98 protein-coding genes and 1 tRNA gene (2 of these 99 only partly in view) are annotated in these 115,343 nt (G+C 67.6%); 44 read left to right on the top strand and 55 right to left on the bottom strand.

Annotated features, from left to right (window positions below; all coding sequences use genetic code 11):
• Positions 1-147: the 5' portion of a hypothetical protein gene (locus ABZ942_RS07605; RefSeq protein ID WP_357379907.1), read on the bottom strand. Its footprint begins 180 nt before the window's first position; the window shows 147 of its 327 coding nt (coding positions 1-147); its start codon is at positions 145-147; the stop codon falls past the left edge of the window.
• Between the two features lie 234 nt (positions 148-381).
• Between ABZ942_RS07605 and ABZ942_RS07600 the strand changes: the two genes are divergently transcribed.
• Together ABZ942_RS07600 and ABZ942_RS07595 are read left to right on the top strand one after the other, a co-directional pair.
• On the top strand, positions 382-957 hold the full coding sequence (locus ABZ942_RS07600; protein ID WP_357379906.1) for an HhH-GPD-type base excision DNA repair protein: 576 nt from the start codon (positions 382-384) through the stop codon (positions 955-957).
• Between the two features lie 190 nt (positions 958-1,147).
• Positions 1,148-1,498 carry a hypothetical protein gene (locus ABZ942_RS07595; protein WP_357379905.1) on the top strand — a complete coding sequence of 117 codons (351 nt, stop codon included), beginning with the start codon at positions 1,148-1,150 and terminating at the stop codon, positions 1,496-1,498.
• Positions 1,499-1,566: 68 nt separating this feature from the next.
• Here the strand turns inward: ABZ942_RS07595 and ABZ942_RS07590 are convergent, their stop codons facing one another.
• Complete coding sequence (locus tag ABZ942_RS07590) at positions 1,567-2,781, bottom strand: neutral zinc metallopeptidase (RefSeq protein ID WP_357379904.1); 1,215 nt, start codon at positions 2,779-2,781, stop codon at positions 1,567-1,569.
• A 76-nt stretch (positions 2,782-2,857) separates the two neighbouring features.
• Between ABZ942_RS07590 and ABZ942_RS07585 the strand changes: the two genes are divergently transcribed.
• Complete coding sequence (locus ABZ942_RS07585) at positions 2,858-4,489, top strand: DUF2207 domain-containing protein (RefSeq protein WP_357379903.1); 1,632 nt, start codon at positions 2,858-2,860, stop codon at positions 4,487-4,489.
• 69 nt (positions 4,490-4,558) lie between these two features.
• Here ABZ942_RS07585 and ABZ942_RS07580 read toward each other — a convergent pair whose 3' ends face one another.
• Positions 4,559-4,939 (bottom strand): MerR family transcriptional regulator, encoded by a 381-nt coding sequence (locus ABZ942_RS07580; protein WP_357379902.1) that lies wholly within the window; start codon positions 4,937-4,939, stop codon positions 4,559-4,561.
• A 67-nt stretch (positions 4,940-5,006) separates the two neighbouring features.
• Between ABZ942_RS07580 and ABZ942_RS07575 the strand changes: the two genes are divergently transcribed.
• Entirely contained in the window at positions 5,007-5,777 is a 771-nt protein-coding gene (locus tag ABZ942_RS07575; protein WP_357379901.1) for an amidohydrolase family protein, read from the top strand.
• A 194-nt stretch (positions 5,778-5,971) separates the two neighbouring features.
• Here ABZ942_RS07575 and ABZ942_RS07570 read toward each other — a convergent pair whose 3' ends face one another.
• From ABZ942_RS07570 to ABZ942_RS07545, 6 genes are all read right to left on the bottom strand, one after another.
• Positions 5,972-7,261: an ROK family protein gene (locus tag ABZ942_RS07570; protein ID WP_357379900.1), complete on the bottom strand. Its 1,290-nt coding sequence runs from the start codon at positions 7,259-7,261 to the stop codon at positions 5,972-5,974.
• A gap of 406 nt (positions 7,262-7,667) precedes the next feature.
• Positions 7,668-8,372, bottom strand: coding sequence for a hypothetical protein (locus ABZ942_RS07565; RefSeq protein WP_357379899.1), 705 nt, complete (start codon positions 8,370-8,372; stop codon positions 7,668-7,670).
• Between the two features lie 116 nt (positions 8,373-8,488).
• Positions 8,489-9,118 carry a TetR/AcrR family transcriptional regulator gene (locus ABZ942_RS07560; protein WP_357379898.1) on the bottom strand — a complete coding sequence of 210 codons (630 nt, stop codon included), beginning with the start codon at positions 9,116-9,118 and terminating at the stop codon, positions 8,489-8,491.
• A 44-nt stretch (positions 9,119-9,162) separates the two neighbouring features.
• Entirely contained in the window at positions 9,163-11,445 is a 2,283-nt protein-coding gene (locus ABZ942_RS07555; RefSeq protein ID WP_357379897.1) for an MMPL family transporter, read from the bottom strand.
• A gap of 86 nt (positions 11,446-11,531) precedes the next feature.
• Positions 11,532-12,833 (bottom strand): ammonium transporter, encoded by a 1,302-nt coding sequence (locus ABZ942_RS07550; RefSeq protein WP_357379896.1) that lies wholly within the window; start codon positions 12,831-12,833, stop codon positions 11,532-11,534.
• A gap of 171 nt (positions 12,834-13,004) precedes the next feature.
• A complete protein-coding gene (locus tag ABZ942_RS07545; RefSeq protein WP_357379895.1) occupies positions 13,005-13,829 on the bottom strand; it encodes a hypothetical protein in 825 nt (274 codons plus the stop codon).
• Between the two features lie 467 nt (positions 13,830-14,296).
• Between ABZ942_RS07545 and ABZ942_RS07540 the strand changes: the two genes are divergently transcribed.
• The 5 genes from ABZ942_RS07540 (at position 14,297) to ABZ942_RS07520 (ending at position 26,165) form a co-directional block, all read left to right on the top strand.
• Positions 14,297-17,188 carry a DNA polymerase III subunit gamma and tau gene (locus ABZ942_RS07540; protein WP_357379894.1) on the top strand — a complete coding sequence of 964 codons (2,892 nt, stop codon included), beginning with the start codon at positions 14,297-14,299 and terminating at the stop codon, positions 17,186-17,188.
• A 291-nt stretch (positions 17,189-17,479) separates the two neighbouring features.
• Positions 17,480-18,694, top strand: coding sequence for an acetyl-CoA C-acetyltransferase (locus ABZ942_RS07535; RefSeq protein WP_357379893.1), 1,215 nt, complete (start codon positions 17,480-17,482; stop codon positions 18,692-18,694).
• Between the two features lie 40 nt (positions 18,695-18,734).
• Positions 18,735-20,885: a 3-hydroxyacyl-CoA dehydrogenase NAD-binding domain-containing protein gene (locus ABZ942_RS07530; protein WP_357379892.1), complete on the top strand. Its 2,151-nt coding sequence runs from the start codon at positions 18,735-18,737 to the stop codon at positions 20,883-20,885.
• 121 nt (positions 20,886-21,006) lie between these two features.
• Positions 21,007-22,113, top strand: coding sequence for an esterase-like activity of phytase family protein (locus ABZ942_RS07525; protein ID WP_357379891.1), 1,107 nt, complete (start codon positions 21,007-21,009; stop codon positions 22,111-22,113).
• Between the two features lie 485 nt (positions 22,114-22,598).
• The gene (locus ABZ942_RS07520) at positions 22,599-26,165 is read left to right on the top strand and encodes a protein kinase (RefSeq protein WP_357379890.1); all 3,567 of its coding nucleotides are present in this window, start codon (positions 22,599-22,601) and stop codon (positions 26,163-26,165) included.
• 82 nt (positions 26,166-26,247) lie between these two features.
• Here ABZ942_RS07520 and ABZ942_RS07515 read toward each other — a convergent pair whose 3' ends face one another.
• Both ABZ942_RS07515 and ABZ942_RS07510 read right to left on the bottom strand, forming a co-directional pair.
• Entirely contained in the window at positions 26,248-27,564 is a 1,317-nt protein-coding gene (locus ABZ942_RS07515) for a class I SAM-dependent methyltransferase (RefSeq protein WP_357379889.1), read from the bottom strand.
• Positions 27,561-29,000, bottom strand: a complete 1,440-nt coding sequence (locus tag ABZ942_RS07510; RefSeq protein WP_357380355.1) for an FAD-binding oxidoreductase — start codon at positions 28,998-29,000, stop codon at positions 27,561-27,563. The genes ABZ942_RS07515 and ABZ942_RS07510 overlap by 4 nt, the downstream gene beginning before the upstream one ends.
• Positions 29,001-29,207: 207 nt before the next feature.
• Between ABZ942_RS07510 and ABZ942_RS07505 the strand changes: the two genes are divergently transcribed.
• Complete coding sequence (locus tag ABZ942_RS07505; protein ID WP_357379888.1) at positions 29,208-29,642, top strand: SRPBCC family protein; 435 nt, start codon at positions 29,208-29,210, stop codon at positions 29,640-29,642.
• Positions 29,643-29,709: 67 nt separating this feature from the next.
• On the opposite strand, the gene ABZ942_RS07500 is transcribed toward ABZ942_RS07505, so the two are convergent.
• From ABZ942_RS07500 to ABZ942_RS07490, 3 genes are all read right to left on the bottom strand, one after another.
• The gene (locus ABZ942_RS07500; RefSeq protein WP_357379887.1) at positions 29,710-30,060 is read right to left on the bottom strand and encodes a VOC family protein; all 351 of its coding nucleotides are present in this window, start codon (positions 30,058-30,060) and stop codon (positions 29,710-29,712) included.
• A gap of 15 nt (positions 30,061-30,075) precedes the next feature.
• Positions 30,076-30,891, bottom strand: coding sequence for a MerR family transcriptional regulator (locus ABZ942_RS07495; protein ID WP_357379886.1), 816 nt, complete (start codon positions 30,889-30,891; stop codon positions 30,076-30,078).
• A 77-nt stretch (positions 30,892-30,968) separates the two neighbouring features.
• Positions 30,969-31,550 (bottom strand): hypothetical protein, encoded by a 582-nt coding sequence (locus ABZ942_RS07490; protein ID WP_357379885.1) that lies wholly within the window; start codon positions 31,548-31,550, stop codon positions 30,969-30,971.
• A gap of 238 nt (positions 31,551-31,788) precedes the next feature.
• Here ABZ942_RS07490 and ABZ942_RS07485 point away from each other — a divergent pair, with 238 nt between their 5' ends.
• From ABZ942_RS07485 to ABZ942_RS07475, 3 genes are all read left to right on the top strand, one after another.
• Complete coding sequence (locus tag ABZ942_RS07485; RefSeq protein ID WP_357379884.1) at positions 31,789-32,130, top strand: YbaB/EbfC family nucleoid-associated protein; 342 nt, start codon at positions 31,789-31,791, stop codon at positions 32,128-32,130.
• Between the two features lie 20 nt (positions 32,131-32,150).
• Positions 32,151-32,759 (top strand): recombination mediator RecR, encoded by a 609-nt coding sequence (gene recR, locus ABZ942_RS07480; RefSeq protein WP_357379883.1) that lies wholly within the window; start codon positions 32,151-32,153, stop codon positions 32,757-32,759.
• A 69-nt stretch (positions 32,760-32,828) separates the two neighbouring features.
• A complete protein-coding gene (locus ABZ942_RS07475; RefSeq protein ID WP_357379882.1) occupies positions 32,829-33,446 on the top strand; it encodes a LysE family translocator in 618 nt (205 codons plus the stop codon).
• 1 nt (position 33,447) lies between these two features.
• Here the strand turns inward: ABZ942_RS07475 and ABZ942_RS07470 are convergent, their stop codons facing one another.
• Positions 33,448-34,092, bottom strand: a complete 645-nt coding sequence (locus tag ABZ942_RS07470; protein WP_357379881.1) for a hypothetical protein — start codon at positions 34,090-34,092, stop codon at positions 33,448-33,450.
• 25 nt (positions 34,093-34,117) lie between these two features.
• Complete coding sequence (locus ABZ942_RS07465; protein ID WP_357379880.1) at positions 34,118-34,324, bottom strand: hypothetical protein; 207 nt, start codon at positions 34,322-34,324, stop codon at positions 34,118-34,120.
• Between the two features lie 174 nt (positions 34,325-34,498).
• On the opposite strand from ABZ942_RS07465, the gene ABZ942_RS07460 reads away from it, so the two are divergent.
• From ABZ942_RS07460 to ABZ942_RS07435, 6 genes are all read left to right on the top strand, one after another.
• The gene (locus ABZ942_RS07460) at positions 34,499-38,086 is read left to right on the top strand and encodes a transglutaminase family protein (protein ID WP_357379879.1); all 3,588 of its coding nucleotides are present in this window, start codon (positions 34,499-34,501) and stop codon (positions 38,084-38,086) included.
• Positions 38,087-38,124: 38 nt separating this feature from the next.
• Positions 38,125-41,121, top strand: coding sequence for a circularly permuted type 2 ATP-grasp protein (locus tag ABZ942_RS07455; protein WP_357380354.1), 2,997 nt, complete (start codon positions 38,125-38,127; stop codon positions 41,119-41,121).
• The gene (locus ABZ942_RS07450) at positions 41,118-42,029 is read left to right on the top strand and encodes a transglutaminase family protein (RefSeq protein WP_357379878.1); all 912 of its coding nucleotides are present in this window, start codon (positions 41,118-41,120) and stop codon (positions 42,027-42,029) included. Before ABZ942_RS07455 ends, ABZ942_RS07450 begins: the two co-directional genes overlap by 4 nt.
• A gap of 5 nt (positions 42,030-42,034) precedes the next feature.
• The gene (locus ABZ942_RS07445) at positions 42,035-43,111 is read left to right on the top strand and encodes a putative zinc-binding metallopeptidase (RefSeq protein ID WP_357379877.1); all 1,077 of its coding nucleotides are present in this window, start codon (positions 42,035-42,037) and stop codon (positions 43,109-43,111) included.
• A gap of 65 nt (positions 43,112-43,176) precedes the next feature.
• Positions 43,177-43,434 (top strand): type II toxin-antitoxin system prevent-host-death family antitoxin, encoded by a 258-nt coding sequence (locus ABZ942_RS07440; RefSeq protein ID WP_357379876.1) that lies wholly within the window; start codon positions 43,177-43,179, stop codon positions 43,432-43,434.
• Positions 43,431-43,805 (top strand): type II toxin-antitoxin system VapC family toxin, encoded by a 375-nt coding sequence (locus tag ABZ942_RS07435; RefSeq protein ID WP_357379875.1) that lies wholly within the window; start codon positions 43,431-43,433, stop codon positions 43,803-43,805. Before ABZ942_RS07440 ends, ABZ942_RS07435 begins: the two co-directional genes overlap by 4 nt.
• 7 nt (positions 43,806-43,812) lie before the next feature.
• On the opposite strand, the gene ABZ942_RS07430 is transcribed toward ABZ942_RS07435, so the two are convergent.
• From ABZ942_RS07430 to ABZ942_RS07385, 10 genes are all read right to left on the bottom strand, one after another.
• Positions 43,813-44,595 carry an ABC transporter ATP-binding protein gene (locus ABZ942_RS07430; protein ID WP_357379874.1) on the bottom strand — a complete coding sequence of 261 codons (783 nt, stop codon included), beginning with the start codon at positions 44,593-44,595 and terminating at the stop codon, positions 43,813-43,815.
• Positions 44,592-45,659 carry a glycine betaine ABC transporter substrate-binding protein gene (locus tag ABZ942_RS07425; RefSeq protein ID WP_357379873.1) on the bottom strand — a complete coding sequence of 356 codons (1,068 nt, stop codon included), beginning with the start codon at positions 45,657-45,659 and terminating at the stop codon, positions 44,592-44,594. Before ABZ942_RS07425 ends, ABZ942_RS07430 begins: the two co-directional genes overlap by 4 nt.
• Positions 45,656-46,543, bottom strand: coding sequence for an ABC transporter permease (locus ABZ942_RS07420; protein WP_357379872.1), 888 nt, complete (start codon positions 46,541-46,543; stop codon positions 45,656-45,658). The genes ABZ942_RS07425 and ABZ942_RS07420 overlap by 4 nt, the downstream gene beginning before the upstream one ends.
• A 156-nt stretch (positions 46,544-46,699) precedes the next feature.
• Positions 46,700-47,134, bottom strand: coding sequence for a hypothetical protein (locus ABZ942_RS07415; protein WP_357379871.1), 435 nt, complete (start codon positions 47,132-47,134; stop codon positions 46,700-46,702).
• A 66-nt stretch (positions 47,135-47,200) separates the two neighbouring features.
• A complete protein-coding gene (locus ABZ942_RS07410) occupies positions 47,201-47,899 on the bottom strand; it encodes a DUF2637 domain-containing protein (RefSeq protein WP_357379870.1) in 699 nt (232 codons plus the stop codon).
• 112 nt (positions 47,900-48,011) lie between these two features.
• A complete protein-coding gene (locus ABZ942_RS07405) occupies positions 48,012-48,722 on the bottom strand; it encodes a glutamine amidotransferase (protein WP_357379869.1) in 711 nt (236 codons plus the stop codon).
• Between the two features lie 73 nt (positions 48,723-48,795).
• Positions 48,796-50,031: a MurT ligase domain-containing protein gene (locus ABZ942_RS07400; protein WP_357379868.1), complete on the bottom strand. Its 1,236-nt coding sequence runs from the start codon at positions 50,029-50,031 to the stop codon at positions 48,796-48,798.
• 69 nt (positions 50,032-50,100) lie between these two features.
• Positions 50,101-50,736, bottom strand: a complete 636-nt coding sequence (locus ABZ942_RS07395; RefSeq protein ID WP_357379867.1) for a pyridoxamine 5'-phosphate oxidase family protein — start codon at positions 50,734-50,736, stop codon at positions 50,101-50,103.
• A 51-nt stretch (positions 50,737-50,787) separates the two neighbouring features.
• A complete protein-coding gene (locus ABZ942_RS07390) occupies positions 50,788-52,560 on the bottom strand; it encodes an FAD-dependent oxidoreductase (protein ID WP_357379866.1) in 1,773 nt (590 codons plus the stop codon).
• Between the two features lie 295 nt (positions 52,561-52,855).
• Positions 52,856-53,803, bottom strand: a complete 948-nt coding sequence (locus ABZ942_RS07385) for an EamA family transporter (protein ID WP_357379865.1) — start codon at positions 53,801-53,803, stop codon at positions 52,856-52,858.
• Between the two features lie 133 nt (positions 53,804-53,936).
• On the opposite strand from ABZ942_RS07385, the gene ABZ942_RS07380 reads away from it, so the two are divergent.
• Positions 53,937-54,866, top strand: a complete 930-nt coding sequence (locus ABZ942_RS07380; protein ID WP_357379864.1) for a LysR family transcriptional regulator — start codon at positions 53,937-53,939, stop codon at positions 54,864-54,866.
• 244 nt (positions 54,867-55,110) lie between these two features.
• Entirely contained in the window at positions 55,111-56,370 is a 1,260-nt protein-coding gene (locus ABZ942_RS07375) for a KasA/KasB family beta-ketoacyl-ACP synthase (RefSeq protein ID WP_357379863.1), read from the top strand.
• 52 nt (positions 56,371-56,422) lie between these two features.
• On the opposite strand, the gene ABZ942_RS07370 is transcribed toward ABZ942_RS07375, so the two are convergent.
• Positions 56,423-58,066, bottom strand: a complete 1,644-nt coding sequence (locus ABZ942_RS07370) for an AAA family ATPase (RefSeq protein ID WP_357380353.1) — start codon at positions 58,064-58,066, stop codon at positions 56,423-56,425.
• 327 nt (positions 58,067-58,393) lie between these two features.
• The gene (gene leuA, locus ABZ942_RS07365) at positions 58,394-60,187 is read right to left on the bottom strand and encodes a 2-isopropylmalate synthase (protein ID WP_357379862.1); all 1,794 of its coding nucleotides are present in this window, start codon (positions 60,185-60,187) and stop codon (positions 58,394-58,396) included.
• A 268-nt stretch (positions 60,188-60,455) separates the two neighbouring features.
• On the opposite strand from leuA, the gene ABZ942_RS07360 reads away from it, so the two are divergent.
• The 4 genes from ABZ942_RS07360 to ABZ942_RS07345 all read left to right on the top strand — a co-directional run bounded on the left by ABZ942_RS07360 (position 60,456) and on the right by ABZ942_RS07345 (position 65,740).
• Positions 60,456-61,223 (top strand): sulfite exporter TauE/SafE family protein, encoded by a 768-nt coding sequence (locus ABZ942_RS07360; RefSeq protein WP_357379861.1) that lies wholly within the window; start codon positions 60,456-60,458, stop codon positions 61,221-61,223.
• A 159-nt stretch (positions 61,224-61,382) separates the two neighbouring features.
• On the top strand, positions 61,383-63,002 hold the full coding sequence (locus ABZ942_RS07355) for an alpha/beta hydrolase (protein ID WP_357379860.1): 1,620 nt from the start codon (positions 61,383-61,385) through the stop codon (positions 63,000-63,002).
• Positions 63,003-63,205: 203 nt separating this feature from the next.
• Entirely contained in the window at positions 63,206-64,828 is a 1,623-nt protein-coding gene (locus ABZ942_RS07350) for a GMC oxidoreductase (protein WP_357379859.1), read from the top strand.
• 69 nt (positions 64,829-64,897) lie between these two features.
• On the top strand, positions 64,898-65,740 hold the full coding sequence (locus ABZ942_RS07345; RefSeq protein WP_357379858.1) for an ion transporter: 843 nt from the start codon (positions 64,898-64,900) through the stop codon (positions 65,738-65,740).
• Here ABZ942_RS07345 and ABZ942_RS07340 read toward each other — a convergent pair.
• The 4 genes from ABZ942_RS07340 to ABZ942_RS07325 all read right to left on the bottom strand — a co-directional run bounded on the left by ABZ942_RS07340 (position 65,718) and on the right by ABZ942_RS07325 (position 68,614).
• A complete protein-coding gene (locus tag ABZ942_RS07340; protein ID WP_357379857.1) occupies positions 65,718-66,929 on the bottom strand; it encodes a low temperature requirement protein A in 1,212 nt (403 codons plus the stop codon). The genes ABZ942_RS07345 and ABZ942_RS07340 overlap by 23 nt on opposite strands.
• A 90-nt stretch (positions 66,930-67,019) precedes the next feature.
• Complete coding sequence (locus ABZ942_RS07335; RefSeq protein ID WP_357379856.1) at positions 67,020-67,490, bottom strand: SRPBCC family protein; 471 nt, start codon at positions 67,488-67,490, stop codon at positions 67,020-67,022.
• Positions 67,491-67,776: 286 nt separating this feature from the next.
• Complete coding sequence (locus ABZ942_RS07330) at positions 67,777-67,962, bottom strand: DUF1918 domain-containing protein (protein WP_357379855.1); 186 nt, start codon at positions 67,960-67,962, stop codon at positions 67,777-67,779.
• 64 nt (positions 67,963-68,026) lie between these two features.
• A complete protein-coding gene (locus tag ABZ942_RS07325) occupies positions 68,027-68,614 on the bottom strand; it encodes a TetR family transcriptional regulator (protein WP_357379854.1) in 588 nt (195 codons plus the stop codon).
• Between the two features lie 58 nt (positions 68,615-68,672).
• Between ABZ942_RS07325 and ABZ942_RS07320 the strand changes: the two genes are divergently transcribed.
• Entirely contained in the window at positions 68,673-69,248 is a 576-nt protein-coding gene (locus ABZ942_RS07320; protein ID WP_357379853.1) for a dihydrofolate reductase family protein, read from the top strand.
• A 54-nt stretch (positions 69,249-69,302) separates the two neighbouring features.
• Here the strand turns inward: ABZ942_RS07320 and ABZ942_RS07315 are convergent, their stop codons facing one another.
• On the bottom strand, positions 69,303-69,908 hold the full coding sequence (locus ABZ942_RS07315; RefSeq protein WP_357379852.1) for a dihydrofolate reductase family protein: 606 nt from the start codon (positions 69,906-69,908) through the stop codon (positions 69,303-69,305).
• A gap of 170 nt (positions 69,909-70,078) precedes the next feature.
• Between ABZ942_RS07315 and ABZ942_RS07310 the strand changes: the two genes are divergently transcribed.
• The gene (locus ABZ942_RS07310) at positions 70,079-72,793 is read left to right on the top strand and encodes a LuxR C-terminal-related transcriptional regulator (RefSeq protein WP_357379851.1); all 2,715 of its coding nucleotides are present in this window, start codon (positions 70,079-70,081) and stop codon (positions 72,791-72,793) included.
• On the opposite strand, the gene ABZ942_RS07305 is transcribed toward ABZ942_RS07310, so the two are convergent.
• Positions 72,786-73,196 (bottom strand): secondary thiamine-phosphate synthase enzyme YjbQ, encoded by a 411-nt coding sequence (locus ABZ942_RS07305; RefSeq protein WP_357379850.1) that lies wholly within the window; start codon positions 73,194-73,196, stop codon positions 72,786-72,788. The genes ABZ942_RS07310 and ABZ942_RS07305 overlap by 8 nt on opposite strands.
• Before the next feature lie 261 nt (positions 73,197-73,457).
• On the opposite strand from ABZ942_RS07305, the gene ABZ942_RS07300 reads away from it, so the two are divergent.
• Positions 73,458-74,723, top strand: a complete 1,266-nt coding sequence (locus ABZ942_RS07300; RefSeq protein WP_357379849.1) for an aspartate kinase — start codon at positions 73,458-73,460, stop codon at positions 74,721-74,723.
• Positions 74,724-74,726: 3 nt separating this feature from the next.
• The gene (locus ABZ942_RS07295) at positions 74,727-75,761 is read left to right on the top strand and encodes an aspartate-semialdehyde dehydrogenase (RefSeq protein ID WP_357379848.1); all 1,035 of its coding nucleotides are present in this window, start codon (positions 74,727-74,729) and stop codon (positions 75,759-75,761) included.
• Between the two features lie 57 nt (positions 75,762-75,818).
• Here ABZ942_RS07295 and ABZ942_RS07290 read toward each other — a convergent pair whose 3' ends face one another.
• Together ABZ942_RS07290 and ABZ942_RS07285 are read right to left on the bottom strand one after the other, a co-directional pair.
• Positions 75,819-78,257, bottom strand: coding sequence for a glycoside hydrolase family 3 C-terminal domain-containing protein (locus tag ABZ942_RS07290; protein WP_357379847.1), 2,439 nt, complete (start codon positions 78,255-78,257; stop codon positions 75,819-75,821).
• A 160-nt stretch (positions 78,258-78,417) separates the two neighbouring features.
• Positions 78,418-79,023 (bottom strand): TetR/AcrR family transcriptional regulator, encoded by a 606-nt coding sequence (locus ABZ942_RS07285; RefSeq protein WP_357379846.1) that lies wholly within the window; start codon positions 79,021-79,023, stop codon positions 78,418-78,420.
• Positions 79,024-79,115: 92 nt separating this feature from the next.
• Between ABZ942_RS07285 and ABZ942_RS07280 the strand changes: the two genes are divergently transcribed.
• Positions 79,116-80,030, top strand: coding sequence for an aminotransferase class IV (locus ABZ942_RS07280; protein WP_357379845.1), 915 nt, complete (start codon positions 79,116-79,118; stop codon positions 80,028-80,030).
• An 18-nt stretch (positions 80,031-80,048) separates the two neighbouring features.
• Here ABZ942_RS07280 and ABZ942_RS07275 read toward each other — a convergent pair whose 3' ends face one another.
• A complete protein-coding gene (locus tag ABZ942_RS07275) occupies positions 80,049-80,720 on the bottom strand; it encodes a TMEM175 family protein (RefSeq protein ID WP_357379844.1) in 672 nt (223 codons plus the stop codon).
• A gap of 176 nt (positions 80,721-80,896) precedes the next feature.
• On the opposite strand from ABZ942_RS07275, the gene ABZ942_RS07270 reads away from it, so the two are divergent.
• On the top strand, positions 80,897-81,421 hold the full coding sequence (locus ABZ942_RS07270) for a PaaI family thioesterase (protein ID WP_357379843.1): 525 nt from the start codon (positions 80,897-80,899) through the stop codon (positions 81,419-81,421).
• 1 nt (position 81,422) lies between these two features.
• Here ABZ942_RS07270 and ABZ942_RS07265 read toward each other — a convergent pair whose 3' ends face one another.
• Positions 81,423-82,763: a serine hydrolase gene (locus ABZ942_RS07265; protein ID WP_357379842.1), complete on the bottom strand. Its 1,341-nt coding sequence runs from the start codon at positions 82,761-82,763 to the stop codon at positions 81,423-81,425.
• Positions 82,764-82,829: 66 nt separating this feature from the next.
• Positions 82,830-84,182, bottom strand: coding sequence for a serine hydrolase (locus tag ABZ942_RS07260; RefSeq protein WP_357379841.1), 1,353 nt, complete (start codon positions 84,180-84,182; stop codon positions 82,830-82,832).
• A 537-nt stretch (positions 84,183-84,719) separates the two neighbouring features.
• Here ABZ942_RS07260 and ABZ942_RS07255 point away from each other — a divergent pair.
• From ABZ942_RS07255 to bla, 3 genes are all read left to right on the top strand, one after another.
• Positions 84,720-85,160, top strand: coding sequence for a Fur family transcriptional regulator (locus tag ABZ942_RS07255; protein WP_357379840.1), 441 nt, complete (start codon positions 84,720-84,722; stop codon positions 85,158-85,160).
• 59 nt (positions 85,161-85,219) lie between these two features.
• Positions 85,220-86,707, top strand: a complete 1,488-nt coding sequence (locus ABZ942_RS07250) for a catalase (protein WP_357379839.1) — start codon at positions 85,220-85,222, stop codon at positions 86,705-86,707.
• Between the two features lie 130 nt (positions 86,708-86,837).
• A complete protein-coding gene (bla, locus tag ABZ942_RS07245; protein ID WP_357379838.1) occupies positions 86,838-87,761 on the top strand; it encodes a class A beta-lactamase in 924 nt (307 codons plus the stop codon).
• Positions 87,762-87,814: 53 nt separating this feature from the next.
• On the opposite strand, the gene ABZ942_RS07240 is transcribed toward bla, so the two are convergent.
• Positions 87,815-88,255 carry a hypothetical protein gene (locus tag ABZ942_RS07240; RefSeq protein WP_357379837.1) on the bottom strand — a complete coding sequence of 147 codons (441 nt, stop codon included), beginning with the start codon at positions 88,253-88,255 and terminating at the stop codon, positions 87,815-87,817.
• A gap of 695 nt (positions 88,256-88,950) precedes the next feature.
• On the opposite strand from ABZ942_RS07240, the gene ABZ942_RS07235 reads away from it, so the two are divergent.
• Together ABZ942_RS07235 and ABZ942_RS07230 are read left to right on the top strand one after the other, a co-directional pair.
• Positions 88,951-90,177 carry a cytochrome P450 gene (locus ABZ942_RS07235; RefSeq protein WP_357379836.1) on the top strand — a complete coding sequence of 409 codons (1,227 nt, stop codon included), beginning with the start codon at positions 88,951-88,953 and terminating at the stop codon, positions 90,175-90,177.
• A complete protein-coding gene (locus tag ABZ942_RS07230; protein WP_357379835.1) occupies positions 90,174-90,764 on the top strand; it encodes a helix-turn-helix domain-containing protein in 591 nt (196 codons plus the stop codon). Before ABZ942_RS07235 ends, ABZ942_RS07230 begins: the two co-directional genes overlap by 4 nt.
• Before the next feature lie 57 nt (positions 90,765-90,821).
• On the opposite strand, the gene ABZ942_RS07225 is transcribed toward ABZ942_RS07230, so the two are convergent.
• Positions 90,822-92,084 (bottom strand): FAD-dependent monooxygenase, encoded by a 1,263-nt coding sequence (locus ABZ942_RS07225; RefSeq protein WP_357379834.1) that lies wholly within the window; start codon positions 92,082-92,084, stop codon positions 90,822-90,824.
• A 101-nt stretch (positions 92,085-92,185) separates the two neighbouring features.
• On the opposite strand from ABZ942_RS07225, the gene ABZ942_RS07220 reads away from it, so the two are divergent.
• A complete protein-coding gene (locus ABZ942_RS07220) occupies positions 92,186-92,758 on the top strand; it encodes a TetR family transcriptional regulator (RefSeq protein WP_357379833.1) in 573 nt (190 codons plus the stop codon).
• Positions 92,759-92,795: 37 nt separating this feature from the next.
• On the opposite strand, the gene atzF is transcribed toward ABZ942_RS07220, so the two are convergent.
• The 9 genes from atzF to ABZ942_RS07175 form a co-directional block, all read right to left on the bottom strand.
• The gene (gene atzF / locus ABZ942_RS07215) at positions 92,796-94,553 is read right to left on the bottom strand and encodes an allophanate hydrolase (protein ID WP_357379832.1); all 1,758 of its coding nucleotides are present in this window, start codon (positions 94,551-94,553) and stop codon (positions 92,796-92,798) included.
• Positions 94,554-98,198, bottom strand: coding sequence for an urea carboxylase (uca, locus tag ABZ942_RS07210; protein ID WP_357379831.1), 3,645 nt, complete (start codon positions 98,196-98,198; stop codon positions 94,554-94,556).
• Between the two features lie 25 nt (positions 98,199-98,223).
• A complete protein-coding gene (locus ABZ942_RS07205; protein ID WP_357379830.1) occupies positions 98,224-98,925 on the bottom strand; it encodes a GntR family transcriptional regulator in 702 nt (233 codons plus the stop codon).
• Between the two features lie 105 nt (positions 98,926-99,030).
• Complete coding sequence (locus tag ABZ942_RS07200; RefSeq protein ID WP_357379829.1) at positions 99,031-100,170, bottom strand: Fic family protein; 1,140 nt, start codon at positions 100,168-100,170, stop codon at positions 99,031-99,033.
• A 517-nt stretch (positions 100,171-100,687) separates the two neighbouring features.
• Positions 100,688-101,191: an N-acetyltransferase gene (locus tag ABZ942_RS07195; protein WP_357379828.1), complete on the bottom strand. Its 504-nt coding sequence runs from the start codon at positions 101,189-101,191 to the stop codon at positions 100,688-100,690.
• 184 nt (positions 101,192-101,375) lie between these two features.
• Positions 101,376-102,113 carry an SDR family oxidoreductase gene (locus tag ABZ942_RS07190; RefSeq protein ID WP_357379827.1) on the bottom strand — a complete coding sequence of 246 codons (738 nt, stop codon included), beginning with the start codon at positions 102,111-102,113 and terminating at the stop codon, positions 101,376-101,378.
• 193 nt (positions 102,114-102,306) lie between these two features.
• Positions 102,307-102,380 (bottom strand) — tRNA-Pro (locus tag ABZ942_RS07185).
• An 80-nt stretch (positions 102,381-102,460) separates the two neighbouring features.
• On the bottom strand, positions 102,461-104,212 hold the full coding sequence (locus ABZ942_RS07180; protein ID WP_357379826.1) for a hypothetical protein: 1,752 nt from the start codon (positions 104,210-104,212) through the stop codon (positions 102,461-102,463).
• A gap of 38 nt (positions 104,213-104,250) precedes the next feature.
• Positions 104,251-105,213 carry a metallophosphoesterase gene (locus tag ABZ942_RS07175; protein WP_357379825.1) on the bottom strand — a complete coding sequence of 321 codons (963 nt, stop codon included), beginning with the start codon at positions 105,211-105,213 and terminating at the stop codon, positions 104,251-104,253.
• Positions 105,214-105,371: 158 nt separating this feature from the next.
• Between ABZ942_RS07175 and ABZ942_RS07170 the strand changes: the two genes are divergently transcribed.
• Positions 105,372-105,836: a GatB/YqeY domain-containing protein gene (locus ABZ942_RS07170; RefSeq protein ID WP_357379824.1), complete on the top strand. Its 465-nt coding sequence runs from the start codon at positions 105,372-105,374 to the stop codon at positions 105,834-105,836.
• A 55-nt stretch (positions 105,837-105,891) separates the two neighbouring features.
• Here ABZ942_RS07170 and ABZ942_RS07165 read toward each other — a convergent pair whose 3' ends face one another.
• On the bottom strand, positions 105,892-108,261 hold the full coding sequence (locus ABZ942_RS07165) for a transglycosylase domain-containing protein (protein WP_357379823.1): 2,370 nt from the start codon (positions 108,259-108,261) through the stop codon (positions 105,892-105,894).
• Positions 108,262-108,620: 359 nt separating this feature from the next.
• Here ABZ942_RS07165 and ABZ942_RS07160 point away from each other — a divergent pair, with 359 nt between their 5' ends.
• Positions 108,621-108,944, top strand: coding sequence for a WhiB family transcriptional regulator (locus tag ABZ942_RS07160; protein ID WP_014981178.1), 324 nt, complete (start codon positions 108,621-108,623; stop codon positions 108,942-108,944).
• A 96-nt stretch (positions 108,945-109,040) separates the two neighbouring features.
• Here the strand turns inward: ABZ942_RS07160 and ABZ942_RS07155 are convergent, their stop codons facing one another.
• Together ABZ942_RS07155 and ABZ942_RS07150 are read right to left on the bottom strand one after the other, a co-directional pair.
• Positions 109,041-110,171, bottom strand: coding sequence for an ArsA family ATPase (locus ABZ942_RS07155; protein ID WP_357379822.1), 1,131 nt, complete (start codon positions 110,169-110,171; stop codon positions 109,041-109,043).
• 73 nt (positions 110,172-110,244) lie between these two features.
• A complete protein-coding gene (locus ABZ942_RS07150; protein ID WP_357380352.1) occupies positions 110,245-111,264 on the bottom strand; it encodes an ArsA-related P-loop ATPase in 1,020 nt (339 codons plus the stop codon).
• Positions 111,265-111,533: 269 nt separating this feature from the next.
• On the opposite strand from ABZ942_RS07150, the gene ABZ942_RS07145 reads away from it, so the two are divergent.
• The 3 genes from ABZ942_RS07145 (at position 111,534) to ABZ942_RS07135 (ending at position 113,082) form a co-directional block, all read left to right on the top strand.
• Positions 111,534-111,695 carry a DUF4177 domain-containing protein gene (locus ABZ942_RS07145; RefSeq protein ID WP_150400783.1) on the top strand — a complete coding sequence of 54 codons (162 nt, stop codon included), beginning with the start codon at positions 111,534-111,536 and terminating at the stop codon, positions 111,693-111,695.
• 10 nt (positions 111,696-111,705) lie between these two features.
• Positions 111,706-112,173, top strand: a complete 468-nt coding sequence (locus ABZ942_RS07140; RefSeq protein ID WP_357379821.1) for a RidA family protein — start codon at positions 111,706-111,708, stop codon at positions 112,171-112,173.
• A 117-nt stretch (positions 112,174-112,290) separates the two neighbouring features.
• Complete coding sequence (locus ABZ942_RS07135; protein WP_357379820.1) at positions 112,291-113,082, top strand: MBL fold metallo-hydrolase; 792 nt, start codon at positions 112,291-112,293, stop codon at positions 113,080-113,082.
• A gap of 83 nt (positions 113,083-113,165) precedes the next feature.
• Here ABZ942_RS07135 and ABZ942_RS07130 read toward each other — a convergent pair whose 3' ends face one another.
• Both ABZ942_RS07130 and ABZ942_RS07125 read right to left on the bottom strand, forming a co-directional pair.
• Positions 113,166-113,840: a Crp/Fnr family transcriptional regulator gene (locus tag ABZ942_RS07130; RefSeq protein WP_011206875.1), complete on the bottom strand. Its 675-nt coding sequence runs from the start codon at positions 113,838-113,840 to the stop codon at positions 113,166-113,168.
• A gap of 215 nt (positions 113,841-114,055) precedes the next feature.
• On the bottom strand, positions 114,056-114,283 hold the full coding sequence (locus tag ABZ942_RS07125; protein WP_014981184.1) for a hypothetical protein: 228 nt from the start codon (positions 114,281-114,283) through the stop codon (positions 114,056-114,058).
• Positions 114,284-114,389: 106 nt separating this feature from the next.
• On the opposite strand from ABZ942_RS07125, the gene nth reads away from it, so the two are divergent.
• Together nth and ABZ942_RS07115 are read left to right on the top strand one after the other, a co-directional pair.
• Positions 114,390-115,223 carry an endonuclease III gene (gene nth, locus ABZ942_RS07120; RefSeq protein WP_357379819.1) on the top strand — a complete coding sequence of 278 codons (834 nt, stop codon included), beginning with the start codon at positions 114,390-114,392 and terminating at the stop codon, positions 115,221-115,223.
• Positions 115,220-115,343: the beginning of a TlpA disulfide reductase family protein gene (locus ABZ942_RS07115; protein WP_357379818.1), read on the top strand. 515 nt of this gene lie beyond the right edge of the window; 124 of the gene's 639 nt are visible here — the first part of the coding sequence; its start codon is at positions 115,220-115,222; the stop codon falls past the right edge of the window. The genes nth and ABZ942_RS07115 overlap by 4 nt, the downstream gene beginning before the upstream one ends.

Raw genomic sequence — 115,343 nt, 5'->3', positions numbered from 1 at the left:
CCGCACACCCGTCAGGATGACGATCATCGGGATCACGCCCGAGATCGTCGCGACGAACAATCCCCACGCGGGCGCATCCACCAGGAACCCGGCGATTACCGAGGTGACGGTATTGACCATCCACGGCGCCCCGAGTTCGGTCAGCACCCGCGCGGTCCGGACCGCTGCCGTCTCCGGTTTACCTCTAGCGACCGCTCAGCTGTCGCCGGATACCCCCTTGCATACGGTCATCCAACCACGCGAAGATCCGCGAAGCCCACCTACTCCGATGGGGGTGACGATGCGGTTCGACCGCGATGAGCAGGACGCCTTCACACCGTCTTGACAAGTGAGATGATCGAGTCCGTCCGAGCATGTTTGTCACGGTGGGAAGGAATGGCGATGAGTCGCAAGCTTTGCCTGGCGCAAGACGTCGAGGCGGACGAGCTATTGACCGAGGACCACTTCGCCACCCTGCTCGGCATGCTGCTCGACCAGCAGTATCCGATGGAGCACGCCTTCCGCGGCCCGAAGAAGATCGCCGACCGGATGGGCGGCTTCGACATCCACCGCATCGCCGAGGCCGATCCCCAAGAATTCGAAGACCTCTGCGCCACCCCACCCGCCATTCACCGCTACGGCCGCTCCATGGCGCGGCGCGCCCAGGAACTCGCCCGCTACATCATCGAGAACTACGACGCTAAAACCGAGAACCTGTGGAAGAACGACAAGCCCGACGGCGCCGAGGTCCTGCGTCGGCTCAAGGCGCTGCCCGGATTCGGCGACCAGAAGGCCAAGATCTTCCTGTCGCTACTCGGTAAGCAGCGCGGGGTTCAACCGGCGGGGTGGCGAGAAGCGGCAGGCTCCTATGGCGACGAAGGTTCCCGCCGTTCCGTCGCCGACGTGACGGACGCCGAATCACTGGCCCAGGTAAGGGAATTCAAGAAGCAGGCGAAGGCGGCGGCGAAACAGGGGTAGGACCGAGACGCTCTGCGAACGGCGTCACCGCGCCGATTGATCGCATTCTCCTGTGCCGTACCGCGTACCCGGGGGTGTTGTGTGGGGCGGTTGCGGCGAAATCCGGTGCAGTGGCGGGTTACTGGCAGTGGGCGGGCATTGCTGGGGACGGCTGATTACCGGATGGTTTTGGGCGGAAGGGAGTGGTCCGATGAGGCGACGTCCAGCGGCGGTCGGGTATTTACGTCGAGATGTTTCCGGAGCGCGGCAGCAGTGGGATGAGGTGCTGATCCGGAGTTTGGCGCAGCGGTTCGGTTATGAGCTTGCCAAGACGGTGGTGTTCGGTGCGGAGACCGCCGACGTCACCGAGCGGTTGGTGACGGTGGCGCGGCGGCTGGATACGGATGCCGTGATCGTGCCGAGCACAGCGCATTTCGAGGGCGGCGTGCCCGACGAACTGGTGCAGGTGTGCGATGTCATCACCGTGGCGCCGGAGTACACGTACGCCCGTCGACCGAGCTCTCCTTTTGTGGACGGGATGGAAGGCCCCAGGCCCGCTTGACCTTCGCGGAACTGGTTGGTTCCGCACACATTCGGTGTTGGTAGAGCAGCGGAACTGTGCGGAGGCGACTAACTCACAGCCGAAGCCGACGCCGTGAAGGTATTGCATTGGGTCGTGCGGTTCTTGTCCAGACCCGATTCGAACCACCGGCCGCCGTTTTCGGAGGTGCCGTGGTCGCGCATGTCGCCCGCTTGGTCGCCGCGACCGTAGGCATCCTTGCGCGCGAGGGTGAGCTGGGAGTTGGTGAGTGACCCGCCGCCGGAGGACGAGTTGAGGTACATGCCGTCGAAGCAGTTGGCCTGCAACTCGACTCGGCGCGACAGTTCGAGACCGCGGGTGGTGCGGGGGCCCGCGTCGGCGCGGTCGCTGTTGGCCTTGCGCAGGATGCCGGACATGGCTTGCACGTGGTGGCCGTACTCGTGCGCGAAAACCGACAGGTAGACGACCCAGTTGTCTTTGAAGAAATCGGTCTGCAGCTGGCTGATCGGCATGTAGATGGTTTTGTTCGCCGGGCAGTAGAAGGCGGCGAAGTTGCTGGTAGAGCCGGTGCACGGGGTGGTGATGCCGGTGGTGGTCGCGCTGACGTTGAGTGCAGGCGAGGTGAACGGCAGATTCGCCTTCTGCAGCACCGGTTTCCAGGCCGCCTCGAGGCAGCCCGCAGCACTTTCGAAGAACTTGCGTGCGGCGTCGACCTGCGTGCCCCACGGCGAGTACGCGCAGCGTGACGGGATGAGCGTCGCGCTCGGATCGGCCAGCAGCGGATTGGCGCCGGTCTCGGCCGGGCCGGTGGCGCCGTCGGGAGCGAAGGTGAGACTCGGTGCGGGACCCGTCGCGGCGCTGTCGTCCTTGCCGGTGGATATCGCGTTGCGCACCAGGCCGCCCGCGACCAGGAAAACCACGACGACCAACACGGCGATCCACGCGCCGCCACCGCCGGACCTGCGGCGCGGGGTGTGCGGCGGACGTCCGGGCGGACCGTAGGGCATCGGCGGCGGTGCGCGATGTCCGGGCGGCGGACCGTATCCGGGCGGCGAATAACCAGGTGGCGGACCGTATCCCGGCTGTTGGCCGTAACCGGGCTGCTGCCCGTACCCCGGCTGCTGCCCGTATCCCGGCTGCTGGCCATAACCTGGCTGTCCCGGCGGCGGCCCGTATCCGGGCGGCGGACCGTAACCCGGCGGCGGCCCATATCCGGGCCCAGCGGGCTGTCCGTACCCGGGCGGGGGCGGAACAGGTCGCCCACCAGGCGGAACCGGTCCATATCCGTACGGTGGTTGTGTCACGCCCCCGTACCCCCTCGTCTCAATGATCACCGACAGCCGATGACGCAGAATAGCAAGCTGTCTAAAGTAGGCAGCCATGCTGACTTTTCGGGGGGGCGCCGTAGGCGCGCTGCTGCTCGCCACCGTGGGATTGCTCGCGACCGCCCCGATCGCCCACGCCCAGCCCGCCCCGAGCGGTGTCACCATCATCGCTGATCTGAAGCTCAGCCGCGAGGGCGTGCTCGAGGTGGTCGAACAGGTCGACGTGCCCGCCGACGGCTCGTTCCGGATGTCGCTGCCGTTGCGACTGAAGGTGAGTGACGACGTCGAGCGCTATTTCAAGGTCACCGACGTCGACACCAAGGGTGCGGGCACGGCGACGGTGGCGAACGATCAATTCACCATCGAGGCGAAGCCAGGGGAGTCGACGTTCACCTATTCGGTGCACAACCTGGTCAATGACGCACCGGGCAGTCAGGTGTTCAACTGGCTCGGGGTGATGGGCAGCGATATCGCGTCGATCAGCGCCACGTTGATCAGCCCGAGCTTCGAAATGGGCATCGTGGACTGCAAACTCGGCCCGCCCGGCAACACCAGGCCGTGCGCCGATGTGAAGACCGAGGTCGACGGCGTGCTCCATCTGGAGCAGACCGATCTGAAAAAGGGTGACGCGATCGACCTCACCCTGCAGTTGCCGCCGGGCAGTGTGCCGAGCAACGCCGATGTGCGCGACAGCGGCGCTTCCGGCCCGTTCGCGATCACCACGCCGGTGCTCATCGCGTTCGGCGTGCTACTGGTCGCGCTGGCCGGACTTGCCGCCTTCGTACTCCGCGCACGCCGCCACAATGCCGCTGCCGCAACCGGATCGGAGACGCTCGACCCGCTGGTGCGCGACGGCGATCGAGTCCAGTTCACCTCGCCGGACGGGGTACTGCCCGGCGAGGCGGGTCTGCTGCTGGACGAGCACGTCGACCCGGTCGATATCGCCGCCACGGTGGTGGATCTCGCGGTGCGCCGGTACATCTGGGTCACGCCACTGGGGGAGACCGACTGGCGGATCACCCGGGTGAACGCGCCCGACGATCAGCTGCGCGACTACGAGAAGGTCGTCTATCGGGCATTGCTACCCGACGGCACCGACGCCGCCACCATCACCGAATTACGCGCGCCGGGACGGGTGCAGTCCGGACCGGTACGCACCGCCCTCGTCGCTGACGCGGTCACCCGTGGCACCTTCCTCAACCGCCGCCGCCCCGGCCTGGCGCTCTGGCTGGGCGGCGCGCTGATCGTCGCCGGTATCGCCGCGACGATCGCACTCGCCCTCACCTCGGGCCACGCACTGGTCGGTGTCGCGATCGCGCTGGCAGGCCTCGCCACCGTGCTGCTGCCCAAGTACCTGCCCGTCCGGACCACCCACGGCCTCGCCCTGACCGGACAGATCCGCGCCCTCCAGCGCGGCCTGGAATCGACCAGACGCGAACAGGTCCCACCGATCGATCAGGAAACGGTGTTCTCCCGCGCCCTGCCCTTCATGGTGATCGGCGGCCGCGCCGACAACTGGATCCGCGCCTTCCGCGACCTGAACCCCTCCGCCGACTCCCAGCCAGGCCTCTACTGGTTCGGCGGCTTCGACCGCGACCGCAACCTCCAACGCTTCGCAGGCCACTTCCCCTTCTTCATCACCGCCCTCGAAGCCCTCTTCGCCACCGCAGGCGACCCGCACCGCTAACTCGCACTTGACGCAGGTTGCGTGCTCTTCACGCAGGCTGCAACCTACGTCAGCAGCACGCTTCGTACGTCAAGCCAGCGGTGTGGGTGCCTCGGCGCGGACTGAGTGCTCGGTGTTCGTGATGGCGCGGCGGAGTAGGTCGCGGGCGGTGGCCAATTCGGTGGCGCGGCGGTCTAATTCGGCCAGGCGGTTCTGCAGTGCGGGGAGTACGTGGGGGCAGGCTCGGAGTGCGCCGTCGCTGTCAGCGCAGGGGAGTAGTTGTTCGATCACGCGAGTGGGGAGGCCGACGGCGAGCAGGGCGCGGATTTGGGTGACGCGTTGCTCGGCGGCCTCGTCGTACTCGCGGTAGCCATTGCTGCGGCGTTCGGCGGCGAGTAGGCCGACGCGTTCGTAGTAGCGCAGCAGGCGTTCGCTGATGCCGGTGCGGTCGGACAGCTCACCGATCAGCATGATTTGACCTTGTCATGGTGTCAGGGTTCAACACTCGGCGGGGTAACTCGATTCCTGAGGAGGACCGTTGATCATCGACGCGCACAGCCACGTCCACGTCCCGGTGGAAGACCACATCGCGCTGCTCGACGAGGCGGGTGTGGACAAGACCGTGCTCTTCATGTCCAGGCCGCATCCCGAACGAGCCACAGACCTCGCCGAGCTGCGGCAGGAGATGGAACTGTTGTACCAAGCGCTGGCCGGCGGCGGCAACGAGGCCCGCGACATCGCTTGGCGCGAACTGGATGCGGCGCTCACCGCGTACCCGGACCGGTTCATCGGCTTCGGCTCGGTGCCGCTGGACGCACCGGACGTCGGCTTGCTCGTCGACCGCGACGTGGTCGGCCGCGGGCTGCGCGGAATCGGTGAGCTGACCCCACCATCGGGCCGGGCGGCGCTGCTCGAGCCGGTGTTACGCGCCGCCACCGACCACGGTGGGCTCCCCGTGGTCGTGCACGGCGCCGCGCCCACTACCGCCGCCGACCTGCACACGCTGGCCGACCTGGCGCGAAGTTATCCACAGGTGCCGCTCGTGGTGTCCCAGCTCGGCGGTGCGCACTGGATGGACGCCATCGAGCTGGTCCGCGACACCCCCAGCATGTACCTCGAACTGTCCACCGCCAGTATCGTTTTCGCTGTCCGCATCGCCATCGCCGAGGTCCCTGAACGCACGCTCTTCGGCTCGGACGTGCCGTACGGTGACCCGGTCACCGCACGCCTCACCGTTGAGCGAGCGACACGTTCGCCACAGATACGCGAACTGGTCCTCGGTGGCACCGTTCAGCGGCTACTGGGTTGACGCCGGGATCCTCCCGGGCCAGCGCGTCGACACCGCACCAGTATTCCGGCGTACGCGTGAGTCGAGTGGCCACGGAGTGCCTCCGTCACCACTCGATTCCGCAGTACGCCGGAATGGTCAGGGCCAGTGCGGTTTCCGACGCAACGTAGACAAACCGTCCCTCCGTCCCGGTGTCGGGGCAGGCAGCCCGGCGTTCAGTCGGTCAGCGCCGTCCGGCGGATAGCGGCGAGCGGGTCTGCGTAGAGGACGCTCAGTGAGGTGACCACGGCCGCGAATTCCTGGACCTTGCCGCCGAATCCGCTGATCCGGATGTCGGTGGGCGGGAGGGTGGAACCCTGGTTGAACGCACGCGCCACGTGGGTGACGGCGGGGCGGTAGCCGGTGAAGGCTTGGCCGCCGAGGATCACCCGGTCCGGGTTGAGCATGTCCCGGACCATGGCCACGGTGTTGCCGAGGATGGTCGCGCGTTCGGCGAGCAGCTCGCGGGCCGGTTCCGAGCCCGACTCGGCCGCACGGTACAGGTCGACGATGGTCGAGCCCGCGGTTCCGTTGTGCGCCGGGATGATTCCGCGCCCGACCGCCCGCGAGTGCAGCGAACGGTCGCCGACGGTCGCCTCGAGGCAACCGCGCCTGCCGCAGGTGCATTCGACGTCGGAGCCGGTGGGCAGGTGCGCGATCGAGCCGGGCCCGTTGCTCGGCGTGTGCACGCGACCGTCCAAAGTCACTGCGACACCGGCGGTTTCGCGAACGTAGAAGTACAGGCTGCTGCCGCGTTCCGGACCGGCGACGCGACCGTTGATCGCATCACGCGATTCGATGGTGGGCAGCAACAACTCCGAGGCCGCCATCGCCTCGACGTGCGGCGCCACCGACACCGGCAGCTCGAGCACCTCGCCGAGCACGGCGCCGATCTGTGCGCCCTGCCATTCCAGCTTGGGATGGTCGACCACACCGGTGAGCGGATCGACTCGCCCGCCGATGGCGACGCCGGCCCAGAGCGGCTTGCGCCGATGCCATCGCTGCAGGAACGCCTTGGCGCTGCGCGCGACGGTGGTGGTGGCGAACTCCTGGCCGGTCTGCGGGGTGGCGATGGCCAAACCGCCGAGGATGCGGCCGCGCAGGTCGGCCGCCACGATCTTGGTGACCGCGGCGCCGATGTGGATGCCAAGGGTCAGGTACGCCTCGTGGTCGATCTCGAAGGGCACCCGCGGTCGTCCGACCGCACCCGACGCCGTCAGGTCGGGCCGTTCGCGCAGCAACCCGGCCGCGAGCAGCGCCGACACCTGGCGGTTGACCGTGGCGATGCTCAAACCCGTTGACCGCGCGGCATTGTCACGCGAGACGGGACCACCGGTGGCGGAGCGCAGGACCGCGGCCGCCGGGTTGTCGGCGATGCGCAGTTCCGGGGCGACCACGGGTCGCTGGACGCGGATGCGGCCGCCGGCAACCCTGGTGACGGATCGTTCAAGGGTAGGAAGGGACATGGTGAAGATTCCTTGCCGAGGTCCCGCGCCGGGCGGGACGTGCCTACATGGGCGACTAGGCAGCAAACGAGCCGAAAGAGGGGCTCAGCTGCAGCAAGGGCGACAACACAGTTCGCGCGTCAGCGGCAACCGCAAACCGAGCGCAGCGGTCACATAGGTGACCCGCAGTGCGTTCGGGCGGCCAGCAGACATGTAAATGAAATTAACACCGGTGACCGCAACTCACCAAGCCTCAACCCGCCGCTGTGTTCTCGCACACACCGTTTCCGCAGGTCACGGCTCGAGCGAGACGGACATACGTCGCTACTTCGGGCAATCAGGATCGGATGGGACGCGTTCGCACACGAAAAACCCGCCCAGCGCGAGGATGCTGAGCGGGTTTTGTCGCGGCAGTGGCGACCGCGGCTTACTTCGCCGGGGCGAAAGGCTGATTGATCGTGGTGAAGTACTGAATTGCCGCACCGATGGCGACCGGGGCGGTGATCAGGATCTGGCCCGCGACGGTGCCCAGGGCGCCGACGGCGATGATGCCGCCGAGGCAGCCGACGGCGGCGGCCGGGATGAACGGGCCGAAGAGCCCGATGATGGTGGCCGAGGCGGCGGTGGCGCCGAGGATGCCGCCGAGCACGCAACCGACGGCCGCGCCGCCGAGGCCACCGACGAGGGTGCCGATGGTCGCGCCCGCGCTGATCGTGCTGGTCAGTCGGCTCCAGGCCGCCTGCTCACGGTCGTACTCGGACTTCCACGGCGCCTTGTCTTCGAACGGCAGGGCGACCGGCTTGTAGGTGGCGTGCTGGGTGTCGATCTGCGGGGTGAGCGTCGCGGTGCGCTCGGAAATCTGCGCGGCGATTGGGAATTCGAAGTCGTCGATCTTCAGCTTCAGCGGTGTCGCCGCGACGGTGGTGCCGTCCGCGGCCTTGATCTTGAAGGCCGCGTCCTCGACCACCAGCGAGCCGGAATCCGTCGAGATGATCGATGACGTGTCGGTGGCGCGCGCGGTGTAGTTCACCGGGGGCGCGTCGGTCTGCGGTGCCGCGACCGATGTGCCTGCGGCTACCCCGGTCGCCATGGTCACCAGCGCCGCGACCACGGCAAGCTTCCTCATCCTCATGTACTGCAATCCCTCATCTCGATGGCTCTGTCGAGCCAAAGCATCGAGGAGAAAGCCCAGGAGAACGAGGGAATAACGCAGGCAGATTCCAATGCGCGACGCTCGGCGCCGGCGGGTCAGCGACCGCGGCGCATCTCGTCCACCCAGTCCGCGAACTCATCCGGTTCGGTATCTGCGCCGAGCATGTCCACCACCACATGGCCGACACACGCGGCGCGCAGCACCCGGTTCGCTACCACCTCGGTATCGCCCCACGGGATGAACGGTTTGGCGATCAGCAGCGACGCGATGCCGTGCGCGGCGGCCCACAGGTCGAGCACGACCGGCAGCGGGTCACCCGGGGTGATCACCCCGGCGTCCATGCATTCCTGAACCGTCCGCGAAAAACGCAGGAACGCACCGCTACCGAGCACCTGATCCACCGCGCCGCCGGACACCGACGGGATGGTCGCCAGCCGATACTGCTCGGGGTGCTCCCTGGCGAACCGGACGTAGGCCAGCCCCTGCTGGCACAGCCGCGTGATCGGCGAGACCGACGGATCGGATTCGGCCGCGATCGCGGCGTCCAGGTCCTCGAAGACCTGCACCACCACGGCCTCGATGAGCTCGTCCTTGTCGGCGAAATGCCGGTAGATCGACGGCGCGCTGACGCCGACCCGCTTGCTGATCTCGCGGATCGACACCGCGTCGGCATGCCCGGTACGTGCCAGCAATTCCCTTGCCGCGTCGAGGATTTCGGTGCGCAACTGAGCGCCGGTGCCGCGGGCCGACCGCGACCTGCCCGAACCGATCATTCGCGCCCGGCCAGTACTCGCTCGGTGGGATCGGGATCGACGTCCTCGCGCAATCCGATTCGGGCATGCAGCCGGGCCAGCGGCGCGGGCGCCCACCAGTTCCAGGTGCCCATCAGCTTCATCAGGGCCGGTGCGAGCATGGTGCGGATCAGGGTGGCGTCGGCGAGCACGGTCAAGGTTAAACCGAGCCCCATCAGCTGGATGAACGACACCTTCGAGGTGATCATCGCGCCCATCACGATGGCCATGAGAAGTGCTGCGGCAGTGAAGATTCGGCCGGTCCGCGCGACACCGACGGCGACGGCGTGCACGTTGTCCTTCGCGGTGCGCACCGTGACCCCATCGACGACCCGGCCGGAGGCGAGCCACTCCTCGCGGATGCGGGAGAGCAGGAATACCTCGTAGTCCATCGACATGCCGAACGCGAGGCAGAACATCAGGATCGGCATCGTCGGCGTCATGTAGCCGACCGGGGTGAAGCCGAGCAGGCCGGACAGGTGACCGTCCTGGAAGATCCAGACCATCGCGCCGAACGCGGCGGCCAGCGAAAGCGTATTGAGCACAATGGCTTTCAGCGGCAGTATCAGGCTACCGGTGAAAAGGAACAGCACCACGAAGGTGGCGAGCGCGATGAGCGCGATGGCCAGCGGCAGCCGCTTGCCGAGCGAGTCGAGGGCATCGGCATTGATCGCCGCGCCCCCGCCGAACAGTGTCTCGCCCGGAGCGGGCACGGCGCGCAGCTCGCGCAACTGTGCCTCGCCCGCCGGGGAGAACGGGTCGACCCGGGTCGCGACATTGATGTATTCGCCTGTGCTGTTCGCCATTCCGGCCGGGCCGTTGGCGACTCGCCCGCCCTTGATGTAGACGCCCGCACTGGACAGCACCGCCGAAACACCGTCCGCTTTGGACAGTCCCTTGGCGTAATCACCGATCGGCCCTTGGCCGCCCTGGTATCCGTCCAGCACGACGGTGGTGTTGTTGCCCGCGTTGGCCGCGGGGAACTCGGCCCGCAGTACATCGCCGACTTGGCGGGTGGCGGCGCTGGTCGGCAGCACCCGGTCGTCGGGATAGCCGAATTTCACGGAGAGAAACGGCGATCCGAGCGCGAGGAACAGCGCGACGAGCAGCACCGCGACCGGGATGGCATGCCCGGTCACCCAGGTCACCATCCGGTACCACCAGCTCTGCTCGGGCACCAGCGGCGCCATCGGATCGGGAGCCGATCGACCGAACAAGCGGCGCAACGGAACTCGGATGTCGAGCGAGTTCACCCGATGCCCCAGCAGCACCAGCGCGGCGGGCAGGATCAGAATCGCCGCCGCGGCCGCCGCGGCCACCACCGCGACGCCGGCGTAGGCGAACGAGCGCAGGAAGTAGATGTCGAAGATGCTCAGCACGGCCAGCGAAAGGGCAACGGTCAGTGCGGAATACAGCACCGTGCGGCCCGCGGTCTGCACGGCGCGAATGGTGGCGGCCACCGGTTCGAGGCCGTTGGTGAGCTCCTCGCGATACCGGCTGACGATGAACAGGCTGTAGTCGATGGCCAGCGCGAGACCCATCGCGGTGGTCATGTTCAGCGCGTAGATGGACACGTCGGTGATCAGCGTGAACATCCGCAGGATCGCCAGGGTGGTGAGGATGGCGAAGATGCCGACGGTCAGCGGCAGCGCGGCGGCGATCAGGCTGCCGAACACCAGCACGAGCACGACCAGCGACACCGGGATCGCGACGCCCTCCGCGACGGCGAGGTCGTGGGTGATCTGCTTGTTCACGTCGTGGAAGACGGCGGCGGTGCCGCTCTGCCGGACCGTGATGCCGTCGGTGGTTCCGGTGAGCTGCTCGGTGAGCTCGCCCGCGGCCACCTGGGATTGCGTGTCGTCGCCGGTCAGGTAGGCGAAGACCAGGGCTTCCTTGCCGCTGGTGCTGCGCAGTGCGGACGCCACCGCGGGCGGCGCGGTCCAGTACGACTGCACGCCCTTGACGTCGCCGCGGGCGCGCAACGTGTCGGTCAGGTGGAGGCCGACCGCGCGGGTGGCCGGTGCGTCCGCGCCCGCGTCCGAACTGACCAGTAGCACGTAGTTCGGTGCGGCCCCGTCGAAATTGTCCGCGAGCAGCCGTGCGACCTGGGACGATTCGGCATCGGGCGAGGTGAATCCGGCGGATTTCAGGTGCGACGCCGCCGTCGCGCCGAACACTCCGCAGAGGATCGCGAGTGCGGCCGCGGCGAGCAGGATCGCCCGGGGATATCGGGTGACGATCTGTGCAATCCGAATCAGCACGCGCGGCTCCCTTGCTCGACGCAGTATGTTAACGACGTTAGCGTAACGCCGTTAACCGGACGCGAACAGAGGGAACCGCCGGGCGATCAGTGATCCCGGTCACCCAACTGGCCCTGGCCGAAATGCCCTTCGCCGAATCGGCGCGGGGCGTGTCCGTGCACGCCCTCCGCGTAGGCGGTCTCGGCGTGCAGCGCGAAGTCGATGCCCGCGGTCTCGTCTTCGCGGCTCACCCGGAAGCCGAGGGTGCGATCGATGATCTTGCCGAGCGCGAAGGTCACCACGAACGCGAACGCCGCGACGACGAGCACGCCGACCAGTTGCTTGCCGAGTTGCGCGAGCCCGCCGCCGAAGAACAACCCCTCGACCCCGCCGGTCATCACCTGGGTGGCGAGCAGGCCGATCAGCACCGTGCCGACGATGCCGCCGACGAAGTGCACGCCGACCACGTCGAGCGAATCGTCGTAGCCCGCCTTGAATTTCCAGCCGACCGCGAACGAACACACCACACCGGCGGCGAGCCCGACGATCAGCGCGCCGAGCGTGTTCACCGATCCGCAGGACGGCGTGATCGCGACCAGACCGGCCACCACGCCGGACGCGGCACCGAAGGTGGTCGGCCTGCCGTCGCGGATCTGCTCGACCGCGAGCCAGCCGAGCATGCCGAGGCAGCCCGCCACCAGGGTGTTCAGAAAGACCGCCGCCGCAACACCATTCGCGGACAGCGCGGAACCGGCGTTGAAGCCGAACCAGCCGAACCACAGCAGGCCGGCGCCGAGCAGCACGAATGGCAGATTGTGCGGACGCATCGCATCGGTCTTGAAACCGATGCGCGGGCCGAGCACCAGGGCGAGCGCGAGTGCCGAAGCGCCGGAAGCGATCTCGACGACCAGGCCGCCCGCGTAGTCCAGCACGCCGAACGAGGCCAGCCAGCCGTCCGGACCCCACACCCAGTGCGCGATCGGTGCGTAGACCACCAGCGCCCAGACCGGCACGAAGATCATCCACGCGGCGAATTTCGCGCGGTCCGCGATCGCGCCACTGACCAGCGCCGCGGTCAGGATCGCGAAGGTCAGCTGGAAGGTGGCGAACAGCAGTTCCGGCACCGCGCCGTGCAGGGTGCTCGGATCGATGTTCGCCATGGCGAGGTGATCGAGATTGCCGATCAGGCCGCCGCCCGCATCATCGCTGAAGGCGAGGCTGTAGCCGAACAGCAGCCAGGCGACGGTCACCAGCGGAATCGCGATGAAGTTCATCATCAGCATGTTGAGCACGCCGGTCGAGCGCACCATCCCGCCGTAGAACAGCGCGAGCGCCGGTGTCATCAGCAGCACCAGGGCCGTGCTGACGAGCAGCCAGGCGGTGGCCGCGGGATCCAGGGGTGTGGACACGAGGAGCTCCTTCCACGCAAGACGCGGCCTCGCACATGCGTGACTCGCAAGCGCTCTTTGCGTTGCAAGGAAATTACCGAATGCTCACCGCCGGATTTGCGCTGGTCTACGAGTCGCGCGCAAGTCCGGACATGGGATGTTTGCCGACGGGTGCCGTTCGGCGGTGACCGATCAGGTGCGCGACTTGCGGGCGATCGCGCGCTGACCACGCTTGCCGGGGACAGGCAACTCGTCCTGGATGGCCACCCATTCGGCGGTAGTCAGCCACAGTTCCTGGACGCGGGCGTCGGCGGTGTTGTGGAAGACCCGGCGGCCGCGATCGTCGCGCAGTTCCTGGGCGACCGTGGACCAGCGCGGCGCGCGATCGTGCTCGGTGAGGTAGTCACCGAGGTAGGCGGCCACCGCGGTGCCGATCGTGTTGACCGGGCGCAGCGAGACCCGGTTGCCGTACTGATCGGAGTGGAAACGTCGCCCGGCGCACAGCGATCCGGCGTTGGCGTTGGAGGCGATCCAGCCGGCTCGCTGGGCGCGCTCGATCAGCCAGAGGTGTTTCACCGCCGAGGGGGCGATGTCGCCGATGCGAGTGCGGATCAGCGACATGACCTGCTCGGAGGACAGCACGTCGCGGCGGGTGGGGCCGATGCCGTGTGCGGTCCAGTGGGCGTCGGCCAGGGTGGCCAGTGCGCGGCCGAAGTCGTCGATGCTGCGCTGGGCGCGGCGGCCGAGCCGCTCGATGCGTTCGGCCTCGCGGCGCATCTCGTTCTGCGCAGTGAGGGTGCGGATCGCGGCCATCGTGGGCACCTGGCCGCGTTCGAGGAGCTCGAGGATGGCGGCGGAGGTGGCGGGATCGGCCGCAGCGGCCACCGGGAGCGAATCGCGTTTGATCGCGAAGTCCTGCGGGCTGATCGCGCGGCTCAGCAGGTCGACCGCGGAGCGATCGCCGGCGAAGTCGGTGCTGGACAGCAACGCGGTGGCGATGTCATCAGGCGTTTGCACGGTGAGAAGTTCCTCCGATGGATGTGGAACTCGGTTGCGCTGGAACTTGGCGGTGCGGGAACTTTGGTTGTGCCCCGGTCGGGATGAGGGACCGGCCGGGGCAACCAACCTGATGAAGGTTTGGCTACCGAAGTTGCCGATTGCCACGGTAGCCAGCCGATTGCGTCGGTGTCACCCTCGTTGACGCTTTCGTTATCTCCACAAACCTGCGGTAAATCGGGGAATGGGTACAACTTTTCCGGTCTACAAGGGGGAATTGGGCGGTATTTTCCCGCGTTCGACCGGTGCTTCGTCAGCGTTAGCTCATACGTTGCCGCTGTCGCTATCGGTCAGTGGGGGTTAAGAAGGGCTTCGGAATCTTGTGATTTGGATCACATGTCGAAGTCTGCGCTGGCGCTGTTTCGCCGCGCCGAGCCCGGCGCGCAGCGGGAATGTTCTTTGTCGGTGCGCGCCGGTAACCTCTGGCCGTGGCTCTGTACCGGAAGTACCGACCGGCAACGTTCGCTGAGGTAGTGGGTCAGGAGCACGTCACCGACCCACTGAGCATCGCCCTTGATACCGGCCGGATCAGTCATGCCTACCTGTTCTCCGGACCGCGGGGGTGTGGCAAGACGTCGTCGGCGCGCATCCTGGCGCGGTCGCTGAACTGCGTGCAAGGTCCGACCTCGACGCCGTGCGGCGTCTGCCCGTCCTGTGTCGCGCTCGGCCCCGGCGGCCCGGGCAACCTGGACGTGATCGAACTCGACGCCGCGAGTCACGGCGGCGTCGACGACACCCGCGAACTGCGCGACCGCGCCTTCTACGCGCCCGCCGAATCCCGCTACCGGGTGTTCATCGTCGACGAGGCGCACATGGTCACCACGGCGGGCTTCAACGCGCTGCTGAAGATCGTCGAGGAGCCGCCGGCCCACCTGATCTTCATCTTCGCCACCACCGAGCCGGACAAGGTGCTGCCGACCATCCGCTCGCGCACCCACCACTACCCGTTCCGGCTGCTGCCGCCCGCCACCATGCGCGGACTGCTCGGCAAGATCTGCGACCAGGAGCAGGTCACCGTCGAAGAGGCGGTGTACCCCTTGGTGATTCGCGCGGGCGGTGGCTCGCCGCGCGACAGCCTCAGCGTGCTCGACCAGCTGCTGGCCGGCGCCGGTCCCGAGGGCGTCACCTATTCGCGGGCGGTGTCGCTGCTCGGCGTCACCGATGTCGCGCTGATCGACGACGCGGTCGGCGCGCTGTCCGACAACGACGGCGCGGAACTGTTCGGCACCGTCGACCGGGTGATGGAGGCGGGGCACGATCCGCGCCGCTTCGCCGTCGACCTGCTCGAGCGGTTGCGCGACCTGATCTTGATGCGCGCGGTGCCCGACGCGATCCAGCGCGGGTTGGTCTCCGGGCCGGAGGACGTGCTCGATCGGATGAGCGAGCAGGCCGGGCGCCTCGGCCCGGCCACGTTGGCTCGGTATGCGGAGTTGCTGCACGAGGCACTCGGCGAAATGCGCGGCGCGACTTCACCGCGGTTGCTGCTCGAGGTCGTCTGCGCGCGCATGCTGCTGCCGTCGGTGTCGGATGCGGAATCCGCGACCTTGCAACGGTTGGAGCGGCTCGAGCGTGGGTTCGCAGGTGGGGTAGTTGCCGCTGCGCCCGTGGCAGCGTCGGGCTCGGCGCCTGCTGCCGCGGCACCCGCTGCGGCGGCGCCGCGAGTCGCGCCCGCCACCACATCGGGCGAGTCGACCCGGCGACGCGGTGCGGAGGCGTTGGCCGCGATCCGCCGTGAAACCGCTGGATCGGGTGGTGCCGCCGCCGACAGTGCGGGTGCTGGTGGCGCGCCTGGATCGCGTGGCGAAACTGCTGAAGCAGCAGCCGCGAGCGTCCCGCTGACTGATAGTCGGACCGAATCGAGTGCTTCGACCGCTGGCGCGCCATCCGCGGGCGACGCGGGTGCTGCGCGAAGTGCCCACGAGGCAGCGGGAACCCGACCGGCTGATATGTCGACAGGTTCGGGTGCCGCTCCTATCGGCCACCAGGCGGCAGCGGCACCGCCCGCCGATACTTCGACAGGCTCGAGTGCGTCGGTCCCCGAGGCTGCGGCGGAGGCTGCGCGCAGTGGCGATGTGGCGGGAGCGCGACCAGCCGACAATTCGACCGGCTCGAGTGCGGCGGACGCGACGGCCGAGGGTGGCGTACCGCCCGCCCGCGACCACGATCAGGCGGGCGAAGCCGGTCGAACTCGACCGGATATTTCCGATACCGGCGTTCAGGTCGGTGCTGACCCCAATGCCGCAGCGTCTGTGGTCGGGCCAAGCGCCTCGGTCGATCAATCGAGTGGGTCGGCCTCGGCCGAGTCCGCGCCGAGATCGACAGGCACCGTGCCGGAGCAAGTTCCGGCAGGTTCGAGTTCGCAGGTTCCCACCGCGGATGCGTCCGAAGTTCAAGCGGCACAGGAATTTTCCCCAGCTGAGCCGGTTGGCGGCGAGGTTGCCGAGCAAGCGTCCGCCGGGGCTGGCCGGACCACCGCTGCGCAGCCGGAGCCAGTGGCCGCCGCTGCGTCGCCCGACGAGGCAGTGCACTCCGATCCGGTGGCCGAGCCGGAACTGTCGGCTCCCGCCGGGTCGAACGCGGATCTGCTGCGCGAGGTCGAGGGCGCCTGGGCGGATATTCGGGCCAAGGTGCGCGAGTTCGGCGCCGCCGTGCAGGCGATGCTGGCCGGTGCCTCGGTGTCGCGCATCGAAGGCGACACCATCGTGTTCACGCATCAGCACGCGCCGCTGGCGCAGCGGCTCTCGGATCCGCGCAACCTGGACGCCGTGCGTTCCGCCGTCCACGCGGTGCTCGGACGCGAGCACGACGTGCGCTGGGAAGCAGGCGGTGCCGCCGCGCGACCTGCGGCGACGCAGCGGGCCGGTGCGGCGGCGAAACCCCAGCGCAGTGCCGCGCAACCGGCCGGGCGTGAATCCGGCAACGCGGCCGGGCGCGCCTCGGATGCGCCTGCGCCGCCGCGTTTCTCGCGGCCGAGCCAGGCCAAGAACGCGGCGGCGGACCAGTCGGCGGGTGCGAACAAGCCGCGTTCGTTCGGCGGCGATGACGATATTCCGCCGCCCGATTTTCCCGATCTACCGGACGATCCCGGCCCTTTTGATTCAGCGCCGCCCGAGTCGGCGCAATCCCAGGTCGGCAACGGGACAGGCGGCGGCGTCGGCCGGGCTGCCGACGGCGCGGTACCGGAGACCACGCCGGAGGACGAAGAGGAGATGATCCGGGCCGCGGCGGTCCCGGTGGCGCCGGAGGATCGGCGCGACCCCGACGAGGCTGCCCTCGAATTGCTGAAGAGTGAGCTCGGTGCCACACGGCTGAGTGGTTGACAAGCACCGCCGCCAGGACGTTAAGTTAACCGGAGTTCGCACACCACGGTAGTATGAACGGGTGGCCGTGAGCTCCGGTACGACGAGGTTCTATGGTATGCCCAGGCGTATGGGCGATCGGAACCTGCGTCCGCCGTCGCATGCCGCGTTTTGTACAGCGTCAGGACGGTCGGTCGCAGGGCCGGTCGGCGAGGTTACCCGCAGTGAAACCGCAGTATGCGGTGCCGTTGCACAGAGCGCTCGGACGGACGACGTCCGGCCGCCGCACCTTTAAGGAAGGAACACTCCGATATGACCACAGAGGCCTACATTTACGAGGCCATCCGCACTCCGCGCGGCCGCGGCAAGAAGAACGGCTCGCTGCATTCGGTCAAGCCGATCGACTTGACTGTTGGTCTGATCCAGGAGCTGCGCGGCCGCTTTCCGAACCTCGACGAAGACCGGATCTCGGATCTGATCCTCGGTGTCGTCAGCCCCGTCGGTGACCAGGGCATGGACATCGCCCGCACCGCGGTGACCGTGGCAGGCCTGCCTGACACCGTCGGCGGCTTCCAGCTCAACCGGTTCTGTGCCTCCGGCCTCGAGGCCGTCAACCTGGCCGCGCAGAAGGTGCGCTCCGGCTTCGACGACCTGGTGCTGGCCGGCGGCGTCGAGTCCATGTCCCGCGTGGCGATGGGCTCCGACGGCGGCGCGTGGGCGCTCGACCCGGCCACCAACTACGACACCTACTTTGTGCCGCAGGGTGTTTCGGCCGACCTGATCGCCACCATCGAGGGCTTCAGCCGCGATGACGTGGACGCCTACGCGGTGCGCTCGCAGGAGCTGGCCGCCAAGGCCACCACCGGCGGCTACTTCGCCAAGTCGGTCGTCCCGGTCAAGGACCAGAACGGCATCATCGTGCTGGACAAGGACGAGCACATGCGTCCCGGCACCACCGCCGAGGACCTGGCCAAGCTCAACCCGTCCTTCGCCGTGATCGGTGAGATGGGTGGCTTCGACGCGGTCGCGCTGCAGAAGTTCTACTTCGTCGAGAAGATCAACCACGTGCACCACGGTGGCAACAGCTCGGGCATCGTCGACGGTGCCGCGCTGGTGCTCGTCGGCACCGAAGAGGCGGGCAAGGCGTCCGGCCTGACCCCGCGTGCGCGCGTCGTCGCGACCGCGACCAGCGGCGCCGACTCCACCATCATGCTGACCGGCCCCACCCCGGCCGCCAAGAAGGCGCTGGCCAAGGCGGGTCTGACGATCGAGGACATGGACCTCGTCGAGATCAACGAGGCGTTCGCCTCCGTCGTGCTGAAGTTCCAGAAGGATCTGAACGTCCCGGACGAGAAGCTGAACGTCAACGGTGGCGCGATCGCGATGGGCCACCCGCTGGGTGCCACCGGCGCGATGATCACCGGCACCATGGTCGATGAGCTCGAGCGCCGCAACGGCCGCTACGCCCTGATCACCCTGTGCATCGGCGGCGGCATGGGCGTGGCGACCATCATCGAGCGCGTCTAAACCCCAACCGACAGCTGAGAATTCAAGGAGACACAGAGCTGTGAGCGAAACCAACATGATCGGTTGGGAGCAGGATTCGGACGGCATCGTCACGCTGACGATGGACGACCCGAACCAGGGCGCCAACACGATGAACGAGCTGTACAAGACGTCGATGACCGCGACAGTCGAGAAGCTCGAGGCCGAGAAGGACAACATCACCGGCGTGGTGATCACCTCGGCGAAGAAGACCTTCTTCGCGGGCGGCGACCTCAAGAACATGATGAAGGTCGGCCCGGAAGACGGCCAGGGCGTGATGGAAGAGCTCTTCACCATCAAGGATGCGCTGCGCCGCCTGGAGACCCTCGGCAAGCCGGTCGTCGCCGCCATCAATGGCGCGGCGCTCGGCGGTGGCCTCGAGATCACCCTCGCGACCCACTACCGGATCGCCGCCGACGTACCGGGCGTGCAGCTCGGCCTGCCCGAGGTCAGCCTCGGCCTGCTGCCGGCCGGCGGCGGTGTCACCCGCACCGTGCGCATGCTCGGCCTGCAGAACGCCCTCATGCAGGTGCTGTTGCAGGGCAACAAGTACCGCCCGGGCAAGGCCAAGGAAATCGGCCTGATCAACGAGGTCGTCGGCTCGGTCGAGGAACTGGTGCCCGCCGCCAAGGCGTGGATCAAGGCCAACCCCGAGGGTGGCGTGCAGCCGTGGGACAAGAAGGGTTACAAGATCCCCGGTGGCACCCCGTCCACCCCGGCGTTCGCGGCGAACCTGCCCGCGTTCCCGGCCAACCTGCGTAAGCAGCTCAAGGGCACCAACATGCCTGCGCCGCGGGCGATCATGTCCGCCGCGGTCGAGGGCGCGCAGGTCGACATCGACAACGCCTCGCTCATCGAGTCGCGCTACTTCGTGCACCTGCTCACCGGCCCGGTCGCGAAGAACATGATCCAGGCGTTCTTCTTCGACCTGCAGTCCATCAACAACGGTGGCTCGCGGCCGAACGATGTGCCCAAGAAGGACATCAAGAAGATCGGCGTGCTCGGCGCGGGCATGATGGGCGCGGGCATTGCGTATGTCTCCGCCAAGGCCGGCTACGACGTCGTGCTCAAGGACGTCACCATCGAGGCGGCCGAGCGCGGCAAGAACTACTCCGAGAAGATCGAGGCCAAGGCCCTCTCCCGTGGCAAGACCACCGAGGAGAAGTCGAAGGCGCTGCTGGCCCGGATCACCCCGTCGGCCGACGCCAAGGATTTCGACGGCGTGGACTTCGTGATCGAGGCCGTCTTCGAGAACACCGAGCTCAAGCACAAGGTGTTCCAGGAGATCGAGGACATCGTCACCCCGGACGCGCTGCTGGGCTCGAACACCTCGACCCTGCCGATCACCGGTCTCGCGGCCGGTGTGAAGCGCCAGGAAGACTTCATCGGCATCCACTTCTTCTCGCCGGTCGACAAGATGCCGCTGGTGGAGATCATCAAGGGTGCGAAGACCTCGCCCGAGGCGCTGGCCCGGGTGTTCGACTACACCCTCGCGATCAAGAAGACCCCGATCGTCGTCAACGACAGCCGCGGCTTCTTCACCTCGCGCGTGATCGGCACCTTCGTCAACGAGGCGATCTCCATGCTCACCGAGGGCATCGAGCCCGCGACCATCGAGCAGGCCGGTCTGCAGGCGGGCTACCCGGCCGCGCCGCTGCAGCTGTCGGATGAGCTGAACCTCAAGCTCATGCAGAAGATCGCCAAGGAGACCCAGGAGGCCGCCGAGCACGGCGACACCACGATGGGCAAGAAGCGGCACCCGGCCCAGGACGTCATCGACTACCTGGTGTCCGAGGGGCGTCCGGGTCGTCTGGAGAAGGCCGGCTTCTACGAGTACGACGAAGACGGCAAGCGCACCGGCATCTGGCAGGGCCTGCGCGATCACTTCAAGACCACGGCGGGCTTCGGTGTCCCGCTGCAGGATCTGATCGACCGCATGCTGTTCATCGAGGCGATCGAGACCCAGAAGTGTTTCGACGAGGGTGTGCTGGAGACCACCGCCGACGCCAACATCGGCTCGATCTTCGGCATCGGCTACCCGGCCTGGACCGGTGGTGTGCACCAGTTCATCGTCGGTTACCCGGGCGGTCAGGCGGGCTTCGTGGCTCGCGCCGACGAGCTCGCCAAGACCTACGGTGAGCGTTTCGAGGTCCCGGCCTCGCTGCGTAAGTAGTCCCAACGGCAAAGCCCGCCACCGCGTTTCGCGGCGGCGGGCTTTCGCCGTTTTCGGGGCTGTTCGGCGGATTCGGGTGCTGTTCACCTGTTGGTACCGCATTGTGGATAGCGTGATACGCGTGAGACGTGGACAGGCACGACGTGGGCAAGCTCTGGTGGTCGCGAGCATCGCGGTGGCGCTCGGCGTAGCGCCCGCCGCCGCGGCGCCGGACGCCCGCCCCGCGGTCCGGCTGCTCGGCGAGCAGGTGGTGCCCAACGACCTGGTCTTCCACGACACCGCGGTCGGCGGCCTGTCCGGGATCGACTTCGATTCCCGCACCGGCGATTACGTGCTGATCAGCGACGACCGGTCCGAGCGTGATCCGGCCCGGTTCTACACCGCTCGTTTCCCGGTGGGCGAAAACGGTATCGGCCCGGTGACTTTCACCGGCACGCGACCGCTGCTGACCGCCGAGGGCGCTGCCTACGGCCCGAAGTCGGTGGACCCCGAGGAGATTCGGGTCGACCCGTGGACCGGCGACTACTACTGGACGCAGGAGGGGGAGCGCACCGCTACCGTGCTCGCCGACCCCTCGGTCCGGGTCGCGCGGCCCGACGGCACCTTCGCGGCCGAGCTGCCGATTCCGAACAACGAACGGATGCAGCCGAATTCGGGTCCGCGGCAGAACCTGGCGCTGGAGGGCGCGACGTTCACCGCCGGTGGTTCGCTGTTGGTGACCTCGGTGGAAGGCCCGCTGCTGCAGGACGGTCCGCTCGCCACGACGACGGCGGGCGCGACCTCGCGGCTCACCGTGCAGGCGCGGTCGGGTCAGCTGCTCGCCCAGTACGCGTACCCGATGGAGCCGGTGTTCGCCGAGTCCCGTCCCCAGCCCGATCTGGGCATGAACGGCATCTCCTCGATCCTGGCCGTCGACCCGGTCGACCCGTCGAAGATCCTGGTCCTGGAACGCTCTTTCGTTTTCGGCGTCGGTAACAAGATCAGGATCTACGAGGCCGACCTGAGTGCCGCCACCAACGTGCTGGACGCCCCGCTCGGCACTGCCCGCCCGGTCACCAAGCGTCTGCTGGTCGACCTGGCCGACGTCGGCCTGCGCAACATCGACAATGTCGAGGGCATGACCTGGGGCCCGCGCCTGCCCTCCGGCGAACGCACGCTGATCCTGGTGAGCGACAACAACTTCGCCGACAACCAGATCACCCAGTTCATCGCCTTGGCCGTCCGCTAGGCCGTCGAGCCGCAAATAATTCCAGCGTTGCCCAGCTATTCGGCGCGTAAGTCCTCGGTCGCGTCGCGATACGCATCGGCGGCCCGAGTGAAGTAGTCGAGCCGAGGTGACCGGTATAAGGGCAGCCCGAAGACGCCGGACCGGCTGGGCAAGGTGCGGACCTACACGCTGGTCCGGTAGGCGGGTCGCTGGGAAATTGCGTCTTGCCACAACACCGAGCGTCAGAATGTTATGGAACGAATCTCGTTCCTGATCGCACCCGGGATCAGGCCTGCTGCGGAGCGCTGAGCAGGGAGAATTATGGGGGAAGGTCGAGGTGGCAAAGATCCTGTTCCGAAACTTCTCCCACCGGATGCCGTGCCCGCGCTACGTTGGAGTATGCGCAGACATATCGGACATCGCGCGGGGTTTCGGGTGATGTCCGGCGGTCAGCGCGCTTATTGGTCGCCGGTGACGCCGATTCGATATGAGCTCGAGGTGGTCACGTGAATCCACGGACGCAGACGGGGGAGGTCGGCCCGGACTCGACTCCGGCCGACTCGGATACCCAGCGCCACCCGCTCATCGGGATCGCCGACGAGCTGGAGGCGATGGGCCTGACGGAAGCGAAGGAGATCGGCCGGGGCGGCTTCGGCGTGGTCTATCGCTGTATCCAGCGGGCGCTGGAACGGGTGGTCGCGGTGAAGGTGCTCTCCTCCGAAATCGAGCTGGAGAGCCGCGAGCGCTTCCTGCGTGAGGAACAGGCCATGGGCCGCCTGTCCGGCCACCCGAATATCGTCGACATCCTGCAGGTGGACGTCACGTTGAGCGGCCTGCCGTTCATCGTCATGCCGTACTGCACCCGCGGCTCGCTGGAACAGGTGATTCGCGATCAGGGCCCGCTCACCTGGGCCGATTCATTGCGGGCCGGGGTGAAGCTGGCGGGCGCGATCGAGAGCGCGCATCGCGCCCAGATCCTGCACCGCGACGTGAAGCCAGCGAACGTCCTGCTCAGCGGCTACGGCGAGCCGCAGCTGACCGACTTCGGCATCGCCAGAATCCCCGGCGGTTTCCAGACCTCCAGCAGCCTGATCACCGGGTCGCCCGCGTTCACCGCACCGGAGGTACTCAAAGGCGACGACCCGACCATCCGCTCCGATGTCTACGGCCTCGGCGCGACGCTGTTCGCGCTGCTCACCGGGCACGCCGCGTTCGAGCGGCAGGCGGGGGAGAAGGTGGTCGCACAGTTCCTGCGGATCACCACCCAGCCGGTGCCCGATCTGCGCGCGCACGACATCCCGCCGGATGTGGCCGACGTGATCCAGCAGGCCATGTCCACCGATCCCGACGAACGCCCGCCCTCGGCCTACGACTTCGGGCAGCTGCTGCGCGCGGTGCAGCGCGACCACGATCAGATGCCCGACGAGATGGCGCTGCTGGAAACCATCGCCGCGCCCGAGCCGATGGCACATCCCACCGAATCCTCGACGTCGACCAAGTCCAGGCCCGCGGTGACGGCCCGGCGCAGCTGGCCGCTGACGCTGCGCCCGGCGCTGTCCCCGCAGACCGGCGCCACCGGCGCTGCCACCACTTTGCCGCCGACCGCGGCCACCAAGTTCCGCCCGCCGACCCCGGCCCGCGACCCGGTCCCGCGCCCGCGCCTGCTCGACATCCTGCGGGCGGGTGGTCGGCGCAGGCTCGCCGTGATCCACGCACCCGCCGGCTTCGGCAAGAGCACCGTGGCCGCGCAGTGGCGCACCGACCTGACCGACCGCGGCATCCCGGTCGCCTGGATCGGCATCGATCGCGACGACGACAACGAGATCTGGTTCCTCGCCCACCTCATCCAGGCGATCCGCCGGGTCCGCCCGGACGTGGGCGCGGGCCTGGATCAGGCGCTGGAGGAACGGCCCGCCGACGCGGGCGCCTTCGTGATCTCCACGCTCATCGACGAAATCCATGCCGGCGGCAGCACGGTCGTCGTGGTCATCGACGACTGGCATCGGGTCACCGACGCGGGTGCGCACCGGGCCATGGAAGCGTTGCTGGACAACGGATGTCACCATCTGCGCTTCGTGGTGACGAGCCGGGAGCAGTCCGGCCTGCCGACCAGCCGGATGCGGGTGCACGACGAACTGGTCGAGATCGGTTCGGCCGCACTGCGCCTGACCACGGAGGAGACCAACGAGATCCTGGTGCAGCACCATGGGTTTCCGCTCAGCCACACCCAGGTGGAGCAGATCCACGCGGCCACCGACGGCTGGCCCGCCGCCATCCAGCTGGTCAGCCTGTCGCTGCGCGGCAATGCCGATCCGGCGCAGCTGATCGCCAATCTGTCCGAGGGCAATCACGGCATCCGCGAGTATCTGGCCGAAAACGTCTTGGACACACTGGAACCCAGGATGCTCGACTTCCTGATGTCGATCTCGGTGACCGAGCGGGTGTGTGGCTCGCTGGCCGCGGCGTTGTCCGAGGACGCGGACGCGGAGCGCCTGCTGGAGCAGGCCGAGCAGCGCGAGCTGTTCCTGCGCCGGATCGTGCACGACCCGGAGTGGTTCCGGATGCAGCCGCTGTTCGCCGAGCATCTGCGGGCCCGGCTAGAGCGCGCCCAGCCGGGTCGGCTGAAGTCGTTGCACCGCAAGGCGGCCCGCTGGTACGCCGAGCATCAGCTGCTGCGTAAATCGGTCGATCACGCGCTCGCCGCCACCGACTTCAAGATGGCCCTCGATCTGCTCGAGACCGGCGGGATGGACCTGATCGATCGTTCCCGGCTGGCGACGCTGCTCGGCTCGGTCTCCAAACTGCCGATGCAGCAGGTGGCTTCGCGGTCCAAGCTGCTGATGGCGGTGGCCAGGGCCAACGTGAACCTGCAGCAGTCCGGCGCGGCCCGAACGGCGCTCGGCCGGCTGTCGAACATCCTGGCCCGCGGCTCGGCCACCGACGAGGACGTGAGTCAGCAGCGCTGCCAGGCCGCCGTGATCGGCGCCGCCGATCAGATCGCCCGCGACCACACCGACGGCGTGCTCGACCGGGTCGCGGACTGCCTGCAGAAGCCGGACGAGCTGCCCGCCTGGACCGTGTCGACCGCGGCGAATCTGACCTCGTTCGTGCGGCTGTGCGAGTTCGACTTCGACGGCGCCCGCGAGATCCAGGACTGGGCGGCGCCGTACCACGCGCGGTCCAAGGATCCGCTCGGCGCGGTGTTCGGTCTGTGCGGGCGTGGCGCGGCCGCCTACGAGCAACTCGACATCCCCACGGCGACAGAGTGCTTCCAGCAGGCGTGGCAGGTGGCCAAGCAGCGGTCGGGTCCGCGCTCGCACTCACTGCGGGTGGCTTCGGCGATGCTCGGCGAATTGAACTACCGCCGTGGCGATCTCGACGCCGCCGACCGGCTGCTCGACGAAAGCCACCAGCTGGTCGCCAGGGTCGGCCCGGTGGACTTCCTGATCTCGACCTTCGTCATCGGCGCCAGGGTCAAGGCGGTGCGTGGCGACCTGTTCACGGCCGCGACCCGGCTCGACGAGGGCGCGCGGATCGCCAACGACAACAGGCTGTTCCGGCTCGCCGCGCACATCCGTGCCGAACGGCTACGGCTCGGTCTGCCGCTGGACGAGGCGGACGATCAGTTCGCGGGCCCCGAATCACCTTCCGCGCCACTGCATGCGGGCCACCGGATGACCGGCGCCGCCGTGCTCACCGCGGAGGCCGAGGAGGTCGCCGCGATCCGCGCCCTGTTGGCCAAGGGCCGGATCGGCTCGGACGATCGCGCGGTCCGCCGATCGCGTGCCCTGCACGGCCGGATGCTCGACAAGGGCCGTCCCCGCGCCCAATTGGACGCGTCGCTGCTGCTCGCCGAATGCCTCGCCGCCTCGGGCTGGGTGGGCGAGGCCACCGGCCTGCTGCTGCCCGCGGCCGCGACGTGCGCCGAACTCGGTTGGACCAGGCCGCTACTCGACGCGGGCCCGGGCGTCGTCTCGATCCTGCGGGTGCTGCGCGCCGAAATGCCTTCCGCCGCAGCACATGCCGGAGACATAGAACTGCCCGCCCTGTTCCTGGACGAGCTCCTGGACTAGGGCGGGCAAGTCGGTCGGACATTTAGTCTGTATACGTCAATCGGGTGAGCGAAGCGATCCCGATCGACCTGCGGCGTCGTGCCTACGCTGTCCACCACGGGCGCAGCGGGACCGTCCAGTCGCCGTCGGCCGGTAGCTTCACGCCGAGCACCTGGTGCAGCTGAACCACGTTGCGCTGGAAGCCGAGTCGGCAACCCGCCATGTACAGGCCCCACACCTTCGCGGTGCCCTCGCCGACCTCCGCGACGCACGCGTCCCAGTTCTCGACCAGGTTCTTGCACCATTCGTGCAGGGTCAGCGCGTAGTGCTCGCGCAGGTTCTCCTCGTGCAGCACCTCCAAGCCGGTGTTCTGGATCTCGGAGATGATCCGGCCGGAGCCGATCAGCTCGCCGTCCGGGAACACGTACCGGTCGATGAAGTCGCCGGCCTTGGTGGTCCTGGTGTTGTCCGGGCGGGTGATGCTGTGATTCAGGAACAGGCCGCCATCGCGCAGCTTGGTCTTGATGTAGTCGAAGTAGTACGGGTAGTTGTGCACGCCGATGTGTTCGGTCAGCCCGATCGAGGACACCGCGTCGAACTCGCCCTCCGCGATGTCGCGGTAATCGGAGTGCCGCACCTCGGCGAGCTCGGACAGGCCCTGCTCGGCGATCTTCTGCTGCGCCCACTCGGCCTGCTCGGCGGACAGCGTCGCACCGATCACCTTGACGCCGCGCTTGGCCGCGTAGCGGACCATGCCGCCCCAGCCACAGCCGATGTCGAGCAGCCGGTCGCCTTCCTTCAGCCGCAGCTTCTCGAAGACGAGGCGATACTTGTTCTCCTGCGCCTGTTCCAGCGTCCAGTCCTCGTCGCCATAACACGCACAGGTGTAGGTCATCGACGGGCCGAGCACGTACTCGTAGAACTTGTTCGAGACGTCGTAGTGGTGATGGATCGCCTCGGCGTCGCGAGTCTTGGAGTGCCGCAGGCCTTCCAGTGCGATCCGGCGCCAGCGCGGCAGCGTCTCCTGCGGCGGCGGCGCGATCGGCTTGAGCCGCTCCCAGCCCAGCGAGCGGGCGATGGTGACCAGCGCCAGCGCGGACGGACGGTGGAACTTCAGCCCGTCCATCGCCGCGAGAATGTCGTAGGGATCGCCGGGATGCACCCCGTCGGCGGTCATGTCGCCGGAAATGTAGGCGCGCGCCATGCCGAGATCGCCGGGCGCGGTCGCCAAATAGTTGATGCCGCGTGGCGTCTTGATGTCCAGCGCGTACTTCGAGTCCTCGGGTCCGGTCGCGCTGCCGTCGTAGGCGGTCAGCCGGATCGGTGCCTCGCCGTCGATCAGCGTCTCGAAGATCTCGGCAATGCTGAGTTTGGCTCCTAAGTCACCTAAGACGTCGGAACGATCCTTGAATGTCGTCATTTGCGTTGCACCGCCTTCGAATACAAATCCAGCAGCCGCTGGTCTGGGTCGTAGCGTTTCTTCAATTCGGTGTAGGTATTGCCGCCGTACAGCGCTGCGAACTCATCTTTGTCGTAGTAGGAATCGGAGTACAGCGACTTATGTCCATCGAAGTCGGTCACGGTGCGCTCGATCGCACGGTTGGCCGCTCCTTCCTGCTGTCCGGGCACGGTGGGGACGGCGGACCAGAACCCGACGTTGACGTACGTCCGGTTCGGTTCGAGGGGATACAGCGGCCAGGTGCGCTCGGTCGTCGCGGGCGCGTCGGTCTCGCGCAGCCGCAGCGGGCACAGCCAGATCGGCTCGATCGGAATCTCGCGCAGGAACCATTCGACGAAGTCGGCGGTGCGGTCCACCGGCACCTCGATGTCCTGCACCACCCGCTCGCGCGGCGGGTTGCCCTGGCGGGCCTCCAGCTTGTCGGCGATGTTGTATTTGTGATCGAGCGCGATGAGCTTCCAGTAGAAGCTGCTGCGCCGGTACCGCTTCGGCCAGAACCGGCGGATCTTCGGGTTCTGCGTGCCGAACGCGCGCGAGCACCAGAACCAGTCGGTGTCCCAGCGCCACAGGTAATCGTGGATGGTCAGTCGGTCGCGCTTGGGCCGTGCGTCATCGTGCTGGATGGACCGGTAGAAGATGTCCATGTCGGTGTAGTCGCTGACCGGTCCCGGCTCGTCGGTCTGACGGCCCAGGGTCAGGTAGCTCTCGTCGGCGGTGAACACCACGCCGTCGAGATAGTCGACCCGCTCGCCGTCATAAGTCTTCTCGTCGACGATGGTGGCCAGGGTCCGCTCCAGCTCGCGCAGGTCGTGGAAGCGCAGGTGGCGCAGGGCCACGTACGGCTGCACGGTCTCCAGTTCGATCTTCAGCCGGACCGAATAGCCGAGGGTGCCGTAGGAGTTGGGGAAGCCGCGGAACAGGTCGGCGTGCTCGTTGTCCGGGGTGGCGGTGATGATCTCGCCCGACCCGGTCAGGATGTCCATCTCCAGCACCGACTCGTGCGGCAGGCCGTTGCGGAACGAGGTCGACTCGATGCCGAGACCGGTCACCGCGCCGCCGAGCGTGATCGTCTTGAGCTGCGGCACCACGAACGGCGCGAGGCCGTAGGGCAGGGTCGCGGCGACCAGGTTCTCGTAGGTGGTCATCCCGGCCACGTCGGCGGTCTTCGCCACCGGGTCCACCGTGATCACCTGGGCCAGCCCGGATACGTCGAGACCGGGCGCAGGGTTTTTCGCCCTGGCCCGGAACAAGTTCGAGGTCTTCTTCGCCAGCCGCACATTCGCGTCCCGGGGAATCGCGCGATAACTCGCCAGGAGTCGATCCACTCCAGCCCGATGCGCGGCAAACCCGGATTCGTGCGCGGCCGGAGCGTGTCCGGCCTTCCCCAACAGACTCACTGCCACCCCTCGACGCTAGTACGCACCTCAGTGTGAGACCACCGCGAGGGCAGGGTCTCGGGAGAAATGTCACGCATATGTTGCGAACCGGAATACCGACCGGCTCGGAGAAGTTCGCCACACGATTCGACCGGCATGCGGTGTGGTGGCCGCTACAGGGCAGGATGGAGACCGGTCGACATACCGTACCCGGACAAGGAGCTCATTGTGGGACAGGTCAGCGCCAGCAGTTCGATCACCGTTGCGGCGGACCCGCAGCGCACCCTCGCGGCCATCGCGGACTACGAGACGGTGCGGCCGCGCATTCTGTCGTCGCACTATCGCGACTACAAGGTGGTCGAGGGCGGCAAGGGCGCGGGCACCGTGGCCGAGTGGACGCTGCAGGCCACCGAGAAGCGCTCGCGCAACGTGCACGCGGTCGTGACCGTGTCGGATTCGATTGTCACCGAGCGCGATTCGAACTCCACCATGGTCAACACCTGGACCGTGACGCCGGACGGCGCGGGCGCGCAGGTCACCCTGCGCACCACCTGGCAGGGCGCGGGCGGCGTGGCGGGCATCTTCGAGGGCATCTTCGCGCCGCTCGGCCTGAAGAAGATCCAGGCCGAGGTGCTGGGCAACCTGCAGCGCGAACTCGCCTGACATAGAAGCAATGCCGAAACGCGCAGTCCGGCCCCTCGTGTCGGGCTGCGCGTTTCGAGTCGGGTGGCTACGCCGCGCCGATGTCGAAGAGGTTGCCCTCCGGGTCGGCCAGCGTTGTCCACTGCGCGCCGTACTCGTCGAAGTCGCCGATCCGCTTGGCGCCCAAGCTGACCGCGCGCTCGATGTGCTGATGCCAGTCCTCGGCGTGCAAGTCGAGGTGGATCACGTTCTTGCCCGGGGTCTTGTCGGGCACCTGGATGAACATCAGCACCGGTGACAGACCGGCCGCGCTGCCGACGGTGGCGAATTGCGCGGACGCACCCTCGTCGACCGGCTGATCGAGCAGTTCGGACCAGAATCCGGCCAGGGCGGCGGCGTCGTTGCTGTCGATGGTGATGTGTGCGAGGGACAGTGTCATGGGGTGCTCCACTTCTCAGAGCCGGCCGATCGGCCAGCAGACTTCGGTTCGGTAGGTGTTCGGGTCGTCGGTGTCGTCGGGGCTGAGCAGGTAGCGCTCCCGCACGGGTTCGGCCAATGCGGTGTCGTGTTCGGCGACGTAACTGCCCAGTGCGCCGTAGGTGCGGTCGAAGTCCTCGAAATCCCCCTCGTGCAGTGCGATGGCGAATCGGCGCGCGGGCAGCTCGATCACCGAGACCCGGTCGGCCGCTTCGATTCGGGCGGCGGCCGGGATCGGGACGTAGGCCACCACCTCGCCGATGTCGTTCTCGAAGAACTCCATCGAGTAGGTCGCGCCGTCGATGCCGTCGGGCTCGATGCCCGCCGCGGCCAGTGTTTGGTGCAGCAGCGGATACGCGGCCGCACACCACGGGCCGATGTCGTCCCTGCTGACCACCTCGGTGCGCGCCAGCGCGGAAAAGGCGGGGATCGAGCGGTATTCGACGGCGATCGGCGCGGACGGGGTGAGCAGCGACCGCAGCGACGCCACCACCGAGCGGGTTCTGGCCAGCTCGGCCTCCATCCGCTCCAGATGTGCGCGCAGCGCGGCATTGCGGATGTCGTCGTCCGGGGCGGCCAGCACGGCCTTGATCTCGGGCAGCGGCATGTCGAGCTGGCGCAGGCGCCGGATCAGATGGGCCTGTGCCACTTGGTCGGTCGAGTAGCGCCGATAGCCGGAACCCGTATCGATCTCGACTGGTTCGAGCAGCTCGATGTCGTGGTAGTACCGGAGCGTTTTCACGGTCAGGTACGTCAGCCTGGCGAACTCCCCGATGGAGACGGTCGCTGTCATGCCCTCAGCGAACACCCTCCAGCGAGGGGAGAGTCAACTTCCCCCATGGAAGCGTCCTCGCGACTCGTAAATGCTCCCTAGGTCAACACGAAGGTCAGCAGGAGGGTGTTCTGGAAAAAACCGCGCCACCACGAGTAGCCGAACCAGACGCCGGGGGTGACCTCGCGGATCTCGTCGTAGACCTGCGGCGTGGGAGACGGGTCGTAGTTCAGCGCCCAGGTCGGCCTGCCGTCGAGCATTGCGGGCGCGGTGTACACGTATGCGGGCCAGGCCTCGTAGCCCGCGCCGGTCACCCGGTTGGTCAGCATGCCGCCGTCCGGCCCGGTATAGAAGGTCTTGCCGATCCAGAATGCGGGCGCGATGCCCTGAATCGCCGGTGGCCTGGTCACCCAGCCGTTCTTCACGCCCATCGGCACGTCGCCGCGGTCCGCGTCCCGGAAGATGGCGTCCTGCTGTTCGGGTGCGCAGCGGAAACGCAGCGAGTCGATCGTGGCCGCGGGATTGTCCGGGTAGAGGACGCAACCGCCGCCGTAGTCGGCGGCCGCCGCGGTGACACCGGGATCGGCGGTCGCCGTCGGCGCGGCAATGCCGAGGAAGATGCCGGGAACCCCCAGGGAAAGCACCGCGGTGCTCAGCAAACGCGCCCTCATCGTGTTCATATCGGTACTCCAGAACTCCCGACCTGTCTCCCGATGGTAGGTCGATCTTGTTGCGTTGCACCCGGCCGTACTCAACCCGTTACCGGTCATGCCTCGAAGACATAACGACCGGTCGGGAGCTATATCGCCGAACGGATTTCGGGCGCGCTGGCGCAGCGCTCGGTCGAGGCGGCGCGCCGTCACCCCCGGATCAGGGACTACGCTGATCAATGACACTTTCCCCAGAGAGGAATATGCCGTGCAGCCCGGTGGTCAGTTCGACATGCAGCAGTTACTCGCCCAAGCGCAGCAGATGCAACAGGCGGTGATGGAAGCCCAGGCCGAGATCTCCGCGGCCGAGGTGGACGGCCAGGCCGGCGGCGGGCTGGTCAAGGTCACCATCAAAGCGTCCGGCGAGGTCGTCGCGCTGACCATCGATCCCAAGGCGGTCGACCCGGAGGACGTGGAGACGCTGCAGGACTTGGTGATCGGCGCGGTCAACGACGCGATGGCCAACGCGCAGCAGCTGGCGGCCGAGCGGCTCGGCCCGCTCTCGGGTGGGCTCGGCGGCGGCTCGCTGCCCGGGCTGCCGGACTTCTGATAGCCACGAGGACATAGCCGTTGTACGAGGGTCCGGTTCAGGATCTGATCGATGAGCTGGGCAAGCTGCCCGGCGTCGGTCCGAAGAGCGCGCAGCGCATCGCATTTCACCTCCTCCAGGTGGAGCCGCCGGAAATCGACCGGCTGCAGGCCGCCCTGCAGAAGGTGCGCGACGGTGTGCAGTTCTGTGTTGTCTGCGGCACGGTCTCCGACGGCGAGAAGTGCCGCATCTGTGCCGACGCGCGCCGCGATCGCACCATGATCTGCGTGGTCGAGGAGCCCAAGGACGTGCAGGCGATCGAGCGCACCCGCGAGTTCCGTGGTCGATACCACGTGCTCGGCGGCGCGCTCGACCCGCTCAGCGGGATCGGGCCGGACCAGCTGCGCATCCGGGAGTTGCTGGCGCGCATCGGCAATCAGGAGGACGGCATCGACGTCACCGAGGTGATCATCGCGACCGACCCGAACACTGAGGGCGAGGCGACGGCCACCTACCTGGTGCGGATGCTGCGCGACTTCCCCGGCCTGAGCGTGACCAGGCTGGCGTCGGGCCTGCCGATGGGCGGCGATCTGGAATTCGCGGACGAACTGACGCTGGGCCGCGCGCTGTCCGGACGGCGCGCGCTCTAACTTCGGTGCAGGTCCAGCCCCGAATTAAGGGGGTTTGCGGTGTCGCGCTGACGGGTTACTGTCACGGGGATGAGCATCGAATTCCTGCTGACCACGCTCGTCATCTGCGTCACGCCGGGCACCGGCGCGCTGTTCACGCTGGCGGCTGGGCTCTCCAGGGGCACGAAGGCCAGCGTGATCGCGGCCTTCGGCTGCACCCTCGGGACGGTGCCGCACCTGGTCGCGGCGATGACCGGTCTGGCCGCACTGCTCAACGCGAGCGCGGTCGCCTTCCAGACGTTGAAGTATCTCGGTGTCGTGTACCTGATCTACATGGCGTGGAGCACTTTCCGGGACAAGGGCGCGCTCACCGTGCCGGAGGCGCCGGAGCAGGACGCGCAGTCCGTACGGAAGGTGATCACGTCCGCGGTGCTGCTCAATCTGCTCAATCCGAAGCTGACCATCTTCGCGTTCGCGTTCCTGCCGCAGTTCGTGCCGAACGGATCACCGAATGCGTTGGCGCGCTTGCTCGAACTGAGCGGGGTCTTCATGCTCACCACGTTCGTCGTGTTCGCGATCTACGGGGTGTGCGCGTCGGCGCTGCGCAACCACGTCATCTCCCGGCCCGTCGTGGTGACCTGGATGCGCCGGGTATTCGGCGTCTCGTTCATCGCGCTGGCCGGTCGCCTGGCCGTGCAGAACCAGTGAGTCAGAGTTCCACGCGCGACCACGGCAGGTTCTGCATCCGGGTGCGGTCGTCGGTGGCCCAGTCCCAGATGAGCGCGGACACGGTCGGCGCGTCCAGCACCGTGGTGCCGAAGTGCTTGTCCGGCGCGCCATCTCGGTACTCCAGGGTGAACGCGCCGGTCTTCTCCCGGTAGGTCTGCATGTAGACCTGCTCGTCGCGTTCCACCACCAGGTACGGGTTCGGCGGGGCCAGCTCGGAAACCCATTGATCGGCAAGGGTTTTGGTCAGGTAGGGGAATTCGCCCGCACCGCCGTGGGTGACCGTGGCGGGCACGTGCCCGGCCGGGTCGATCAGCCAGGCCAGCTGCGGATCGTAGATCGCATAGTCCAGCGGCGTCGCGATCGCGAACAGCAGCTGCCGGACGAAGCCGATCGCGTCGTACGGGCTGGGCACCTGGAGTGCGGCGCCGGTCGGGACGCCGCCCACCGGGTGCACGCTGAGGAAGCTGTCGTCCTCCGGAACTTCCGAGTTGGCCTTGTTCAGCTCGGCCGCGATCTGCGCGACCAGGCCCGCCTGCGGGAGTCCCTGCTGGGTATTGAGGTAAGCGTCGACCTCGGAGATCGATGACGCGACACCGGACGGCAGCAAGATGTGGTCATAGCTCACCCGGACAGGGTACGTACGCGGCCGTTCAGGCCCGGCGACGGGCCGTCTCGGGCTCGGCGCAGGCGCAGCCACCGGCCACGTCGGCGCAGTCCACGACGAAGGTGTGCCTGACGTAGTCGAGATCCACGCAGTCGACTTCGGTGCATTCGGTGAGCCTGTTCGGATGGACGATCAGGGTGCCGTGGCAGTGGTCGACGGCGGATTCGCAGGACGAACAATCCGGCGCGCGCATGTGACCTCCAGACGAGATCGGTTCGTTATCTTCGGTCTACCACTCCGGCGCCGGACGCTGGGGGACGTTCGCACCGTGTGTCGGACAGCGGCCGGCGTTTGCGCAGTTCGGCGGCGGCGTGAACGCTGCGCGATTGTGTCTGACACCGCGTCCGCCATGTGGTGAACTTGCTGCATGGGCATCAAGGTGTCGCTCGAACACCGGACCATGTACACCTTCGACCGGCCGGTGCAGGTACATCCGCACGTCGTGCGCCTGCGCCCGGCGCCGCATTCGCGCACCAGGATCGATGCCTACTCGATGCGGGTGACGCCCGCCGAGCACTTCTGTAACTGGCAGCAGGACGCGTTCGGCAATTTCCTTGCGCGACTGGTGTTTCCGGAGCCCACACCGGAGTTGTCGATCACCATCGGTTTGATCGCCGACCTCGAGGTGGTCAATCCGTTCGATTTCTTCATCGAGGATTACGCCGAGCGCTATCCGTTCGAGTACAGCGCGGACCTGCTCGCGGATCTGGAGCCGTATCTGCGGCCGGTGGACGAATCGGGTCCGGGTTCCGGGCCGGGTGAGCTGGTCAAGGACTGGGTGCGCGCGCACGACGTGGCGGATCGGCCGCGCACCATCGACTTCCTGGTCGACCTCAACCAGGCGCTGCGGCAAGACGTCGGCTACACGATCCGGCTGGAAGCCGGTGTGCAGCCGCCCGATCACACGCTGCGCGGCGCGCTCGGATCGTGCCGGGACTCGGCCTGGCTGCTGGTGTCGATCCTGCGCGAGCTCGGATTGGCCGCGCGGTTCGTGTCGGGGTATCTGGTGCAGCTGGCCCAGGACATGCCGTCGCTGGACGGGCCGTCGGGTCCGCCCGCCGACTTCACCGACCTGCACGCCTGGACCGAGGTGTATCTGCCCGGCGCGGGCTGGGTAGGGCTCGATCCCACGTCGGGCCTGTTCGCGGGCGAGGGACATATTCCGCTGGCGGCGACGCCGCATCCGGTGTCCTCCGCGCCGATCACCGGGGCGACCGAGCCGACCGTCGCCACCATGGAATTCTCCAATACCGTCCGGCGATTCCACGAAGATCCTCGGGTTACCTTGCCCTACAACGGATCCCAGTGGGAGCGGATCGCGGCGTCCGGTGCCGCGGTCGACGCGCGGATGGCCGCCGAAGACGTGGGCTTGACCGTTGGCGGCGAACCGACGTTCGTCTCCATCGACGACCAGACCGCGCCGGAGTGGACCACCGAGGCCGACGGCACGCACAAGCGCGAACGCGCGGTCGATCTCGCCGATCGGTTGCGGCGGATCTACGCGCCGACCGGGTTGGTGCAGTATCGGCAGGGCAAGTGGTATCCGGGAGAGCCGTTGCCGCGCTGGGAGATCGCGGTCGCTTGGCGCGCCGATGGCGAGTCGACATGGACGCGGCAAGATCTGCTGGCCGACCCATGGACACCGTTCGGGCACTCGTTCGAGTTCGTGCCGGCAGGTAAACCGGATGCCGTCGAAAAGCCCAGTACCGCAATAACTTCGACCACAGCGAGCGCCGATGCAACGCAGGCTACGCGATCACCCGAGCCCGCCGGGCAGGCCGGTGTGCTCACGGATGGCGGTCCGCAGCTGTCCGAGGTCGCCGAAGCGGCTGCCGCGCAACGCACATACGCACCCGTCGAACCCGACGCCGCGCGAGCCCTGATCGCGCACGTGGCAGCGAGCCTCGACCTGCCGCAGGGGCAGGTCCGCCCAGCGTATGAGGATCCGCTGCTCCGGCTGGCCGGGAAAGTCCGTGCCCCCGAGGGAGATCCGGTCGACCCGGTCGATGATCTCGACCCGGATATGGACTCGGCGCAGGCCCGCAAGGAACTGCTGACCCGACTGGACGCCGAGGTCAGCGAACCGACGGCGTACGTGCTGTCGCTGTATCGCCGCGACGACGGCACCGGCTGGGCGAGCGCGGACTGGCGGCTGCGCCGCGGCGTCTCCGCCGACCAGCCCGCCGGGCGAATCGTGTTGACGGAGGGCGATTCTCCGGCGGGGCTGCGACTACCGCTCGACTCGGTGTCCTGGCACGCGCCGACCCATCGCCCCGACCGCGACCCACTTTTCGCCGAGCCGCTGACCGGTGACCGCACCGAACCACCCGCCGTGGTGCAACCCGCTGACTGGGAACCGACAACCGCACTGGTAGGCGAGGTGCGCAACGGTCGGCTCCACGTATTCCTGCCGCCCATCGAGGAACTCGACGACTTCCTCGACCTGGTCCGCCGGATCGAGGCCGCGGCGGTGGCGCTCGACCGGCCCGTGGTGCTGGAGGGCTACGCCCCGCCCGTCGACGCCCGGCTGCGGACCTTCTCGGTGACACCCGATCCCGGCGTGATCGAGGTGAACGTGCAGCCGACCGTCTCGTTCGCCGAGCAGTCCGAGCTGCTGTCCACCCTGTACGAGCAGGCGCGGCTGGCGCGGTTGAGCACCGAATCGTTCGATGTCGACGGCACGCACAGCGGCACGGGCGGCGGCAATCACATCACCCTCGGTGGCGCCACCCCCGCGCGCTCACCGATGCTGCGCCGTCCCGACCTGCTGGTGTCCATGCTGACCTACTGGCAGCGGCATCCGTCGTTGTCCTACCTGTTCGCCGGACGTTTCATCGGGCCGACGTCGCAGGCGCCGCGGGTGGACGAGGGACGCGAGGAGACCCTCTACGAGCTGGAGATCGCGTTCGCCGAACTCGCCAGGCTCGCCAAGCCGAGTCGGCTTGCGCAGGTGTCGGATCCGGCGAGCCGCTCGGTCGGTTCGGCGCCGTGGCACATCGATCGAGCCCTGCGGCATCTGCTCACCGACCTCACCGGCAACACCCACCGCGCCGAATTCTGCATCGACAAGCTCTACAGCCCCGAAACCGCCAGGGGCAGGCTAGGTTTGGTGGAGATGCGTGGCTTCGAGATGCCGCCGCACTTCCAGATGGCGATGGTGCAGTCGCTGCTGGTGCGCGGCCTGGTCGCTCGATTCTGGTTGGAACCGTTGCGGGCGCCGCTGATTCGGCACGGCGCCAACCTGCACGGCCGATATCTGCTGCCGCACTTCGTGCTTGCCGATATCGCCGAGGTGGCCGCTGATTTGCGCGCGCACGGCATCGATTTCGACGCGAGCTGGCTGGATCCGTTCACCGAGTTCCGCTTCCCGCGCATCGGCACGGTCATGCTCGGCGACGTCGAGCTCGAGGTGCGCGGCGCCATCGAACCGTGGCACACCCTCGGCGAGCAGACCACCACGGCGGGCACCGCCCGCTACGTCGACTCCTCGGTGGAACGCCTGCAGGTGCGGGTGGTCGGCGCCGACCGCGGCCGCCACGTGCTGACCTGCAACGGCATGCCCGTCCCGCTGCTGGCCACCGACAAGGCCGACGTGCAGGTCGCGGGCGTGCGCTACCGCGCGTGGCAGCCGCCGAACTCGCTGCATCCGTCGATCACCGTGGACGTGCCGCTGGTGTTCGACCTGATCGACGCCGACACCGGGCTGTCCCGCGGCGGCTGCACCTACCACGTGGCGCACCCGGGCGGCATGGCCTACGACGAACCTCCGGTCAACGCGGTGGCCGCGCAATCACGCCGCAACCGGCGCTTCGAGGCGGCGGGCCACACCACCGATCGGGTCGATCCCGGCGAGTTACGTGCGAAAATAGCAGCACAATCCACGGACGCCGGTGTCGCGGGCATCCTCGATCTGCGCCGGGCGCGGACCGTCTGGGGATTGGTCAGCGACCGTTAGGCACGTCTGGCAGGGGAAGTGAGGTCGGCGCGGTGACGATGCGCGAAGATGCGCTGCGGGAGACCACTGCGGGCGCCACGGTGCGCGAGCAGGTGGCCGAGCAACTCGCGCGCTACCGGACCGGCGGCGTCGAGAGCGCGCCGTACGACGGTTGCGGCAGACCGACCGAGGGCTATTACGACGAATTGGTCGACGGCGACGGCAAGGTGCGCCGGATGTGGTCGGAGTTGTCCGCCGATTTCGTCGAACTCGGCACCACCGGGCTCGGCCGGCTCGACAGCCGGGTGCGCAGGCTGATCGAGGACGACGGCATCACCTACACCGAGGTCACCGGGGCGGGCGAGCAGGCGGCGACCACCCCGTGGCGGCTCGATCCGATCCCGCTGCTGATCTCCGCGGACGACTGGACCCGGCTGGAGGCGGGGCTGGTGCAGCGCTCGCGGGTGCTCGACGAGGTGCTCACCGACGTCTACGGCCCGCGCCGCACGCTCACCAGCGGGCTGCTGCCGCCCGAGGTGATCTTCGGCTATCGCGGCTATGTCCGTGCCGCACATGGCATTACGGTGCCCGGCCGGCATCAGCTGTTCCTGCACGGCTGCGATATCAGCCGCTGGAGCGACGGCCAGTTCCGGGTGACCGCCGACTGGGCGCAGGCCCCGTCCGGCGCCGGGTACGCGCTGGCCGACCGGCGGGTGGTGTCCACGGCCATCCCGGAGGCGTTCGAGCATTCCAATCCGCGCCCGCTCACGCCGTTCGCCAGGGCGATGCGGTTGATGCTGATCGAGTCGGCGCAGGAGGGCGCGGCCGACGATCCGTTCGTGGTGGTGCTGAGTCCCGGCGTGTACTCCGAGACCGCGTTCGATCAGGCCAATCTCGCGTCGATGCTGGGCTTTCCGCTGGTGGAGAGCGCGGATCTGGTGGTGCGCGATGCCGCGCTGTGGATGCGTTCGCTCGGCACGCTGCGCCGGGTCGACGTGGTGCTGCGCCGGGTGGACGCCGAGTTCTCCGATCCGCTCGACCTGCGGCCGGATTCGCGGCTCGGCGTCGTGGGTCTGGTCGAGGTGTTGCGCAGGGGTGCGGTCACCGTGGTGAACACGCTGGGCAGCGGGCTGCTGGAGAATCCGGCGCTGACCGGGTTCCTGCCGCGGCTGTCCCGGGCGCTGCTCGGCGAGGACCTGATGTTGGAGAGCGCGCCGACCTATTGGGGCGGTGACGAGAAAGAGCGCGCGCACCTGACAAAGAACCTGCACCGCTTGATCATTCGCTCCGCGGTCGACGGCGCCACCGTTTTCGGTCCCGAATTGTCGATCAGGCAACGGGCCGATCTGCGGGCCGAGATCGAGGACACCGGGTGGCAGTGGGTCGGCCAGGAGCCCACGCAGTTCTCGGTGGCGCCTGCCGTCGAAGGCTACGGCGGGTTGGCGCCCGCGCCGGTCGGTATGCGGCTGTTCTCGATGGCCCGGCGCAGCGGCTACACCGCGATGGCCGGCGGTCTCGGCCAGCTGCATCAGCGCATATTGCCCGAGCGCGTGGTGATCAAGGTTGCCGCCAAGGACATTTGGGTCAGGGCGGCGCCCACCGCGGTGCCCGCGGTCGGCACCGAGGCGCCGCACGAGGAACGCGAACGGCGGGCCGCGCCGGCGGTGATGGCGGTCAGTTCGCCGCGTGTGCTCAACGATCTGTTCTGGATGGGGCGCTACAGCGAGCGGGCCGAGTCCGCCGCCCGGCTGCTCATCGCCACGCACGCCCGGTATCAGGACTATCGCTACCGGCCGTGGATGGAGGGCGCCGAAGCCGTGCCGGTTTTGATGGCGGCGCTGGCTCGTGCCACCGCGACGGTTGCTCCGGCAGCTGTGGTATCCGGAATCGCTCCCGATGACGCCGATAGTGCTGCGGCAGAGCGGGATTCGGTAGTGAACTCGGTGCCTGAGGTGAGTTCACAAGCTCAGTCCGCTGCGAACCGAACGACGGCAGCGCAGACGCAGGGGAGTCGAGGGCAGTCCCAGTCCATGGGCCGCCCACCGAATTCGGTGGGGGCCGAATCCGGTTCGGCCGATCAATCGAACGCTGCGGCAGAACGTGTCGACGGTACGGATTCGGGTATTGCCGAGGAAATGAACGTGACCATCCGACCAGGCGTGCTGCAGCGGGCGATCGTCGCTGCGGCCAGCGCTGCCGAGGAACAAGGAGTCACGGCGCCCGGACCGGTGTGGACGCCCGCGGTGGCCGGGGCATCGCGCGAGGGCTACGAATACTTGGCGGCGTTGACAATCGACCGTGAGCTGCCCGGATCGCTGGCGTTCGCGATCGATCGATACGAGAACGCCGCCCGCGCCGTGCGCGATCAGCTGTCCGCGGATACCTGGATGATTCTGAGCGCCGTGGATCGGGCGCTCGCCGAATACCGTGGTACCGATGGGGATCAGGAGACGGCGCTGTCGGCGGTGCATTCGCTGACCTTGGCGGCGCTGCTGTCGCTGTCCGGCATCGGCGCCGAATCGCTGGTGCGCGACTCCGGTTGGTACGTCATGGATATCGGCAAGCGGCTCGAGCGCGGGTTGGCGCTGACCGCGCTGATGTCGGCGGCGCTCACCCAGACCTATCCGAACGAGGCCGAGCGGGTGGTCACCGAGTCGGTGCTGCGGGCCACCGAGTCGCAGGTGAGTTACCGTCGGCGGCACGGGGATTCGGTGCGCATCTCCGCGGTCGCCGGTCTGCTGCTCTTCGATACCGCCAATCCGCGCTCGCTGGCGTATCAGCTGGATCGGCTCGACGCCGACCTGCAGGCGTTGCCCGGCGCATCGGGATCGTCTCGGTCGCAACGTTTGCTGGCCGACGCGCAGCGGATGCTGCGCCGCGTCGACCCGGACGATCTCGACGTCACCGACGACGACGGCATGCGCACCGAGCTGCTCGAGCTGCTGGAAGGCGTGCATCTGCGGCTGCGCAAGCTGTCCGAATCGTTCGAGACGTCGAAACTGTCGCTGCCCGCAGGCTTTCAGCCGCTGTGGGGTAGCACCAGGGTGGTCGGATGACCGGCCGCAACGGTTCGGCCCGGCGCTATCGCGTGGCGCACCGCACCACCTACTGCTACTCCGACGAGGTCACCAGCTCCTACGGGCGCGCCTACCTGACGCCGCGCGAATTCCCTGGGCAGCGGCTGCTTTCGCACGATATCTCGATCGATCCGGTGCCCTCGGATCAGTCGGTCGGCCCGGATGTATACGGCAACACCACGTCTTACTTCCATGTCACCGCCGAACATCGGACCCTGGTGGTCACCGGCGAATCCCTGGTCGAGGTCGACCGACCCGATCGCGCGCCGGACGGCCCGGCGGCGCGGCCGTGGGAGCAGGCCCGCCCGACCGGGGCGACGGGCCCCCTGGCCGTGGAATTCACCCTCGATCTGCAGCCGCCCGAGATCACTCCCGAAGTGCGGGCGTACGCGGCCGAATCGCTGACCCCGGGTCGGCCGCTGCTGGAGGCGGTGGCCGAACTCAACAGCCGCATCCACGCCGACTTCGCCTACAAGTCCGGCTCGACCACCGTCTCCACCAAGGTCGCCGACGTGTTCGCCGCCCGGGCCGGCGTCTGCCAGGACTTCGCGCGAATCGGCGTGGCCTGCTTGCGATCACACGGTCTGGCGGGCCGCTACGTTTCGGGATACCTGGCCACCGATCCGCCGCCCGGCAAGGAACGCATGGTCGGTGCCGACGCCACCCATGCCTGGTCGGCCGTGTGGGTGCCCGGCGACGAGCTGGACCGGACCGGCTATTGGATCGACTTCGACCCCACCAACGATCAATTCGGCGACGAGCGCTACGTCACCGTCGCGTGGGGTCGCGACTACGCCGACGTGCCACCGCTGCGCGGCATCATCTATACCGACGCCAAGGCGAGCACAATTACCGTCTCGGTCGATGTCTCTCCGGTGGAGGTGTAACCCGCGTGCGTGATTTCGTCTGTCCCAACTGTGGTCAGCAGTTGGCGTTCGAGAACTCGGTGTGCCTGTCCTGTTCCAGCCCACTGGGTTTCAGCCTCGCCGACATCGCCCTGGTGGTGATCGGTGCGCCGCCGGGCGACGGCCCGACCGACGCGAGCACCGGTGTCGTGGATGCCAGCCGCTTCCGGCTCTGCGACAACCTCCATGTGGCGCAATGCAATTGGCTGGTGGCGGTGCCGGAGCCGGGATCCGAATCCGCGGCGCAGGTCGCGAACGGCAACGGCAAGCCGGTGCTGTGTGAATCCTGCCGGCTCACCCGGACCCGGCCCAACGACCTCGACGCCGCCGGGCTGGCCGCCTTCGCCGAAGCCGAAGCGGCCAAACGCCGCCTGATCGTCGAGCTGACCGAACTCGGCCTGCCCATCGTCGGCCGTGACCGGGACCCGGCCCGCGGCCTGGCCTTCGACCTGCTCACCAGTGTCAGTGGCAAGGTCGTCACCGGCCACCAGAACGGCGTCATCACCCTCGACCTCGCCGAGGCCAACGACCCGCACCGCGAACAGCTGCGCATCGAAATGGACGAGCCCTACCGCACCCTGCTCGGCCATTTCCGCCACGAGATCGGCCACTACTACTACATGATCCTGGTCGCCACCGACGATGCCGCCCGGCGCTTCCGCGACCTCTTCGGCGACCCCGACGCCGACTACCAGGCGGCACTGAACAGCCACTACTCCGCAGGCGCCCCGGCAGGCTGGGATTCCGCCTACGTCTCCTCCTATGCCACCATGCACGCGTCGGAGGACTGGGCCGAAACCTTCGCCCACTACCTGCACATCCGCGACACCCTCGACACCGCCGCCGCCTTCGGCATCGCTCCCGCGGGCGCCACCCTGGACCGCCCCCAGGTAGGCCGAGCGGGCTTCGACAAGATCATCGACCTCTGGCTCCCCCTGGCCTGGTCCCTCAACATGGTCAACCGCTCCATGGGCCACCCCGACCTCTACCCCTTCGTCCTCCCCGACCCGGTCCTCGACAAAATGCGCCTGGCCCACGACCTCTGCGCCGCCGCAACCCGCTGACCATCGCGAACTGCGTTGCCTTTCCGCTCGATAGTGGACTAACCTCTTAGCTAAGGAGGTGGGCCATGTCGGGCAACGCAGCGGAACAGTTCAATATCCACGACGCCAAGACGAACCTGTCGCGCATCATCGAGCGGGTCGAACGCGGCGAGGAGATCATCATCAGCCGCGCCGGCAAGCCGGTCGCCAAAGTGGTCCCGCTGAGTCGCAGTGCGAACCGGGGCGGCCGCGGTTCGCTGCGCGGGCGGCTGGTCCTCACCCCCGAGTGGGACTCCGACGAGACCAACGCCCAGATCGCCGCCGACTTCGGGATGGTGCCGTGAGGTTGCTGCTCGACACCCACGTCGTGCTGTGGTGGCTCACCGACGATCCGGCGCTCTCCGACGCAATGAAGGAACAGATCACCCACGACCCGGACATCCTGGTGAGTGCGGCAACGATCTGGGAGGTCGCCATCAAGCAGGCGCTCGGCAAGCTGGACGGGCCGGTCGGGCTCGCGGACTACATCGGGAACGGCGGGTTCATCCCGCTACCGATCGGCCTCGACCATGCGGCCGCGGCCGGTCGGCTGCCCCTGATTCATCGGGACCCGTTCGATCGAATGCTGGTGGCGCAGGCGCAATGTGAGGACCTCACGCTGGTCACGCGCGACCCGTGGTGTCAGCGGTACGAGGTCGCCGTTCTCCCGGTGTGAGGCCGCGTTATGCGTGGGCGGCGTAAATGTGGGCGGAGACCTGGTCGCGCATGTGGATGAAGTCCGGGTGGGCGCGGAGCGTGGTGAAGGTGGGGTCGGGCGAGGTCGTCTTGAACGACGTTGGCTCGTCGTAGATGATGCGGCCGGGGCGGGTGCCCATGACCAGGACTCGGGTGCCGAGGAGCAGGGCCTCGTCGATGCTGTGCGTGACGAAGAGGACGGTCTTTCTGCGGTCGCGCCACAGGGTGAGTAGTTCGCCCTGGAGTTTCTCGCGGGTGAGCGCGTCGAGGGCGCCGAAGGGTTCGTCCATCAGGATGATTTGCGGATCGTTGACCAGGACGCGGGCGATTTGGGCGCGTTGTTGCTGGCCGCCGGAGAGTTCATAGGGACGGCGGCCGCCGAGATGGTCGAGGCCGACCAGGGTCAGCATGCGGTTGGCGTCGGTGGCGCGCTGGTTGCGCGGCACGCCACGGACTTTCGGGCCGAACTCGACGTTCTGGCGGACCGACAGCCAGGGGTAGAGGTTGGGCTGTTGGAAGACGACGCCGCGGTCGGGGTCGGGTCCGGTGATCGGCCGGCCGCCGACCCGCACCGAGCCTTCGGTCGGTGCGAGGAATCCGGCGAGGATGTTCAGCAGGGTCGACTTGCCGCAGCCGGAAGGCCCTACGACACAGACGAATTCGCCACCCTCGATGGTCAGGTCGGTCGGTGCGAGCACCTGGGTCGGGCCGTCGTCGCCGGGGTAGCTCTTGCTCACCCCGGTAAGGGCGACCCGGAGCTCGTCCGTCACGAGCCGGCACCCTTGGCCGCGTCGGCGTAAATGCCGGTGCGGTAGGCGGATTCGTCGCCGATCGCGTCGATTCCGCCCTGGCTCAACAGGAATTCGGCCGTCTTGTGCAGATCGCCACCGAAGCCGCCGCCCAGGTACTTCGCGTCGGCCTGCTCGGCCGCGCCGAGGTAGGTGTACCCGGCCAACTGCGGTCCGACCAGCTTGGGCTCGATGCCGAGCTGAGCCCCGATCGAGACCGCCGCGTCGTCGGGCTTGGTCCGCAGCTGCGTCACCGCGTAGTCCTGCAACTTCGCCCAGACCACCGCGAATTTCGCGTTCTCGTCGAGGAACTTCTTGCTCGCCACCGCCAGGTCGAACGTCGGCGCACCGGCGGCCGCGGTGTCGGCGCTGGAAGTGATGATGTGGCCGCCGGATTCGGCGAGCTTGGACAGGGTCGGATCCCACACCCAGGCCGCGTCGAGCTGACCACCGTTCCAGGCACCGGGAATCGCGTCCGGCGCCATGTTGATCAACTGCACGTCGGCGGTCAGACCCGCCTTGCCGAGCGCCGCGAGCAGGCTGTAATGCGCGGTGCTGCCGAACGGCGTCGCGACGCGCTTGCCGCGCAGCCCGGCCAGCGAGGTGATCGACTTGTCCTTGGCGATCAGCGATTCCGACTTGCCGATCACGTCGTGGATCCACAGCACTCGCACCGGCAGGTTCAGCGGCGCGGACAGCGCCTTGGTCGCCGGGCTCGAGCCCATGGTGCCGATGTCGAGGCTGCCCGCGCCGAACGCCTGGACCACGTCGGCACCCGAGGAGAACTGGCTCCAGGTGACTTTCGCGTTCGGCAGGCAGGCAGCGAGCAGTCCGCGATCCTGCACGAGCAGATCGGCATTCGGGATGGCCTGGTAGCCGATCCTGACCGGTGTGGTCACGCCGGGATCCGCCGCGAACGGGCAGGCGGCCTGCGCCCCTTCGGCTCCCGTATCGCCACGTCCGGACTGAACACACCCTACGGTCGTCGCGACCACGGCCGCCACGGCCAAACCTGCGGTGACCGCCCGGCGGAGTGCGGATTTCATACCTTGCCTTTCCACGGAACTGCTTTGGCACCAAGGAATTTGATGACCGAGTCGAGCACGAGAGCGGCGCAGCCGATCACGATGATGCAGGCGATGGTCAGCGGCGTATTCAGCTGCGTGCCCGAGATATACGCGAGGCCGCCGATGCCGGGGATGCCGTTGTTGAGCTCGGCGGCCACCACGGTGGTCCAGGCGAACGCGGTGGCGATCCGGATGCCGCCGATCACCTCGGGCAGCGTGGCGGGCAGCACCACGCGCGAAATGACCTGGGCGCGACCGGCGCCCAGCGAGCGGGCGGCGTTGAGGTAGTCCTGCTTGACGCCGGTGACGCCGCTCAGCGTGGCGATCGCGATGGGCGGGAACGCGGCGAGGAACAGCAGCCAGATCTTGGACATGTCGCCGATGCCGAACCAGACGATCAGCAGACCGATGTAGCCGAGCGGCGGCAGCGACCGCAGGAAGTTCAGGATCGGCTCGGTGACCAGCCGCACCGGGGTGAGCATGCCCATCACGAACCCGACCAGCGGGCCGACCACGATCGCGAGGCCGACCCCGGCGCCGATCCGCTGCAGGCTGGCCAGCAGATGCTCCCACAGGTAATAGTTCTGCTCACCGATCACCGTGCGATCGACGCCCGCCGCGATCTGGTGCCGAGAGTTGGCCCGTACGAAGGCCTCCCACACCGCCCGCGGCGACGGCAGATACAGCGGATCGACCAGACCGGTCGTCGTGAGCGCCGCCCACAGGCCGAGCACGAGCGCGAGCGCACCGAGGCGGGTCAGCGCCGGTCCGAGCAGGCGGCGATAGTTCCCCGACCGCCGCGGTGCGACGGCGGGCGCGTCCGTACCCACCGTCGGTGCGTCCGGCGTGGTGATCGCGGTCATGCGGCGCTCGGCGGCAATCCGCGCCGATGCAGGCCCACGTCGGACACGGCACTCTCCTCAAAACTCGGCAAACCTCGACGCTATCCGTGGCGAGGGGGCCGAAGGGAGAGTTAGAAACGCCGTGAACTTAATTGATCGCGGGCGCCGAAGAGCCGGTCACCCTATTCCGTTGACGCTGCCGTTCATGCCGACGTGCTCGCCGATGTTGCCCGCCAGCCACTGGTTCTGCGCCAATGTCTCGAAAACACAGATCAGCAACAGTTTTCGACTGCGCCTGCTCACCGAGTACTCGAGGTCGGGCGCGGTTTCCGGACCGCGCAGCGCGCTGCTGATGCCTTTGCGCAGGTTCGGTTCCGACAGCAGCCAGAACAATTCCGGCCCGATCAGCACCGATTGCCCGCCGGTCTCGTGGAACCAGCGACCGGCGAATTCGATCAACAGGTCGGTGAACGCGTCCCCGCTTTCCACCGACTCGGTGAGTTGGCTCAGCGCACCCGATCGGTCCACACTGCTCTGGATCACCGAGGCGAGCCTGCTCGCTACTTCACGAAACTGATCGACGTCCTGGTCCTGCCAGACTGTGAGAGACATGCGTTTTCTCCATCGAAGTAGTCGAGCGTGGGTGAGTTACTAACTACCTCCGGCGTCGCCGCGTGATTATCGGTGGTTGACCAGCTTTCGGCCGTCGGCGTCGAAGGTCTTGAAACGCATCGGAGTGTTGGGTCCGGCGGCAAAGGGCGCCGCCGCCGGCTTCGCGACCTCGTGCCCGTTGGCCTGCGCATGCCCGTTGAGCTGTGGCGATATCAGCTGCTCCGGCATCTCCTCGGCAGTGACGTATTGATCGATCTCCGCGGTCACCATGTCCGGGACCGATCGCGCGGCGGTGCTGCGCCCGAGCAGAATCAGCGTGAGGTGCACCGCGAACAGCAGGGTCAACGGCATTCCGGCATAGATGATCAATGACACCGGGCCGCCGCCGATCTCGCGCGCGTATTCGATATTTCCGGCGACCGATACCAGCGTCGAAAGCACGAAAAGCCCGGTCGCATACCACCAGCCGGCGCTGCGTTTCGGGAATGACGCGGTGGCGACGATGGAGCCGACGACAAGGCCGTCGATGGCGATCGGCACATTGGAGGCCAGGTCGGCTTCCACCAGGTTGCGCACGGCCAGATGGTGTAGTGCCGCAAAAGACATCTCGAACGCCTTGAGCGCGACTACCGACGAAACGATCAGCGACAGATACAACGGACGCGGCCGTAGGATGCTGCGCCAGCGAGACCAGGACGGTGGACGGCGTGGCATTACCGGCTGCGTCATTGATTCAGCAGGTAACCCCGGCGTGATCGTCGTCATAGCGGGGAGCGTAGCGTGCAGATAGCCCAGCACCCCGGAGCGCATCGGTCGAGTCGCGTTTATCGATCGGTAAAGCCGCAACCTGGCATTGTGGTATCTGGTGCTGTACTACCTACGCGCGCAGACGTTCACGGCGGAGTTGCTCGACTTCCGGCATCGGCAGCGGAGCCAATTCCGCGACGCCGAGCGCCCGCGCCAGCAGCAGATCGGCCAATTCGGGATTGCGGGCCAGCGCGGGGCCGTGCATATAGGTGCCGATCACCGAGCCCTGCACCACGCCCTCGAGTCCGTCACCGACCCCGTTGCCGACACCACGGGTGACCTTCGCCAGCCCCGTCGCGTCGCCACCGAGTTTGGTACCGCCCCGGTGGTTTTCGAATCCGGTCAGTGCGGCGGTGAGCCCGGACAGCAGGGGAGCGGTGGTCACTTCGCCGATCGCGCGCTTGGGCTGCGGCGAGGTGGTCACGTCGATCATGCCGACGCCGTCCACGCGCTCGCCCGACGAGGTCTCATACCACTGGCCGAGCACTTGGATGGCGGCGCAAATGGCAAGCACCGGAGTGCCGTTCGCGGCCGCCTGCTGCAGCCCGGGGTAGCGCTGCAGATGCCGGGTGGCCAGTCGCTGCGCCGAATCCTCCGCGCCGCCAAGGGTATAGATGTCCAGCGAATCGGGAACCGGGTCGGCCAGCGTGATCTCGACGACCTCGGCGGCATAACCGCGCAGCCGCAACCGCTGTCGCAGCACCAGCGCGTTACCGCCGTCGCCGTAGGTGCCCATCACATCGGGCAGCACCAAACCGATGCGGACCGTAGATTCGCTCATGACTGCACCTCGCTGGCGCTCGGTTCCGTCATGCGCGATGCGCGCTGTGACATGATTCGTTCGCTTCGCTCACTCATGATTTGGCCTCGAGGTCGCGGTTGAGATCCCGGAATGCGGTGTAGTTTGCCAGCACCTCGACGTGCCCCGCCGGGCAGGAGGCGATGGCGCGCAACGGATTCGGCACCGTGGTGTGTTCGACGCCCGCGTAGGTGAGACGCACCGCGAGGTCGGTGGCCCGCTCGCCGGAGGCGACCACCTGGACGCCCTCGAAGTGCTCGAACCGCACGTCCCACAGCCAGGACAGGTCCTCGCCGTCGGGCACCTGCCCGTTCACCGCGATCACCAGTCCGGCCGAACTCGGCTCGATCATGGACAACGCTTCCTGCCAGCCCGCCGGGTTCTTCGCCAGCAGCAGCCGGGCGGCGTGCTCGCCGACCTGTACCGTGCGGTAGCGGCCCGCGATCTCGCGCACCGTGCCCGTCGCGGTGACCGCGGCCGCCGGATCGGCGCCGAGCGCGATGGCCGCGGCGACCGCCTGGGCGGCATTGCCCCGGTTGGCCCGGCCGGGCAACGCCAGTGTCAGCGGGAATCGCTGCTTATCCGGGCCGACCAGATCATCGCCGTCCAGCCACCAATCAGGTTCTGGCCGTTCGAAATCCGCGCCGGTACTACGCCAGTGTTCGCCCTCCCACAGGATCGGCTCGCCGCTGCGCGGGCAGCTGGTCGCGTCCATCGCCCAGCCGCTGCCCGCGGCCACCCACACCACGTTCGGGTGGTCGTAGGCGATCGAGGTCACCAGCACGTCGTCGCAGTTGGCGATCACCACGGTGTCGGGGTGGCGGGCCAGGCCCGCGCGCAGCTTGCGTTCGATCATGTTGATCTCGCCGACCCGGTCCAGCTGGTCGCGACTCAGGTTGAGCAGCACCACGGCGGCGGGGTTCATCGCGTCGGTGACGTGCGGCAGGTGCAGCTCGTCCACCTCGATGGCGGCGAGCTCGACACCGCGATGGGCGCTGAGCGCGGCCACGATGCCCGCGTCCATGTTCGCGCCGTCGGCCTGGGTGGCGACCGCGCCGAGCGTGCTGAGCGCCGCGGTGGTCATCCTGGTGGTGGTCGACTTGCCGTTGGTGCCGGTCACCAGCACCGTGCGGCGGCCGCGGCCGAGCTGGTCCATGATCGTCTTGTCGATCTGCAGCGCGATGAGCCCGCCGATCATCGATCCCTTGCCGCGTCCGGCCTTCTGCGAGGCCCACGACGCTGCCGCCGCGGCCCGCAGGGCGATACGCCCGCGCACCGAAATGTCTGCCACGCCGCGAGTCTATGTTCGACCGGCGTTACCGGCGCGGCCCGGGCCAGTGGCGTAGCCCACCCGGTGCGGCTAACCCTGGTACAGCTTGCTGTTGTAGTTGGCCGGGGCGTAGTGGCGTTCGAGTTCCTCGATGGTTTCGGTGGTATCGGGCTGCACCTCTTTGACCAGGTGCGGCCAGGACGGCAGGCCGTCGTCGGGCCACTGCTCCGGCTGCCACAGGTGGCTGCGCAGGAACGCCTTCGCACAGTGGAAATAGATCTGCTCGATGTCGACCTCGACGGCGAGGATCGGGCGGTGGCCGCGCACAACCATGTCGTCGAAGTAGGGGGCGTCGCGCACGAGCCGGGCCTGCCCGTTGATCCGCAGGGTCTGGCTGCGGCCCGGGATGACGAACAGCAGGCCGATGTGCGGATTGGCGAGGATGTTGAAGTGGCCGTCGGCCCGCCGGTTGCCGGGGCGCTCGGGAATCGCGAGGGTGCGGTCGTCGAGGACCCGCACGAACCCCGCCGGATCGCCCTTCGGCGACGCGTCGCAGTTGCCCGCGGCGTCGCTGGTACTCATCACCAGGAACGGAGTGGCCGCGATCCAGTCGCGATCACGGGGATGCAGCGTGACCCGCTCCTTGTTCGCGGCGCGGGATCCCACCTCGCCGAGCAGATTTCGCAGGTCGACGGGGTCGGTGATCTGATCTACAGGCTCGCGCATACCCCGATTCAAGCATCCGAATCATGGTGGGCAGCGGGGAGATCGATCACATCAGAGCTGGACGTCGAACATGTTGGGCTGGCCCGCGGCGTAGCGATCCGCGTCGATCCGGCGCAGTGGTTCGAGCTCGGCCGCCCGGTACAGCGTGAACATCTTGCAGCGTTCGGCGTTCGAGCCGTCCACGTCGAGTAGCGCGTTCACCGCCGCGCGGGCCGACTCGTTGGCGCCTTCCATAGTGGCCAGGTCCACGTTGGTGCGGACGTAATCGCCTGCCAGGAACAGGTTTTCGAGTGCGCCGTGCGGTTCCGGCCGGAACTCCCATGACCCAGCGGTATTGATCAGCAGCGGGTCGGCGTTGGCGTTGCGGTGTGGACCGTCCTGCCAGGTGATGCCGGGGTCGAGATGCCAGGAGTGCAGGTCGGCGTCGCGCAGCACGTCGCCGCGATCGTTGAGATGCGCCGCGATCTGCGCCCACACCTCGCGGGCGATCTCGTCGTGGGTGCACTCCTTGGCGGGCTTGCCGTACAGCATGCCCGGCGTGTTCCAGTCGGAGACGTCGACCGAGAGACAGTCCTGCACGGTGCCGTCGCCGAAGTCGGTGAACTTGCGGGCCCACACCTGGTTCTGGTTGATCGAGGTGAGCGCCCACGGTGCGTCGATGTAGGCGGTGTGGCCCCGGGAGATATCGGCGGGCCTGCGCAGATAGAACTGGATGCCGTTCATCCAGTCGGAGAAGAGCCGGTCCATCGTGGCCAGTTCGGGGCGCACGGCGAGCACGTCGGGCGACCACAGGGCGCGCGCCTGCTCGGCGGGCACGGCGACCACGAAGTAGTCGGCGTCGATGGTGCGTTGCGCGCCCGACTTGTCCACCACCCGGGCCGCCGCGATCCGGCGATCGCGCACGTCGAGCCCGCGCACCTCGGCGCCGAGCTCGAACTGCACGCCGAGCTCGCGCATCCGCTGCAGCCACGGCTCGATCCAGACCGCGTTGGTCGGCCCGTTCAGCACTCGATCGAGACCGCCGTCGTTGCCGATCTCGGCCGGGTTGCCGAGGAACTGCTCGCCCATGTTGCCGATGGTGCGGACGCTGGCGATGTCCTCCTTCGCGGCGACCATGATGCTGGTCAGCGTGCGGGAGAGCAGTGCACGGAATTCGTGGGAGCGCGCGTTGCCGCCGACGTAGTCGCGCCAGGAGGTGTGCTCCCACTGGCCGAGGCGGCGGGCATCGCAGCTGCTGTTGAACACCAGCAGGCGGTTGGCGAAGTAGATGCCCTCGGCGGCAGGCATGTTCAGCGTGGTCGAGATGGTGGCGCCGAGGGTCTCGCGGAAACTGTCCGGGGTGAACCCAGTGCGGGCGCGCGGGCCGAGCGGCAGCCGGAAGTCGTCGCCGTCGCGCCGGGCGAAGCGGGCCTCCGGCACCGCGACCAGGTTGTTCCAGACTCCATTGGCGTTGCCCGGGAAGGGAATTCGCCGCATGGTGTCGGGCACGTGCTGATAGAAGCCGGGGAAGAAGCGGAAGCCGTGCTCGCCGGGCAGCTCCGGCCGGCCGGCCGAACCGGTGCCGGGCACCGGCACGCTGCGCGCCTTGCCGCCCCACGCGCGGCGCTCGAAAATCGTTACCTGGAAGCCACGTTCGATCAGCTCGTGGGCCGCGGTCAAGCCCGCGACGCCACCGCCGAGTACCGCGACCCGCCTGCCCGGACTACCCGCGGCAGGCCCCGATCTCAGCGCGCCGGCCGTCAGTGCCCCCGCTGTCGCTACCCCCGCCACAGCCGTTCCGCGAAGCAATGTCCTCCGCGATACGGTCCACCGATTTTCTGCCATGCGCCGCTCTGTGCTTAGCCTCGGGACCTTTATTACACGTTGTCACTACTGTAAAGCGGCAGGTCCGCACCGGCGTACCCGCCCCGCGCCTGGCCCGAGGTGAAGGCTGATTCGGTCGGCGAATGTGAGCATAGCGATATCGGCTGTCGGATAGGCAAACCCGTGCTGTCAGTTTCTCGAACCTCTTGGCGCACATAAATATCCGTGCCGCCCGGTCCGCTCGGCGACACGAGCGGAGCAGACGGCACGACGGGGTGCGCGCGGTGTCAGGCGGCCATGCGCATTCGCCTGCAAACTAGGCCTTGACGAGTTCCGGTGTACCGGCGGCCGCATCGAGCTCCGCGGCCTGGGCGCGGTCGACCTTCGAGCGCTTGCCCGCGGTCGCGGCGAACGCGCCCGCGATCACGATCACGCCGCCGATCAGCGAGAGCGGTGTGGGGGTCTCGTCGAGGAACGCCCACGCGGCGGCGATGCCGACGATCGGAACCAGCAGGGTGAACGGCGCGACGACGCCGGCGGGGTAGCGGCTCATCAGATAAGTCCACAGGCCGCTGCCGACCACGGTCGCGAGGATGGCGGTGTAGGCGATCGCGGCCAGCGCGGGCCAGCCGGTCGTGGAGAAGGAGTCGACCACCGCGCGCAGGCCGGTGGTCGGGCCCTCGGTCGCGGCGGACAGCACGAACATCGGCAGCGGCGGGACGACCGCGATCCACAGCGTCAGGTGCATGGTGTTGAGGCCGGGGGATTCGACGGTGGCCTGCCGCGCACCGATATTGCCGAAGGCCCAGCCGAGCCCAGCCGCCAGCGTCAGCAGCACCGGCAGCACGGAGGCGTGTTCGAGGCGATCCCAGCCGATCACCGCCATGCCCGCCATCGCAACCACGATGCCGCCCACCTGTATCGGCCGGATCCGCTCGCGCAGGAACAGTGTGCCGAGCAGCACGGTGAACGGCGCGGACGACTGCAGCACCAGCGAGGCGAGCCCGGTCGGCATGCCCGCGCGCATCGCGGTGAACAGGAACGCGAACTGCAGGATGCCGAAACCCGTGCCGTACAACAGGAGCCAGCGCATCCGGACCTTGGGGCGCGGGACGAACAGCAGCACCGGAAGCGCGATGACCGCGAAGCGCAGCGCCGCGAAGAAGAACGGCGGGAAGTGGTCGAGGCCCGCGCGCAGGGCGAGGAAGTTCAGTCCCCAGAGTAGGACGACGGTGAGTCCGAGCAGGCGGTCACGAGCGGTCATGTGGTCAATCGTGCGCGCGACTAACCATCAGAACAATCGAATTAATGTGGACTATTGCTGTAGTTTTACTTCATGATCGAAGAGTCGCTCTCGGCTCGGCAAAACCGTGGTTGACCAGCCGGATGGGCCGCCGATGTCGGTCGAGCGGCTCCGGGTACTGCGCGAGTTCGCCGATCGCGGCACCATCGCCGCCGTAGCCGCCGCGCTCTCGATGACCCCGTCCGCCGTTTCGCAGCAGCTCAAGGTGCTCGCCAAGGAGGCGGGCGTGGCGCTGCTCGAGCCCGACGGCCGCCGCGTCCGGCTGACCGACGCGGGCCGGGCGCTGGTGGTACGCGCGGACGAGGTGCTCGCCGCGATGGATCGCGCCGTGGCGGAGATGGCCAACTATCGCGGCTCGCCGCGCGGTCGGGTCCGGGTCGCGCTGTTCCCCTCGGCGGGCGCGCTGCTGCTGCCGCTGGTGCTGTCCGCGCTGTCGCACAGCGGCGTCGACCTCGTCGCGAGCGACGTCGACCTGCCGCCGTCCGAGGCCACCCGGCTGCTCGCCGATTTCGACGTGGTGCTCACTCATCGCGACGAGCGAGCCGCGCCCATCGCCGACCCGCGCATCGTGGTGCGCCTGCTCATGCGCGAACCCATCGATGTCGTTGTCGCGCCGTTCCATCGGCTGGCCGGCCACGCCGCGGTGGCGCCCGAGGAACTGGCCGATGAGACCTGGCTGAGCGTGCGCGGCGGCTACCCGATCGACGACGTGCTCCGCTCGATCGCCACACTGACCGGTGTGCAGCCTCGAATAGCCCAGCGGCTCAATGACTTCCGTGTCATCGAAGCCTTGGTCGTCAGTGGCTACGGTGTCGCGTTGATGCCCCGCTACTCGGTGGTGCACCAGGATCTCTCGCTGCTGCGCCTCACCGGCGTCCGCGCCGCCCGCATGTTCGAGCTGGCCACCCGCCCCAGGGCCGAGAGCAGCCCGGCCATCGCCGCGGTCCTCGCGGCCTTCCGCGATGCCGCGGCGAGCATTGTCGCGGAGTCGGCACCTCGGTCGACCATGCGGCGCGAGAGCTGATTTCGTCTACCGGGCCGATTGTCGGCTTTCCACAGGCGATTTCGTGACACTGGGTGGACTGGGGTGAGAAGGCGCAGGTACAGAGATCAGCTGTAGAGCTTAGGGGGCCGAACACCGTTGCGTCGTTGGCGCATTCCCACAACGGCCGGGTGCGACCTGTGAGAGTTCCGTACATGTCGAATCATGCATTCGCGAAATAGATTGCAGGACAGGCCGTCCGAATCGATGAAGGATTTTTGACACGATGCGTGATATCTCCGAGTTCTCCACTCGCAACGGTGGATTCCGAAGCGTGGTGGTCACCGCGGTCGAGGTCTCCTCCGCGCTCGGCGCCGATGCGGAGTCCACGTGGAAGGGCCTGTTGGCGGGGGAGAGCGGCGTTCGGTTGCTCGATGACCCGGAGGTCGAGCGCAGTCGGCTGCCCATCGATATCGGCGCGAAGTTCACGAGCGACCCGACCGCCGAGCTCGATCGAATCAAGAAGCGGCGCATGTCCTACGTCCAGCAGGTCGCCTACGTGATGGGCAAGCGGATCTGGGAAACCCTCGGCGCGCCCGAGGTGGACAAGGACCGGCTCGGCATCTCGATCGGCACCGGCGTCGGCGGCGCCGAGGTCATCGTCGACTCGAACGACATCCTGCGCGATCAGGGCTACCGCAAGGTCTCGCCGTTCGCGATACCGATGGCCATGCCGAACGGTCCCGCCGCGGTCCTCGGGCTCGAACTCGGCGCGCGGGCGAGCGTGGTCACGCCGGTGTCGGCCTGTTCGTCGGGGTGTGAGTCGCTGGTGCACGCCTGGCGCTCGATCATCCTCGGCGAGGCCGACATCATCGTCGCCGGTGGCGTCGAGGGCCGGATCAATGCCCTTGCGCTGGCAGGCTTTACGAATATGCGCGCGCTGAGTTCGCGGGTGGCGGAACCGGAACGCGCCTCGCGCCCGTTCGACCGCGACCGGGACGGTTTCGTCTTCGGCGAATCGGCGGCCCTGCTCGTGCTGGAGACCGAGGAGCACGCCCTGGCTCGCGGCGCCCGGCCGCTGGCCCGGCTGCTCGGGGCAGGCTTGACCGCCGACGGCTATCACCTGGTCGCGCCGGATCCTGAGGGTCGGGGCAATGCCAGGGCCATGCGTCGTGCGCTGGAGACCGCAGGCGTCGACGGTGCTGAGGTGGACCACGTCAACGCGCACGCCACGGGAACGCCGTTCGGAGACTTGGCCGAGGCCAAGGGAATTGCCGTCGCGATCGGCAAGCACCCTGCGGTCTACGCACCCAAGTCGGCGCTCGGTCATTCGGTGGGCGCGGTCGGTGCACTGGAGGCGGCGATCTCGGTGCTGAGCCTGCGCGACGGCGCGATACCGCCAACCCTCAACCTGGACAACCAAGATGCCGACATCGATCTCGATATCGTCAGCGGCGCAGCGCGATACACCGATGTCCGGTACGTGATGAACAATTCGTACGGCTTCGGCGGTCACAACGCCGCGGTCCTGTTCGGCAAGTACTAGCAAAGAGTGCGGCCCCGGTGCGTATACGCCAGGGCCGCAACATCTTTCGGGTCTAGTGCCCCATCGGACCGGGGTGGTGGTACTGCTGCGCGCCGACGTAACCGAAGTCGTCGGCGACCATCGCGCCCAGTTCCAGCAGGGCCCGCCGGGTCGGCTTGCTGACCAGTTCCAGGTCGATCTCCGCGCCTTCGGCGAGGTGATCGTCGAACGGCACCACCTGGACCGCGCGGGTGCGGTCGAGGAAGAGCTTGCGTAACTGGTCGAGGTCGACCGTGGACGCGCCGCGGCGGGAGGCGTTGACCACGACGACGGTGCGCTCGACGAGCTTGCCGTAGCCGTGGTGGTCCAGCCAGTCCAGCGTGGCCGAGGCGCTGCGCGCGCCGTCGATGGCCGGTGAGGTGACCAGCACCAGCGAGCTGGCCATATCGAGCACGCCCGCCATGGCCGAGTGCATCAGGCCGGTGCCGCAGTCGGTCAGGATGATGTTGTAGAACGACTGCAGGATGCCGATGGCCTTGCGGTAGTCGGCCTCGCTGAACGCCTCGGAGACTGCCGGATCCTGTTCGCTGGCAAGCACTTCCAGTCGGCTCGGCGCCTGCGAGGTGTGTGCTCGCACGTCCGAGTACCTGCTGATGTGCTGGTCCTCGAGCAGGTTGCGCACGGTGGAGCGGGTCTGCCGCGGCACCCGGTGGGCGAGGGTGCCGAGGTCGGGGTTGGCGTCGATCGCGATGACGCGGTCACCGCGCAGCGACGCGAACGTCGAGCCGAGACCGACCGTGGTGGTGGTCTTTCCGACGCCGCCCTTGAGCGACAGGATCGCGATCCGATAGTCGCCGCGCACCGGCTGATTCACCCGGTCGACGAGGTCGCGGTAGACGACGTCGGCCGCGGACTCGCCGGGGTTGAGCACGCCGCCGGTGGCCTTGTGCACCGCACGCCGCCATCCGCTGCGCGGCGCGCGCCGGGCGCGCTTGAGCAGGTTCAGGTCGTTGACCGAGTGGCCCGGCTGGCCGGGCGCGGGCACATGCTGCGGCTGGAACGGCTGCGCGGGCTGGTGCGGGTTCGGCCCGCCCTGCCAGTTCGGCGGTGGCACCTGCCCCATCGGCGGTCCCTGCGGCTGCTGCCCCATCGGGGCGGGCGGCGGCTGATACGCGGGCGGTGGCGGCGGCTGGTGGGTCACCGGCGGTGGCGGCGGCGCCCAGCTGTAGATCGGTCCGGCCGGTTGATCAGCTTGCGGCGCAACGGCTTCGGCGTGCTCGTGCGGCACCCGGCGGACCAGGCCGTCGGGGCCGATCTCCTGCCGGTATTCGCCGTAGCCCGGATTCTGCTGCTGCTCGGGCGCGATCTGATGGCTACCGCTGTGCGCGGCCATCGGCTGGTACTGGCCGGTCTGGTACGGCTCATATGTGCCGGGTGGCGCGAACGGCCCGGCATTCGGCGGCGCGTAGCCGCCGTACTGCTCGGCGGAGCCGGGCGGCGGCGGGAAACCCTCGGGCGGGCCGTAGGACTGCGGCGGCATCGCCGCGTGCGGATAGGACACGGTCTGGTCCGTCGAGCCGCTGAAGTCGGGCTCGGCCGATTCCTGGTCCGGCTTGTCCGTCGCTTCGGCCGCCTCGGACTCCGCCACTTCCCCATCGGGCAGCTCTGCCGAGGAATCGGCGGCTTGCTCCGACTCGGTGCCGTCGGCCGTGTCCACCGATTGACTCTGCAGCCAGGGCGGTGAGGTCGGGTTGTGGTCGTTTGTTGTCACAGTTCCCCCATCTGCTCGGGACTACGAGCAGAGAGCTCGGCGCTTGAGTGCGAAACCAACGCTAGCACGGGGTTCGCGGGCTCGCGTCGCGGTAGGTAAGGCGGACGCGCCCGTATGACACGCCGCTGATATCTGGTCTCCGACAGCAAGATCGAGAGCCGGGCACGGGGTCGACCAACGACCACCATGCCCGGCTCTACCGTACTCGACCTGCGCTATCAGCGTGCTCGGTTGGTCGAGGAGACCACCGCACGCGCTGACAACGATTGCGTTCTAGTGCGCGCGGTTGACCGCGGAGACCACCGCGCGCAGTGACGCGGTTGTGATGGAGGTGGCGATGCCGACGCCCCACACCACCTTGTCGCCGATCGCGCACTCCACGTAGGCGGCGGCCTGCGCGTCGTCACCCGCGGACATGGCGTGCTCGGAGTAGTCCAGCACCCGTACGTCGAAGCCGACCGTGGCGATCGCGTCGATGAACGCGGCGAGCGGGCCGTTGCCGGTGCCGGTGATCTCCTGCTCTACTCCGTCGACCTTGACCACCACCGCGATGGTGTCGGTGCCGCCGTCGGTCTCGGACGCGGTGACCTTCTGCCGGATCCGCTCCAGCGGCTGGATCGGGCTCAGGTACTCGCTGGCGAAGACGTCCCACATTTCCTTCGGGGTGACCTCGCCGCCCTCGCCGTCGGTGATCCGCTGGACCGCCTGGGAGAACTCGATCTGCAGCCGACGCGGCAGCGCCAGCCCGTGATCGGTCTTCATGATGTAGGCGACGCCGCCCTTGCCGGACTGCGAGTTCACCCGGATGACGGCCTCGTAGGTGCGCCCGACGTCCTTCGGGTCGATCGGCAGGTACGGCACCGCCCAGATCATGTCGTCCACGTCGGCGTCCGCGTCGTCGGCGGCGACCTTCATCGCGTCCAGGCCCTTGTTGATGGCGTCCTGGTGGCTGCCGGAGAACGCGGTGTAGACCAGATCGCCGCCGTACGGGTGGCGCTCGGCGACGGCCAGCTGGTTGCAGTACTCGACGGTGCGGCGGATCTCGTCGATATCGGAGAAATTGATCTGCGGGTCGACGCCGCGGGAGAACAGGTTCATGCCCAGGGTGACCAGGCAGACGTTGCCGGTGCGCTCGCCGTTGCCGAACAGGCAGCCCTCGATCCGGTCCGCGCCGGCCTGGTAGCCCAGCTCGGCGGCGGCCACGGCGGTGCCGCGATCGTTGTGCGGGTGCAGCGACAGCACGATCGACTCGCGGCGGGCCAGGTTGCGGCTCATCCACTCGATGGAGTCGGCGTAGACGTTCGGCGTCGCCATCTCGACGGTGGCGGGCAGGTTGATGATCAGCGGCTTGTCCGGGGTCGGCGCGATGATCTCGGAGACCGCGTCGCAGACCTCTTTGGCGTACTCCAGCTCGGTGCCGGTGTAGGACTCCGGGCTGTATTCATAGCGCCAGTTGGTGTCCGGGTAGCGCTTCTCGATTTCCAGGCACAGCGCCGCGGCGTCGGTGGCGATCTTCTTGACCGCCGCGCGGTCGGCGCGGAACACCACCTTGCGCTGCAGGATCGAGGTGGAGTTGTAGAAGTGCACGATCACGTTCTGCGCGCCGGCGCAGGCCTCGAAGGTCCGCTCGATCAGCTCGGCCCGACACTGGGTCAGCACCTGGATGGAGACGTCGTCGGGGATCGCGCCGTCCTCGATGATCTCGCGGACGAAGTCGAAATCGGTCTGGCTGGCCGACGGGAAGCCGACCTCGATCTCCTTGTAGCCCATCCGCACCAGCAGATCGAACATGCGGCGCTTGCGGGCCGGGCTCATCGGATCGATCAGGGCCTGGTTGCCGTCGCGCAGGTCGACCGCGCACCAGCCGGGCGCGACATCGATGATCTTGTCCGGCCAGGTGCGGTCGGGCACGGTGACCGGCTCGACCTCCTCGGCGAACGGCCGGTACCGGAAGGTCGGCATCGAGGAGTTCTTCTGCGCGTTCCACGCGGCCTGGTCGGCCGGGGCGGGCTTGGACGGCGGCGTGATGGTGCGCGAGCCGGATACGAAGGCGTCAGCAGGGGACATGGCGATTACTCCGAGGGTGTGGTGTTTCCCAAAGGGTGGGTCGACCGGCGCGGCGAAACCCCGCGACGGGAGCCGGTCCGATCAGACCCCGTCGCGGCGGCTGAGAAGAAGTGCCCGCTGCATGATGTCGGCAGTTTACCGTGTGGCAATACGCCTCCGGAACCCCGGTCCCGTCGTCTGTTCAACCGACCGTGCCACTAGCGTTCGAGCCGGAAACAAACGCTTGTACGGACCGTTTGGTCCGACGGGACGTCGAACGGATTGTGTTATGACTTGGCTGGAACAGCTGGCCGTCTTCGGTGCGGGCATCGCGGCGGGCGGCATCAATACGATCGTTGGTTCGGGCACGCTGATCACCTTCCCGGTACTGCTCGCCTTCGGGCTGCCGCCGGTGACCGCGAATGTCTCCAACACGATCGGTCTGGTGCCCGGCGCGATCAGCGGTGTGCACGGCTATCGCCGCGAACTAGCCGGACAGCGCGAACGACTGCTGCGCTTCGGCACCGCGTCGCTGCTCGGCGGCATCACCGGCGCGGTACTGCTGCTCACGTTGCCCGCCAACGCGTTCAAGGCGATCGTGCCGGTGCTGATCCTCGCGGCGCTGGTGCTCGTTGTCGTGCAGCCGAGGCTGTCGCGGTGGGTCAAGCGGCGGCGCGAGAACGGCGACAGTCCCGCGCCGAAGCACGGTGGCCCGATCCTGCTCGTGCTGATCTACGCGGCCGGTGTCTACGGCGGCTACTTCGGCGCGGCACAGGGTGTGTTGTTGATGGGGATGCTCGGTGTGTTCGTGCACGACGACATGCAGCGACTCAACGGCATCAAGAACGTGCTGTCGATGCTGGTGAACGCGGTGGCCGCGCTGATCTTCATCGTGATCGCCGACGTGGACTGGCGCGTGGTGCTGCTGATCGCGCTCGGCTCCATCATCGGCGGGCAGCTCGGTGCGAAGATGGGCAGACGGATGCCGCCGACCGCGTTGCGCGCGGTCATCGTGGTGGTCGGCCTCATCGCGGTGGTCCGACTGTTGATGACTTAGGAGGTGGCACGTGACTTCGGCGAACAGCGACGCAGCGCCGGTGCCGCGGCGGGTCCGGTCGTAGTGGTCCCGTCAGGGTCGGCGCCATCGGCGATCTCAGGGTGCAATTCATCCCTGCGGGGGACGACCGCCGTGCCGTTGCGGCACAAGATGATCGGCATGCGTGGGTGGAGGATCGTCGTCGTTGCCGCGCTGGCAGCGACGCTGGCGGCGAGCGGCTGCGGGACGCCGAAGAAGCATGAGCAGGCCGTGGCCGACCTGGTCGCCCAGGCCGATGCCGCGCCGACGCCGCGGCTGGACTGGGCGCCGTGCCAGGAGAAATCCCTGAGCAAGCTGCAATGCGCGACGGCGACGGTGCCGGTCGACTACGCGCACCCGGACGGTCCGACGCTCGGGCTCGCGCTGGTTCGTCAGCCCGCGACCGAGCAGTCGCGGCGCATCGGCACCCTCTTCACCGCGGCGGGCGGGCCGGGCGGTTCCGGCATCCACTGGGCGAGCACCGGTCCGATGTTCCCCGGCGAGATCGCCCGCCGCTTCGACGTGGTGACCTTCGATCAACGCGGCGTCGGGCGCAGCTCGCCGGTGCGCTGCTTCGCCGATGCCGAAGCGGAGCAACGATTCTGGGCCGGCGCGTCGATTCCGCCGGTGAATGCCGAGCAGGAGGCCGCGCAGGCGCGCTTCAGCCGCGATCTGTCGGCAGGCTGCGCGGCCGACAGCGCCGCCCTGCTGCCGCACCTGACCACCGTCGACGCCGCCCGCGACCTCGATCTGCTGCGCCGAGCCGTCGGCGACAAGCGGCTGACCTACGAAGGTGGTTCGTACGCAAGCTATCTCGGCGAGGTGTACGGCGCGGTCTTCGGCGATCGGGTGCGGGCGCTGAGCCTGAGCTCGATGATCGACCCGGACGCCTACACCTCCGACACCCGTGCCGAGATCGCCGCCGCGGCGACGGGCACCGACGAGGTGCTGTCGGAGTTCTTCCGGCTGTGCGCCCAGGCGGGTCAGTCGCGCTGCGCCTTCGCGAGCACGGGCAAGGCGCCGGCCGATCCGATCGGGCAGATCCGCAGCGACCAAAAGGCAAGCGACGGTGCGGATTTGCGCGCCCGCGATCTTGCCTTGCTGGACCGGCTGCGGCAGGGGCCCGTGGTGGTCGGCGAGGGCGAGCATGCCCGGACGGTCAGCTATGCCGACGTCATCTCGCCGCACACGCTGATGCTGTACGACCCCAAGGACGGCTGGCCCGCCCTGGCCCAACTGCTCGCCGAACTCGAGCGCGGCGCCGCGGGCAACCCCGACGTCGTGCGCGCGATCCTGGACGCGAACGCGGTGCCGCCGGGATTCCTCGACTCGTACACGGCAATCTCTTGCGCGGACAACACCTTTCCCCGCGAGCCGGAGCAATGGCCGGCGATGGCAAAGGAATTGGGCGCCGACGACGCCACCTTCAGCTCGTTCTGGCTGTACCTGCGGCAGGCGTGCGCCTCGTGGCCGACCCCGCAGGGTGGCTACCCGCAGCGCTACGCCGGTCCGTGGATCCTGCGCTCGGACGTACCCGCGCTGCTGTTCAACAACCGGTTCGATCCGGTCACGCCGCTGACCGCGGCACGCAAGGCGCAGCAGGCCCTGGTGAACGCGCGCCTGGTGGTCGTCGAGGGCGGTTATGGACACGACACCACCGTCGACTGCACCCGGAGCCTGCAGGAGCGCTACCTCATCGATCAGCAACTCCCCGCGCCCGGCGCGACCTGTAAGGCCGATCGGGCACCGTTCACGGACTGAGCCGCCGACCCCTGTTGTCCATCTGCCGCAAGCGTTTTGTGGCCTGCTCGTCATCCTGCCGTTCCCCCCGCCGGGCGCGGCCGCGGTCCCATCCGGCGGGACAATGGAAGGGAGGCAACGGATGACAGTGAGGCAACAACTGTTCAGTTAGCGGGAATACCGGTAATCTGCGCTCGGCCATGCGTGATGAGGGAGGTGGCTGGGTGCGAAGACGTACCTTCTTCAAAGCAGCGGGTACGGCCGCGCTGTTCGGTGCTACCGCGGCAACGCTGCGGGCCACCGCACCGGCGTCCGCGGACCCGGTGTGGAACCTGCTGTTCCAGTCGTGGGTACCGGAAATCTTTGCCCCACTACCCGACCCGCCCGAGCACACGCCCGCGATCGTGATCGGCTCCGGCTTCGGCGCCGCGGTCACCGCGTTGCGGCTGGCCGAGGCGGGGATCGCCAACACGGTGCTGGAGCGCGGGTCGCGCTGGCCCAACGATCCATGGCGGGAGATCTTCACCGGCGACGACCTGCCGGACGGGCGCGGCTTCTGGCATCGCACCAGCTTCACCGGCGTCAGTAAGGTGCCGATGACATTCGCCAGCTTCGGCGGCGTCCTCGACTGCACCACCTATCCAGGCATCGACGTCTGGCGTGCGGCCGCGGTCGGCGGCGGGTCGGTGGTCTTCACCGGCGCGATGGTGGCCCCGGAGCGTCGCTTCTTCGATCACCTCTTCGGCGGCACGGTCGAGTACGGCGAGCTGGATCGGGTCTACTACCCGCGGGTGCGGGAGATGCTGCGGCTCAATTCGATGCCGGGAGACATCTACGGCGCCAAGCCGTTCGCGCACTCCAGGGCGTGGGACGACCAGGTGCGCAAGGCCGGTTACCAGCCGACGCCGAACGACTCGATCTTCAACTGGGACATCCTGCGGGCCGAGCTGGCCGGCCGGAGCCGGGAGTCGGCCACCGCCGCCCGCAGCAACCTCGGCAACTCCAACGGCGCCAAGTTCGACCTCAATCAGAACTATCTGAAGTACGCGGAGGGCACCGGCCGGTCCGCGATCTTCCCCGGCCATCAGGTGGAGTCCATCGCCCAGGAGCCGGGCGGCCGGTTCTCGGTCCGGGTGACGAAGCTGGCGCCGACCGGCGAGGTGCTGGGCACCCGCACGCTCACCTGCGACCAGCTCTTCCTCGGCGCCGGCTCGGTCGGCACCTCAGAGCTGCTGGTCCGTGCGCAGGCGACCGGCGCACTGCCCAACCTCAACGAGCACGTCGGCGACGGCTGGGGGACCAACGGCGACGTGGTGCTCGGCCGTGGTGCGAGCGCGCTGGCCGGTTTCGGGCAGGGGGTGCCGAGCGCGAGCCGGATCTTCGACGAGTCGGGCCTGCCGCTCAGCCTGGAAAGCTGGTACATCCCCGGCATTCCGTTCGAGACGGGCGCGCTCGCCTCGCTCGGCATGGTGCTCGACCCGGCCCGCGCGCGGTTCGGCTACGACGCGGCCGCCAATCGGGTCGGCCTGTCCTGGCCGAGCCGGAACCGCGACGACATGGTGGCCGCGGCCCGCGCGGTCGATCACCGGATCGCCGAACGGGCCGACGCGGTGCTCGAATACGGCGCCCTCGGCTACGACGCCAACGCGCTGTTCACCGCGCACCCGCTGGGCGGCGCGGTGCTCGGCAAGGCGACCGACGGCTACGGCAGGGTGCATGGGCACCCCGGTCTGTACGTGATGGACGGTGCCGCCATTCCGGGCAGCACCGGCACGGTCAATCCGTCTCTCACCATCGCCGCGCTCGCGGAGCGCAATATCGAGGCCATCATCCGCACCGGGAAGTAGCGATCCGGCCGCAGCGCGGTCGTGCCGACTAATGTCGGCACGACCGTTCGGCGTTGAAGGGACACCCAGGTGACAGCTGCGAGTACCACTCCGGTCAGCGAGGAACTTCCGGAGGGCGATTACCCGCGTAAACCGCCCGCGCTGTGGACCGACTTCTGCATGCTGGCGCTGGCCATCGTGTCGGTGGCGCTGGTCGTCTGGATCACCTTCTTCGACGTGGCCGCGCGCACCCATCACACGATCGTGGTCGTCGACTGGACGATCTGTGGCGTGTTCGCCGTCGAGTTCCTGTGGCGCTGGCGCCGGGCGGGCTGGCCGTGGACGTTCCCGTTCGTCTACTGGTACGAGGTCCTCGGCATGATCCCGGTGACCAGCCCGTTCTTCCGCGGGTTCCGGTTGCTGCGGATCGTGGTGATCGTGGTCCGGCTCGGCCGGGTCGCTGATCGCGTGTTCGGTGACCGGATCACCGCCGCGGTGGTCAACCGGTTCGTCATGACCATCGTGGACACGATCAAGCGGCCGATGACCATCGCGGTGATGGACGAGGTCGCCTCGGTGATGCGCACCGGCCACTACACCCGCAATATCGCGGCGGCGCTACAGGAGAACCGCGCCGAGATGGACGAGATGATCCTGGAGCTGATCAAGAAGGACCCGCAGGCGGGCCGGGTCCGCTACATCCCGTTCCACGACGACATCATCCGGCTGATCGCCGACACCACGTTCCGCATCCTGTTCCAGGTGCTGGAGGATCCGCGCACCGACGAGCTGGTCTCGGATGTGTTGCGCGAGAACATCGATCAGATCCGGCACGCGGTGCGCAACGACGTCCGGGTGCCGCCGTCCGCGTACGGCCCGACGCCGGCCGAACACAGCGTGCGGCATCACCTCAGTCGGATACCCCGTGCCTGATCTCGTCCCGCGGCTGCGCGAATTGGATTGTTTCCCAGACGATCAGGATGGCGAGCACCGCGCACAGCATGGCCAGTGCGGCCAAGGCGGGCAGCGCGGCGGCCAGTGGGATCAACGCGAGCAGCGCGACGATGACGATCACCCGCGGCAGGCTGACCTGTCCTGTCGCATAGTGTTTCGCGCCGACCAACGCGATCAGATACAGCACAACTCCGCCGTACAACGCGAACAACGGAATTCCGTACAACGCGTCTTTCAGCGTGTGATGTGACTCGTCGCCGACATAGTAGAGGACTTTCTTCAAACCCAGTGACAGCGCGATGATTCCGACGATCATCGGGAAATGCCAAAAGGTGTAGGCGCCCCGCGCGATCTTGATCTGCCGTGCGCCGTCGGCATGCTTGAGCTCGTGTTCGATGGAGAGTGCGGCGACATCGAAATACGTCCACCACAGCAGTCCGGATACCGCGAGCCCGAGCAGTGCGCCCACCGCGATCGGCCACGAGATAGGCAGTCCGGCAACCCCGATACCGATCGAAACGATCGATTCGCCCAGCGCGACGATAATGATCAGTCCGTACCGCTCGGCGAAGTGGCTGGCCGAATTCAAGCGCCAGTCGGTGCCCGCGAACAGCGTCCACAGATAGTCACCCGCGATGGCGGCGATCCACAAGCCGATCTGGACCGCGCCGGAGGTCATCGCCGCGATCACCAGCAGCGTGGTGCCGAGGGTGATCGAGCCGAGCGACCAGCGCAGCACCTGACCGCGCAGCTGCGCGTCCTCGGCGCTGGCCAGCCAGAACATGCCGACGTGCACCAGTCGCACGATCAGATACGCGATCGCGAAGACCAGCGGGCCGTACCAGCCGCCGGGCAGATCGTGGAAGGCCTCGGGGATGGCGAGCGCGGCGAGGAACGCACCGCCCATCGCGGCGAACATCGCGACCCTGGCGAAGCCCTCGTCGGCGCGAACCACGTTGCCGAGCCAGGAGTAGGCGATCCACAGCCACCACATCACCGCGAGCACGAGAAACGCGCGCAGGATGTTCTTGACACTGGTCTCTTCCGCCGCCAGGTCGGTGACCATGGTGAACGCGAAGACGAGCACCAGGTCGAAGAACAGCTCGAGCTGTGTCACCGACTCACCTTCGGCCACCGCCTGCAGCCGAACCCGTTTGGAACCGATCATGCTGCACATAGTCGCACCCCGATCGGGTCGACGGGTGCTTGCTGGGCTGCGCGTCGCTCGATTTCGCTCAGGGCGTGCGGCTACTGCCGGTTATTCGTTATAGCTATACGGCTTCATTGTTTCCGCTTCCGGAAACGTCTCGGCGAACTCGATGAAATTCTGCACCGCGATCTCGTTCTGCTTGCGCACGGTGCGCTTGAGTAGTAGTCCGGGCACCGGGATGGGTAGGTAGACCTCGGCGTGGAACCAGACGTCGGTGGCTTCCGCACCCCCGCTGACCTCGAACCAGCCGCCGCCCTTCGCGCCCCGGGAACTGTCGGTGACCTGCCAGGACGATCGATTGCCTGCCCAATCGTATTCCAGCACTTGCAGATCGGAGCTGCCGAGCAGTTCGGTCTTGACGAAAACTCGAACCGGCCTGCCCGCGTCGTCACGTGTTGCGACGCGAGCATCGGTATATCCCGGCGACCATTCCGGCAGCATTTCGACAGCGGCCAGCGCATCCATCACTTGCGCGGAATCGGCGTCGACGACGAATCGAATATCGGTTCTCGTGCGCATGCAAAACCTTCCGACCCCCGATGGACAACTCAGCCCGATTCTCTCTATCGGTTATCTGATTCGTCAACCTCGTCGCCGAGTCGGATAGTCCGTTCGCGCGAGCGACGTGGTCTTTTGTGTCCAAAAGCGGACATCGGAAGTGCCTGAACAAGTTCCATGCGGAAGATTTGTGCCATCTTCCAAGTGGTGTGCAGCGCGGATGTCGTCGAAAGTCGGTACCCGACCGCATCGCCGAATCGGCGCGCGAGGGCGCGTCACAATGCGGCCATTGCGACGGCGGCCGTCGTCAGTTGGCCGGTTCGACTATCGCGTCGGGTCCCGGATACACCAGCGACTCGCGCCCGTCGGCGTAGCGCACGAGGTAGGGGGGTGCTCCTTCCGGTCCGCGCACCTCGATGATCTCCCCGTGGCGATCACCTTGGCCCACAACGTGTCCGTGCACGAGCAGTCGATCTCCGACATTCGCCATCATCGACTCATTATCGGATGTCGGTGACGCGCGTCACAAGGATTCGGCCATGGAGACCGGGTGGTCTTCACGCCTCGATGACCCGATCGACCGCGGCCTTGATCAGTTCCTGACTCTGTTCCTCGGTGAATACGCCCGGCAGCGTGAGCCGGTCCACGATCAGCCAGTTCAGTGCCAAATAGAGCAGTATTACCGACTTTTCGTCGCCGGGAAGTCCGGCGTCGAGGTGGTTGCGCACGTTGAATTCCATGTCCGCGCGCACCCGCTCGGTCAGCACGGCGCGCAGTTCCGGTCGCCTGGTCGCCTCGAGGCGCAGTTCGAGCAATGCGAGGTAGCCGGTGCGGTAGGCCTCGATGCGCTCGACTACCTCTTGCATCAGCTTCGTGATGTGCGCGCGATTCTTCGGGCCGTCGGCCAGCTGGGTCATGGCGGCCGCGCTCGGCGCCAGCCGTTCGTAGAAGCGGCTGCCCGCCTGGGTGAGTAGGTCGTCGCGGTTGGCGAAGTAGTTCGACGCGGTGCCCGCGGGCACCGCCGCCTCCTTGTCCACCGCGCGGAAGGTGAGTCCGCGCGCTCCGTCGCTGGCCAGGACCTCGATCGCCGCATCGAGCAGGGCCTGTCGGCGCTCGGGATTAGTTCGCACTTGACACCACTCCATTCGTAGTACTATCTTTTAATCACTACAGACAGAGTACAACAGATTAGGCGGTACTGGAATGCGAAAGCTCGTCTACTACGTCGCCGTGTCGCTCGACGGATACATCGCAGGTCCGGGCGGCGAGTACGACTTCTATCCCGCCGACGAGGAGATGGGGGCTTCGCTCAATGCGGAGTATCCGGAGTTCGTCCCGTCGTTCGTGCGGCCGCACTTCGGCATGCCCGGCGACGAGCCGAACAAGCGGTTCGGCACCGTGCTCATGGGGCGCGGCGCCTACGAGCCCGGCCTGTCCGTCGGCGTGAGCAGCCCGTATCCGCACATGAAGCAGTACGTAGTGTCGAGCACGCTCGGCCGCATCGATGACCCGGCAGTCGAATTGGTCGACGCCGACCCGCTAGGTCTGGTGCAACGGCTCAAAAAGGAAGCGGGCCAAGATATCTGGCTCTGCGGCGGTGGCAATCTCGCCGCGCAGCTGCTCGGTGAGATCGACGAGATGATCATCAAGAGCTACCCGGTGGTCGCGGGCAGCGGCGTCTCCGCCTTCGCCGGCGAGTTCCGGCCGACCCTTTTCGCGCCGACCCGGCGCGCGGAATTCGGCAACGGCGCACAGGTCACCTGGTTCACCCGCGCCTGACCCGACAATGGCGACGGCCGAACAGCTTTCGCTGCGGCCGTCGCCGTCGGGGGATCATTCGCCGCGAACCCGGTCGTAGATCAGGTACAGCGCGCCGGACTCGGTGGTGGACAGGTCGGTCAGCGACCAGCTCGACGCCGCGAGCCCGTCCTCGAAGAGGCGGGCGCCGCCGCCGGCGATCTCGGGGCACTGGGTGATGAGGATCCGATCGACCTCGTCGGCCGCGAGCAGCGCCTTGATCACGCTGTTGCTGGCCAGCACGACGATGTCGCCGCCGTCCTGCTCGCGCAGGTGCTTGACGGTCGCCACCGGGTCGGCGTCCGCGATCCGCGAGTGCTGCCACGGGGCCTCGGTGAGCGTGCTGGAGAAGACCACCTTCTCGACGTCGTCGAGCCACTGCCCGAAGGCCCGGTCGCGGGGGTCGGCGTTCTCGTCGACCGCGACGGTCGGCCAGTAACCGCCGAAACCCTGGTAGTTCTTGCGGCCGAGCAGCGCGGTGGTGGCCGCCTCGGTCATCTGCACCATCCGGTCGCGGGTCGTGTCGCTCACGGCGTGCGGCACGATCCAGCTCATGTCGTAGTCGCCGCCCGGGCCGTTGGTGCGCCCGTCCAGCGAGAGCGAGATGTTGGCAACGACCCGGCGGTTTCCTGTGTTCGTCATGATGTTTCCTTCTTGTCTGTGACGCTGTCCGCGTCGTTGAGATGAATACTTCCGTCGCGACGGCCGCGGAACATCTGCCACCTGGCCGAGATCCGGTGGCCGGGGTGGCCGAGTCGGCTGACCGGATATCGGTCGCCCGCGCGAGTCCGGCATGTCAGACTGCTGACGCGATGCCAGACTCCGCCGACGCACTACCCACCGAGCTGTCCTCGTTCATCGGCCGCACCGAGGAACTCGAGGCGATCGGCGCCGCCGTCGCACCGGGCAAGGTCGTCACCCTGGTCGGACCTGGTGGCTGCGGTAAGACGCGGCTCGCGCTTCGGGTCGCCCGCACCGTTTTCGAGGACTGGCCGGACGGCGTTCGATGGGTCGCGCTGGAAGAAGAACACGACGATGCGGCGGTCGTGCAGCGAGTCGCCGCGGCCATCGATGTGCTGCTACCCGGCGGCGCGGATCCCGTCGCGACCGTGGCGCGCGGGCTTGCCGACCGCGAAACCCTGCTGGTACTCGACAATTGCGAGCAACTCGGCGACGGTGTCGCGGCGTTGGTCACCGGCCTGCTCGGGCGATGTCCACGACTCGGTGTGCTCGCGACGAGCCGCGCGCCGCTCGGGGTCGGCGGTGAGCGGATGCGCCGGGTGCCGCCGCTCGCGCTGGCGGACGCGTTGACGCTGTTCCTCGCGCGTGCGCATGCGGGGGAGCCGACGCCGGAGGCGCGCACCGCGGCCCGCCGGGTGTGCGACCGCCTGGATCGCCTGCCGCTGGCCCTCGAACTGGCCGCGGGCTGGACGGGCACGCTGTCGCTCGCTCAGCTCGCGGACTCACTGCACGAGCCGTTCACTGTGCTCGACGGTGGTTCGCGCACCGCGCCGTTCCGGCAGCAGACCCTCGCGGAATCGATGCGCTGGAGCCATGAGCTGCTCGACGACGACGAGCGGGTGCTGTTCCGTAGGCTCGGGGTGTTCGAGCCGGGTTTCGCCGCCGACGCGGTGGCCGCGTTGGACCCGACACCGGGTCGCGCGTTGCGATCCCTGCGCGGATTGATCGACAAGTCGCTGGTCTCGGCGGACACGACCGGCGAGGTGGCCCGCTATCGAATGCTGGGTGTGGTGCGGGATTACGCGCTGCTGCAGCTCGGTGCGGCCGGGGAGACCGAGCTGCTGCGCGACCGTCACCTCGCGGAGTACCTCGCGTTGGTCGAGCGCGCCGATCCGCTGCGCGGCACCGACCAGGATGCCTGGCGAGCCCGAATCACGGTGGAACTGACCAATATTCGCGCGGCCATTGACTGGGGCCTGAGCCGCGACGACTCGGCCGATGGCCGCAGGCTCGCCGCCGCGATGGCCTGGTTCTGGTATCTCGAACCGCGCGGCCTCGAAGGGGTGCGGGTGCTGCGGCTTGCCGTCGAGCGCGGCGACGGGGCGCGCGACGAGCTGCAAGCCAGGGTGCTGGCCGGGTTGGCGCTGGTGTGCGACACCGCCGTCTACGGCTTCGTCGGATATGAGTCCGCCCGTGCCGCAGTCGAATTGGCCGACGAGGTCGGGGCGGACGCGGTCGGCAGGCTGGCACGCTCGCTGTGCGCGGTCGAGCAACTCGGCATCGACCTGGACCGGGCCTACGCCGACGCCGACGCGTTGCATCGGGACGCCGTGCGCGTCGGCGACGGTTTCATCGCGGACTCGACGCAGGCGCTGCTCGGACTGATCCACCTGTTCCGCGATGAATATCGCAGCGCCATCGAACAACTCGACCAAGCCCTGGTCGGGATGCGCAAGCGCAAGGATCGCGGCTTCGCCTCCTTCGCGCTCACCTGGCTCGCCACCGCGACCGCCCAGTCGGGCGAACTGTCGCGCGCCGCCGAACTCGCCGAGCACGCCGTCGCTACCGCGCAGCCACTGCACGACTTCCATCACATGGGCTCGGCGCGGGCGGCGCTCGCCGAAATACGAGTGCGCCAAGGACGTCTCGACGACGCGGCCGCCGCCCTCGCCCCGATCGATCGCCTGCTCGACGGGGAAGCCTCGCCCTTCGTGCCGGGCTGGGAGCGCGTGCACGGCCTGCTCGCGCTTGCGGCGGGCGACTCGGCGGCGGCCGTCACCTGGTGTCGCGGGGAGGGACGCACGCCAGGCGATACCGCCGATGGGCCACTCACCCCGTGGACCCAGGTGGTGCTGGCCACCGCGCTGCGGCAACTGGGCGAACTCGATAGCGGTCGCTCAGACGAATCCGCCACGGCGGCAGCACTTCTCGACCTGATGGCGGCCGAGCCGATGATCCGCGCCCTGCCCTCGGTGTACGCCGAGGTGCTCGACCAGCAAGCATTCCTGTTGCACCACAGGGACATCGAGCAAGCGCTGCGCCTGCACCACGAAGCCTTACGCATCCGGGCCGAGCACGAGCTCGTCCTCGGTTGCGTGGCAAGCCTCGAGGCGCTCGCGGTGGCGCTGGCCCGGCGCGGCACGGTCGAAACGGCCGCGGTGCTGCTCGGCGCCGTCGACCGCGCCCGCTCCGACACCGGTTCGGCGCCGGGGCGATCGGTAGAAGCAGCCCGTACGCTGCTGAGTTCCCGTGTCGCCGAACAGGATCTGGCCGACCACCGCGAACGTGGCCGATCCATGGGCATCGCCCAGGCCGTCGACTACGCCACCAAGGCACGCGGCAAACGCAACCGCCCGGATTCCGGCTGGGCGAGCCTGACCCCGATGGAACGGTCCGTCGTCGATCTCGCCGTCGACGGCCTGTCCAATCCGGAGATCGCCGCACGCCTTTTCATTAGTCGCGGCACCGTGAAAACCCATCTGGCCCATGTCTACGCCAAGCTCGGCGTCGCCAACCGCACCGAGCTCGCCCGGCTACACGTGCCCGCGGACGGCCAGTTCAGCTGAGGAACGACAACCGCACCTGCCGATCCGGATTATCGATATTGAGATCCACCAACGCGACGGACTGCCAGGTCCCCAATGCCATCACCCCGTCGATCACCGGAATCGTCGCGTAGGGCGCGATCAACGCGGGCATCACATGCGAGCGCCCGTGCCCACGCGATCCGTGCGCATGCCGCCAGCGATCATCCGCGGGCAGCAGCTCGCGCAGCGCGGCGAGCAGGTCGTCGTCACTGCGCGCACCGAGCTCCAGCACCGCCACCCCGGCCGTCGCATGCGGCACGAACACATTCAGCAACCCGTCCCCACCGCCGGACGCCTCGCGCACGAACGCCGCGCACTGCCCGGTGATGTCCTGCACAACCTCGGTCCGTCCCGTGGTCACCGCTAATACCGTGCTCTTCATCACCCCACTGTCCCGCCTCTCCGCGTATTCAGGCCAGATTCAGGCGCGATAACTGTGTCGCCGGCGGCCGGCGGTGGCATGTTGGGTTTTGTTGCGTGGCCGCCCCGTGACTCGGCTACTCGCGAAGTTCGCGACCAAGTCCGACCAGCGAAACAGCTCCGCCGCGCCGGTCGGCTGAGGAGGTAGCCGGAATCCGCTGGACGACGGCCGGTACGCTGGGTGGCTGTTAGCAGCTGGTAGTCGATCTTGGAGGACCCTGTCGTGGCTCTCGTTGTTCAGAAGTACGGAGGATCCTCGGTGGCTACCGCCGAGCGCATCCGGCGCGTCGCTGAACGGATCGTCGAGACCAAGAAGGCAGGCCACGACGTGGTGGTCGTCTGCTCGGCCATGGGCGATACCACCGACGAACTGCTCGACCTGGCCCAGCAGGTGGCGCCCGCGCCGCCGGCCAGGGAAATGGACATGCTGCTCACCTCGGGTGAGCGCATCTCGAACGCGCTGGTCGCGATGGCCATTCACTCGCTCGGCGCCGAGGCCCGCTCGTTCACCGGCTCACAGGCCGGCGTGATCACCACCGGCGCGCACGGCAACGCGAAGATCATCGACGTCACCCCGGGCCGGCTCCGTCAGGCGCTCGACGACGGGCAGATCGTGCTCGTCGCCGGCTTCCAGGGCGTCAGCCAGGACAGCAAGGACGTCACCACGCTCGGTCGTGGCGGCTCCGACACCACCGCGGTCGCGCTGGCCGCGGCGCTGGAGGCCGACGTCTGCGAGATCTACACCGACGTGGACGGCGTCTTCACCGCCGACCCGCGGATCGTGCCGGACGCGCAGCGGCTCGAGCAGGTCTCCTACGAGGAGATGCTGGAACTCGCGGCCTGCGGCGCGAAGGTGCTGATGCTGCGCTGCGTCGAATACGCGCGCCGGTACAACGTGCCTGTGCATGTTCGCTCGTCCTATACCGACAAGCCGGGCACCTACGTTTACGGATCGATGGAGGACATCCCCTTGGAGCAAGCAATCCTCACGGGCGTCGCGCACGATCGCAGCGAGGCCAAGGTCACCGTGGTCGGGCTGCCCGACGTGCCCGGCTACGCCGCCAAGGTGTTCCGCGCGGTCGCCGATGCCGAGATCAATATCGACATGGTGCTGCAGAACGTCTCCAAGATCGATACCGGCAAGACCGACATCACCTTCACCCTGCCCAAGACCGACGGCGCGCGGGCCGTCGAGATGCTGACCAAGCAGCAGGACGAGATCGGCTTCGCGCAGGTGCTCTACGACGACCACATCGGCAAGGTGTCGCTGGTCGGCGCGGGCATGAAGAGCCACCCCGGCGTCACCGCCACCTTCTGTGAGGCGCTGGCCGACGCGGGCGTGAACATCGATCTGATCTCCACCTCCGAGATCCGGATCTCGGTGCTGGTGCGCGACACCGAGCTGGACGAGGCGGTCCAGGTGCTGCACCGTGCTTTCAACCTGGGCGGCGACGAGGTCGCCGTGGTGCATGCGGGAACGGGGCGCTAGACCATGGGTATTCGAGTAGGCGTCGTCGGCGCGACCGGACAGGTCGGTGCCGTCATGCGAAAACTGCTGGCGGAGCGCAACTTTCCGGCCGACGAGGTGCGTTTCTTCGCCTCGTCGCGTTCGGCCGGCACCACGCTGCCGTGGCGCGGCGGCGAGATCGTCGTGGAAGATGCCGAGCTGGCCGATCCGGCCGGCCTGGACATCGCGCTGTTCTCCGCCGGTGCCACCATGTCTCGCGTGCAGGCCCCGCGCTTCGCCGCGGCGGGCGTCACCGTGATCGACAACTCGTCCGCCTGGCGCAAGGACCCGGACGTCCCGCTGGTGGTCAGCGAGGTCAACCCCGAGCAGACCCGCAATCTGGTCAAGGGCATCATCGCCAATCCGAACTGCACCACCATGGCCGCCATGCCGGTGCTGAAGCCGCTGCACGACCTCGCCGGTCTGCGCCGCCTCATCGTGTCCAGCTACCAGGCGGTGTCCGGTAGCGGCCTGGCCGGTGTGGAAGAGCTTGCGACACAGTCGCGCGCGGTGATCGACGACATCGAGAAGCTGACCCACGACGGCAGCGCGGTGGACTTCCCCGCACCGAACTCCTACGTCGCGCCGATCGCGTTCAACGTGCTGCCGCTGGCCGGTTCGCTGGTCGACGACGGCTCCGGCGAGACCGACGAGGATCAGAAGCTGCGCAACGAGAGCCGCAAGATTCTCGGCCTGCCCGAGCTGCTGGTGAGCGGCACCTGCGTGCGCGTGCCGGTGTTCACCGGCCACTCGCTGTCGGTGAATGCCGAGTTCGACCAGCCGCTTTCGGTCGAACAGGCCAAGGAGATCCTGGCCAAGGCGCCCGGCGTCAAGCTCGTCGAGGTGCCGACGCCGCTGCAGGCGGCCGGTGCCGACGACTCGCTCGTCGGTCGCATCCGCCAGGATCCGGGCGTCCCCGACGGCCGTGGTCTCGCGCTGTTCATCTCCGGCGACAACCTGCGAAAGGGTGCCGCCCTCAACACCATTCAGATCGCCGAGGTGCTGCTCAGCAATCGCTGAGTACGCTGATCCGACATCGCGGCCGTGGATCCCTACCGGATCCACGGCCGCAGTCGTTTACTCAGCTGTGTAATCGGCCGTCAGGCGGCGATCGGCGATCGAATGACCCGCCTGGATCTCGTAGGTACCGGACACTTTTCGCCACGCACCGTCGTCCCAGATCTCGAATGCCCGGTCCGGGATGTGGATCTCGGCTTCGACCAGTTCGCCCGGATCGGCCTCGACGCGGGCGAAGCCGGCCAGCCAGCGAGCGGGGCGGAGGGCCGAATCGGCCACGGGCGCAAGGTAGACCTGTACGACCTCGCCGCCGCGGCGGGTGCCGGTGTTGCGCAGCCGGACGGTCACCGTGCTGTCTTCGTTGGTGATCGATTCGTAATCCCATGTGGTGTAACCGGATCCGTGTCCGAACGGGTAGGCCGGAGTAGTTTCCGCTCGCTCCCATGCGCGGTAGCCGATGAACAGGTCTTCTCGGTAGACGAGTTCGCCGTCGGTCGGGGTGACCTCGGTGACCGGGCAGTCTGCCAGGGCGACCGGCCAGGTGGTCGGGAGCCGGCCGCCGGGCTCCGCGTCGCCGAGCAGTACCTCGGCGAGCGCCGCGCCGCCCTGCTGGCCGGGGAACCAGCTCAACAGAATGGCGGGGACCTCGTTCCGCCACGGCATCTCCACCGGTGACCCGGCGTTCACGACCACGACGGTGTTCGGGTTGGCCGCTACGACCCGGCTGACCAATTCGTCTTGGCGGCCAGGGAGTTTCAGGCTGGTGCGATCGAACCCCTCGGACTCGACCTGTTCGGTGGTGGCGACCACCACCACTGCGACATCGGCCACCCGCGCCGCCTCGACGGCCTCGGTGATCAGCTCGTCCGGATCGCGCCGTGGATCGCTGTGCGCGAGGGTGAACAGGATCGCCTGGATGGGCATGTCCGCGAACTTCAGCGGGGTATGGGTCATGGTCACCTCGACCGCTCTCCCCGCGGCGAGCTCGACCGTGCCGCGTTCGATCGGTGTGCCGAAGAAGGCCTCGAACGGGTCTGCACCGGTGCGGGTTTCGGCGCCATCGAACAGCACGGTATCGCCGACGGCGAGCCGGAAATCGCCGACTCCCTTGGTGCCGAACACATGCGCGCCGGTTTCCTCGGGGGTGAAGGTGCCACGCACCTCGACGGTGTGCAGCGCGTCGTAATCGATGCCGTCGGGCAGTTCGCCGAGCCAGTTGACCATGCCGTTGGGCAGCGAGCTTTCGCCGAGCAGGGTGCCGTCGGCGTCGAAAACGCGGGCGCGCAGGTCGAATCCGCGGTCTGCGGCGCCGAGGACGTCGCTGGGCGCGGCACCGATCGCGTAGCTGAGCGCGCCGTCGGGGAGTGCTGCGGTCAGTCCGTCGAGTGGCGACACCACGGACTCGGGGAAGACGGTGGCCGAGCCGCCACCGAGGATGCGGGCGTCCCGAGCGGCCAGACCGATCAGCGCGACCTTTGTTCGAGCCTTGTCGAGGGGGAGGGCCGGGCGCTGCCCGACCGTCTCATTACGTACCAGAACGAAAGCGCGCGAGGCGATTTCACGCGCCAGTGCCACGCCTTCGATCTCCGCGGGCGGCGCGGTCACCGCGGGCTCCGCGCCTTCCAGTAGGCCGACTCGGGCCGCGAGCCGCAGCACATTGCGCACCGCGGCATCGACCACGGACTCGTCCACCGAGCCGTTGCGCACCGCCGCGACGAGCGCGTCCCCGTACACGCCGCGCGGACCCGGCATCGCGACATCCAGCCCGGCGGTGATCGCCGCGACCGTCGACCGCGCGGCCATCCAGTCCGAGACGACGATGCCGTCGAAACCCCATTCCTCGCGCAGTGTTCCGTTCAGCAGCTCGCCGTGCTCGGTCATCGTCGTGCCGTTGACCTGGTTGTAGGCGGCCATCACGCCCCACGGTCCGGCCTCGCGGACCATCGCCTCGAACGGTGCGAGATACAGCTCGCGCAGAGCCCGGGGGGAGACGACGTTGTTCACGGTGAAACGTTCGGTCTCGGCGTCATTGGCGACGAAATGCTTTACGGTGGTGCCGATCCCGCCGTCCTGCACCCCGCGCACATAGCCGGTTCCGATGCGACCGGTCAGATACGGGTCCTCCGAGTAGCTCTCGAAATGCCTTCCGCCCAAGGGTGATCGATGCAGGTTGACCGTCGGCGCGAGCAGCACGTGGACACCTTTGCGTCGAGCCTCCTGCGCGAGCAGCCGCCCGGCCCGCCTGGCCAGTTCCGGATCCCAGGTCGCGGCGAGCGCCGTCGGCGACGGCAGCGCGATGGACGGATCATCGGCGGTCCAGCGCACGCCGCGCACCCCGATCGGGCCGTCGGACATCACCAGCGACCGCAACCCGATCTCCGGCAGCGCGGGCAGCGACCACATGTCCTGCCCCAGCAACAACCGGGCTTTGGCGGCGAGATCGAGCTTCCCGAGAGCCGCCGTCACGGCTTCCTCCCGGGCTACGTCGGCTGGACTCATGATGAACTCCTTTGTCTGCCAAGGTCGTTGCGGACGGGTTCGGCGGGATGTCATCGACAACCCGTGAGTGCGGGCAGCGGACGTCCGCAGGTGCTGCCGAGCTCACCTAACCAATGGTAGGTGTTGTTATCGGCTCGTTATATAAATCGAGAACCTGCCGTTAGCGCGCTGTGTCGTCACTCGGCCCGAGCAAGGCGACGAAGTCCCGGAACGCGGCACCCATATCGATGGCCTCCGGATCCAGCAACCACTGCGTCTGCAACCCATCCAGTACCGCGATCAACAGCGGCGCCACCTGCTCCGGCGTCCGCCCACCCGCCAGCCGATCGCCGAACTCCGCCCGCAGCATCTCCGCTAGCCTCGCCCTGGCCTGCGCATACCGCTCGACGAAGTACGCACGCGCCGGATGCCCACCCGTCACACTCTCTCCGGCCAATGCCGCGAACGTCTGCATAACCCCGGGCCGCGTCGCGTTGTACTCCACCAACTGCTCCAGGTGCGCCAACCGCCAGCTATCCGACCCGCCGGCCAGAAACGCCGCCGTATCCCACCGATCCCGAGCCTCCAGCACCGCGACCAGCAGGTGTTCCTTGCTCGGAAAATAATGCAGCACCCCGGGCTGAGTGAGCCCAACCCGCTCCGCAACCGCCCCCAGTGAAGCCCCCCGATACCCCCGCTCGGCGATCACCTCCCGAGCAGCCTCGAGAATCGCCTCCCGCCGCTCAGCCCCCTGCGCCTCCCGCCCGCCCCGCCGTCCCTGAGTCACGCGGTCGAGCCTAACCAGACCCGCCACCCGCACAGCGGATCCGGCGGAAAATCCGGTCGCCCCGTCGCCCGCGCGGCTGTTAGCCTGCGCCGATGGCAAACCCCCATCCCCATGTGTATCTAGGTGACCGGATCGTCGCGGCCGAGGCGGCCACGGTCGGTGTCGCATCGTCGGCGGTGTTGTACGGACTCAGCGTGTACACCGTCTTCCCGGTTCACGTGGCAGGGGCAGCACGTACCGCATTCCGGCTGGACGATCATTTCCGGCGGCTCGAGGAGTCCTGCAAGATCATCGGGATCGATCGGTTCGCGAGTGAGTGGGACTACGAACGGTTTTACGCCGCGGTGGTCGAGCTCGTCGGTCGCAACGCCCCGGCAGACGACGTATTCGTACGTGCCACAGTGCATGTCGTCGAGTCGATTCCCGGCACCCGGGTGCGTGGGTGTGCGATTCAGGTCAGCATGTTCGTCTACGACGCGGTGCCGATCGTCCCGCAGGACGGCATGCGGCTGAAATCCAGTCCGTGGCGGCGTATTCCGGACAACGCGATCCCGTCCCGCGCGAAAGTGAATGGCGCGTACGTGAATTCGGTGCTGGCCAAGCAGGACGCGATCGACAGCGGCTACGACGACTGCGTTTTCCTCGACGGCAACGGCCACGTCTGCGAGCTCAGCGCGGCCAACATCTTCCTCGTCCGCAACGGCACCCTGGTCACGCCCGACGTGTCCTGCGACATCCTCGACGGCATCAACCGCAGGACGATCCTCACCCTGGCGGCCGAGGACGGCATCCCGGTCGTCGAGCGCACCGTCGACCTGACCGAGCTGTACATCGCCGACGAAGTCTTCGTCACCGGCACCTCCGCGGGCGCCGCCCCGGTTTTCGAGGTCGACGGCCGCACGGTCGCCGACGGGCAAGCGGGCCCGATCTCGCAGGCCCTGCGCAAGCGGCACGACGCCGCACTGCGCACCGACGACCTGCACGGCTGGATCACCCCGCTCGGCTGACCACCGCGGGCGTCCGGGCTACACCTGCGAGTGCTCGGCCCGGCGCCCGCCGGCGTCGGGCCGCACGCGTTCGAGCAGCTTCCCACCGAATGCGGCGGCCAGCGGAACGAAGAACCAGATGTACCAGATCCACGGCGTGATCCACACCAGAGCGGCCGTCAAGGCGAAGACGAAGGTGACCGAGGCGGACGCGTTGGCGCTGACCCGGATCTGCAACGGATCCACCCCGGGCCGCAATATCGCGCGCCGCCAAGCGAACTCCTTCATGACCGCCTCGGAGCCGAACAGCGCCGCGGCGGTCGCGGCGAACAAGCAGGCAGCGAGCTTGTTGTCGGACGCGTGCCCGAAGATCGCGGTCGGGAAGGGCAGGAAGGCGGCGAACAGCAACAGCGGCGCGTGCGCGGCGGTCGTCGCCCGGTCCAGCCGGTCGACCTCGTCGATGAGGATGTGGTGCCTGCGCCACACCGACCACAGCAGGAAGAACGCCAGCGCGAACGCGACGAACGACGCCTTCTCGTGCCAGAGGAATTCGGCGAGGGCGTGCGGGCTGGCCAGTGCCTCGCCCTCCGGCCGTTTGATCTCGATGACGAGCAGGGTGATCGCGATCGCGAGAACCGCGTCGGCGAACGCTCCCATCCGATGTGCGCTGAAATTCTCGTCCGTGGGAGTGGGTGATACCTGATCGGTCACGCTTCGGGCTCCTAACGACAACGCGGTAAATCGGTTGAACCGTATCGGATCACCGACCGCCGGTCCTGCCGTAGCAACACATAGTGGTCATCGACCGATAATCGCCGGTGCGATCGATGACCGAGCATGCCGTAGCTTCAATCAGGACACAGTTGATTCCTGATTGAGGGGTGTGCATGACCGGACTTGCCGAAGCATCCGATCGCGGCACGGAGCGCCAGCCCGCCGCGAGCGGCCAGGCGCCGGACGGCGCGGACTCCGCGCATGGCGACAACTGTTTCGGCTGCGGGCCCGCCAACCGCGCCGGAGTGGCCATGATGACGAAACTCGTGGACGGCCGCATCGTCGGCGACTGCACCTTCGACGAAAGACATCAGGGCGCACCCGGTCTCGCACACGGCGGCGTGGTCGCGGCGGTCCTGGACGAGGCCTCGGGGAGCGTGCCGACCCGCGGCGGGATTCCCGCGGTGACCGCCAAGCTCACGGTGAACTACGTCAAACCCGCGCCGCTGCATCGCCCGATGACGGTGTCGGCGCACGTGGATCGCCGCGACGGCGACCGCAAGCTGCACATCTACGCGCGGCTCGAACTCGACGGCCAGCTCATCGCCGAGTCGGACGCGCTGTTCATCGTCGTGTCCCCGGATCACTTCCGCACGCACGGCGCCAAGGAGGGCGAGTTGCCTTTCCTCGGCGTGTGATTCAGCGGATGCCGGGGGCGTCGGGGCCCAGGCAGGCGAAGATCGCGCATCCCGGCGCGGCATCCGCGAACGGGGGTGCCAGCGGGAAGTTCAAGCAGGACACGACATTACAGCCCGGATAGGCGAACGGTCCGGTGCCGAATACCGCGAGCACGAAGTTCAGGTCGACGAACTGACTCGGGTTCAGGCGCACCGGCGGTTCCACATACGGGCCTGGGTCGGGCATGGGCGGTTCCTGGAACGACGCGAACAGCCTGCGGAAGAACTCGTACGGCAATTCCGCGGTGTTCTGGATGGTCCCGGTCACGCCGTACTGACTGATATCGCCGAAGAACCCGGTCCACGCCACCGTCAGGTCCAGACTCGGCAGCACGAAGACGTTCTGCATGCCGAGCCCCGCCATCATGTAGACGTCAGGCGGCAGGTTGCTCGACAATTCCGCACACCCCGGCCCGAGCCAGAACAGATAGCCGTAACACTTGTTGGCCGCGGCGGGTTGGCGTGCCTGTCGCAGATACTGCGTGGAGACGAGTTGCTGTGTCCCCCAACGCCCGTCGTTGCTGACGAGCAAGCCGAGCTTGGCGAAATCGTTCGGCGGGATCATCAGATGGGCGTAGCCGTAGGTGTGCCCGGCGCGGTCGCGCGCCCAGTAATAGTCGCCCTGTTCGATACCGAGCGGACCGAACAGCTCACGCTGCGCGAATTGCTGAAGTGGTTCCCCGATGGCCAATTCGAGCACGTAACTGAGCAGGTCGACATTGCGCTGGCTGTAGCTGAATACCGTGCCCGGCGGATTGTCCAGTGGCACACCGAGTGCCTGCACCGCGCTGTTCGGATCGATCGGAACGACACCGGTGGCACCCTCGGTCAGCACGCCGACCTTCATCCCCGACGACTCGGTGAGCAGGTTCTCGACGGTGATCGAGCGATGTTCGGCGTCGCCGAGGCCCGGTGGCAGGTATCGATCGATCGGTGCGGAGATGTCGAGTTTGCCTTGATCCCAGGCAATTCCGGCGAGCAGCGAGACCACACTCTTGGTCGCGCTCCAGATATTCCACGCGACATTGCCGGTCTGCGTGTTCGTCGGTCCCTCGCCGATCAGGCAATTGTGCCGAAACACCTGCACATTGATCCGGTTTCGGGTGGCGGCGAAGGCCAACGCGTCGGCAAGCCGCGTGCTGTCGAGGCCGACCTGCTCGGGGGCCGCGCGCGCGAACTCGCGGTCGGATTGCACCGCGCAACTCACCGGCTCGGCGGATGCCGTTCCGGTGCCGGCGAAGACATTCCCGGCGACCAGCGATAACGCAGCGAACCCAACGAGGAACCCACCGAATCGCCCCATGCGCACGAGGTTAACGCGCGGACTCGGCGGCTACGGGCGAATGACGAGTTACGGTGCGCCCGAACCTTACCGGATGCCCGGCGCCTCGGGACCGAGGCACGCGAGAATCGCACAACCCGGTGCGGTGTCCCAAAACGGCGGGGCCAGCGGGTAGTCCAGGCAGGAGAAGACATTGCAGCCCGGGTACGCGCCGGGGCCGATGCCGAACACCGCGAGCAGAATGTCCGGGTCGACATACGTTCTCGGGTCCAATCGCACCGGCGGCTCGACGAACGGGCCGAGGTCGGGCATGGGCCGTTCGTGGAACGCCGCGAACAGTTTGCGGAAGAACTCGTACGGCAGTTCCGCCTGGTTCTGCAGCGTGCCGGTCAGGCCCTTGCTGCTGCGATTGCCGAGGAACCCGGTCCAGACCACCGTGAGGTCGAGGCTCGGCATGCCGAAAACGTTCTGCATGCCGAGTCCGTCCATCATGAACACGTCCTTCGGGACGTTGTAGAGCGGAGCCGCGCACTCCGGCCCGAGCCAGAACAGGTACCCGTAGCACTCGTTGGCCGGTGACGGCTTCAGCGCCAGCCGAAGATACCTGTCGGAGATGAGTTGTTTTGTGCCCCAACGTCCGTCGTTGCTCACCAGCAAACCGAGCTTGGCGAAATCGTTCGGCGGAATCATCAGATGGGCGTAGCCGTAGGTATGTCCGGCGCGATCGCGCGCCCAGTAGTAGTCGCCGCGTTCGATGCCGAGCGGATCGAACAGTTCGCGCTGCGCGAATTGCTGCAGCGGCTCACCGACCGCCAATTCGAGCACATAACTGAGCAGGTCGACATTGCGCTGGCTATAGCTGAATTTCTGCCCCGGCGGATTGTCCAGCGGCATACCCAACGCTTGCACCGCGCTGTTCGGATCGATCGGAACCACCCCGGTGATGCCCTCGGTGAGCGCGCCGACCGCGAGTCCCGACGACTCGGTGAGCAGGTTTTCCACCGTGATCGAGCGATGTTCGGCGTCGCCGAGTCCCGGCGGCAGATACCGATCGATCGGTGCGGAGATTTCGAGTTTGCCCTGATCCCAGGCAATTCCGGCGAGCATCGAGACCACGCTCTTGGTCGCGCTCCAGATGTTCCACGCCACGTTGCCGGTCTGCGTGTTCGTCGGTCCCTCGCCGATCAGGCAGTTGTGCCGGAACACCTGCACATTCAACCGATTGCGGGTAGCGGCGAAGGTGAGCGCGTCCGCGAGCAACTTGGTGTCCAGGCCGACCTGCTCCGGCTTCGCCCGGGTGAACTCGCGTCCCGACTGCGGTGTGCAACGGAGGTCAGCGGACGCGCGGCTGGGCGCCGCCTGCGCGGTCTCGGCGAAAATATTGCCTGCCACCAGCGATAACGCAGCGAACACCACAAGGAACCCACCGATTCGCCCCATGCGAACGAGGCTATCGCGCAAGCTCGCCGGGACCGGCCAACAAGGCGGCGAGCCGGGCCGGAAAACACAAACGCCGCCAGGTCACTAAACCTGGCGGCGCTGAGTCGCCGGACGCGCGGCCTCGCGCATTCGCTCGCGCAAGCGCTCCACAGGCCAGCATCACGACTCGCGTCGACGTCCCACAAGCGCCTCTCGGCGGGTGGTCGCTCGTAGCGACAAAGGGGTGAGGCCCGGGGCTGTCCGGACGCCGACAGTGGTGATCAACGACCACCTGCGCGGAAGTATTCCGCGCCCAAGTAGGCGAGCTCGCCTGGGTCGACAGACTGGCCTGCCGACTCCGAATCTCAGCCACGGCCGATGAGCATTGTGGTGCCGATGAACATGAACGGACCTCGGAGCTGGCTGCCCACTGTGTCTTTCCTCACATTTGACCAGGGTCGACCTAGGCTTGCGCGGGGCGATCATGGCCCTGATCTCCAATAATGTGGATTCATTCTGTTTCTTGACTAATTCCAGAAAATGCGGAGGATCGTAGCTATGCACACCAACCACACCGATGCGCAGGCGCAGTTGCGCGCAGCAGGTCTGCGGGTCACCGCCCCGCGGATCGCGGTGTTGGACGCGGTCGCGGCCGATCCGCACTCCGATGCGGATCGGGTCGCCGCCACCGTCCGCCGGTCGCTGGGCGCGGTGTCGACTCAGGCCGTCTACGACGTGCTGCGGGCCTGCGTGAACGCCGGTCTGTTGCGTCGCATCGAGCCGGCTGGTTCGGCGGCGCTCTACGAGACCCGCGCCGGGGACAACCATCACCATCTGGTGTGCCGTAGCTGCGGCACGGTCGTCGACATCGACTGTGTCGTGGGTAGCGCCCCATGCCTGGCGCCCGGCGACGATCACGGGTTCGCGATCGACGAGGCCGAGGTCGTCTTCTGGGGTCTGTGCCCGACGTGCCGCACGCAGGAGCGGCAGCAATCCTGATCGAGTCCCGGGGGTACAGCCCACCCCCGGGGCATTCGCACCAACGAGGAGGCTTCGAGATGACCAAGCCGACAACGACGAACACCGGAACGCCGGTGGAGAGCGACAACGAATCGCTCACCGCGGGCACCCAAGGCCCGATTCTGCTGCACGACCACTATCTGATCGAGAAGCTGGCCCAGTTCAACCGCGAGCGGGTGCCGGAGCGGATCGTGCACGCCAAGGGCGCCGGCGCCTACGGCGAACTGGTGGTGACCAACGACGTCAGCCGCTACACCAAGGCCAAGCTGTTCCAGCCGGGTGCGCGGACCGAGTCGCTGGTTCGTTTCTCCACCGTCGCGGGCGAGCAGGGCAGCCCCGACACCTGGCGGGACCCACGGGGTTTCGCGGTGAAGTTCTACACCGAGGACGGCAACTACGACCTCGTCGGCAACAACACCCCGGTCTTCTTCATCAAGGACCCGATCAAGTTCCCCGACTTCATCCGCTCGCAGAAGCGCCTGCCCGGCAACGGACTTCGCGACCACAACATGCAGTGGGACTTCTGGACGCTGCGCCCGGAAACCGCGCACCAGGTGACCTGGCTGATGGGCGACCGCGGCATCCCGAAGACCTACCGGCACATGAACGGCTACGGCTCGCACACCTACCAGTGGGTCAACGCCGCGGGCGAGCGCTTCTGGGTGAAGTACCACTTCAAGACCGACCAGGGCGTCGACTACCTCACCCAGGCCGACGCGGACCGGATCGCCGGCGAGAACGCCGACTACCACCGCAAGGACCTGTGGGACGCGATCGAGCGCGGCGAGTTCCCGAGCTGGACGCTGCACGTACAGGTGATGCCGGTCGCCGATGCCGAGGGCTATCGGTTCAACCCGTTCGACCTGACCAAGGTGTGGTCGCACAAGGACTACCCGCTGATCGAGGTCGGCAAGTGGACGCTGAACCGCAACCCGGGCAACTACTTCGTCGATATCGAACAGGCCGCCTTCGAGCCGTCGAATGTCGTGCCCGGCATCGGATTTTCGCCGGACAAGATGCTGCTCGGCCGGGTGTTCGCCTACGCGGACGCGCACCGCTACCGGATCGGCACCAACTACGCGCAGCTGCCGCCGAACACGGCGCGGGCCGCGGAGGTGAACTCCTACTCCAAGGAGGGCGCGATGCGGTACTCCTACAACGACGCGAGCGTGCCGGTGTACGCGCCGAACTCTTTCGGTGGTCCGCACGCCGATCCGGCGCAGGCGCCCGACGGCGGACTGTGGGAGTTCGACCCGACGATGGTGCGGGCGGGCTACGTGCAGCACGCCGAGGACGGCGACTTCACCCAGGCGGGCACCATGGTCCGCGAGGTATTCGACGATGAGCAGCGCGACCGCCTGGTGAACAACATCGTCGGGCACGTGCTCGGTGGTGTGCGGGAGCCGGTGCTGAGCCGGGTCTTCGAGTACTGGACCAACGTGGATGCCGATCTCGGCAAGCGCGTCGAGGCGGGCGTCCGCGCGGGTCTCGACAGCGGTTCGACGCCGCCGCCTTCGCAGGGCTGAGCGACGCGGCAATTCGATGCCGAGGCAGGCGGGTAACCCTTGTGGTGCGCGCCTGCCTCGGTGATAGCCGCAGGTCATCAGGACCGAAGTCGCGTTTGCGGGGCGGTGACCCGCCTGCAACAGTGATGGGATGTTTCGGCTGACGCGTGATTCCCGGGTGGCCTTGGCCACCGCCGTTCTCGTTCTACCGTTGCTCGCCGCCTGTGGCACCGACACCCCTGCTGCGCATACCGACTCGCCGAGCGCGAGCACGCAGGCCGATAATTCCGCCGCTGCCGAGGTGGCGGCGCTGGAGAAGCAGTACGCCGCGCAGATCGGTCTGTTCGCGGTCGACACCGGAAGCGGCAAGACAGTCGCCGCGGGCGGGGATGTGCGCTTCCCGTTCCTGTCCACCTTCAAAGGCTTGGCCGCCGCGGCCTTGTTGAAGGCGCACCCACTCGACACCGGCTACTTCGATCGAGTCATCCACTTCACCCCCGCCGACCTGCTCAGCTACTCGCCGGTGACCAGCACCAAGGTGGCCGAGGGCATGACGCCGGCCCAGCTGGCCGACGCCGCGATCACCCAGAGCGACAACACCGCGGGCAACCTACTGCTGCGTGAACTCGGTGGCCCGCAAGCACTTACGGACTTCCTGCGCACCCTCGGCGATCGGGTGAGTCATCTCGACCGCTGGGAACCGGACCTCAATACCGCGATCCCCGGCGATGAGCGCGACACCACCACCCCGGCCGCGCTCGCCGCCGACTACCGTGCGGTCGTGCTCGGCGATGCCCTCGGTGCGCCGGAGCGCGAGCTGCTGACCGGCTGGCTGAAGGCGAATACCACCGGCGACAAGCGCATTCGCGCGGGCGTGCCTGCGGGCTGGACGACCGGTGACAAGACCGGCACCGGCGACTATGGCTGTGCCAACGACGTGGCGGTCACCTGGCCGGACGGCGCCCACGCGCCACTGGTCATCGCGGTCCAGTCCCGCAAGCCCGCCAAGGACGCCGAGCCGAGCAACGACCTGGTTGCCGACGTCACCAGGGTCGTCGTCAAGAACCTGCACTGACGTTGTTTCCGCTGTCCGTCATTCACGTTGGCGGGCAGCGGATTTCGTTGCGATCAGGCGACGGTGCGACGGGCGCGCAGCCCGGCGGCGCCGATCAGTAGATCGGCGATGATCTCGAAAATCGCGGCGAACCAAGAGAATCCATTCACCTTGGCCGAGGCGGGCGGGTTGATGAAGCTGTCGCTGAGCGGGCCGAACCAATCCGGGAAAAGGTGCACCAGGGTGAACCCGGCCGCGCTGACGAAGCCGATGGTGACGGCCGCGGCTGCAGCCATTCGGTGACCGGTGAACACCAGCACGATGGTCGCGACCGCGAGGACGAATTGCACTGTGCCGAGCACCATTACGGTGCTGGAAACGGTGTCCATGCCCCGTCGCAGATGATCGGCGCCGTGAGTGAGCAGTGCTATCGCGAACAAGGCGGTAGCCCAGCGTAATTGGGCGAAGGCCGACCCGGCGCCGAGATCTGGCCGGGCAGCTGTCGGGTTGGTCATGGTTACCCCCATCGGACCAGAAGTGCGTACGACAACGCCGCAACTCTACGACAGAGTGTCGTAGACCTGGTCGGTTTCGGCCAGGTTGTCTCCTCGACTACAGCAGGCCCCACCAATAAAGCAGGCAGGCCAGTGCCCAGACCACCACGGTTTCCATTGCTGCTCCCAATCTCCTTGGCGCTCCTGTCTCCATCATCCGCTATCCCGGACCGGTTGATACAAACTCGGTACATTCGCCGCCCAGATGGCCTGATTACCGGCGGCTTTACGCCTGCAAGGTGTTCTTAAGTCCGTGCTAAGCCCGCGCGTGCATTGTTTGTGTCAACACCGAACGCCCCGGGTGGGGAGATCAGGGGCTTCGGTGTTCTAGCCACCACCGGGGGTGGGGAACGGAGCGTGACCTGTCTTCGAGGGGTTGACAGGTCGGGCTCCGGGGGAGAGTGCTTGCCGGGCCGGTCCACGAGGGGTGACCGGCCTGGCGAGCCACTCGGGACACTGGTACACGCTTTTCGCTGGCTCTTCCGGGAGCTGACCGGCAACGAGCACCGGGTTGCCACTGCTGAAGGTAACCGCAATGCGCGGCTACGGTCCCGACTCGAAAGGGCGGCCGGACCGGTTTCGGAGGGTAATCGGCCCGGCGCCATCGAGTAGAACTCGTTCTAGACATAATCGTGCATTTGTCTTACCTTCACTACATGGTGATCGATGCGTATCGTCCCGCTCCCGTATTCGAGCTGCGCTCCGGCGCCACCTGGACGTCGCCGTGGGAGATGTATGCCGTACTGCGCGAACAGGATCCGGTGCACCACGTGGTGCCGCCCGCGCGTCCCGGCAACGACTACTGGGTGCTCACCCGGCACGCGGACGTGTACGCGGCGGCCCGCGACAGCGAGACCTACTCCTCGCGCGACGGGTTGACCGTGGAATACGGCGAGCTGGAACAGATCGGTCTCACCGACAACCCGCCGCTGGTGATGCAGGATCCGCCGGAGCACACCGACTTTCGCAAACTCGTCGCCCGCGGGTTCACCCCGCGCCAGGTCACCGAGGTGGAACCGGTGGTGCGCCGATTCGTCCGCGACCGCCTGGACCGGATCGCCGAGGACGGCGGCGGCGACATCGTCAAGCAGGTGTTCAAGCCGCTGCCGAGCATGGTGGTGGCCTACTACCTCGGGGTGCCGGAGGAAGATCGGGCTCGATTCGACGGCTGGACCGAGGCCGTGGTCGCGGGCAGCAGCGATCGCGCGCAAACCCAGGCCATGCCCGCCTCGATGGAGATGATGGGCTACTTCGCCGAACTCATCAAGCGGCGCCGGACCGACCCGGGGGAGGACACGGTGTCGCTGCTCGTGCAGGCGGGCATGGCGGCCGACGACGCGGATGTGCGTGGCCTGGTGCAGATTCTGGCCTACACCTGGACGATGGTCGCCGGCGGCAACGACACCACGACGGGTCTGCTCGGTGGCGCGGTGCAACTGCTGCAACAACATCCGGAGCAGCGGGCCGCGTTGGTCGAGGACAAGGACCGGATCCGCACGGCCATCGAGGAATTCGCCAGGCTGACCGCGCCGGTGCAGGGACTGGCGCGGACGGTGACGCGCGATGTCGCGTTGGGCGGCAAGACAATTCCCGTCGGGCGCAAGGTATTGCTGGTGTTCGGTTCCGCGAACCGGGACGAACGCGCCTTCGGCGCCGACGCGGCGGACCTCGACATCGATCGGAATCCGCAGCGAATCCTCACTTTTGGGCACGGTCCACACCACTGCCTCGGTGCCGCCGCAGCCAGGATGCAAGCCCGGGTGGCGCTGGAGGAAGTGCTCGATCGCTTCCCGAACTTCGCGGTGGATATCGACGCGGTCGAATATGCTCCGGGACCCTATGTTCGGCGGCCGACCACCGTGCCGTTCCGGTGCGCGGCATGACCGGTGACTGGCTGGCGGACGGTCGCGCGGAGCTGGCGAGCGAGCGGATCCTCGACGCGGTCCGTGCGCTGTTCATCGATAAGGGGGTCAGCGGCGTCGGGATGGCCGAAGTCGCCGAGGCCGCAGGGTGTTCCAGGGCGACGCTCTACCGCTACTTCGACAATCGGCAGGCCCTGTACGTCGCGTTCGCCGGTCGCGAGGCACGTCAGGTGGTCGAGCGCGTGTGGCGCGATCCGGCTGTCAGCGCCGCCACCGACCCTGGGGAGCAACTGCTCGACGGATTCACCGCCTTGATCGCCGAGGTTCGGAAAACACCACACCTTGCTGTGTGGTTCGCGCCTGCCAACGCGGGAATCGTTGCTCAGCTGTCGAATTCATCCGAGGTGGTGGACGCCCTCGCCACCGACTTCGTCAGCGGCTTCCGACCGGACCTATCCGCGCCTGCCGCCCGCCGACTCGGTCAATGGTTCGTCCGTGTGATGGTGTCCCTGCTGACCCTGCCCGGCGCGGGCGAAGACGAAGAGCGAATGCTGCTCCGTAACTTCGCACTTCCGTTCCTGCTCGACCAGCGAACGACAATCGAATAGCCGGGTACGACAACGACCGGAGCCGTGCTGGACGGTTCCGGTCGAGGTGGGTTCGGGTTACCGCTGGACAGTCTGCGCGGAGTAGTCGGGCAGGTCGTAGGACTCGGTCTTGCTGAGCATCTTCATCATGAGCGGCTTCATCGCCTTCGAGGTCATCAGCTTGCTGACGGCCTGGCCCGCGCGAATGCCGAAGTTCGACTGGGGGGTCATGGCCTTCAGTCCACCCGGCGGGAGCTCCTGGGCCTTCGCGATGAACGGGCGGAGCACCTCCTCGTAGCGGGCCAGGGCGAGCTCGGGATCGCCTGGGTGCGTGGCGATTTCACCGGCGAGCACGTACGCGCCGATCAGTGCCATCGCGGTGCCGTTGCCGGTGAGCGGTGAACCGCAGTATCCGGCATCGCCGAGCAGCACGACCCGGCCCTTCGACCAGGTCGGCATGTCGATCCGGGCCAGGTCGTCGAAGTAGAAGTCGGTCGCCTCGGCCATGGCGGCGGTGATCCTGGCCGCTTCCCAGCCGCCATCGGCCAGCCGCTGCCGGATCAGGTCCTGCTGGGCCGAAACATCGCGGCGCAGTGCGGGATCGGCCTTGGTGCGGATGGTGACCAGGGCCTTGGACGTCGCCGGGTCGGTGTCGGGGCGCAGGCCGATATTGGTCGCGCCGACCAGCGAGTGCATGGTGAACCAGTTGTTCTCCACGCTGTCGGGAGTGGGCAGGGTGAAGAAGGACATATACCCGCCCAGGTAGGTCGAGAACTCATCTTCCGGGCCGAACACCATCCGGCGGGTGCCGGAATGCAGTCCATCGGCGCCGATCACGATGTCGAAGCGCTGCTGCACACCGGAGGCGAAAGTGACCTCGATGCCCGCCTCGTCCTGTGTCAGCTCGACGATCCACTCGCCGTAGCGGTAGTCGACGCCGCCCGCTTCGGCCAGCGCGTCGAGCAGCACCTGGTTGAGATCGCCTCGGGTGAGCTCGATTTCGGCGACCGCGCCCTTGCCGTCGAACAGCTCGGTGGGCATCCGCAGCACTTCGCGGCCAGCGGCGTCCACGAACTTCATGCCGCGCTCATCGAGCTGGTACTTGCGGATGCCCGGCATCAGGCCCATCCGCTCCGCCACCTCGCAGCTCGGCCCGCGCAGGTCGACAGCCTGCCCGCCCGGTCGCGGTGCCTCGGCCCGCTCCACCACGGTGGCGCGGATGCCTGCCCGAAGCAGTTGCAGGGCGACCGCGTTGCCGCCGATGCCGCCGCCGGCGATGAGGATGCGGAGCTCGGTGGAGTGGTTGTCTGCGTTGACTGGTCGCTCGCTGCGCTCGCTCATGATCTGTTCCTTGCGTTGGTCTGAATGTCTTAGACATATGTCTACAGCGTTCTTGCACAAATGTCTAGCACAAATGTGCAAGGCATCCTTACGGTAGAAGCATGGGAAACAGAGAAGCACTGCTCGCTGCCGCCCGCGCCTGCGTCTACCAGCGGGGATTCGCCGGTACGACGGCGCGCGACATCGCCACCGCGGCAGGGGTGAGCCTGGCCTCGATCGGCTATCACTTCGGTTCGAAGGAGCGTCTGCTCACTGAGGCCTTCACCGAGGCGACAGGTCAGCTGCTGAGTGACGAACTAGCGAAGCGGATTCGGAGTGCGGCCCGCGACCGATCGCGGGCCGAGGCGTTCGCCGACACCTGGTCCGGCATCGAGGAACTCTTCGGCCGCCACCGAAACGGGCTCGTCGCCAGCGCCGAGAACCTGATCCGCAGCCACCGCGCGATGGCTACTGATCAGCGCCACATGGCGACGGTCCATGAACATGCGATCGCCGACTTCGCGGCCCTGGTCGGCGAATTGCATCCGCCGCTGTCCGAAACTCAGGCCCGCGCCATCGGCAAGCTGTACTTCGTCCTCGTCAACGGCCTAGCGCTGCAATGGATCAGCGATCCCGCCAGCCCGCTCCCCACCGGCGAAGAACTCGCCACCGCCATAGCCGCCCTTGCTCCCTGAGGGGCACATGGCTGCGGCCGATGTGCCGCTCACGGCGCTATCCGCGCTGCTCGAGGTAGGATATCCAGCCGCCGAATTCGGTGATGTCGGTGGCTGTGCGTGCCGCGTCGTAGGTGCAGGCGAAGCCGATTACCGAACGGCCGTCGGACAATTCGATGCTGGTCAGCGCCATGGGTGCGGGCAGGGCGGCGAGGAAGCTGCCGAGCCCGGCCTCGGAGACGCGGAAGAGCTCGCCGAGGATGGGGGCGCCGAGGCCGTCGCCGTGGCGGACGAGTCCCGGCTTCGCGGGAGTGGTGTTCAACGCGGTCAGGCGGTAGGCGTCGGTGGTGTGGATTTCTCCCGCAAAGCGAGCGCCGATCTGTTCGAGCTGCCAGTGCAGTGGCTGGCCGCGCAGGTGTGCCCCGAAAACGGCCAGTTCGACGCCGCGTTCGACCAGCAGCGGGGCCGTTTCGGCACCGAGCATGCGGGCGGCGAGATCGACGGCGACCTGGTCGCCGAAGGCGGGCGTCACCAGCATGACGCCGAAAGGGGCGCCGTCGGCGGTGGATTCGCCAGGGAACGCGATCGATGCCATGTCGAGCAGGTTGCAGAAGTTGGTGTAGGTGCCCAAGCGCCTGTTGATGCCGATCGGGTCCGCTTGTACCGTAGCGATACTCGGATGTTCGGTCGTCGTCGGCAGCAGCAGTGCGTCGAAGCCGTCGAGCAGTTCGGTGGCGGACGCGCGGGCGCGAGCCAAGGCGTCGAGATCGGCGGCGAATGCGGGACCGGTTGTGCGACCTGCCGATTCGATGATCGTAGCGACCGTTGGGTCGGCGCCGGCGGGTGCCGTCTCCAGGAAAGCGCCGACCGCCGCATAGCGTTCGGCGACGATCGCACCGTCGTAGAGCAGGCGTGCCGCATCGAGCAGGCCGGAGATGTCGACCTCCTCGATCTTCGCGCCGGAATCCGCGACGACGGCGGCGGTGCGCGCGAACGCATCCCGGTACGGCCCGCTCAACGCGATCAGGTCCGCGGCGCGCGGGATCGCGATGCGCGGCGCCAGCGGGGCGGCCAGCAGGACGTCGGCGGGCCAGGTGCGACTGCGCGGATCCCGCGACTCGGATCCCGACATCACTGCGGCCACCGCCACTGCACCCGTGAGGTCCGCGGCGAAAACGGTGACCGCGTCGTAGTCCGCGCACGCGGGCACGACCCCGTGCGCGGGGATGACGCCCAAAGTGGCCTTGATGCCGACGATTCCGTGCAGCGCCGCCGGGACGCGACCGGAACCCGCTGTGTCGGTGCCGATTCCGATGTCGGCGATACCGAGCGCCACCGCCGCCGCCGACCCCGAGCTGGAACCACCGGAAATGAGCGTCGGATCGTACGCGTTCCGCACGGCCCCGTACGGGCTGCGCGTGCCGACCAGCCCCGTGGCGAACTGGTCGAGGTTGGTCTTGCCGAGCACGATCGCGCCCGCCGCGACGAGCCGCTCGATCGCGGCTGCGGTCACCTCGGCGGTATAGGCGAATTCGGGACAGCCCGCGGTCGTCGGCAGCCCGGCGACGTCGATGTTGTCCTTGACCGCCACCAGCACACCGGCCAACGCGAGCGAAGCGCCGTCGGCGAGCCGCCGTTCGACCGCCGCGGCGTCGGCGGCGACCTCGCTCTCCGGGCGCAGGGTGATCCACACCTCGGGCCGATCCACCTCGGCGATCCGCCGATACGCGGCGGTCACCCGCTCGGTGGGTGATGCGCTGTTGCCGGAGCGTACGGCAGCCGGCCGGGTGGGTAGGTACGGCTCGTCGGCGGTCATTCAGTCGACTCCGATCACTGCTAGTGGGGTTCCCGGTTCTACTTTGGCACCTGGTGTGGCAAGTACCTTCAAAACCGTGCCGGCGCCCGGGCTGTGCACCGGCAGTTCGAGTTTCATCGCCTCCAGTACGGCGATCGGGGCGCCCGCCGTGAGTCGTTGTCCCGCTACGACTTCGATCCGCCAGACATTGCCGATCATCGGCGCTGTCACCACGGTCGCGCCAGGCGGCATGCCCGCAAGCGGGTCGTCGATGGGTTCGACGGCCGCGGTCGCGGTGGGGCGATCGAATTCGCCTGCCGCGCGCCAGGCGGCCTTCTCCGCTTCGAACGCCGTCGCCTGCTTCGACTCGAACTCGGCGATGGAGTCGGCTTCCGTCCTGAGCATGCGCAGGTGGTCGGCCAGCGCGAAGGTACCGTCGCTCACCTCCGCGTCGAATCGGCCCGCCGCGGCGGCCGCACGATGTTCCAGGAGTTGTTCGGCGCTCACCGGTTCCCAGACGATGCGGTCGAAGAACCGGAACAGCCAGGGCGTGCCCGGCTCGAACGGCGCGGACTGGCGGTAGCTGGACCAGATCGGCACGGTCCGTCCGATCAGCTGGTATCCGCCGGGCGAGGCCATGCCGTAGACGCACAGGTACTTGCCGCCGATGCCGACCGCGTCCGACGGTGTCCAGGTGCGAGCCGGGTTGTATTTCGTGGTCGCCAGTCGGTGCCGTGGATCGAGCGGAACCGCCAGCGGCGCACCGAGATACACGTCGCCGAGGCCGAGCACGAGGTATTCGGCGTCGAACACGGTGACGCGGACGTCGTCGACGCTGTCGAGTCCGTTGATGCGGCGGATGAATTCGGTGTTCGACGGCAGCCACGGGGCGGTGTCGCGAACGCCACTGCGGTATCTATCGATCGCCTCGGCGATCGACGGGTCGTCGAACGAGAGCGGCAGCCGGATGGTGCGGCTCGGCACCACCAGGTCGGTGGTCGCTGGCAGCGCGAGTTCGAGCTCGTGCAGCGTGCCGAGCAGCCGATATTGCGGCAGCACTGCGGGATCGAAGTGGATGTGCAGCGAGCGGACGCCGGGGGTGACATCGAGGATGCCGGGCAGGCCGGTGCTCGCCAGCGCCTCGGCGAGCGCGTGCACCCGCATGCGCAGGCCCAGATCCAGCACCATGTCGCCGTATTCGACCAGGATGTTGTCGTCGCCGCCGCGCAGATAGGCGACCTTTGGTCGATCGCCGTCGCCGTCGAGAGCGCCGAGGATTCCTCGATCACGCAGTGCGGCAAGGGGATTCGTGGCGAAGTCGTGCGCGCGAGCGGTGTTCGATTCGCGCAGCGTGATCGCCTCGTCGTCGGTGACCGGCACGAAGCGGAGCGTGTCGCCGGGCCGTAGTTGGCCGAGCTTCCAGCGGTGTGCCGAGACCACGGTCAGCGGACAGGCGAAACCGCCGAGGCTCGGGCCGTCGGGGCCGAGCAGGATCGGAGTGTCGCCGGAGACGTTCACAGTGCCGACGCTGTACGGGTTGTCGTGCAGGTTGGACGGGTGCAGCCCGGCGTCGCCGCCGTCGGTGCGCGACCAGGTCGGTTTGGGTCCGTCGAGGCGGATGCCGGTGCGGTTGGCGTGGCTGCCGACTTGCCAAGGGTGCGTATAGAACTGGGTCATGTCGGCGTCGGTGAAGTAGGCCGGGGAGGTTTGCGGCCCTTCGCCGACAGCGAGCTGCCAGTCGTGAGTGAAGTCCGGGCGTTCGCGCGGCGGTACCTCGGCCGGGGTGCCGAGGGTGTGCCCGGCGGTCGCCGCAATGCCCAGAACATCGCCTGCCACCACGGCTTTGCCGGTGACACCGCCGAAGCCGCCGAGGGTGAAGGTGGCGGCACTGCCGTGATAGAGCGGTGCGTCGATGCCGCCGCGGACCGCCAGATAGGTGCGCAGGCCGGAATCAGTCGGCGCGCCGATGTCGAGTACCGAACCGGCGGGCACGGTGATCGGCTGCCACATGGGCACGGGTTGTCCGTCGACCGTGACCGGAGTGGGTGCGCCGGTCACGCACACCACCGCGGTGTCGGAGAAGCGCAGCTGCGGGCCCTGCAGGGTGCATTCCAGTGCGGGCACGCCGACCGGATTGCCGACCGCGGTATTGGCGAGGGTGAACGAGAGATCGTCCATCGGGCCCGACGGCGGAATGCCTACCTGCCACAGGCCGATTCGGCCCGGATAGTCCTGCACCGTCGTCATGGTGCCGCCGCGCAGGACATCGATGCGACGGCCGACCGGGCGGATATCGGCGAGCGTGGTCGTGACGTGTTGCGCGGCCAGCACGCGCGGATCGCGGGCCGCCTGGCGCAGTTGGGGCAGGTTGGTCTGCACGCCATAGATGCGCGAGTCGGCGAGTGCGCCGGTGAGCCGGGCGAAGGCCTGGTCGCGGCTGTCGCCGACCGCGATGACCTTGGCCAGCAGCGGGTCGTAGTACGGACTCACCTCGGTGCCGGTGCTCACCCAGGTGTCGACGCGGATGCCGGTCTCGTGCGCGGCCGGCTCGGCACTGGTCTCGACCGGAAAGGCGGCGGCCGTGATCAATCCGGCGCTCGGGCGGTAGTCGTGGCCCGGATCCTCCGCGTAGACCCGGGCTTCCACGGCCCAGCCGGTGATCGGCGGACCGCTCTCCGGTTGTTCGTCCACCATCGAGGTGTCGCCGCCGGCCAGGCGCAGCATCCACGCGACCAAGTCGACGCCGGTCACCGCCTCCGTCACCGGATGTTCCACCTGCAGACGGGTATTCATCTCCAGGAACGACGCGGTGCCGTGGTCGGCGTCGTAGACGAACTCCACCGTTCCGGCCGAGCGGTAGCCGACCGATCTCGCCAGTTCCCTTGATGCCGAGAGCAATTGGTCCGTCAGCGCCGGACTCAGGTCAGGTGCGGGCGCTTCCTCCAGCACCTTCTGATTGCGTCGCTGCAGCGAACAATCCCTGGTGCCGAGGCTGACCACCCGGCCGTGGCCGTCGCCGAACAACTGCACCTCGACGTGCCTGGCCCGTGCGACGAAGCGTTCCAGGAAGACGCCGGTCGAGCCGAAGTTCGTTGCCGCAAGGCGCTGTACGCGCTGGTAGGCGGTGCGTAGCTCGGCGGCGTCGGAGCAGGCCTGCATGCCGATGCCGCCACCGCCGCCGACCGCCTTGAGCATCACCGGGTAACCGATCCGATCGGCTTCCGCGGCCGCGTGGTCGGCCGAGTCGAGCAGTCCGCTGCCCGGAATGAGTGGAACGCCGACGGCGCGCGCCGCTTCCCGGGCGGTGTGCTTGTCGCCGAAGATGCGCAGCTGCTCGGCGGTCGGGCCGACGAATCGCACACCCGACGCGGCCACTGTCGTGGCGAAATCCGCGTTCTCCGAGAGGAATCCGTAACCGGGATGGATAGCGCCCGCGCCGGTTGCCAACGCCGCCTCGATGACCCGATCCGCGCGGAGATAGGACTCGGCTGCCGGGCCGGGCCCCAAACGCACCGCGACATCGGCCATTTCGACATGGGCCGCGCCGGTGTCGGCATCGGAGTAGACCGCGACCGTCTTCAGGCCGAGCGCCTTCGCGGATCGCATGATCCGGCAGGCGATCTCGCCACGGTTGGCGACCAGCACCGTATCGAATTCCAGCCTCACGTGCTTCTCCCTATTCAGTTGAGCGTTATTCGGCGGCCATCGCGGCGATGGCCCGGGTGACTCGTTCGAGCACCACGTCCAGCGATTCGCCGATATGCGTGTGCAGCAGTCGGTAGGCGAGGGAAAGGTCGTCGGCCAGTACGGCTTCCAGGATGCCGAGGTGCTCGGCGATGGTGGTCTCGATGCGGTTGTTGACCATGAAGTCGTACATCCGGACGTGCCGGATCCGCGAATTCACCGCCTTCAACGCCCGCACCATTTCGGCATTACCGGCCGCGGTCAGCAAGGTGACGTGGAATTCCTCGTCCCGCACCACGAATCCCGGCTCCTGCACCGGCGGATCGGCCCGCAATGCCAGCCAGGCGTCGCGCTCGACCTCGAGCAGCGCCCGATCGTGCGTCACCGTGGCATTGGTCATCGCCCGCTGTATCCCGCCGAGCTCCACCGTGATTCGCAGCTCGTACAGGTCGCGGATCAACGGAATACTCGGCCGCACCGGACTGAATCCGTACTCCTCGCGCTGCAGCAGCCCGTCGGAACACAGCACCGTCAACGCTTCCCGAATCGGCGTCCGCGAAATCCCGAACCGCGCCGACAGTTTCGGTTCGGTGAGCCGCTCCCCGAACTTGATGTCCCCATTCATCAACTCGCTACGCAGCGCCGCATACACCACGTCCCGAAGCGGCCGCCCCGCCGCATCTTCTACTGTGGCCACCCGTGTCGACATGCCTGTATACGCTATGGAGCTCGCGTTTCAGCAATGTGACAACAGGTTAGCAAGGCGTAAGGGTCTGCTCACCGCTCCCTGATTTCGCCGCAGGGACGTCGCCGTTCACGGCTTCATCAATTCAGCCCGAAGTCCGGGATACGGATCGACGATGTGCCGCGGCACTTCCGCGCGAAGCACGGATCGGAGCTCCACAAGTAGCGCACCGGCCACATAGTGGCGGCCTCGCGTCTCCCCACGCGCGGCGAGCAGGCCGAGGTCGGTCAGTGTCTTGAGGTCGCGGGAGGCCGTTCGTTCATCGATCTGGGCACGAGTGAGGTATCCGTGTCGGCGGATGCGGAACCCGATCAGAGCGTCGTACAGGATGTCGGCGGCCCGTTCCGGCAGCTTGTGCGTGCCGAGGAGGTCGTCGAGGTGCGACCAGGCGCGCTCGGTGCGCTGCATCCGGCCCTCGACGGTCTGCGCCTGGATGTCGTGGGCGCGCAGGTTGAACTTCAACCACAGCCCGGCGTCGCGCTCGGGCGACCAGGCGCCCGCCCCGGTGACAGCCAGAATGCGGTAGTAGTCGTCGGTATTGACGCCGAGCCATTCCTCGATACTGCAGAAGGTCGGTTCGGCGATCCCGCCACGGGATACGACCAGGGTCTGGATGGCTCGCGCCATTCGCCCGTTGCCGTCGCGGAAGGGATGGATCATCACCAGGTTCAGGTGTGCCATGGCACCGGCCACGATCGGGTCGGTGTCGGACTCGAGCGCACCGGCGAGTTCGGTCATCAATCCGGGGACCAGCGCCGAGCCGGGACCTTCGTAGACGGCGTCGCCGCCGGTGTCCTCGCGCACGTAGATCGGTCCGGTGCGGTATTGGCCAGGACTCTTCGTGAGGTCGTGGCCGAGCAGCATGAAATGCAGTGCCCTGATAGTGGATTCGTCGACCGGCGCCGCAGTCTGTGCCACCGTCAGCACGTAGCCGAGGGCCTGCCGGTAACCGCGAATTTCGGCGAAGGTCCGCTCGTCGGCGGTGAGCGCTTCTTCGTAGTCGACCGCGGCGGCCGCGTCATCGGTTTCCACCCGGTAGCCCTCGATGCTGTTCGAGCCGCGGATGGCGCGGGCCATGAGACTGCGGCGCAGCAGCCCCGGCCAGCGTTTGGGCACTCGCATGGCCGACGCGAGGCTGGCCCGCCGCCGGTAGATGCCCGCCAGTACGGCCTGGTCGGTGGAGTTGAGCTCGGGTGTCGCATACAGCACTGGTCGCTCTCCGATGTCTTGATGTCTCTAATCTTAGGACAAATTGAGATTTATGGCTCTAAATTAGAGACATCAGGACAGGACGACCTGCGGAAATGCGGTGTGGGCAGGGGCGCTGCGAGGGATGGGGACAGTTGTGGATGGTTCGCCGGACCGCCGACAGCCACGCCGCCGATGCCGCTAGCGGGCCCAGCGTTGCGCTGATCAAGGCTTGGATCGATGGGAAGACGGCGAAATAGACCGGGAGGGATGGGGATAGGCGAAGCCGTGCATGGATCATGTTGTCGGCCAACGCCCTTGGTTAAACGGCGAAAGGGGCGCACACTTTTGGTGACAGGTGTTCGCGGTGGGATGGGAGGCCGATGATCGGAATTCCCTGCGGTACAACCCGATAGGCGGGGACCGTGGCGGATCAGTAGGGCGAGGACGTCGAGAGTGACTGTGCTCGAACGGGGTTCGGTGGTTGGCGACGCGGGGCCACCGTAGTCGAGCGGCGTGGGTAGAGCCGAGTTCTCGGTCAGGCGTTGGCGAGTTTGTACTCGAGCACATCGCGCGGTTCACCGGCGCCGAAGTAGCGTTCTTCGTAGCCGGTCCAGGCGAAGCCGATGCGACGGTAGAGGTTGTATGCCGACTGGTTGGTCGGGCGGACGGTGATGCGCACACTGCGCATCGCGCGCTGCCTACATAGGTCGATCGCCTCTTTGAGCAGGGTCGAACCGTAACCTCGACCGCAACAGCGCTCGCTGACCGCGAGGCTGAGCAGCCAGCCGCGTCGATCCGGAGTGAGCGCGACCAGTACATGGCCGAGGACGATGCTGTCGGCCTCCACGATCAGCCAGTTGGCGCCGTGTAGGTCGAAGAGCTGGCGCAAAACGAAGTACGGGTAGGCCTGGTCGCCGAAGCGCTCGGCCTCGATTGCGGCGACATCGACGAGATCGGAAAGCTCCGCACTCCGATACACGGGCGACGGTGACGTCGTCGCGCTGCCCACTGTGCTCCCTTGCGCGGTAACACGAGTCATAAAACACAGCGTAAGCGTTTGCTCGGTCGGTCGAGGCGAACCCGGTGTGCACGATCCGGATCGAGATCGTTCAGGTGGAGTCATGCGGCCTCGCTGAGCCGTTCGGTGAACGCCGTACCCGAATCGATCCGGCTATCGCCGTTGCTCGCGCTTCACCGGCAGTTTGCCTGCGTAGCGGTCGTTTTCAGGCAGTGCCACCGCCGATCCGAATGTGCTCTGCCGTCACCGCTTCGGCGTCGTCGCTCACCAGCAAGGCCACCGCTCGAGTGATCTCGGTTGAAGCTTTGATGCGATCGAGGAAGTTTGTGCCCATAACGTAACTCGTTTCGTGCTCGGCCTTTTCCGCGCTGTCCGCCTTCGGATCGGCCGTGCCGGGGCTGACCGCGTTGACCGCGATCCGCCGCGGCGCGAAATCCGTGGCAAGCGCGCGGGTGAACTCCGCGATGGCCGTCATCGCGGCGTTGTCGACGGCGTTGCCGGGCGCGGTGGAACTGCCGACGGTGATGATGCGGCCACCGTCGGACAGGTGAGCGGCGGCGAGTTGTATGCCGTAGAAAACGGCCTTGGCGGGAGCCGCGAAGCCGAGGTCGAACTCCTCCTCGGAAATCTCCTGCAGGGGCGTCTTGATCGCCGCTGCGGTGGTCTGCACCAGCACGTCCCAGTGCCCGCACTCTTCCAGCAGAGCCTGGATCAGCTCCTCGTATTCGGCCCGATCGCCGATATCGGCGGCGAGGGCCAACGCTGAGCCGCCCGCGTTGGTGATCTCCTTGACCACGTCGGCGGCCGATTCCGGCGCGTGCGGATGCTGGATCACCACCTGCGCCCCCTGCTCGGCCAGCGTCTTGGCGATGGACTTGCCGATCCCGGTGTCGGCGCCGGTGATCAGGGCCGTCTTTCCGGTCAGCGGGCCGGTCTTGTTCATGGCCTTGCCTTTCCGTATGCGCCGCTGGGTGCGCAGCAGAGCAAGTATGCATTCCGCATCGGCGCAAAATCGACTGCTTCGCTACCCCATTGGGCTGTCTCGATGGGATCGCGTGCCGCTGCGACAGGCTCCGGAAACGGGTCTGCCCCCTGCCGGTGAAGGCAGGGGGCAGACCGTTCGTCTCAACCACGAGTCGGGGTGACAGGATTTGAACCTGCGACCTCTTCGTCCCGAACGAAGCGCGCTACCAAGCTGCGCCACACCCCGTGAATCGAACCTGGACTACCTTACAACAAGGACGGTGTAGACGTTAAACCGCCAGGTCAGCGGGGTATTCCAGGCCGAGGTCAGGCGTCGTGCGGGCGGATGCTGGTGAAGATGCGCTTGGCGGTGTCGGCGTCGAGTGCGTTGGGGACGCCGGTGTCGGCGGTGATCACCATCACGAAGCTGCCGTTTTCGGTGGGGAAGGCGGCGGTGTAGACGGAGTACGCGGTGGCGCAGCCGGGCTTGGCCTGGGTGACGGTGCCCTTGGTCTCCACGAACATGCCCTTCTGGGTCCCGTCCAGCGATTCGAGCGGGACGGGCGGGGCGGGGTGCGGGTCGGCGGAGGCGGTGTAGGCGAGCTTGGCGGTCCGGGTGCCGAGATCGGTTGCGGCGGTGCCGGAATCGGCGTCCTTGGAGCCGGTGAGGAACGACGCGGTGCGGGTCGAGCCGGGGCAGTAGCCCTTGCCGTCGCTGGCGTAACCCTTGCCCGCTACCGCGTTCGGCGGCTCACCGTACCCGCCGATGGCGGTTTCCGGTGCGATCGTCCAGCCCGGCGGCACGTCGTAGGCCGCGCCGCGATCGGGCGCGACCACGACCTGGTAGCCGGGGACCACCGGATTCTCGTGGCGGCTCGAGCTGGTCGGGGTCGGCGGTGCGGTGGTCTTCGACGGTGTCGGCTGCGCACCCCCGCTGGTGGTGAGCGCACTCACCATTGAGGGCGAGTTGCGTTGCGAGTCGGCGTTGTTCGACCCGCGCTTGGCCAGCGTCACCGCGGTCACCGCGCCCGCGGCGACCAGCAGCACCACCAACCCGATCAGCAGCACGGCTTTCCCGCGTCCGCTCGGCGGCGGCCCACTCGTGGCGTGGCTGGGCGGCAGCTGCTGTGGCGGCCCGCCGAACCCGCTCTGTGGCGCGTACGCACCGGCCGGCGGCTGTCCGTACTGCGGCGCGGCATAGGTGGGCGCCGGGGCCGCAGACTGCCATTGCGGCGCGGGATCGGGCTGGCCTAGTCGAGTGGCGTTGGGATAGCCGAGCAGGGTCGGCGCGGCTTCGCCGGGCGCGTTAGGGCTCGGTTCGGGAGTGCCGAGGCTCGGCTGCCAGAGGCCGACCGGCTCACCGGTACCGCGCGACAGCGGCTGTGCCATGAGGGTCGGGTCGGCTTGCCCTGGTGCCTGCCACGATGCGGGCGCCTGACCACCGGATACGGGCTGTGCCATGAGAGTTGGGTCGGATCGGCCTGCGGTGGGTACCTGCCACTGCTGAGGCTGACTGCTGCCGCCTGGCAGCCACTGTGCGTTGGGTGTGGAACCGCCACTGCTGGGCTGCCACTGCGAGTTCGGCGCCGGGGCCGACCCGCTGTCAGCGGGCTGCCACTGTGCATTCGGGGCGGGAGTCGGCCCGCCCGGCTGCCATTGCGCGTTTGGTGCCGGGGCCGTCCCGCCGTTACCCGGTTGCCACTGCGAGTTTGTCGCGGGAGCCGATCCCCACTGCGCGGGCTGGCCTTGCCCGCTGGGACTCGGCTGCCATTGATAGTTGGGTTCCGACTGCCGCTGCACCGTGGGATCGGCCCCAGCACCGGGCGTATTCGTCCCCGGCTGCCACTGGACGGTCGGATCCGGCTGCCCGGACCCGGCGGCCGACGGCCATTGCACCTGCTCGTGGAAACCCGAATCCCGCTTCCACGGCCGCGCGGGTGCGGCCTGCTCGGCCGTTTCGTCCGCAGACCCGGCCGGGTCGAATTGGTCTGCGCCGTACGACTGTTGCTGATTTGGGTGCGCCGCACCGGGCTGGCCCAGAACGGTCGGGTCGTTGCGCCGGTCGTCGAATCCACTCACAGTTGTCCCCTGCCTGACACACGTCTCGGCACGCGACCTTAGCGGGCGACGGCCTCCGAGGTGGACACGCCCTGGCCGCTATCGGCGGACGGCCGCTTCGGCGGCGCGGCGACCAGCGTCAACAAGGTCGCCTCCGGCCGGCAGCAGAAGCGGTACGGCGCCCACGGCGAGGTGCCGACGCCCGCGGAGACGTGCAGCTGGGTGTGCTCGCCCCACTTTGACGCGCCCTTGACCCGGGACCGATCGATACCGCAATTGGTGACGAGCGCGCCGTAGCCGGGCAGGCACAGCTGACCGCCGTGCGTGTGCCCGGCCATCACCAGGTCGTAGCCGTCCTCGGCGAAGCGATCGAGCACCCGCGGCTCGGGGGAGTGGGTGAGGCCGATGCGTAAGTCGGCCAACGGGTTCGGCGCGCCCGCGATGGTGTCGTAGCGGTCGCGGTGCAGGTGTGGGTCGTCGACGCCCGCGGTGGCGATCCGGATGCCCGCGACCTCCAGATCGCGGCGGATGTGTGTCAGATCGAGCCAGCCGCGCTCGGTGAAGGCCGCGCGCAGGTCCTTCCACGGCAGCGGGGCGCCGTAGACCCGACGGTGGTCCTTCTTGAAGTACTTCATCGGGTTCTTCGGCACCGGCGCGAAGTAGTCGTTGCTCCCGAAAACGAAAAGCCCCGGGCGGGAAAGCAATCCGCCGAGGGCCTGGACTACCGCGGGTACCGACTTCTGGTGCGAGAGGTTGTCACCGGTGTTGATGACCAGGTCCGGCTCCAGCCGATCCAGTTCACGCAGCCACTGCTGCTTGCGCTGCTGGCCGGGAGTCATGTGCAGATCACTGATGTGTAGTACCCGCAGCGACGACGACCCGGGCGCAAGGACCGGCATTGTGGCCTCCCGCAGAACGAAGGCGTTGCGTTCGACCAACGAGGCGTAGCCGATTCCGGCCACGGCCGCCCCGGCGGCTCCCAACGCGGTCGTGCGGACAGCAGAGGTCGAGATTACGGGCATTTGCCCAGCATAGGTGACCCCGTTGCGGAACGCCGAGTGTGTTTACGCACAAGCCCTTGCGCGGACACCATGAGCTACCCCGTAAAACAGCGCCACAATTCGTCGCAGCTGCGCAAATGTGGTGGGCGGGTTGCGAAGGACCGGCTACCGTGAGCCTCATGTCGGAACTCAAAGCGCAACTGCGGACGGACATGACCGCCGCGATGAAAGCCAAGGACACGCTGCGTCTTGCCACGTTGCGGATGCTGCTCGCCGCCATTCAGACGGCCGAGACCGCAGGCTCCGAGGCGCGCGAACTCTCCGATGCCGACGTGATCGCGGTGCTGCAGAAAGAGGCGAAGAAGCGCAGCGAGTCGGCCGAGATCTACACCCAGAACGGGCGCGGAGAACTGGCCGCCAACGAGCACGCCGAGGCCCGGATCATCGACGAATACCTGCCGACCCAGCTGAGCGAGGCGGAGGTCGCCGACGTCGCCGACACCGCGATCGCGCAGGTTGCCGAGGAACTCGGCGAGCGGCCGGGCATGCGCCAGATGGGTCAGGTCATGAAGGTCGCCAGCGCGCTGGCCGAGGGCAAGGCCGACGGGTCTCGGCTCTCGGCAGCGGTGAAGTCCCGACTCTGACCAACGCACGCCACGCAAAAGGGCCGCGAACCTAATAGGTTCGCGGCCCTTCTTGTCAGCGGGGGATGGGGATCGGAATCGGGATGGGCGGCAACAGCGGTGGCGGTGGCAGCCCCGGGATTCCCGGCGGACCCGGTGGCGGCCCCGGCGGCGGCGCGGCACGCTGGGTGCCGTCACTGATGTAGAGCGTGATCACCGAACCAGGAATCGCCGATCCGTTCGGCGAGGTCCCTATCACGGTGCCCTTGGCCTGGGCGCCGGGACCGGTCACCGGCGTCACCTGGAAGCCGGCGCCGACCAGCGCCGCGGTCGCCTGGCCCTGGGTCTGCCCGGCCACGTCGGGCACCTGCGCGTTGTTCGACCCACGGACGTACTTGTCGTCCAGCGGCGGCAGTCCCGGCGGCGGGAAGCGGTTGAGCACCGGCTTGACGGAGTTGAACCAGGTCCGCGCGGGTTCGTTACCGCCGAACAGGTTTCCGTCGCCGCAGTTGCGCAGCGGGAACGAGCAGATCTCGCCGGGCGTCGGGCTGTCGCCATAGATGTAGGTGGCGCCGGCCAGTGCGTTGGTGAACCCGAGGAAGGCCGACGAGCGGTGGGTCTCGGTGGTGCCGGTCTTGCTGGATATCGGTGCGTTCCACCCCGTGGACTGGGCCGCGGCGGCCGCGGTGCCGCTGGTGTCGTCCTTGCTCATCGCGTTGGCCAGGGTGTTGGCCAGGCCGGGCTCGATGACCTGCTCGCAGGCCTGCTGGGTGAGTGGTACCTGCTTGCCCGACCGGTCGACGACCTCCTTGATCGGGTTCGGCGGGCACCACTTGCCGCCGGAGCCCAGGGTCGCGGCCACATTGGACAGCTCGAGCGGGTTGATCGCGACCGGGCCGAGGGTGAACGAACCGAGGTTCTGTTCCTTCATCATGTCGGCGAGGCTCTGGTTGCCGTGGCCCGAGCTGCCCGCCTCGGTGTAGGAGCGCATGCCGAGCCGGACCGCCATGTCGACGGTCGGCGTGACGCCGACGGCCTGAATGAGCTTGACGAACGCGGTGTTCGGTGAGGTGGCCAGCGCCTCGGTCACCGACATCGGCGACTTGTACTTGCCGGCGTTCTCGACGCAGTAGGTGGCCGGCGGGCAGCCGCGCGCACCACCGTTACCCATGCCCTTGGCCTCGAACCGGTTCGGCACGTCGAGCTGGGCGTTGATGCCGAGGCCCTTCTCCATGGCCGCAGCGGTGGTGAAGAGCTTGAAGATCGAGCCTGCGCCGTCACCGACCATCGAATACGGCTGCGGCTGTACCGTTTCGTTCGCGTCGCGGTTCAGGCCATAGGTGCGGCTGCTCGCCATCGCGAGCAGCGGATGCGAGTCCTGGCCCGGCGCGACGACCGACATCACCTGCGCGATGTTGTCGAGGTTCGGATTGGCGGTGTCGGTCACCGACCGCTTCACCGAGTCCTGCACCGCGGGGTCGAGCGTCGTCTTGATCAGGTAGCCGCCCTTGTCGATCTGCTCCTTGCTGATGCCCGCGTTGGCCAGGTACTCCATCGCGTAGTCGCAGAAGAAGCCGCGGTCGTTGGCGGCGATGCAGCCGCGCGGCAGGCCCTTCGGCTCGGGCAGCACACCCAGCGGCTTGGTCTTGGCCTCGCGGAACTCGTCGGCGCGACTGGGGATGTTCTGGATCATCGTGTCCAGCACCGTGTTGCGCCGGGCCAGCACACCCTCGGTGTTGCTGTACGGGTTCAGCTTCGAGGAGCTCTGCACCATGCCCGCCAGCATCGCCGCCTGTGACACGTTCAGGTCGGACGCGTCGACGCCGAAGTAGGTCTGCGCCGCGTCCTGGATGCCGTAGGAGGAGTTGCCGAACGGGACCAGGTTCAGATACCTGGTCAGGATCTCGTCCTTGGTCAGCTGCCGGTCCAGGGTGAGCGCCATCCGGATTTCCCGGATCTTGCGCGCGGGGGTCGTCTCGATGGCGGCCCGGCGTTCGGCGTCGGTCTTGGCGACGACGAGCAGCTGGAAGTTCTTCACATACTGCTGGTCGAGCGTCGACGCGCCCTGCTGGACCTCGCCACTGCTGGTGTTGGTCAGGAACGCGCGCAACGTGCCCTGCCAGTCGACACCCTCGTGTTCGGCGAAGCGCCGGTCCTCGATGGAGACGATCGCCAGCTTCATGTCGTTGGAGATCTTGTCGCTGGGAACCTCGAAGCGGCGCTGCTCGTAGAGCCAGGCGATCGGTGTTCCACTCGCGTCGACCATGGTCGAGACGGCGGGCGCGGTGCCCTCCACCAGTTCCGAGGACACGTTGTCGACGGCATCGGCGGCACGGTTCGAGACGAATCCGAAGCCACCTGCGAGCGGGAACATCAACCCGGCGACGAGCACGGCGGCCAGCGCGCAGCTGCCGGCCAGCCTCGCGAGCGTTTGTGTGATCGGCACGAACCCCAGCCTACGGGGTGGGGGCCAGGCGCTCTTCCGTGCGTTTACCCGAAGGCGATTCGCACGAGCGATTGGGCGTGTCGCGAGGGCGAGTCTGGCGTGTCGCGGGACGGCGCGCCGCGAATGTGCCGGACCCGCCGCCGCTCGCGGCATTTTGCAGGGACGGACGTACCAAAAATTCCGGGGGCGGTCTTGCGCTGGGGCCATACCTTTACCTAGATTGAGAACCCAGTGTGATAGAGCTAACACTCAAAGTGGAATGTGGTGCAGAGCGCAGCGGGGTTTGGGTTGCTGCGACGCTGACACGCGATTCTGGAGCGCCGTTGACCCGGTGTTCGGACTGCAAAGGGGCACACCAAATGCACATGACAACCCCCATCGCTCGATTGGACGTGGAGCAGGCCGAAGCAAGGATTGCCTGGGTAGCCCAGGCTCGATGCAAGGAAGTGGATCCCGATCAGTTGTTCGTCCGCGGCGCTGCGCAGCGCAAAGCCGCGACGATCTGCAGGCACTGCCCGGTGCTCATGCAGTGTGGTGCCGATGCTCTCGACAATCGAGTGGAGTTCGGCGTGTGGGGCGGTATGACCGAGCGGCAGCGTCGCGCGCTGCTCAAGCAGCATCCCGAGGTGACCTCCTGGGCCGATTTCTTCCAGGCCCAGCGCCAGCATCAGGTGGCAATGTAGCCCCGGTAGTCAATTCGGAACTGAGCCTGCTGACGCGGGCTCAGTTCCGTTTAAAGCGCAATTACTTCCGTTTGCAATAGCCGATGCGTCTATGTATCAAGCAGATGCTCGGTTACCGGTCAGTTGATCACCGACCACCCGCAGCGCCTCCAGATCCGACACCTCGAACGGCAACGCGGTCACCGACACGATCGGTACCCGCGGATGCGCCCCGGTAAACCGGTGCAGCAGATGCTGTTCGCGCTTGTCGGTGGCCACCCGCCTGGCGTGGATGCGCAGCACGGCCGCGGTGAGCGGATCGCCATCGGCCAACTGCTCGGCCGCGGTCAACGCGTGATCGCCGGAGAGCGAGCTGAGCGCCGGATGCGTGCGGTTGAGGATCAATCCGGCCAGCGGCATCCGCTCGGTGGAGAGCCGGTCGACGAAGAACGACGCCTCGCGCAGCGCGTCCGGCTCGGCGGCGGCAACCACCAGGAAGTGGGTGCCCGGCTTGGACAGCATCGCGTAGGTGCGGTCCGCGCGATCCTGGAAGCCGCCGAACAACGAGTCCAGCGACTGCAGGAAGTTCGACGCGTCCTTGAGCATCTGCCCGCCGACGATGGTGGACACCCCGCGCACCGCAAGGCTCATCGCGCCGGTGACCAGTCGGGTGACGCCGCGACCCGGCGCCATGATCACCCGAATCATCCTGCCGTTCAAGAAGTTTCCGAGCCGCTTCGGCGCGTCGAGGAAGTCCAGCGCGTTGCGCGACGGCGGAGTGTCGACCACGATCAGGTCCCACTCCTTGCGCCCGGCCAGCTGGCCGAGCTTCTCCATCGCCATGTACTCCTGCGTCCCGCCGAACGAGGAGGCGACGGTTTGATAGAAGGGGTTGGCGAAGATCTGCTCGGCCTTGTCCGGGCTGGTGTGCTCGAGCACCATGTCGTCGAAGGTGCGTCGCATGTTCAGCATCATTGCGTGCAACTCGCCCTTGGCTTCTGGGCCGAGCGGCACCCGCTGCGGGGTGTTGCCGAGATCGGCGACGCCGAGTGACTGGGCCAGTCGGCGGGCCGGGTCGATGGTGAGAACGACCACCTTGCGACCCTGCTCCGCCGCGCGCAGCGCGATCGCGGCGGCGGTGGTCGTTTTACCGACTCCGCCGGAGCCGCAGCAGACCACCACCTTCGCGGTCCGATCATTGATGATGTCCGAAATATCCAGCGGCGCAGCCACAATCGGCGTGCTCATGACTCCACCTCGCTGGCGCTCGGCTCCGTCATGAGCGCCCCGAGGGCGGCTGTGTCGTTGCTGCGCTCGCTCACTATCTGACCCCTTGCGTACTGAGATGTTCGGCCAGTTCATACAGGCCGCCGAGGTCCATACCGTCCGGCAAGGCGGGCAGATACAGGCGGGACACGTCGACCTTGGCGAGCTCGGCTGCGCTGTCATCTTGCGCCTGCAAAGTGGCTGCGTGCTCGATGGTTTCGGTGATCAAACCCTGGAAGTCGTTATCCGACAAGGTGATTCCCGCAGTGGCCAATCCGGCCCGGACGGCGTCGGTGTCGACGTCGCCCTGTGCGGCCTTCGCGCGCAACTCCGACGGCAGCTGGCCCTCGGTGGCCCGGTTCACGATCACCGTGCCGATGCGCAGATCCGCCGCCTTCAGTTCCGCCACGGCGTCGGCGGTCTCCTGCACCGGCAGCGCCTCGAGCAGGGTGACCAGGTGGATCATCGTCTGATCCGAGTGCAGCAGCTTGGAAACGCCCTCGGCCTGCGAGGCGATCGGCCCGCCCTTGGCCACCTCGAGCATGGCCTGGGTGACGTCGAGGAAGCCGGCGATCCGGCCGGTCGGCGGGGCGTCCACCACGATCTCGTCGTAGACCCGCTTGCCCGACTTGTCCACCCGGACCGCGGTCTCCTTGATCTTGCCGGTCAGGATGACGTCACGCAGACCGGGCGCGATGGTGGTGACGAACTCGATGGCGCCCATCCGGCGCATCGCCCGGCCCGCGAAGCCGAGGTTGTAGAACATGTCCAGGTATTCGAGGAACGCGTGCTCGATATCGAGCGCGAGCGCGACCACCTCGCCGCCACCGTCGGCGGTGGCGATCCTGGTCTCGGTGGGCGGCAGCGGCGGCAGATCGAACAGCTGCGCAATGGACTGCCTGCTCTCCACCTCCACCAACAGCACCCGGCGCCCGCCGGCGGCCAACGCCAAGGCGAGTGCCGCGGCCACTGTGGACTTGCCCGTGCCGCCCTTTCCGGAGACATAGTGCAAGCGGGCCTTTTCCGCGCGCTTCGGCCACCCTGTTTCCAGTCCCGGCTCCGCCGAAAGAGGCACTGCTGTTGGTACTCCCACGCTCGCGAGCCTATAACCCGTTCTGAGATCGCGCCCGAGGGATCCGCCTAGTGCCTGGTCCAGAGCGTGTGTCTGTACCAGACAGCGGCTCGGTTGCGTCCTGGGCAACACGAGAGGTTCGCCCTGTGCCGCCGGTGCATCCGACGGTGGTGCGCAGGTTCCGAGCGGCGCGAGATCGACTGCGAATCAGACAGCGTCGCGAACAACCGGCGCCGCAGCGTCACCAATCCCACACCGCTACGCTCACGAGCATGAGTGAAGCGACCGTATGGGAGTACGCGACCGTGCCGCTGTTGACGCACGCGACCAAGCAGATTCTCGATCAGTGGGGCGCCGACGGTTGGGAGCTGGTTTCCGTGCTGCCGGGGCCGACCGGCGAGCAGCACGTCGCCTACCTCAAGCGCCCGAAGTAAGGAGAAGGGGATGACCGCAGTGACTGAGTGGGAGAACAACCTAGCCAAGCTCGGAGTGACGCTGCCTCCGGTTGTGGCGCCCGTGGCTGCCTACATCCCGGCGATCCGCACCGGTTCGCTGGTCTACACCTCCGGCCAGCTGCCGATGGCGGACGGTCAGCTGACGGTGGCGGGCAAGGTCGGCGCCGAGGTGAGCACCGAGCAGGCGAAGGACGCCGCGCAGCTGTGCGCGCTCAACGCGCTGGCCGCGGTGCACGATCTGGTCGGACTCGACGCCGTGGTGCGCGTCGTGAAGGTGGTCGGATTCGTCGCCTCCGCACCGGGATACAACGACCAGCCGATCGTGATCAACGGTGCGTCGGAATTCCTCGGCGAGGTCTTCGGCGATGCCGGCGTACATGCGCGTTCCGCGGTGGGCGTGTCGGAATTGCCGAAGAACACCCCCGTCGAGGTGGAGATCATCGTCGAGGTTCGTTAGCTGCGTCTTCGGCCGCGCGGGCGCGGCGTGTTCGCGGCCCTGGGGGCCGCGAACGGCGCTGGTCATTTGGGGGCGAGACGCTGAGAATCGATATTGTGCAATCGAGGACAAACTCATATGGCACTTGAACATCCCGCGTATGGACAACTACGGCAGGTCACCCCGACGGCAGCGGTGCTGCTGGCGGACAACCCGGGCCAGATGACGCTGCAGGGCACCAACACCTGGATCCTGCGCGCGCCGGGCCGATCGGATTGTGTGGTGGTCGATCCCGGTCCGAAGGACAAGGCGCACGGCGCCAAGATCGCCGAGGTCACCGGGGGCGGTATCGCGCTCACGCTGATCACCCATCGGCATCACGATCACACCGGCGGCATTGATCACCTCGTCAAGCTGACCGGAACTCCGGTGCGCGCCAAGGAAACCGAGTTCCTGCACGGTTCGGACGCACCGCTGGTCGACGGCGAGGTGATCGAGGCCGCCGGGCTGCGGATCACCGTGGTGGCCACGCCGGGCCACACCGGCGACTCGACGAGTTTCCTGCTCGACGACGCGGTCTTGACCGGCGACACCATTCTCGGCAGCGGCACCACCGTGCTCGATTCGAGCGACGGCACCCTGGCCGACTACTTGGCCTCGCTGGACCGACTGGTCGAGATCGGGGCGGGCAAGGCGTTGCTGCCCGCGCACGGCCCGGACCATCCCGATCTGGAGCCGGTGGCCCGGTACTACATCACGCATCGGCAGGAACGCCTCGATCAGGTGCGTGAAGCTCTGCGGGTGCTCGGCCCGGACGCGGGTGCGATGGCCGTGGTCCGGCGCGTCTACGCCGATGTCGACAAACGACTATGGCTGGCCGCGCGCAGTTCGGTGCAGGCGCAGCTGGAGTACCTGCGCGCCGAAGGCTAACCCGGACTTACTCCGAACACGACAACACGCTGGGCTCTAGGAGCTAGGAACCCAGCGTGTTGTTCGGTCAGGTCGGTAGCGTGTCAGCGCGCGCGGCGGGCCAGACGCTCCGAGTCGGAGATGAGCACGCTCTTGCCCTCCAGCCGCAGCCAACCGCGGTGCGCGAAGTCGGCAAGCGCCTTGTTCACGGTCTCGCGGGAGGCGCCGACCAGCTGGGCGATCTCCTCCTGGGTCAGGTCGTGGGTGACCCGCAGCGCACCGGCCTCCTGGGTGCCGAACCGCTGTGCGAGCTGCAGCAGCGCCTTGGCGACCCGGCCGGGGACGTCGGTGAAGATGAGGTCGGCCAGGTTGTTGTTGGTACGACGCAGGCGACGCGCGAGCACGCGGAGCAACTGCTCGGCGATCTCGGGCCGCTGGTCGATCCAGGACTTCAGGGCGTCCCGGTCCATGGTGACGGCGCGGACCTCGGTCACCGTGGTCGCGGTGGAGGTACGCGGGCCCGGATCGAAGATCGACAACTCGCCGAACATGTCCGACGGGCCCATGATGGTCAACAGGTTCTCCCGGCCGTCCGGTGATCTGCGGCCGATCTTCACCTTGCCCGAGGTGATGATGTAGAGCCGATCTCCTGGCTCACCCTCGTTGAAGATGACGTGGCCGCGCGGAAAATCCACCGGCTGCAATTGCTTGGCGAGGGCGGCCACCGCAGTGGGCTCGACGCCCTGGAAGATGCCTGCTCTGGCGAGGGCCTCGTCCACTTATGTGCTCCTTATGGGAAATGGCTCTGTACTGGACCGAAAGCGACTCGGCCAACAGCGCAGTCTACGCGGCATGATGACAGCGTAGTGACAGACACCACGTAACGTGTGGATTGCGTGGCGCAGCGAAGAACCGTACCAGTTTCTGATCTTGGCATTCGCGGGCACCTAGCTGGTTGCCCCAGCTCCAGCCGTCTGGTCTGTCGACTCGCGCGTCAGCTTGCCCGTGCCACATCCAGCTCTTCGCCGCGGGCGCGGCGCTTACGCATCCGGGCTACGGCCGCGGGCAGGCCGAGCCTCGTCAGCTCTTTCACTTCTGCGTTGCTTGCTTTGTCCAGGTACTGCTGAACCTCTTCGTCGGGTTCGAGAAGTTTGCGGAGCCGGTTCTCGACCCGCTCCATACCCAGTGCGAACAGCATCAACAGCACTGGGAAGAGCACCACAGCGAGTCCTTGCATACGGAGGAGTAAACACGGTCTAGGTCTCAGATGGAACACGGCAACCGAACTGGACGGGCAACGTTCGCCGATGGTTCCGTATGGTGGACAGGTGCGTGTCACCCCCTCCACAGCCGCCGGGAACGGGCGTGCGTCCGCCCCCGAGGCGACCGATGCGCAACCCGGCCCGGTCGCCGCTCCGAAACGGAAATCCCGCGCGCGACAGGCGGAAACTCAGCTCGGACTAGTACGCCGAGCGCGCCGAATGAATCGGACATTGGCCGACGCTTTCCCGGACGCGCATTGTGAGCTCGACTTCACGAATCCACTCGAATTGGCGGTCGCGACAATACTTTCCGCGCAGTCCACGGATGTGCGGGTGAATCTCACCACCCCCGCCCTGTTCGCCAAGTACCCGGACGCGCGCGCTTACGCCGAGGCCAACCGTGCCGAGCTGGAGGAATACATCCGCTCGACCGGTTTCTTCCGCAACAAGGCCAGCTCGCTGATCGGCCTCGGTCAGGCACTGCTCGAGCATCACGACGGTGAATTGCCTCACACCATGGACGAACTGGTGAAGTTGCCCGGGATCGGCCGCAAGACCGCCAACGTCATTCTCGGCAACGCGTTCGGCGTGCCCGGCATCACCGTCGACACCCATTTCGGCCGCCTGGTGCGGCGCTGGGGCTGGACCACCGAGGAAGACCCGGTGAAGGTCGAGCACATCATCGGCGAGCTCATCGAACGCAAAGACTGGACGATGTTGTCGCACCGGGTGATCTTCCACGGCCGCCGGGTGTGCCATGCCAGGAAACCGGCCTGCGGGGTGTGCGTGCTGGCCAAGGACTGCCCGTCGTTCGGGGCCGGGCCCACCGACCCGGACACCGCCGCCGAGCTGGTGAAGGGTCCGGAGCGGGAGCATCTGCTCGAACTGGTGGGCCGGTGAGACAATTCCCGGTCGCCTGGCGATGGGCGCTGGCGGGATTGATCGCGGTGATCGCACTGGCGGCTGCCCTGTGGCCACGAGGCCGGGACACCGACACCACGGCGGACAACGGGCAGCAGG

The organism is Nocardia sp. NPDC046473 (assembly GCF_040645995.1).
Taxonomy (GTDB): Bacteria; Actinomycetota; Actinomycetes; order Mycobacteriales; family Mycobacteriaceae; genus Nocardia.
Note: the sequence above shows the minus strand (reverse complement) of the source record. Positions and strands in the feature narration are given on the sequence as shown.

Coding starts and splice junctions, on each gene's coding strand:
- ABZ942_RS07310 (WP_357379851.1), top strand. CDS start 70,079: ATGCCAGACTCCGCCGACGCACTACCCACCGAGCTGTCCTCGTTCATC.
- ABZ942_RS07415 (WP_357379871.1), bottom strand. CDS start 47,134: ATGTCTCTCACAGTCTGGCAGGACCAGGACGTCGATCAGTTTCGTGAA.
- ABZ942_RS07225 (WP_357379834.1), bottom strand. CDS start 92,084: ATGAGCGAGCGCAGCGAGCGACCAGTCAACGCAGACAACCACTCCACC.
- atzF (WP_357379832.1), bottom strand. CDS start 94,553: ATGACCGCCGACGAGCCGTACCTACCCACCCGGCCGGCTGCCGTACGC.
- ABZ942_RS07145 (WP_150400783.1), top strand. CDS start 111,534: ATGAGTGAAGCGACCGTATGGGAGTACGCGACCGTGCCGCTGTTGACG.
- ABZ942_RS07290 (WP_357379847.1), bottom strand. CDS start 78,257: ATGAGTCCAGCCGACGTAGCCCGGGAGGAAGCCGTGACGGCGGCTCTC.
- ABZ942_RS07335 (WP_357379856.1), bottom strand. CDS start 67,490: ATGCGCACGAGAACCGATATTCGATTCGTCGTCGACGCCGATTCCGCG.
- ABZ942_RS07155 (WP_357379822.1), bottom strand. CDS start 110,171: ATGAGCACGCCGATTGTGGCTGCGCCGCTGGATATTTCGGACATCATC.
- ABZ942_RS07280 (WP_357379845.1), top strand. CDS start 79,116: ATGGCAAACCCCCATCCCCATGTGTATCTAGGTGACCGGATCGTCGCG.
- ABZ942_RS07140 (WP_357379821.1), top strand. CDS start 111,706: ATGACCGCAGTGACTGAGTGGGAGAACAACCTAGCCAAGCTCGGAGTG.
- ABZ942_RS07395 (WP_357379867.1), bottom strand. CDS start 50,736: ATGCGCGAGCCTGTAGATCAGATCACCGACCCCGTCGACCTGCGAAAT.
- ABZ942_RS07205 (WP_357379830.1), bottom strand. CDS start 98,925: ATGTCGACACGGGTGGCCACAGTAGAAGATGCGGCGGGGCGGCCGCTT.
- ABZ942_RS07270 (WP_357379843.1), top strand. CDS start 80,897: ATGACCGGACTTGCCGAAGCATCCGATCGCGGCACGGAGCGCCAGCCC.
- ABZ942_RS07195 (WP_357379828.1), bottom strand. CDS start 101,191: ATGACTCGTGTTACCGCGCAAGGGAGCACAGTGGGCAGCGCGACGACG.
- ABZ942_RS07305 (WP_357379850.1), bottom strand. CDS start 73,196: ATGAAGAGCACGGTATTAGCGGTGACCACGGGACGGACCGAGGTTGTG.
- ABZ942_RS07585 (WP_357379903.1), top strand. CDS start 2,858: ATGCTGACTTTTCGGGGGGGCGCCGTAGGCGCGCTGCTGCTCGCCACC.
- ABZ942_RS07160 (WP_014981178.1), top strand. CDS start 108,621: ATGCACATGACAACCCCCATCGCTCGATTGGACGTGGAGCAGGCCGAA.
- ABZ942_RS07465 (WP_357379880.1), bottom strand. CDS start 34,324: ATGCGCGCGCCGGATTGTTCGTCCTGCGAATCCGCCGTCGACCACTGC.
- ABZ942_RS07260 (WP_357379841.1), bottom strand. CDS start 84,182: ATGGGGCGAATCGGTGGGTTCCTTGTGGTGTTCGCTGCGTTATCGCTG.
- ABZ942_RS07565 (WP_357379899.1), bottom strand. CDS start 8,372: ATGAGGATGAGGAAGCTTGCCGTGGTCGCGGCGCTGGTGACCATGGCG.
- ABZ942_RS07240 (WP_357379837.1), bottom strand. CDS start 88,255: ATGACCAACCCGACAGCTGCCCGGCCAGATCTCGGCGCCGGGTCGGCC.
- ABZ942_RS07380 (WP_357379864.1), top strand. CDS start 53,937: ATGTCGGTCGAGCGGCTCCGGGTACTGCGCGAGTTCGCCGATCGCGGC.
- ABZ942_RS07390 (WP_357379866.1), bottom strand. CDS start 52,560: ATGGCAGAAAATCGGTGGACCGTATCGCGGAGGACATTGCTTCGCGGA.
- ABZ942_RS07375 (WP_357379863.1), top strand. CDS start 55,111: ATGCGTGATATCTCCGAGTTCTCCACTCGCAACGGTGGATTCCGAAGC.
- ABZ942_RS07385 (WP_357379865.1), bottom strand. CDS start 53,803: ATGACCGCTCGTGACCGCCTGCTCGGACTCACCGTCGTCCTACTCTGG.
- ABZ942_RS07570 (WP_357379900.1), bottom strand. CDS start 7,261: ATGTCCCTTCCTACCCTTGAACGATCCGTCACCAGGGTTGCCGGCGGC.
- ABZ942_RS07190 (WP_357379827.1), bottom strand. CDS start 102,113: ATGAACAAGACCGGCCCGCTGACCGGAAAGACGGCCCTGATCACCGGC.
- ABZ942_RS07295 (WP_357379848.1), top strand. CDS start 74,727: ATGGGTATTCGAGTAGGCGTCGTCGGCGCGACCGGACAGGTCGGTGCC.
- ABZ942_RS07235 (WP_357379836.1), top strand. CDS start 88,951: ATGGTGATCGATGCGTATCGTCCCGCTCCCGTATTCGAGCTGCGCTCC.
- ABZ942_RS07330 (WP_357379855.1), bottom strand. CDS start 67,962: ATGATGGCGAATGTCGGAGATCGACTGCTCGTGCACGGACACGTTGTG.
- leuA (WP_357379862.1), bottom strand. CDS start 60,187: ATGTCCCCTGCTGACGCCTTCGTATCCGGCTCGCGCACCATCACGCCG.
- ABZ942_RS07535 (WP_357379893.1), top strand. CDS start 17,480: ATGACCACAGAGGCCTACATTTACGAGGCCATCCGCACTCCGCGCGGC.
- ABZ942_RS07265 (WP_357379842.1), bottom strand. CDS start 82,763: ATGGGGCGATTCGGTGGGTTCCTCGTTGGGTTCGCTGCGTTATCGCTG.
- ABZ942_RS07175 (WP_357379825.1), bottom strand. CDS start 105,213: ATGCCCGTAATCTCGACCTCTGCTGTCCGCACGACCGCGTTGGGAGCC.
- ABZ942_RS07490 (WP_357379885.1), bottom strand. CDS start 31,550: ATGAACACGATGAGGGCGCGTTTGCTGAGCACCGCGGTGCTTTCCCTG.
- ABZ942_RS07450 (WP_357379878.1), top strand. CDS start 41,118: ATGACCGGCCGCAACGGTTCGGCCCGGCGCTATCGCGTGGCGCACCGC.
- ABZ942_RS07500 (WP_357379887.1), bottom strand. CDS start 30,060: ATGACACTGTCCCTCGCACACATCACCATCGACAGCAACGACGCCGCC.
- ABZ942_RS07320 (WP_357379853.1), top strand. CDS start 68,673: ATGCGAAAGCTCGTCTACTACGTCGCCGTGTCGCTCGACGGATACATC.
- ABZ942_RS07360 (WP_357379861.1), top strand. CDS start 60,456: ATGACTTGGCTGGAACAGCTGGCCGTCTTCGGTGCGGGCATCGCGGCG.
- ABZ942_RS07325 (WP_357379854.1), bottom strand. CDS start 68,614: ATGGAGTGGTGTCAAGTGCGAACTAATCCCGAGCGCCGACAGGCCCTG.
- ABZ942_RS07600 (WP_357379906.1), top strand. CDS start 382: ATGAGTCGCAAGCTTTGCCTGGCGCAAGACGTCGAGGCGGACGAGCTA.
- ABZ942_RS07135 (WP_357379820.1), top strand. CDS start 112,291: ATGGCACTTGAACATCCCGCGTATGGACAACTACGGCAGGTCACCCCG.
- ABZ942_RS07255 (WP_357379840.1), top strand. CDS start 84,720: ATGCACACCAACCACACCGATGCGCAGGCGCAGTTGCGCGCAGCAGGT.
- ABZ942_RS07410 (WP_357379870.1), bottom strand. CDS start 47,899: ATGACGACGATCACGCCGGGGTTACCTGCTGAATCAATGACGCAGCCG.
- ABZ942_RS07170 (WP_357379824.1), top strand. CDS start 105,372: ATGTCGGAACTCAAAGCGCAACTGCGGACGGACATGACCGCCGCGATG.
- bla (WP_357379838.1), top strand. CDS start 86,838: ATGTTTCGGCTGACGCGTGATTCCCGGGTGGCCTTGGCCACCGCCGTT.
- ABZ942_RS07230 (WP_357379835.1), top strand. CDS start 90,174: ATGACCGGTGACTGGCTGGCGGACGGTCGCGCGGAGCTGGCGAGCGAG.
- ABZ942_RS07220 (WP_357379833.1), top strand. CDS start 92,186: ATGGGAAACAGAGAAGCACTGCTCGCTGCCGCCCGCGCCTGCGTCTAC.
- ABZ942_RS07425 (WP_357379873.1), bottom strand. CDS start 45,659: ATGAAATCCGCACTCCGCCGGGCGGTCACCGCAGGTTTGGCCGTGGCG.
- ABZ942_RS07420 (WP_357379872.1), bottom strand. CDS start 46,543: ATGACCGCGATCACCACGCCGGACGCACCGACGGTGGGTACGGACGCG.
- ABZ942_RS07580 (WP_357379902.1), bottom strand. CDS start 4,939: ATGCTGATCGGTGAGCTGTCCGACCGCACCGGCATCAGCGAACGCCTG.
- ABZ942_RS07250 (WP_357379839.1), top strand. CDS start 85,220: ATGACCAAGCCGACAACGACGAACACCGGAACGCCGGTGGAGAGCGAC.
- ABZ942_RS07455 (WP_357380354.1), top strand. CDS start 38,125: ATGCGCGAAGATGCGCTGCGGGAGACCACTGCGGGCGCCACGGTGCGC.
- ABZ942_RS07595 (WP_357379905.1), top strand. CDS start 1,148: ATGAGGCGACGTCCAGCGGCGGTCGGGTATTTACGTCGAGATGTTTCC.
- ABZ942_RS07495 (WP_357379886.1), bottom strand. CDS start 30,891: ATGACAGCGACCGTCTCCATCGGGGAGTTCGCCAGGCTGACGTACCTG.
- ABZ942_RS07340 (WP_357379857.1), bottom strand. CDS start 66,929: ATGATCGGTTCCAAACGGGTTCGGCTGCAGGCGGTGGCCGAAGGTGAG.
- ABZ942_RS07315 (WP_357379852.1), bottom strand. CDS start 69,908: ATGACGAACACAGGAAACCGCCGGGTCGTTGCCAACATCTCGCTCTCG.
- ABZ942_RS07475 (WP_357379882.1), top strand. CDS start 32,829: ATGAGCATCGAATTCCTGCTGACCACGCTCGTCATCTGCGTCACGCCG.
- ABZ942_RS07460 (WP_357379879.1), top strand. CDS start 34,499: ATGGGCATCAAGGTGTCGCTCGAACACCGGACCATGTACACCTTCGAC.
- ABZ942_RS07515 (WP_357379889.1), bottom strand. CDS start 27,564: ATGACGACATTCAAGGATCGTTCCGACGTCTTAGGTGACTTAGGAGCC.
- ABZ942_RS07440 (WP_357379876.1), top strand. CDS start 43,177: ATGTCGGGCAACGCAGCGGAACAGTTCAATATCCACGACGCCAAGACG.
- ABZ942_RS07405 (WP_357379869.1), bottom strand. CDS start 48,722: ATGAGCGAATCTACGGTCCGCATCGGTTTGGTGCTGCCCGATGTGATG.
- ABZ942_RS07355 (WP_357379860.1), top strand. CDS start 61,383: ATGCGTGGGTGGAGGATCGTCGTCGTTGCCGCGCTGGCAGCGACGCTG.